Source organism: Nocardia sputorum (assembly GCF_027924405.1).
Lineage (GTDB): Bacteria > Actinomycetota > Actinomycetes > Mycobacteriales > Mycobacteriaceae > Nocardia > Nocardia sputorum.
In genome coordinates, this window is record NZ_AP026978.1 from 3250359 (window position 1) to 3365144 (window position 114786).

General features: G+C 66.9%; 108 protein-coding genes and 5 pseudogenes (1 of these 113 cut by a window edge). 69 read left to right on the forward strand and 44 right to left on the reverse strand.

Going from position 1 to position 114786, the window contains the following annotated elements:
- Positions 1-699: the 3' portion of an AraC family transcriptional regulator gene (locus tag QMG86_RS14890; protein ID WP_281880207.1), read on the forward strand. 237 nt of this gene lie to the left of the window's left edge; the window shows 699 of its 936 coding nt (coding positions 238-936); the start codon falls outside the window, past its left edge; it ends in the stop codon at positions 697-699.
- Between the two features lie 29 nt (positions 700-728).
- Here QMG86_RS14890 and QMG86_RS14895 read toward each other — a convergent pair whose 3' ends face one another.
- Together QMG86_RS14895 and QMG86_RS14900 are read right to left on the reverse strand one after the other, a co-directional pair.
- On the reverse strand, positions 729-971 hold the full coding sequence (locus QMG86_RS14895; RefSeq protein WP_281880209.1) for a hypothetical protein: 243 nt from the start codon (positions 969-971) through the stop codon (positions 729-731).
- Positions 968-1375, reverse strand: coding sequence for a hypothetical protein (locus QMG86_RS14900; RefSeq protein WP_281880211.1), 408 nt, complete (start codon positions 1373-1375; stop codon positions 968-970). Before QMG86_RS14900 ends, QMG86_RS14895 begins: the two co-directional genes overlap by 4 nt.
- 546 nt (positions 1376-1921) lie before the next feature.
- Here QMG86_RS14900 and QMG86_RS14905 point away from each other — a divergent pair.
- A complete protein-coding gene (locus QMG86_RS14905) occupies positions 1922-2230 on the forward strand; it encodes a DUF6802 family protein (RefSeq protein WP_043701241.1) in 309 nt (102 codons plus the stop codon).
- Positions 2231-2703: 473 nt separating this feature from the next.
- On the opposite strand, the gene QMG86_RS14910 is transcribed toward QMG86_RS14905, so the two are convergent.
- Positions 2704-2910 (reverse strand): hypothetical protein, encoded by a 207-nt coding sequence (locus tag QMG86_RS14910; RefSeq protein ID WP_281880212.1) that lies wholly within the window; start codon positions 2908-2910, stop codon positions 2704-2706.
- A gap of 70 nt (positions 2911-2980) precedes the next feature.
- Here QMG86_RS14910 and QMG86_RS14915 point away from each other — a divergent pair, with 70 nt between their 5' ends.
- On the forward strand, positions 2981-3355 hold the full coding sequence (locus tag QMG86_RS14915; protein ID WP_281880213.1) for a hypothetical protein: 375 nt from the start codon (positions 2981-2983) through the stop codon (positions 3353-3355).
- A gap of 121 nt (positions 3356-3476) precedes the next feature.
- A complete protein-coding gene (locus QMG86_RS14920) occupies positions 3477-4127 on the forward strand; it encodes a hypothetical protein (protein WP_281880214.1) in 651 nt (216 codons plus the stop codon).
- Positions 4128-4576: 449 nt separating this feature from the next.
- Here the strand turns inward: QMG86_RS14920 and QMG86_RS14925 are convergent, their stop codons facing one another.
- Both QMG86_RS14925 and QMG86_RS14930 read right to left on the reverse strand, forming a co-directional pair.
- Positions 4577-5977 (reverse strand): DEAD/DEAH box helicase, encoded by a 1401-nt coding sequence (locus QMG86_RS14925; protein WP_281880216.1) that lies wholly within the window; start codon positions 5975-5977, stop codon positions 4577-4579.
- A 455-nt stretch (positions 5978-6432) separates the two neighbouring features.
- Positions 6433-7038 carry a TetR/AcrR family transcriptional regulator gene (locus QMG86_RS14930; RefSeq protein WP_281880217.1) on the reverse strand — a complete coding sequence of 202 codons (606 nt, stop codon included), beginning with the start codon at positions 7036-7038 and terminating at the stop codon, positions 6433-6435.
- Between the two features lie 136 nt (positions 7039-7174).
- On the opposite strand from QMG86_RS14930, the gene QMG86_RS14935 reads away from it, so the two are divergent.
- The 5 genes and pseudogenes from QMG86_RS14935 (at position 7175) to QMG86_RS14955 (ending at position 11331) form a co-directional block, all read left to right on the forward strand.
- Entirely contained in the window at positions 7175-8404 is a 1230-nt protein-coding gene (locus QMG86_RS14935) for an alpha/beta fold hydrolase (RefSeq protein WP_281880218.1), read from the forward strand.
- A gap of 76 nt (positions 8405-8480) precedes the next feature.
- Positions 8481-8709, forward strand: a pseudogene (locus QMG86_RS14940) (DDE-type integrase/transposase/recombinase); the annotation flags it as partial.
- Positions 8710-9193: 484 nt separating this feature from the next.
- Entirely contained in the window at positions 9194-9640 is a 447-nt protein-coding gene (locus QMG86_RS14945) for a MerR family transcriptional regulator (protein WP_281880219.1), read from the forward strand.
- 315 nt (positions 9641-9955) lie between these two features.
- Positions 9956-10645: a hypothetical protein gene (locus QMG86_RS14950; RefSeq protein WP_281880220.1), complete on the forward strand. Its 690-nt coding sequence runs from the start codon at positions 9956-9958 to the stop codon at positions 10643-10645.
- Positions 10646-10665: 20 nt separating this feature from the next.
- A complete protein-coding gene (locus QMG86_RS14955) occupies positions 10666-11331 on the forward strand; it encodes a hypothetical protein (RefSeq protein ID WP_281880221.1) in 666 nt (221 codons plus the stop codon).
- A gap of 180 nt (positions 11332-11511) precedes the next feature.
- Here the strand turns inward: QMG86_RS14955 and QMG86_RS14960 are convergent.
- Positions 11512-11856, reverse strand: a pseudogene (locus QMG86_RS14960) (integrase core domain-containing protein); the annotation flags it as partial.
- Positions 11857-12040: 184 nt separating this feature from the next.
- Here QMG86_RS14960 and QMG86_RS14965 point away from each other — a divergent pair.
- Positions 12041-12658, forward strand: coding sequence for a PadR family transcriptional regulator (locus QMG86_RS14965; RefSeq protein WP_281880222.1), 618 nt, complete (start codon positions 12041-12043; stop codon positions 12656-12658).
- Between the two features lie 145 nt (positions 12659-12803).
- Here QMG86_RS14965 and QMG86_RS14970 read toward each other — a convergent pair whose 3' ends face one another.
- A complete protein-coding gene (locus QMG86_RS14970; RefSeq protein WP_281880223.1) occupies positions 12804-14639 on the reverse strand; it encodes an acyl-CoA dehydrogenase in 1836 nt (611 codons plus the stop codon).
- A 292-nt stretch (positions 14640-14931) separates the two neighbouring features.
- Between QMG86_RS14970 and QMG86_RS14975 the strand changes: the two genes are divergently transcribed.
- Together QMG86_RS14975 and QMG86_RS14980 are read left to right on the forward strand one after the other, a co-directional pair.
- Positions 14932-15360 (forward strand): type II toxin-antitoxin system Rv0910 family toxin, encoded by a 429-nt coding sequence (locus QMG86_RS14975; protein ID WP_281880224.1) that lies wholly within the window; start codon positions 14932-14934, stop codon positions 15358-15360.
- Positions 15361-15847: 487 nt separating this feature from the next.
- Positions 15848-17143, forward strand: a complete 1296-nt coding sequence (locus tag QMG86_RS14980; RefSeq protein ID WP_281880226.1) for an amidohydrolase family protein — start codon at positions 15848-15850, stop codon at positions 17141-17143.
- Positions 17144-17326: 183 nt separating this feature from the next.
- On the opposite strand, the gene QMG86_RS14985 is transcribed toward QMG86_RS14980, so the two are convergent.
- The gene (locus QMG86_RS14985) at positions 17327-18148 is read right to left on the reverse strand and encodes a TetR/AcrR family transcriptional regulator (RefSeq protein WP_350356389.1); all 822 of its coding nucleotides are present in this window, start codon (positions 18146-18148) and stop codon (positions 17327-17329) included.
- A 1-nt stretch (position 18149) separates the two neighbouring features.
- Between QMG86_RS14985 and QMG86_RS14990 the strand changes: the two genes are divergently transcribed.
- Genes QMG86_RS14990 through QMG86_RS15005 form a run of 4 tightly spaced genes read left to right on the forward strand, consistent with a single transcriptional unit; the run spans position 18150 to position 21815 of the window.
- On the forward strand, positions 18150-19004 hold the full coding sequence (locus QMG86_RS14990) for an alpha/beta fold hydrolase (protein ID WP_281880227.1): 855 nt from the start codon (positions 18150-18152) through the stop codon (positions 19002-19004).
- Positions 19001-19897 carry an alpha/beta fold hydrolase gene (locus QMG86_RS14995; RefSeq protein ID WP_281880228.1) on the forward strand — a complete coding sequence of 299 codons (897 nt, stop codon included), beginning with the start codon at positions 19001-19003 and terminating at the stop codon, positions 19895-19897. Before QMG86_RS14990 ends, QMG86_RS14995 begins: the two co-directional genes overlap by 4 nt.
- Entirely contained in the window at positions 19894-21483 is a 1590-nt protein-coding gene (locus tag QMG86_RS15000) for an FAD-dependent monooxygenase (RefSeq protein ID WP_281880229.1), read from the forward strand. Before QMG86_RS14995 ends, QMG86_RS15000 begins: the two co-directional genes overlap by 4 nt.
- Positions 21480-21815 carry a hypothetical protein gene (locus tag QMG86_RS15005; protein ID WP_281880230.1) on the forward strand — a complete coding sequence of 112 codons (336 nt, stop codon included), beginning with the start codon at positions 21480-21482 and terminating at the stop codon, positions 21813-21815. Before QMG86_RS15000 ends, QMG86_RS15005 begins: the two co-directional genes overlap by 4 nt.
- 114 nt (positions 21816-21929) lie before the next feature.
- On the opposite strand, the gene QMG86_RS15010 is transcribed toward QMG86_RS15005, so the two are convergent.
- Positions 21930-22595 carry a TetR/AcrR family transcriptional regulator gene (locus tag QMG86_RS15010; RefSeq protein ID WP_281880231.1) on the reverse strand — a complete coding sequence of 222 codons (666 nt, stop codon included), beginning with the start codon at positions 22593-22595 and terminating at the stop codon, positions 21930-21932.
- A gap of 236 nt (positions 22596-22831) precedes the next feature.
- On the opposite strand from QMG86_RS15010, the gene QMG86_RS15015 reads away from it, so the two are divergent.
- Positions 22832-24016: a cytochrome P450 gene (locus QMG86_RS15015; protein ID WP_281880232.1), complete on the forward strand. Its 1185-nt coding sequence runs from the start codon at positions 22832-22834 to the stop codon at positions 24014-24016.
- A gap of 12 nt (positions 24017-24028) precedes the next feature.
- Positions 24029-24226, forward strand: a complete 198-nt coding sequence (locus QMG86_RS15020; RefSeq protein ID WP_281880233.1) for a ferredoxin — start codon at positions 24029-24031, stop codon at positions 24224-24226.
- Between the two features lie 160 nt (positions 24227-24386).
- Here QMG86_RS15020 and QMG86_RS15025 read toward each other — a convergent pair whose 3' ends face one another.
- The gene (locus QMG86_RS15025; protein ID WP_281880969.1) at positions 24387-25424 is read right to left on the reverse strand and encodes an MCE family protein; all 1038 of its coding nucleotides are present in this window, start codon (positions 25422-25424) and stop codon (positions 24387-24389) included.
- Between the two features lie 320 nt (positions 25425-25744).
- On the opposite strand from QMG86_RS15025, the gene QMG86_RS15030 reads away from it, so the two are divergent.
- On the forward strand, positions 25745-26539 hold the full coding sequence (locus tag QMG86_RS15030; protein WP_281880234.1) for a TetR/AcrR family transcriptional regulator: 795 nt from the start codon (positions 25745-25747) through the stop codon (positions 26537-26539).
- A 97-nt stretch (positions 26540-26636) separates the two neighbouring features.
- Here QMG86_RS15030 and QMG86_RS15035 read toward each other — a convergent pair whose 3' ends face one another.
- Entirely contained in the window at positions 26637-27797 is a 1161-nt protein-coding gene (locus QMG86_RS15035) for a DUF3500 domain-containing protein (protein ID WP_281880235.1), read from the reverse strand.
- The gene (locus QMG86_RS15040; RefSeq protein WP_281880236.1) at positions 27784-28797 is read right to left on the reverse strand and encodes a zinc-dependent alcohol dehydrogenase; all 1014 of its coding nucleotides are present in this window, start codon (positions 28795-28797) and stop codon (positions 27784-27786) included. The genes QMG86_RS15035 and QMG86_RS15040 overlap by 14 nt, the downstream gene beginning before the upstream one ends.
- Positions 28798-28940: 143 nt before the next feature.
- Between QMG86_RS15040 and QMG86_RS15045 the strand changes: the two genes are divergently transcribed.
- Genes QMG86_RS15045 through QMG86_RS15055 form a run of 3 tightly spaced genes read left to right on the forward strand, consistent with a single transcriptional unit; the run spans position 28941 to position 31810 of the window.
- Positions 28941-29894 (forward strand): SDR family oxidoreductase, encoded by a 954-nt coding sequence (locus QMG86_RS15045; protein WP_281880237.1) that lies wholly within the window; start codon positions 28941-28943, stop codon positions 29892-29894.
- Positions 29895-29918: 24 nt separating this feature from the next.
- The gene (locus QMG86_RS15050) at positions 29919-30854 is read left to right on the forward strand and encodes a dihydrodipicolinate synthase family protein (protein ID WP_281880238.1); all 936 of its coding nucleotides are present in this window, start codon (positions 29919-29921) and stop codon (positions 30852-30854) included.
- 50 nt (positions 30855-30904) lie between these two features.
- Entirely contained in the window at positions 30905-31810 is a 906-nt protein-coding gene (locus tag QMG86_RS15055; RefSeq protein WP_281880239.1) for a LysR family transcriptional regulator, read from the forward strand.
- 184 nt (positions 31811-31994) lie between these two features.
- Here the strand turns inward: QMG86_RS15055 and QMG86_RS15060 are convergent, their stop codons facing one another.
- The 3 genes from QMG86_RS15060 to QMG86_RS15070 form a co-directional block, all read right to left on the reverse strand.
- Positions 31995-32348 (reverse strand): DoxX family protein, encoded by a 354-nt coding sequence (locus tag QMG86_RS15060; RefSeq protein WP_281880240.1) that lies wholly within the window; start codon positions 32346-32348, stop codon positions 31995-31997.
- A 281-nt stretch (positions 32349-32629) separates the two neighbouring features.
- Positions 32630-33313 carry a polysaccharide deacetylase family protein gene (locus tag QMG86_RS15065; RefSeq protein WP_350356408.1) on the reverse strand — a complete coding sequence of 228 codons (684 nt, stop codon included), beginning with the start codon at positions 33311-33313 and terminating at the stop codon, positions 32630-32632.
- On the reverse strand, positions 33265-33795 hold the full coding sequence (locus tag QMG86_RS15070) for a TetR/AcrR family transcriptional regulator (RefSeq protein WP_281880241.1): 531 nt from the start codon (positions 33793-33795) through the stop codon (positions 33265-33267). Before QMG86_RS15070 ends, QMG86_RS15065 begins: the two co-directional genes overlap by 49 nt.
- A 212-nt stretch (positions 33796-34007) precedes the next feature.
- Between QMG86_RS15070 and QMG86_RS15075 the strand changes: the two genes are divergently transcribed.
- The 3 genes from QMG86_RS15075 to QMG86_RS15085 all read left to right on the forward strand — a co-directional run bounded on the left by QMG86_RS15075 (position 34008) and on the right by QMG86_RS15085 (position 36488).
- On the forward strand, positions 34008-34850 hold the full coding sequence (locus tag QMG86_RS15075) for an alpha/beta hydrolase (RefSeq protein WP_281880242.1): 843 nt from the start codon (positions 34008-34010) through the stop codon (positions 34848-34850).
- A gap of 5 nt (positions 34851-34855) precedes the next feature.
- Positions 34856-35542 carry a VOC family protein gene (locus tag QMG86_RS15080; RefSeq protein WP_281880243.1) on the forward strand — a complete coding sequence of 229 codons (687 nt, stop codon included), beginning with the start codon at positions 34856-34858 and terminating at the stop codon, positions 35540-35542.
- An 85-nt stretch (positions 35543-35627) separates the two neighbouring features.
- Positions 35628-36488 (forward strand): fumarylacetoacetate hydrolase family protein, encoded by an 861-nt coding sequence (locus QMG86_RS15085; protein WP_281880244.1) that lies wholly within the window; start codon positions 35628-35630, stop codon positions 36486-36488.
- Here the strand turns inward: QMG86_RS15085 and QMG86_RS33560 are convergent.
- The 3 genes from QMG86_RS33560 to QMG86_RS15095 are packed head-to-tail and all read right to left on the reverse strand — an operon-like array spanning position 36389 to position 38325.
- Positions 36389-36961 carry a Tn3 family transposase gene (locus tag QMG86_RS33560; RefSeq protein ID WP_350356391.1) on the reverse strand — a complete coding sequence of 191 codons (573 nt, stop codon included), beginning with the start codon at positions 36959-36961 and terminating at the stop codon, positions 36389-36391. The two genes, QMG86_RS15085 and QMG86_RS33560, sit on opposite strands and share 100 nt — an antisense overlap.
- Before the next feature lie 54 nt (positions 36962-37015).
- On the reverse strand, positions 37016-37654 hold the full coding sequence (locus tag QMG86_RS15090) for a polysaccharide deacetylase family protein (protein WP_281880245.1): 639 nt from the start codon (positions 37652-37654) through the stop codon (positions 37016-37018).
- Positions 37651-38325 (reverse strand): TetR/AcrR family transcriptional regulator, encoded by a 675-nt coding sequence (locus QMG86_RS15095; RefSeq protein ID WP_281880246.1) that lies wholly within the window; start codon positions 38323-38325, stop codon positions 37651-37653. The genes QMG86_RS15090 and QMG86_RS15095 overlap by 4 nt, the downstream gene beginning before the upstream one ends.
- 99 nt (positions 38326-38424) lie before the next feature.
- Here QMG86_RS15095 and QMG86_RS15100 point away from each other — a divergent pair, with 99 nt between their 5' ends.
- Both QMG86_RS15100 and QMG86_RS15105 read left to right on the forward strand, forming a co-directional pair.
- Positions 38425-39060, forward strand: coding sequence for a hypothetical protein (locus tag QMG86_RS15100; protein WP_281880248.1), 636 nt, complete (start codon positions 38425-38427; stop codon positions 39058-39060).
- Positions 39061-40114: 1054 nt separating this feature from the next.
- A pseudogene (locus QMG86_RS15105) lies at positions 40115-40889 on the forward strand (metal-dependent hydrolase); the annotation flags it as partial.
- A gap of 43 nt (positions 40890-40932) precedes the next feature.
- Here the strand turns inward: QMG86_RS15105 and QMG86_RS15110 are convergent.
- Complete coding sequence (locus QMG86_RS15110; RefSeq protein ID WP_281880249.1) at positions 40933-41856, reverse strand: DAPG hydrolase family protein; 924 nt, start codon at positions 41854-41856, stop codon at positions 40933-40935.
- Between the two features lie 99 nt (positions 41857-41955).
- Between QMG86_RS15110 and QMG86_RS15115 the strand changes: the two genes are divergently transcribed.
- Together QMG86_RS15115 and QMG86_RS15120 are read left to right on the forward strand one after the other, a co-directional pair.
- Entirely contained in the window at positions 41956-42807 is an 852-nt protein-coding gene (locus QMG86_RS15115; RefSeq protein WP_281880250.1) for a TetR/AcrR family transcriptional regulator, read from the forward strand.
- A gap of 612 nt (positions 42808-43419) precedes the next feature.
- Entirely contained in the window at positions 43420-43686 is a 267-nt protein-coding gene (locus QMG86_RS15120) for a VOC family protein (protein ID WP_434086183.1), read from the forward strand.
- A gap of 8 nt (positions 43687-43694) precedes the next feature.
- Here the strand turns inward: QMG86_RS15120 and QMG86_RS15125 are convergent, their stop codons facing one another.
- The 3 genes from QMG86_RS15125 to QMG86_RS15135 form a co-directional block, all read right to left on the reverse strand.
- Positions 43695-44072, reverse strand: coding sequence for a nuclear transport factor 2 family protein (locus tag QMG86_RS15125; protein WP_281880251.1), 378 nt, complete (start codon positions 44070-44072; stop codon positions 43695-43697).
- 522 nt (positions 44073-44594) lie between these two features.
- Positions 44595-45494, reverse strand: a complete 900-nt coding sequence (locus QMG86_RS15130) for a helix-turn-helix domain-containing protein (RefSeq protein ID WP_281880252.1) — start codon at positions 45492-45494, stop codon at positions 44595-44597.
- A gap of 56 nt (positions 45495-45550) precedes the next feature.
- Entirely contained in the window at positions 45551-46573 is a 1023-nt protein-coding gene (locus QMG86_RS15135; protein ID WP_281880253.1) for a zinc-dependent alcohol dehydrogenase, read from the reverse strand.
- Positions 46574-46707: 134 nt separating this feature from the next.
- On the opposite strand from QMG86_RS15135, the gene QMG86_RS15140 reads away from it, so the two are divergent.
- The 8 genes from QMG86_RS15140 to QMG86_RS15175 all read left to right on the forward strand — a co-directional run bounded on the left by QMG86_RS15140 (position 46708) and on the right by QMG86_RS15175 (position 56284).
- Positions 46708-47979: a sulfotransferase family protein gene (locus QMG86_RS15140; protein WP_281880254.1), complete on the forward strand. Its 1272-nt coding sequence runs from the start codon at positions 46708-46710 to the stop codon at positions 47977-47979.
- A 57-nt stretch (positions 47980-48036) separates the two neighbouring features.
- Complete coding sequence (locus QMG86_RS15145; RefSeq protein ID WP_281880972.1) at positions 48037-49275, forward strand: alkyl sulfatase dimerization domain-containing protein; 1239 nt, start codon at positions 48037-48039, stop codon at positions 49273-49275.
- Positions 49272-50015: an SDR family NAD(P)-dependent oxidoreductase gene (locus QMG86_RS15150; protein WP_281880255.1), complete on the forward strand. Its 744-nt coding sequence runs from the start codon at positions 49272-49274 to the stop codon at positions 50013-50015. Before QMG86_RS15145 ends, QMG86_RS15150 begins: the two co-directional genes overlap by 4 nt.
- Positions 50016-50070: 55 nt before the next feature.
- Entirely contained in the window at positions 50071-51000 is a 930-nt protein-coding gene (gene cysD / locus QMG86_RS15155; protein WP_281880257.1) for a sulfate adenylyltransferase subunit CysD, read from the forward strand.
- Positions 51000-52922: a sulfate adenylyltransferase subunit CysN gene (cysN, locus tag QMG86_RS15160; protein WP_281880259.1), complete on the forward strand. Its 1923-nt coding sequence runs from the start codon at positions 51000-51002 to the stop codon at positions 52920-52922. The genes cysD and cysN overlap by 1 nt, the downstream gene beginning before the upstream one ends.
- 6 nt (positions 52923-52928) lie before the next feature.
- The gene (locus QMG86_RS15165) at positions 52929-53654 is read left to right on the forward strand and encodes a 3'(2'),5'-bisphosphate nucleotidase CysQ (RefSeq protein ID WP_281880260.1); all 726 of its coding nucleotides are present in this window, start codon (positions 52929-52931) and stop codon (positions 53652-53654) included.
- A 303-nt stretch (positions 53655-53957) separates the two neighbouring features.
- Positions 53958-55430, forward strand: coding sequence for an FAD-dependent oxidoreductase (locus QMG86_RS15170; protein WP_281880261.1), 1473 nt, complete (start codon positions 53958-53960; stop codon positions 55428-55430).
- 62 nt (positions 55431-55492) lie between these two features.
- Positions 55493-56284, forward strand: coding sequence for an SDR family NAD(P)-dependent oxidoreductase (locus QMG86_RS15175; RefSeq protein WP_281880262.1), 792 nt, complete (start codon positions 55493-55495; stop codon positions 56282-56284).
- Between the two features lie 148 nt (positions 56285-56432).
- Here the strand turns inward: QMG86_RS15175 and QMG86_RS15180 are convergent, their stop codons facing one another.
- Entirely contained in the window at positions 56433-56873 is a 441-nt protein-coding gene (locus QMG86_RS15180; protein WP_281880264.1) for a nuclear transport factor 2 family protein, read from the reverse strand.
- Positions 56874-57167: 294 nt separating this feature from the next.
- Here QMG86_RS15180 and QMG86_RS15185 point away from each other — a divergent pair, with 294 nt between their 5' ends.
- The 5 genes from QMG86_RS15185 to QMG86_RS15205 all read left to right on the forward strand — a co-directional run bounded on the left by QMG86_RS15185 (position 57168) and on the right by QMG86_RS15205 (position 61929).
- The gene (locus QMG86_RS15185; protein ID WP_281880265.1) at positions 57168-58115 is read left to right on the forward strand and encodes an SMP-30/gluconolactonase/LRE family protein; all 948 of its coding nucleotides are present in this window, start codon (positions 57168-57170) and stop codon (positions 58113-58115) included.
- A 36-nt stretch (positions 58116-58151) separates the two neighbouring features.
- Positions 58152-59057: an SDR family NAD(P)-dependent oxidoreductase gene (locus QMG86_RS15190; RefSeq protein ID WP_281880266.1), complete on the forward strand. Its 906-nt coding sequence runs from the start codon at positions 58152-58154 to the stop codon at positions 59055-59057.
- Between the two features lie 263 nt (positions 59058-59320).
- Positions 59321-60313, forward strand: a complete 993-nt coding sequence (locus QMG86_RS15195) for a cytochrome P450 (protein ID WP_281880269.1) — start codon at positions 59321-59323, stop codon at positions 60311-60313.
- Positions 60314-60321: 8 nt separating this feature from the next.
- Positions 60322-60642: a 2Fe-2S iron-sulfur cluster-binding protein gene (locus QMG86_RS15200; RefSeq protein ID WP_281880270.1), complete on the forward strand. Its 321-nt coding sequence runs from the start codon at positions 60322-60324 to the stop codon at positions 60640-60642.
- A gap of 3 nt (positions 60643-60645) precedes the next feature.
- Positions 60646-61929, forward strand: coding sequence for an NAD(P)/FAD-dependent oxidoreductase (locus QMG86_RS15205; protein ID WP_281880271.1), 1284 nt, complete (start codon positions 60646-60648; stop codon positions 61927-61929).
- A gap of 69 nt (positions 61930-61998) precedes the next feature.
- Here QMG86_RS15205 and QMG86_RS15210 read toward each other — a convergent pair whose 3' ends face one another.
- Genes QMG86_RS15210 through QMG86_RS15235 form a run of 6 tightly spaced genes read right to left on the reverse strand, consistent with a single transcriptional unit; the run spans position 61999 to position 68001 of the window.
- Entirely contained in the window at positions 61999-62967 is a 969-nt protein-coding gene (locus QMG86_RS15210) for an alpha/beta hydrolase (RefSeq protein WP_281880273.1), read from the reverse strand.
- 4 nt (positions 62968-62971) lie between these two features.
- Positions 62972-63697: a GntR family transcriptional regulator gene (locus tag QMG86_RS15215; RefSeq protein WP_281880274.1), complete on the reverse strand. Its 726-nt coding sequence runs from the start codon at positions 63695-63697 to the stop codon at positions 62972-62974.
- Complete coding sequence (locus tag QMG86_RS15220; protein WP_281880275.1) at positions 63694-64953, reverse strand: CaiB/BaiF CoA transferase family protein; 1260 nt, start codon at positions 64951-64953, stop codon at positions 63694-63696. The genes QMG86_RS15215 and QMG86_RS15220 overlap by 4 nt, the downstream gene beginning before the upstream one ends.
- Positions 64950-66050, reverse strand: coding sequence for an acyl-CoA dehydrogenase family protein (locus QMG86_RS15225; protein WP_281880276.1), 1101 nt, complete (start codon positions 66048-66050; stop codon positions 64950-64952). The genes QMG86_RS15220 and QMG86_RS15225 overlap by 4 nt, the downstream gene beginning before the upstream one ends.
- Positions 66047-67204: an acyl-CoA dehydrogenase family protein gene (locus tag QMG86_RS15230; RefSeq protein ID WP_281880277.1), complete on the reverse strand. Its 1158-nt coding sequence runs from the start codon at positions 67202-67204 to the stop codon at positions 66047-66049. Before QMG86_RS15230 ends, QMG86_RS15225 begins: the two co-directional genes overlap by 4 nt.
- A complete protein-coding gene (locus QMG86_RS15235) occupies positions 67201-68001 on the reverse strand; it encodes an enoyl-CoA hydratase-related protein (RefSeq protein WP_281880278.1) in 801 nt (266 codons plus the stop codon). Before QMG86_RS15235 ends, QMG86_RS15230 begins: the two co-directional genes overlap by 4 nt.
- A gap of 135 nt (positions 68002-68136) precedes the next feature.
- Here QMG86_RS15235 and QMG86_RS15240 point away from each other — a divergent pair, with 135 nt between their 5' ends.
- From QMG86_RS15240 to QMG86_RS15255, 4 genes are all read left to right on the forward strand, one after another.
- Positions 68137-68895: an SDR family NAD(P)-dependent oxidoreductase gene (locus QMG86_RS15240; protein ID WP_281880279.1), complete on the forward strand. Its 759-nt coding sequence runs from the start codon at positions 68137-68139 to the stop codon at positions 68893-68895.
- On the forward strand, positions 68892-69293 hold the full coding sequence (locus QMG86_RS15245) for a VOC family protein (RefSeq protein WP_281880280.1): 402 nt from the start codon (positions 68892-68894) through the stop codon (positions 69291-69293). Before QMG86_RS15240 ends, QMG86_RS15245 begins: the two co-directional genes overlap by 4 nt.
- A gap of 96 nt (positions 69294-69389) precedes the next feature.
- On the forward strand, positions 69390-70955 hold the full coding sequence (locus QMG86_RS15250) for an FAD-dependent oxidoreductase (protein ID WP_281880281.1): 1566 nt from the start codon (positions 69390-69392) through the stop codon (positions 70953-70955).
- 302 nt (positions 70956-71257) lie between these two features.
- Positions 71258-72220 (forward strand): alpha/beta hydrolase, encoded by a 963-nt coding sequence (locus QMG86_RS15255; protein WP_281880282.1) that lies wholly within the window; start codon positions 71258-71260, stop codon positions 72218-72220.
- A gap of 269 nt (positions 72221-72489) precedes the next feature.
- Here the strand turns inward: QMG86_RS15255 and QMG86_RS15260 are convergent, their stop codons facing one another.
- The gene (locus QMG86_RS15260) at positions 72490-73293 is read right to left on the reverse strand and encodes an IclR family transcriptional regulator (protein ID WP_281880283.1); all 804 of its coding nucleotides are present in this window, start codon (positions 73291-73293) and stop codon (positions 72490-72492) included.
- A gap of 246 nt (positions 73294-73539) precedes the next feature.
- Here QMG86_RS15260 and QMG86_RS15265 point away from each other — a divergent pair, with 246 nt between their 5' ends.
- The 11 genes and pseudogenes from QMG86_RS15265 to QMG86_RS15320 all read left to right on the forward strand — a co-directional run bounded on the left by QMG86_RS15265 (position 73540) and on the right by QMG86_RS15320 (position 86582).
- Entirely contained in the window at positions 73540-74622 is a 1083-nt protein-coding gene (locus QMG86_RS15265) for a ferredoxin--NADP reductase (RefSeq protein ID WP_281880284.1), read from the forward strand.
- Between the two features lie 131 nt (positions 74623-74753).
- Positions 74754-75953 carry a 3-ketosteroid-9-alpha-monooxygenase, oxygenase component gene (locus tag QMG86_RS15270; RefSeq protein WP_281880285.1) on the forward strand — a complete coding sequence of 400 codons (1200 nt, stop codon included), beginning with the start codon at positions 74754-74756 and terminating at the stop codon, positions 75951-75953.
- 43 nt (positions 75954-75996) lie between these two features.
- Positions 75997-77181, forward strand: coding sequence for an acyl-CoA dehydrogenase family protein (locus QMG86_RS15275; protein WP_281880286.1), 1185 nt, complete (start codon positions 75997-75999; stop codon positions 77179-77181).
- A 27-nt stretch (positions 77182-77208) separates the two neighbouring features.
- A complete protein-coding gene (locus QMG86_RS15280) occupies positions 77209-78159 on the forward strand; it encodes a VOC family protein (RefSeq protein ID WP_281880287.1) in 951 nt (316 codons plus the stop codon).
- Between the two features lie 188 nt (positions 78160-78347).
- Positions 78348-79952 (forward strand): annotated as a pseudogene (locus QMG86_RS15285) (flavin-containing monooxygenase); the annotation flags it as partial.
- A gap of 267 nt (positions 79953-80219) precedes the next feature.
- A pseudogene (locus QMG86_RS15290) lies at positions 80220-80909 on the forward strand (alpha/beta hydrolase); the annotation flags it as partial.
- Positions 80906-81793, forward strand: a complete 888-nt coding sequence (locus QMG86_RS15295; RefSeq protein WP_281880288.1) for an SDR family NAD(P)-dependent oxidoreductase — start codon at positions 80906-80908, stop codon at positions 81791-81793. The pseudogene QMG86_RS15290 and the gene QMG86_RS15295, both read left to right, overlap by 4 nt.
- Positions 81793-82677, forward strand: a complete 885-nt coding sequence (locus QMG86_RS15300) for an SDR family NAD(P)-dependent oxidoreductase (RefSeq protein ID WP_281880289.1) — start codon at positions 81793-81795, stop codon at positions 82675-82677. Before QMG86_RS15295 ends, QMG86_RS15300 begins: the two co-directional genes overlap by 1 nt.
- Positions 82674-84641: a flavin-containing monooxygenase gene (locus QMG86_RS15305; RefSeq protein ID WP_281880290.1), complete on the forward strand. Its 1968-nt coding sequence runs from the start codon at positions 82674-82676 to the stop codon at positions 84639-84641. Before QMG86_RS15300 ends, QMG86_RS15305 begins: the two co-directional genes overlap by 4 nt.
- A 177-nt stretch (positions 84642-84818) precedes the next feature.
- A complete protein-coding gene (locus QMG86_RS15310) occupies positions 84819-85373 on the forward strand; it encodes a flavin reductase family protein (RefSeq protein WP_281880292.1) in 555 nt (184 codons plus the stop codon).
- 342 nt (positions 85374-85715) lie between these two features.
- Complete coding sequence (locus QMG86_RS15320) at positions 85716-86582, forward strand: alpha/beta fold hydrolase (RefSeq protein ID WP_281880295.1); 867 nt, start codon at positions 85716-85718, stop codon at positions 86580-86582.
- On the opposite strand, the gene QMG86_RS15325 is transcribed toward QMG86_RS15320, so the two are convergent.
- Together QMG86_RS15325 and QMG86_RS15330 are read right to left on the reverse strand one after the other, a co-directional pair.
- The gene (locus tag QMG86_RS15325) at positions 86579-87274 is read right to left on the reverse strand and encodes a Dabb family protein (protein WP_281880296.1); all 696 of its coding nucleotides are present in this window, start codon (positions 87272-87274) and stop codon (positions 86579-86581) included. The two genes, QMG86_RS15320 and QMG86_RS15325, sit on opposite strands and share 4 nt — an antisense overlap.
- A complete protein-coding gene (locus QMG86_RS15330) occupies positions 87267-87614 on the reverse strand; it encodes a hypothetical protein (RefSeq protein WP_039798577.1) in 348 nt (115 codons plus the stop codon). Before QMG86_RS15330 ends, QMG86_RS15325 begins: the two co-directional genes overlap by 8 nt.
- 164 nt (positions 87615-87778) lie before the next feature.
- Here QMG86_RS15330 and QMG86_RS15335 point away from each other — a divergent pair, with 164 nt between their 5' ends.
- Complete coding sequence (locus tag QMG86_RS15335) at positions 87779-88384, forward strand: helix-turn-helix transcriptional regulator (protein WP_281880976.1); 606 nt, start codon at positions 87779-87781, stop codon at positions 88382-88384.
- Between the two features lie 31 nt (positions 88385-88415).
- On the opposite strand, the gene QMG86_RS15340 is transcribed toward QMG86_RS15335, so the two are convergent.
- From QMG86_RS15340 to QMG86_RS15350, 3 genes are all read right to left on the reverse strand, one after another.
- Entirely contained in the window at positions 88416-89192 is a 777-nt protein-coding gene (locus QMG86_RS15340; RefSeq protein WP_281880298.1) for an IclR family transcriptional regulator, read from the reverse strand.
- Positions 89193-89283: 91 nt separating this feature from the next.
- Entirely contained in the window at positions 89284-90519 is a 1236-nt protein-coding gene (locus QMG86_RS15345) for an NADH:flavin oxidoreductase (RefSeq protein ID WP_281880299.1), read from the reverse strand.
- On the reverse strand, positions 90516-91175 hold the full coding sequence (locus QMG86_RS15350; RefSeq protein ID WP_281880300.1) for a TetR/AcrR family transcriptional regulator: 660 nt from the start codon (positions 91173-91175) through the stop codon (positions 90516-90518). Before QMG86_RS15350 ends, QMG86_RS15345 begins: the two co-directional genes overlap by 4 nt.
- Before the next feature lie 88 nt (positions 91176-91263).
- Between QMG86_RS15350 and QMG86_RS15355 the strand changes: the two genes are divergently transcribed.
- The 4 genes from QMG86_RS15355 to QMG86_RS15370 all read left to right on the forward strand — a co-directional run bounded on the left by QMG86_RS15355 (position 91264) and on the right by QMG86_RS15370 (position 97091).
- Entirely contained in the window at positions 91264-92115 is an 852-nt protein-coding gene (locus tag QMG86_RS15355; protein ID WP_281880301.1) for an SDR family oxidoreductase, read from the forward strand.
- 185 nt (positions 92116-92300) lie between these two features.
- Positions 92301-93545, forward strand: coding sequence for an ABC transporter substrate-binding protein (locus tag QMG86_RS15360; protein WP_281880302.1), 1245 nt, complete (start codon positions 92301-92303; stop codon positions 93543-93545).
- Positions 93546-93582: 37 nt separating this feature from the next.
- Entirely contained in the window at positions 93583-96363 is a 2781-nt protein-coding gene (locus tag QMG86_RS15365) for a branched-chain amino acid ABC transporter permease/ATP-binding protein (protein ID WP_281880304.1), read from the forward strand.
- On the forward strand, positions 96360-97091 hold the full coding sequence (locus QMG86_RS15370) for an ABC transporter ATP-binding protein (protein WP_281880305.1): 732 nt from the start codon (positions 96360-96362) through the stop codon (positions 97089-97091). The genes QMG86_RS15365 and QMG86_RS15370 overlap by 4 nt, the downstream gene beginning before the upstream one ends.
- 63 nt (positions 97092-97154) lie before the next feature.
- Here the strand turns inward: QMG86_RS15370 and QMG86_RS15375 are convergent, their stop codons facing one another.
- Positions 97155-97670 carry a nuclear transport factor 2 family protein gene (locus tag QMG86_RS15375; RefSeq protein WP_281880306.1) on the reverse strand — a complete coding sequence of 172 codons (516 nt, stop codon included), beginning with the start codon at positions 97668-97670 and terminating at the stop codon, positions 97155-97157.
- Between the two features lie 151 nt (positions 97671-97821).
- On the opposite strand from QMG86_RS15375, the gene QMG86_RS15380 reads away from it, so the two are divergent.
- Positions 97822-99519 carry a 3-ketosteroid-delta-1-dehydrogenase gene (locus QMG86_RS15380; protein WP_281880307.1) on the forward strand — a complete coding sequence of 566 codons (1698 nt, stop codon included), beginning with the start codon at positions 97822-97824 and terminating at the stop codon, positions 99517-99519.
- Between the two features lie 470 nt (positions 99520-99989).
- On the opposite strand, the gene QMG86_RS15385 is transcribed toward QMG86_RS15380, so the two are convergent.
- Positions 99990-100796 (reverse strand): SDR family NAD(P)-dependent oxidoreductase, encoded by an 807-nt coding sequence (locus QMG86_RS15385; protein WP_281880308.1) that lies wholly within the window; start codon positions 100794-100796, stop codon positions 99990-99992.
- Between the two features lie 265 nt (positions 100797-101061).
- Between QMG86_RS15385 and QMG86_RS15390 the strand changes: the two genes are divergently transcribed.
- The 3 genes from QMG86_RS15390 (at position 101062) to QMG86_RS15400 (ending at position 104456) form a co-directional block, all read left to right on the forward strand.
- Positions 101062-102624 carry an FAD-binding protein gene (locus QMG86_RS15390; RefSeq protein WP_281880309.1) on the forward strand — a complete coding sequence of 521 codons (1563 nt, stop codon included), beginning with the start codon at positions 101062-101064 and terminating at the stop codon, positions 102622-102624.
- 186 nt (positions 102625-102810) lie between these two features.
- The gene (hsaA, locus tag QMG86_RS15395; RefSeq protein WP_281880311.1) at positions 102811-103974 is read left to right on the forward strand and encodes a 3-hydroxy-9,10-secoandrosta-1,3,5(10)-triene-9,17-dione monooxygenase oxygenase subunit; all 1164 of its coding nucleotides are present in this window, start codon (positions 102811-102813) and stop codon (positions 103972-103974) included.
- 8 nt (positions 103975-103982) lie between these two features.
- Positions 103983-104456: a VOC family protein gene (locus tag QMG86_RS15400; protein ID WP_281880313.1), complete on the forward strand. Its 474-nt coding sequence runs from the start codon at positions 103983-103985 to the stop codon at positions 104454-104456.
- Between the two features lie 169 nt (positions 104457-104625).
- Here the strand turns inward: QMG86_RS15400 and QMG86_RS15405 are convergent, their stop codons facing one another.
- Positions 104626-104907: a ferredoxin gene (locus QMG86_RS15405; RefSeq protein ID WP_281880315.1), complete on the reverse strand. Its 282-nt coding sequence runs from the start codon at positions 104905-104907 to the stop codon at positions 104626-104628.
- Positions 104907-106076, reverse strand: a complete 1170-nt coding sequence (locus QMG86_RS15410) for a 3-ketosteroid-9-alpha-monooxygenase, oxygenase component (RefSeq protein ID WP_281880317.1) — start codon at positions 106074-106076, stop codon at positions 104907-104909. Before QMG86_RS15410 ends, QMG86_RS15405 begins: the two co-directional genes overlap by 1 nt.
- 228 nt (positions 106077-106304) lie before the next feature.
- Between QMG86_RS15410 and QMG86_RS15415 the strand changes: the two genes are divergently transcribed.
- Together QMG86_RS15415 and QMG86_RS15420 are read left to right on the forward strand one after the other, a co-directional pair.
- Positions 106305-107054, forward strand: a complete 750-nt coding sequence (locus tag QMG86_RS15415) for an SDR family NAD(P)-dependent oxidoreductase (protein WP_281880318.1) — start codon at positions 106305-106307, stop codon at positions 107052-107054.
- A 144-nt stretch (positions 107055-107198) separates the two neighbouring features.
- Positions 107199-107702, forward strand: coding sequence for a thioesterase family protein (locus QMG86_RS15420; RefSeq protein ID WP_281880319.1), 504 nt, complete (start codon positions 107199-107201; stop codon positions 107700-107702).
- 27 nt (positions 107703-107729) lie between these two features.
- Here QMG86_RS15420 and QMG86_RS15425 read toward each other — a convergent pair whose 3' ends face one another.
- The 5 genes from QMG86_RS15425 to QMG86_RS15445 form a co-directional block, all read right to left on the reverse strand.
- Entirely contained in the window at positions 107730-108350 is a 621-nt protein-coding gene (locus QMG86_RS15425; RefSeq protein WP_281880321.1) for a TetR/AcrR family transcriptional regulator, read from the reverse strand.
- 253 nt (positions 108351-108603) lie between these two features.
- A complete protein-coding gene (locus tag QMG86_RS15430; protein WP_281880322.1) occupies positions 108604-109968 on the reverse strand; it encodes an MFS transporter in 1365 nt (454 codons plus the stop codon).
- Positions 109969-110088: 120 nt separating this feature from the next.
- The gene (locus tag QMG86_RS15435; RefSeq protein ID WP_281880323.1) at positions 110089-111069 is read right to left on the reverse strand and encodes a TIGR03621 family F420-dependent LLM class oxidoreductase; all 981 of its coding nucleotides are present in this window, start codon (positions 111067-111069) and stop codon (positions 110089-110091) included.
- Positions 111066-112283: a cytochrome P450 gene (locus QMG86_RS15440; RefSeq protein ID WP_281880324.1), complete on the reverse strand. Its 1218-nt coding sequence runs from the start codon at positions 112281-112283 to the stop codon at positions 111066-111068. Before QMG86_RS15440 ends, QMG86_RS15435 begins: the two co-directional genes overlap by 4 nt.
- 22 nt (positions 112284-112305) lie before the next feature.
- Positions 112306-113529: a DegT/DnrJ/EryC1/StrS family aminotransferase gene (locus QMG86_RS15445; protein WP_281880325.1), complete on the reverse strand. Its 1224-nt coding sequence runs from the start codon at positions 113527-113529 to the stop codon at positions 112306-112308.
- Between the two features lie 338 nt (positions 113530-113867).
- Here QMG86_RS15445 and QMG86_RS15450 point away from each other — a divergent pair, with 338 nt between their 5' ends.
- A complete protein-coding gene (locus QMG86_RS15450) occupies positions 113868-114749 on the forward strand; it encodes an IclR family transcriptional regulator (protein WP_281880327.1) in 882 nt (293 codons plus the stop codon).
- Positions 114750-114786 lie beyond the last annotated feature (37 nt).

Below are 114786 nucleotides of genomic sequence, written 5' to 3' on the forward strand. Positions count from 1 at the left end.
GAGACTGTCGGCCTGCCGCACGAGGAATACGAGGTCGCTTGCTTCGCGCCGGACGCGAAATGCCATCCCGTGCTGGACGGCGGGCGCTGGGGGAGCGACCCCGCCGGTGAGACCGCTCTGATCGTCGGCGCCTATCGGGCGTCCGGCCGACGCCACGAACGACTGTTGCGCGCGTTACCCCCCGCCCTGGTCGTGTCCGACGATGTGGAGGTGTGCGCGTGGATGGAATCGATCGCCGCGGATGCGGCTCGGCGTCCGGCCGGAGCGCAGGCGATGATGGACCGGCTGCTCGACTGGGCGCTGGTGTGCACGCTGCGCGACTGGTTCGACGGACTGGACGCCGACGCGCCCGGTTGGTATCGCGGGCCGGCCGACCCGGTGGTCGGGCCGGCACTCGAGGCCATGCACGGAAAGCCGGCCGCCGGTTGGACGGTCGCCTCGCTGGCCGCCACGGCGGGGGTCTCACGGGCACTGTTCGCGCGGCGGTTCTCCGAGGTCATGGGGCAGTCGCCCCTGGCATATCTCACCGAATGCCGGATGGATGAGGCGGAGGAACTACTGGCCGACCGGAGTCTCACCGTGGCGCAGGTGGCGAAGGCCGTCGGCTATGCGGACGCCTTCGGGTTCAGCGCGGCGTTCAAGCGGCATCGGGGTATCCGCCCCAGCGACTTCCGCGCCACCGCCGATCTCGGAGCCTGAAGCGGCGCCCAGGGCTGGTTCACTACTTGTCATCGCAGGGCCGCCTCGAGTCCCTTGATGAGTTCATCGGCGATCGGGCGGAGCTGCTCCACACGGGCATTCGGATGTCCCTGTACAACCGCCTGGATCAACGTGCCATTGATTTCGAGAACGACCGCGAGGTGGCTTCCCCCGTACAGGCCGACACCGAGTTCGGAACCGGCATATCCGGCGATTGTCCCCAAGCCGTTCACCGGCTGATAGCCCACCGGCGCTTTCCGCGCATCGATCATGTAGGACGCCAATGCCGCAGCGGCCGTATCAGCCTTGGGGCACCCGCCGCGACTTCGACACTCGGCAGCTCGAGGAGCGCCGACCCGGTGGCGTTCGCGAATGCTTCCGGGTGGTATGAGCAGGTGATGGCGTCGGGCAGGTCGAGCGTATTCACGCTCGGCGCGCGCAGTGGGAACGGCTGCCCGAATGCCTTCTCGATCGTCGCGAAACTCACCATCGCGCACAACTCTTCGTCGCTCACAGACGCCAGCGACTGGCCGTTCCCCGATACGCCCTGCGAGCGCGGCCCCTCCTCGGAATCACCGCAGCCCGCCAACAGGAGGCTTGCCGCCGCCAAGATTCCGACCATGACGCGCATCAGGTCTCTTCCCTTCGTCTCACGCTGGGCGATGCGCGACCGCATCGGTTTTCCGCTGATCTCCCGGCGCCGACGTGGTCGGCCAACGCTGAGTTGACCGACAGTTTTGGCCGACACACGCTCATTTGGAGGTCGCATCGCGTGCGGCCCATCGTAACCTCCGCCGCGAAGCCGCCAATTAATCTGTGCTGCCCCATATTTCGGGGGCAAATCATGGTTTGGCGGTCTCTGCGGCATTTCACCGACGATCCCGTGCGAGTAGGGGCAGCAGCGAGTGGATCGGGTGTGACTGGGACATTTCCGACTGCCCGACCTCCTCGAAGGTCGGGTGCCGTTGCCGGGCACGTCAACCGTCAACCCACTGGTGGGTCGAACGTCGATGATGGCCGACGCCTCCGCGCAGTGCGGGTGTAGCGGTGCAGGGGTGAGGCAGTAGCCGCTGTCGTCGACGAACACGATCGCGGCGGCGGAGTCAGGAGCCAGGCCGCAGTGCTGGCACAGCCATTGCTATTGAATGGCGGCCAAGACCTCGATAGTCTGGGCCGATGCTGGCCGAGTTCTTCGAAGGCATGGTGTCCGAAAGCAGGGGCCATGGTCACGTCGGGTGATCTGCCGGGCCTGGACCTCCCGCATATCGACGCGCACTCCGAATTAGGCGGTCTCGGCGCCGTTGAACTGCACCATCCCACCCAGGACATCGACCAAGACGGTCTGCTCGACAGCATGACCATCACCGGCGACGATGCCATGCAGGTGTGGACCGACGTCGATCACGACGGCTTCGCCGATCACGTCAAGGTGGTGGAGAAGGACGGCGACTACACCGCCTGGGAGTTCCATCGTCACCCGGACGGAACCTCGGAGTGGATTCGCACGGATCAGGGGCGGCTGGGCACGTGAGCGGTGCGGCTTTCGGGCAGTTGACGTTCGAGAGCACCACCGTGGAACGAACCTTATGAGTCAGCACAGTCGGCAGTGGTTGGATGCGAAAGCTGTAACTGCTCTGCTTGGCTGCTGATGATGTCGGTCGGTGGGCTGGAGATCGGGGGTTTCGTGGCGACGCGGGTGTTCGCGGACGAGGAGTTGGCGCGGGCCGCGGGAGTTTCCTGAGCAGATCGGGTGGCAAGCCCTCCCGGTGAGGGAGGGTGCGGCAGCGCCGGGTCGGCCATGTCGGAACTGCGCCGACACTCGATGCGCGAGCCCACGCGGATGGGTTGTCGACTCGGCGAGATAGCGGCCCCGTCAGCACGTTGCAGCGTCTGAAACAGCTGCCGACTGGTAGTCGGTTCCCTAGAGATCCCATCGGTCTCCGGTCGGGCGCGGCGGCATCGATCTCGTCGGGGGTGCGGAACCACCCCCGATCCGGTATCCCCTCAGCGGCGAAACAGTTCGAACTGATTACCAGTTTGACGGCAGAACCAGGTCTTACCCAGCCCTTCTTGACCGAATTTAGCCACCCCATTCGCGACACAAGCTCCGTGAGTGGGGTAGTAGCCAACGGTTTCATCAGCCACCGCCGTACCAGCCGCGCCGAAGGAGAAGACCGCGATCATTGCCCCACTGATCAGATACTTCGACATGACGGGAATTTTATAGCGTGACACTACTGCGCCGCTCCTGAAATACGTTGGCCAGGAGCACGTTACGTCGGTGTCGAGGACAGGACGGCCAGCCCGGTTGCGGGCGACCTACCACCGCACCCAGGGCGTGCGGCACATGTTCGGTGCGCTGGACCTGCCCCCTGCGCAGCTGTACTACCGCATCCGCGACCGGAAACGGTGGACGGAGTTCCTGGCGTTCCTCGAGTCCCTGCGGGCCAGATGGCCGGGTGAGAAGTTCTACCTGATCCTGGACAGCGACTCGGTCCATAAGCGCCGCGAAGGTGCCGTGATGACGACACTCGAGGCGGTGGCGCGGAAGAAGGCCGAGGCTTCGATGACGGTGGCTTCGGAGAGGGTGGGGATCCGCAGTGTTGTGCGCCGCAGGCCGGGCAGCACACAGGCCGATGTGACAACCCAGCCTTAAGAGCGTCATAAGTTCGACCGACGATCGTGACAGCGTAGGAACGCAGCAGACGAATGGATCCCCGATGTCACACACCGAACACCCCTACAGCCCACAGCCGGGGCATGCTGTCACGCCGCAGATGGCGGCGCCCGGTGCATCGCGCCGCCGACTATGGATCATCCTGCTGATCCTGGGACTGGCATTCACCACTGCCGCAGCGGGCGCCTTTATCGCACTGCACTCGGCCAAAACCGGCAAACTCCCCTGGACGAGGTGGACCTACGCCGCCGAAAAAGCCACGGATCCGTGCTCTCTCATCGACGGCTCGGTGCTACAACAATGGACCGGCGACAGTAGGACCGCACGAGATAACTCTCTGGTCGACACATCGTGCACCGAATCGAGCGCTCCGCCCGGCTCGGCTCGATCGGCATCGATCTCCGTCGACGCCTCGGTCGAGCCCGCCCAATGGAAAGCCCGCATCGCCTATGAGGCCGCGAGAGACTTCTGGACACGGAAGACCGACATCACCGAGACCACTTCTCACGGTGACCTGCCGAATTTCGGGCAAGAGGCGTACTTCGGGCGCGAGGTCATCAGGCACGGCGGGACTACCTGGATCAACTATGAGGTCGGCGTCCTCGATGACAACCTCGCAATCGAGGTGACCATCCGCGCCCGATTCGACGACGACAAGGGCGCCGCACCCGAAACTCCCGCAGACCTCGACGACATCCAGCGCATCACCGAACAGCAGACCCGCCGCGCGATGGACCAACTCCGGCGGTAAGGGGCGGCCGGGCGGATCCGCGAACTCCCGTACTGCCGACGCTTCCTACGCACAACGGTAAAAAGGCAATTCGTATACGCAGCTGTGGCGTGAAGTCCGGAATCGAGTCGTCCACTCGCATGCTGCTCGGCTGATCAGCCGCACATCGATGACTTCCTGTAATCCCGGCCACCCCCCGGCCAAGCAGTTGTCGGACGTGCAGACCTGACCGGGTTCGCCAGCCACCGGGCCCGGTCAACCACACAGTGTTCGGCCATGTTGTTGTCGTGGTGGTGGTCGGAGCATGATCAGAACAGTTGGACGAACCGGTACCGGCGGGTTTGCCCGCCAGTACCGGTGTCATCGACCACGTTCAACAGCATTCGCTGCCCGGCAGTTCGCCGGCGAGGCTCAGCGCCTCGGCGATCTCGGCATAGGCTGGCCCCGGGGGGAGCGACCGAAAACCGGCGCTATGCGGCCGTTCCGCGCGTGGAGTGAGCGCGCGTCTTGGCGCGCGCCTGTCCTTGCGCCGCGCTGCCGTTGCGACGGCTGCTGCCTTGGCGCGTTCCGCCACTGCCCCTGCGCGTTCCGCCATTGCTTTGGCGCGATCCGCCGCTGCTACGGTACGGTCCGCCGCTGCTACGACGGTCGTCTTCACGTGCCGCCCGCTCACTGTAGGAGGGCGCGACGAATGGGGCGATCGCGCCGACGAGCTCGGCCACCACGGGCGAATCGGCGGTGACTCGTTGCGGGGTCACAGTGATCTTGGCCTTGCGCATGAGGTCGGCCAGGTCGCGTCGTTCGCCGGGCAGCACCAGGGTGATCACTTCACCGGAGTTGCCTGCCCGCGCGGTGCGGCCCGAGCGGTGCAGGTACGCCTTGTGTTCGGCGGGCGGATCAACGTGCACGACCAGCTCGACACCGTCGACATGCACGCCGCGGGCGGCCACATCGGTCGCCACCAGCACCAGGGCATCACCGGCGGCGAAGACCGCGAGGTTGCGGTCGCGGGCGCTCTGCGAGAGATTGCCGTGCAGATCGACGGCCGGAATTCCGGCGAGGGTCAGTTGCTTGGCCAGTTTGCGAGCCTGATGTTTTGTGCGCATGAAGAGGATTCGCCGACCCGAACCCGAGGCGAGCCGGTGTACGACCTCGCGCTTGGCTTCGACGCTCGCAGTTTCGAAGACGTGATGGGTCATGGCGGCGACCGGGGAGTTCGCCTCATCCACGGAATGCAGCTTGGCATCCGGCAGGAAGCGGCTGACCAGCTTGTTGACGCCATTATCCAGGGTGGCCGAGAACAGCAGGCGCTGACCGTCATTCGGGGTGGCCGCGAGAATGCGGGTCACGCCTGGCAGGAACCCGAGGTCGGCCATGTGGTCGGCCTCATCGATCACGGTGACCTCGACGGCATCCAGGGAGATCAGACGTTGGTTCATCAGATCCTCGAGCCGGCCGGGGCAGGCGACGACAATGTCGACCCCGGCGCGCAGCGCCCGGACCTGGCGGTTCTGCGGGACCCCACCGAAAATCGTGGTGACGGTCATGCGATAGGCCGCGGCGAGGGGTTCGAGCGCGGACGTGATCTGGGTGGCCAATTCCCGAGTCGGCGCCAGCACCAGGCCGGTCGGGCGGCTCGGTGCGCGCCTACCGGCGAGACCGCGGCCGAGTCGGTCGACCATGGGGATGGCGAAGGCGAGCGTCTTGCCGCTGCCGGTCCGGCCACGGCCCAGCACGTCGCGTCCGGCCAGCGAATCGGGCAGGGTGTCGGTCTGGATCGGAAAAGGTTCGGTGATCTTGGCGCGAGTCAACGCCTTCACCAGCGGTGCGCTCACGCCGAGCGCGGTGAAAGAGATGTCAGCAGAACTCATAGGTGTTGCGGTGCCTTTCGGACATCAGGTGGTGCCCGAGCCGTCTGTGGACCTTCCGGGTCCGCGCCGGGGGCACGAAGTGGCGAGATTGCCGATGGGCAAAATCGATCGCCGTAAGAAGAGCGGATGCGGCAAGCGCTGGTTGCGAAGCGAATGCGATCTACGACGCTTGGCGTGACATGTCACGCACTTGATCAACAATAGCCTGTGATGGGCGGTTCGTACTCATCGGGTGAGGTTTCTCGCTTCCGGCCGGGGCTGGGTCGGCAGGTTCGTGTTCGAAATCTGCACCCGCGATCAGCTCCCGAGGCCCCGCATGACGCCCTTGCCGTCGCCGAGTGCGAGCCGATCTTCCTCGACAAGGCTTCCAGCAAGCTCGCCTCTCGTCCGGAACTCGGACAAGGCGCTGGTGGTGGCCACTCTTGATTCCGGGGGGGTGTTGACTGCCGCTCGGGTCAATGGCGCGCCGGTTCGATGTCGAGCGCGCGTTGAAGCTGGCTTGCCCACCAGCGCAGGTGAGCGGTCGAGTCTTGCGCTGCCGCGCCGGTGAGGCCGGCGCTCCGGCGGAAATCGCTGCCGTAGAGGGGCTCGGTTGCCATCGCCTGGTGGAGGGCGGCGACCGCGAGTCGTGTCTCGTCGAGGGAACTTCCGGGAGGCCGACTCCGATGCAGGGCGTCGACGACCGGGTCGAGCATGCCGCCACCGGGGTCGCGCCAACCCGCCGCGCGCAGCGCCACCGCGAGTTCGCCATAGCCGCCCCGATACACGGACTCGAGCGATTCGACGAGCTCGAGGACATCGGTGCCGTGCTCCAGCCATGCGGCGATGACGTCGTGGAGCGCGGCTCGAAGCCGGCGTCCACCATGGCGAAGGAGTTCGGCGAGCAGCTTCTCGCGATTGCCGAAGTGATGCGAGACGCCGGCGTCGGTCATGCCGACCCGCGCTGCCACTGCGCGCACCTGTACAGCGGGGACGCCTCCCTCGGCCAGCAGCGAAGCCGCGGCATCGAGGATCAACCGACGGGCTTCGTCCGGTGGTCTGCGCGTTCTCGAATTGGTCACCTCGGAATCTTACCTTGACTAGCCAAGGTGTCGCTGAGTATCGTTACCTTGATGACTCAAGGTAGATCGGAGAGGGTACGTTGATGGTCGAAATCATGGTGCTGAGAAGGGGATTCGGCACGGAGGTGAATCAGCGATGACAGACATGACCCTCACCCTCCCCGACGTCACACTTCGAGCCACGGTGACCGGCGCGGGCCCCACGGTTCTGCTGCTTCACGCGGGCCGAGAGCGTCGCGACGTCTGGGCACCGGTCACGGCGGGGATGACCGTGTGCGGACTGCGGACGGTGGCCTACGATCTGCGCGGGCACGGCGAGAGCTCCGGGCGGGCGACTACATTGCGGGCGATCGCCGACGACGTGGTCGAGATGGTGGTTCGCGAACCGGCGCCTATCGTCGTGGTGGGCGCCTCCCTCGGAGGGCTCGCCGCCGTCGCCGCCCTCGCGGAGCCGTCCGTCGCGCAGCGTGTCGCCGGCCTCGTGCTCGTGGACGTCGTCCCCGATATCGATGCGGATCGCGCCCGGCGCTGGCTCGACGACCACGGACTCCTCGCCCGCGAGACCGAGCTCACCGACGACATTCTCGCGTCCCGCTCCGAACTCCATGCGATCATCGCGGCATCGGACCTGCCCATCCTGCTCGTGCGGGGAGGACCGCGGTCTCCGCTCGGCGACGCCGACGTGGACCGGCTACGCATGGCCAACCGGCGTGTCACCGTTACCCGCGTACCGGACGCCGGGCACCTGATCGCTCGCGACGCCCCGGCGGAACTCGCGCGCATCGTTTCGGCGCACGCCACCAAGTGGCTCGGAACCGACGACGTCGTCCGCCGCGCGTTCGAGCTACAGCGCGCGCTCGGCGCCGAACAGATCGATCATCCAGGGGGGACCCTGTTCGAGCACCTTCGCCGGGTGCACGCCCTCACGGTCGAATGGAACTCGGCGCCACGAACCCGGCTGGCGTCGATCTGCCACGCGTCATTCGGCACCGATGGGTTGCCGCATGCCCTGCTGCCGAGCACGGATCGCCGGCGGCTGGATCACGTCATCGGCCCCGACGCGGCGGCGCTGGTGTACCTCTACGGCGCATGCGATCGCTCGCGCACCTACCGCGAGCTCGGCCGACGGCCCTTGCCCGTGACCGACAGGTTCAACGGCGGCTCGAAGACGATCGGAGGAACGGAACTCCGTGATTTCGCCGTCCTGACCATCGCGAACGAGCTCGACGTCGCCCGCCACGCCCGGCTGGCACCCTCGATTCGCAGCGATATCCGTGACCTCGTCGCCGCGCTGGCCGCGTACGCGCCGGCCGAGGCGGCGGTAGCGCTCGCCGATGAAGCGCTCGCTCGAGCGAGCACCGAGTGAGCCCACCGTGGAGCAGGAGACGAGATTCCGCGTCGGGCAGCAGCGTTCTTCGCCCGTGAATTGCCCCCAACTGAGCTATCCCCTGGTCCTCGAGGACTGCTATTCCAACCGGATCGTCGGCTACTCCATCAACGACCGCATGACCGCCGCACTCGCGGTGTCGGTACTGCGGAGCGCGGTTGCGCTGCGTGTACCGGCCGGCACCATTGTGCATTCGGATCGCAGTAGCCAGTTCCGGTGACAAAAGCTCGTGGATTTCTTGTTGGTCAACGGATTACACGTCAATGGGCAGAGTCGGAGCCTGCCCCGTACCCGGCTGATGTCCATCGATCGCCCTGGTCACGAGGGCAGGGTGGTTTCCGGTGGATCACCGGTAGCCGGGTCGACCGGCTTGGGGGAATCGTCCGGCCCCACACGACGAGGTACAACACCGCCGACCTCGCAGGTAGTCCATCGTTTGCGACACCCTGGGGTCCAGGCGGTGAATGCGTCGGCACCGATGTGGTCGGTGCCGACGCACTTCGATCAGTTGTTCGTGGACAGATCCGGCAGGTCGAACTTGTCTCGCGCTGTGTCCACTGCGTGGTCTCGGCTCCCGCAGCAATCACCGCAATCTCGCCTGTTGCTGCAGTGTACGGCGCAGCGGTGCTGGAATCACTTGGCTCACGTACCGCAGACCCAGTTACGCTCGTCGGCTTCGTGTTCGCCAACGCTCAACCAGGTCGAAGTCCTCGACACGCTCGCGACCCGGGTCGATACCGCGATCGGCGGGGACCGACGCTGACCGGGTTGCGCCCCAGCCGGCTGGCCGCGGCCGCGGGGGTGAACACGCAGACGATGCGCTATTACGAACGCCGCGGGCTGCTCGCCGAACCGGACCGGTCACTGGGTGGGCATCGGCTGTATCCGGAGCAGGCGTTGACGGTGCTGCGGGTGGTGAAGGCCGCCCAGCGGCTCGGGTTCACCCTCGACGAGGTCGCCGACCTGCTCGCGGTCACCCATGTCGGGCGCGGCCGCGCCGAGGCGGGGCTGCGGTCCCGCGCGGCGGCGAAGCTGGCGCAGGTCGACGCGAAGCTCGTCGAGCTGACCGCGGTGCGCTACACCTCGCGTACGGCCCTGGAGGCGGGGTGCGACGACCTGATCGCGTGCAGTGAAAACCCATGCTGCCCGCTGCTTTTCAGCGAAGGGAGCGACCGTGACAGTGTCGCCGGTGCTGGAGGCGGCTGTGGCTGCTGAACCCACCTCACGGCTCGGTGATTCCTGATCTGTGTGAGCGGTGCGGAGGTCGTGGCCGGTGACATTTCCGATCGGAGCCGATGATCGGGGAGCTTTATGGGGATTACAAGTGCCCGTTAAGTCCGTCGGCGAACAATCGGATGCGGCAAAGCTGAAGCGACAGCGGCGGTTTGGGCGACCACGGGATGTGGACCGCCGAACCTCGTCGTTGGGGCGACCGCTCGGTGCCCGAAGTGCTGCTGTGCGAGGCAGGCAACCGAGACAGGAGGAACATGACGATCTGGAACGCGACGCGGCGATCATCAGGAGGTGGGGATGCCCTCTGGATCCGGTGAGTCCGCCGAATCGGACGGCTCGTCCGATCCCGGCCCAATAACACCGCAATCGCCAGTGCGGCGTACCGATCTGGGCAACCGGCTGCCCAGGGTGATCACGGCGGCGTTCGGGATCGCCAGCGTTGTCATATTCGTCGCCATGGGTATAACGGCCTGGGTGCGGACAGCCGACCAGCCCGCACTGTATACCATCGGTGGTCTCGGAAACCCTTGCGCCATGATGGATCTGCCGCTTTTCGAGCGGGTCGCGGGCCCTGCGAAACAGCCGCCCGTACCCGGAAAGATCGACATCGCACCCCCGGTAAGGCTCTCCTGTGACAGTGTCGAGCTGGACCACGCTAGCGTGGATCTGAAGGTGCAGGTGTCCGACCGGCCCACCAAGACGACCCATCTGCGCCCGGAGTACGACAGAGCACGCACACTGGCGTTGGGGCGCTCCGGGACCGATATCGTCACACGAACGGTACCCGGTATCGGCGAGGACGCGTACCTGTCGGCTTCGGTCGAAGGCTTGGGCATCACGAGGCGCGGATGCGAGGCGGGGCTGATCCAGCGCAACGTTTCGGTTGAGATCCGATTCCACTTGTTCATATCGGCGGAGGTCAGTGCCCACGACCTGGCCGACCTGTGCGAGCAGCAGCTTCGAACCGCCGCTGGTAGGTTGCGATGACTACAGATGATTCGCGTGACATGCCGATTTCCACACGCAGCGCACGGCCCTGGTACATGGTCGGCGCCGCCGCCACGGTTTTCGTCCTATCTGTGGCGACCGCCGTACTCGTCCTTACCGGCTACCACCCCGGCAGCCCCTATCAGCCGAACCTCGTCGTACCGGTGCAGCCGACGGCAGCTGTGAAATATCGGCCGGGCAAGGTTCCACACGCCTGTGCGGCATTGGACCTGTCCGCGATCGACCAGCAGAGCATGCGGCAGACGGAGCCCCCGGCGGGCGCAGAGCTCGTCGCCGGCGATGTGACCGACAGCCACCTGGAATGCCGGGCCGATTTCGCCGGGGTCGATGCCACAGCTACGTTGCAGATGCGGGTCGATTACACGCTCGACCCGGCCGGTGGGCATGCCGAGTTCGACAGAATCACCCGCGCCGCGGTCGGTGCCGCAGTCAGGACCGAAAGCATCGGCGATGTGGGTTCGGGGGTGCAAGCCTTTGCCGTGTTGCGGGAGCGAGGTTTGAACTCGAAGCCTCACGAATTCAGCACCGAGATCGACGTCGCCGACGGAAACCTCTTCGCGACTGTTACCTTCACCGTGCGCGATCGCGCCGGTCACCTCACCAGCGACGAGGTAAAACAACAATGCGAGCATCAGATGAAGACTCTGCTCGCCCACCTGCGTTAGCCACGGGGTGTGGATGTTGGATGTCCACGTGTACCACTACGAAGATCGAGTTGGTGCGCAAATTTCGACCACCCCGCAACAAGCCGCAGCTCACACGGCCGCGAACCCCGATCAAGATCAACATCTGTCCGGAGTCAGGTCGGGTGTCGAGCACAGGGCGTCGGCCCAACGTTACCTGGACTAGTCGGGGTGTCCGGGGAGGTTGGTCCGTCGGGTGCCCGGTGGCTGACCGCCGATGGCGGAGTGGGCTCGGTGGTGATTGTAGAAGTGGAGTCAGCCGAGTAGGGCTTGGTTGCGGTGTTCGGCCGATTGGTAGAAGTGGGCGTAGGCCCAGCCGTCGGCGAGGGTGCGGTGGAAGCGTTCGATCTTGCCGTTGGTCTGGGGCCGGTAGGGGCGGGTCCGCATGTGGGTGATGCGCAGTTCGTCGCAGGCCTCGCGCCAGGCGTGGGACCGGTAGGCCGACCCGTTGTGTCGTTCCATTAGCAAGGTTCGGACCCCTGGCCCGTTCAGGATCGCCGCGGCGGTCATCCCGGCATTGCCCGCACCCACGACGATCGCGTCGTAGTCGCTCACGCGCCACCGCTTGACGCTGTGGTTCGGCGGTGGCCTCGGTCTTGATCTGCTCGAACCCCTTGCCCATCGGGGAAGTCGACGTCGTCGGCCAGATATGGACAATAAGTTGAATAGTCATGGGTGATAACCTGTGATAATGGCATTACGCAACGCGGTACTGGCCGCCCTGCTGGACGGAGAGGCCTCCGGATACGACCTCGCCAAGGGCTTCGACGCCTCGGTCGCCAACTTCTGGATGACCACGCCGCAGCAGCTGTACAAGGAGCTGGAGCGGATGGCGGCCGACGGGCTCATCGAGACTCGGGTCGTGCGGCAGGAACGCCGGCCGAACAAGCGTGTCCATGTCATCACCGAGGCCGGACATGCCGCATTGCGAGAATTCATCGAGGCGCCGTCGAAGCCGACAGCGATCCGTGACGAGATGATGGTCAAAGTGCAGGGCATGGAGACCGAGGACGCCCCCGCTGTGCGGGCCGCCCTCACCGAGCGGCTCGAGTGGTCGGCGGCCAAGCTCGCGCGGTACGAGCGCCTACGGACCCGCCTGCTCGACGGGCGGAGCGAGCAGGACTACCTTGCCGAGGCCGAACGAGTCGGGCCCTACCTCACACTCATGCGGGGTATCTGCTTCGAGCAGGAGAATACTCGCTGGGCCGAGTTCGCGCTCTCGGTCCTCGATCGCCGACTCCGCACTGTCCGAACCCGGAATCCGCACCATCATCGAAACGACCGCGGCGCTGTCGAGACGCGCTCGTGAACGTTCTCCACATTCCCAGGCGCTGCCGGGTCGGCAACGCTGATCACGAGACTGCCTCGCACCAAGGTCTGGGCACACGATAATGGAATGGCCGCGGCAAGCAGGAGATCGGAGGAGACCGAAGGGAACTCGTCTCCGCCCGGTCTCAGAAGGCGCCGTCAGACACGTCCATCAGCGTTGCTGTCACAGATGCCACGAATCGCCTCGCGGAGGTCAGATCCGGCAGGACGGTCCGGGCGAAGAAATCGGCAACCGCCACTTTGCCCTCGTAGAAGTCGCGATCGTTGGAGGATGGTTCGCCGGAGAGGGCGGCGAGCGCGACTTCGGCTTGCTCCAGCAGTCGCCATCCGATCATGAGGTCACCGAACGCCGTCAAGAACCGCACCGACGCCAGTCCGATTTTGTACAGCTCACTCGGCCGTTCCTGGGCGGCCATCAGGTAGCCGAACAGGGTTTGGGTCATGGCCTGTACATCGCCGAGTGCCGTTGCCAGGACGATGCGCAGATCGCTCAGGCTTGCGTCACCGTTGTCGCGTTCGAGGAAGTCGGAGATCCGGCCCAGTAGATGGGTCATGGCGACGCCCTGGTCGCGGGCAATCTTGCGGAAGAAGAAGTCCAGGGACTGGATAGCGGTGGTGCCCTCGTACAGCGAGTCGATCTTGGAGTCGCGGATGTACTGTTCGATCGGGTAGTCGTGCAGGAAACCGGAACCGCCGAAAGTCTGCAGCGAGTCGGTCAGAAGCTGGTACGCACGTTCGGAGCCGACGCCCTTGACGACCGGTAGCAGCAGGTCGTTGACCCGGCGAGCTAGGTCGGCGCCGGCACCGGACACCTGCTCGGCGCTGGCGGGGTCTTGGTGCGCGGCGGCATACATGTAAACAGCGCGTAGCCCCTCGGCGTACGCCTTCTGCATCATCAAGCTGCGGCGTACGTCGGGATGGCGGAGAATCACCACCCGCGGGGCGGTCTTATCGGCCATCTGGGTCAAGTCGGGGCCTTGCACTCGGGTCTTCGCGTACTCGAGCGCGTTGAGATAGCCGGTGGACAGTGTAGCGATCGCTTTGGTACCCACCGACATTCGCGCGTTCTCGATCACTTTGAACATCTGGGCTATCCCGTCGTGTACGTCACCGACCAGCCAGCCCTTGGCCGGAACGCCGTGGCCGCCGAAGGTGAGTTCGCACGTGGCGGACGCCTTCAAACCCATCTTGTGCTCGACGTTGGTGACGAACACGCCGTTGCGGGCGCCCAGTTCGCCTGTGTGCGAATCGAAATGGAATTTCGGCACGAAGAACAAGCTCAAACCCTTCGTGCCCGGTCCAGCTCCCTCCGGCCGTGCGAGAACGAGGTGGAAGATGTTCTCCGCCAGGTCGTCCGATTCGGCTCCGGTGATGAACCGCTTCACGCCTTCGATGTGCCAGCTGCCGTCGTCTTGCTTCACCGCCTTCGTGCGGCCGGCCCCGACGTCGGATCCGGCGTCCGGCTCGGTGAGCACCATCGTCCCGCCCCACCGTCGATCGATCGCGATCTTCGCCCACCGTCGCTGCTCGTCATTACCGACCCGGAACAGCACGTCGGCCATCACCGGCCCCAGCATGTAGAAGAAGACGGCGGGATTGGCGCCGAGCAGCAGCTCGTTGATCGCCCAGGTCACCATCCACGGCGCCGGAGTCCCCCCGAGTTCGTCGGGGAGCCCCAGGAGGAACCACTCCGCGTCCTGCCAGGTCCGCACCGACTTCTTGAAGTCGTCCGGTAGCGCGACAGAATGCGTGTCCGGATCGAAGATCGGCGGATCGCGGTCGGCATCGGCGAAAGAAGCGGCGACCGGACCCTCGGCTTGTCGCATGGCCTCGACGAGCATGGAGCGGACCGTGTCCGAATCCAATCCCGCAAAGCTGCCGGGTCGAAGGATTGCATCGAGATCCAGGACCTCGAACATGTTGAACTCGAGGTCGCGGACGTTGCTCTTGTAGTGACCCATAGGGGACCTTTCGTGGCGCATAGGCGACTCCGGGACGGCCGGACACGCATCCATTGTTATTCAACTATCTGACTATGAAACTAGTGACCTATATAGCCGACCGCAAGCAGCAGGGAGGAGCCTCGTCGACATGCCGGCTCGGCGCGGTCGGTCATCGGTCCTGCCGACGGGCAAGGTGGAGGCCAGACGCCCCGCATCGCGCCTACGACGGTGCGTCCGTTACCCTCTCAACCCACAGTCATATTGGCAACAGTGTTGCCGATAATCCAAGTTCGAGGAGAGGGTGATCAGCATGCGTACCGTCGAAGTGAACGCCAGGTACGGGGCCCGACCGGAGGAGGTCTGGGCGATCCTCTGCGATCTGCACCGCTGGAGCGAATGGTTGATGATTCACAAGACGTGGAAGAGTGACGTCCCGAATCAGGTCACCAGAGGTGATGCGGTGACGGCGGCTGCGACGGTCATGAATATGCCGATCTCCATCGATTGGACGGTCGAGGATGTGGCGGAGCCGCACTCCCTCGTGCTGGACGGAATCACCAGGGCCGGCGTCAAGCTGGCCTTGGCCGTCAATCTTCGGGCCGAGTCGGGGGGCACCACTGTCGCCATGACGGCGAAAATCGAGGGGGGAATGATCGACGGGCCGATGGGGGGCATGTTCAAGCGATCGCTGGTCGGCGCGCTCGACAAGTCCCTGAAGAAGGCCGAGGCGCTTCTGTAGGCAGTGCAGATGTGGCCGCCGAGCGACGGTCGTAGCCGACTCCTCGTTCGCGGCGAACTGTTTTCGTCGCCGATACTTGTATCGGTAACACTGTTGCCGATATAGTTGGGCTGCGCTCGCGAGGACGACCGGAGGCCAAGGGGTCGGCGAGTCACCGCATCGGCTGTCCGGTCCGGGCAACTCGCCGGTGCTGACCGGCATGGATGACCTCCGTTGCCCCCTCGGCTCGCCCTCACCCTTCCTTCGGTCGACACGCACGGTTCGGCCGAGGGGCCGTGGAGCATCACGCAACTGCCCTGCTGTATCCGAACTGGAGGAGAACTTTGGACGGCCGAACGCTCTCGCTACACCGCTTGCCGTACGGCACGACTCGTTGTCGGCGTCGGGCTTCGGGTGCTACCGGTAGCGGCTGGGATCAAGCGATGGTGGTGGACGAGCGATGACAACCGGGAGTCGACTGCTGTTGCGTGGCGGGATCGTTCTCACCATGGATGCCGATCTCGGCGATTACGAACGCGCCGACGTGCTCATCGAAGACGGCAGGATCGCAAGTGTCGGAGCGGATCTGGGCGCCGACGGCGGCACGGTGGTCGAGTGCGAAGGGAAGATCGTCCTTCCCGGGTTCGTGAACTCACACCATCACATGTTTCAGACCGCCTTACGGTCGTACTGGTCCGATGCGCTGGACTCCGACTATTTCCTGCAGTCGCGCTTCGGTGCCGACGCACTGTTCCATCAGTACACGCCCGAGGACGTGTACTGGGGTGAGTTCGGCGGAGCGCTGGAGAATTTGGCAGCGGGCACCACGACCGTCGTCGATACCTCGCAATGCTCCTACACTCCTGAACACACCGACGCGGCGCTGGATGGCATCCGCCGCTCCGGCATCCGTTGCGTTTTCAGTTTCTCGCCGTGTTTCGGTGACCATGAACCCTCGCCGTCGTACGCCCATCCGCAAGACATCCATCGCCTGCAACAGACCGCCGCGACGAGGGACGGCGATCTTGTCCGCATGGCGTTGGGCTATCACGTCGATGAAGACCTGTTCCAACTCGCCAAAGAACTGCGGCTGCCCGTCTTCGCGCATGTCAACGATGTCAACTGGGGGCGTGCACTCGAAGAGTTCGAGACGCGAGAACTCCTCGGGCCATGGATCACCTACATCCATTGCCTCGGCCTGGAGGATTCGGCGTGGCGGGTGATCGAGCGTACCGGTGGCAAGGTTTCGGTCTCGGCCGTCGCCGAACAGTCCCTCGCGATGGGGCAGCCTGCGCTGCAAGCCGCACTCGATCACCGGATCCCGGTGAGCTTCGGCACGGATGCCGTCAGCATCGCACCCGTGGACTTCTTCTCGCAGATGCGCACGGCGTATCTGCTGCAACGAAGCGGAATCCCGCCACTGATGGGTGAAGCGCCGGAAAGGGTGTCGCCGGTATCGACCCGCGACATCCTTCGGATGGCGACGCTCGGCGGAGCCCAGGCTGCTCATCTCGACCATCTCGTCGGCTCGCTCACTCCGGGCAAACGGGCCGACGTCATCGTCTTGAACGCACGCACGCTCAACGCGGGCCCGGTCAATCACGCGCCCGGCGCCATCGTCCAATTGATGGACACAAGCAACGTCGACACGGTCATCGTCGACGGGTGGGCGGTCAAACGGGGCGGCCGACTGGTCGGTGTGGATGTAGAGGACGTGCTCGAGCACCTGCACCGATCGGCGGCCGGTATCGTACGGCGCTCCGGAACAGCAGATGTGCTCCTGACCGGTTGCCGACAGCGATAGGTCGTCCTCGCACGACCAGCGGGTGAACGGCCGGGCGCTCGGCATGCGCATCCACGCGCAGCGCTGATGCGTCCGGGGCAGCGGTCGCCACCCGCGCATCGGCCTCGCCGATCTGGCACAGGGGCGCCGCCGTCGCGAGATCTCGAGGTGGGGAGCGTGGACACACCGGAAACGCGCCCCGCGTCAGGTCGAGCCGGTCGAGTCCCTCCCCGTGGCGTGCAGGTCCACGAGGCCCGCGACGAGCAATCGCAGACCGAAGCGGAACTCGTCTTCCAAAGTCTGTGTGGGTAGGCAGTCGGCGACGGCGACCGTGGCGGGAAACTGCGCCGGGTCGAGCCGGCGATACAGAGCGGTGAGACCGGCGGGCTCGATGTTGGCCTCGGTGTTGTGGCCCTGTAGCTGGGCGGCGAACCCGATGACATAGCGGGCCACGGTGGTGTACACCAAAGCCGCGCGTTCCGGCGAGAATTCGTTGGCGAGCAACATCGCCAAGATCCGCTCACGCAGCATGAGCGCATTGGGGCCGGTCGGTACCTGCTCGATGAGCAGGGGTGCGACACCGCGATGGCGGTGCAGGGTCGAGAACATGGCTTCGGCGGCGGCCGCGCACGCGCGCTGCCAGTCGCCCTCCGGTGCGTTGTCCTCGATCTCCACCTCGCCGAGCACCCGGTCGACCACGTGGCCGATGAGTTCGGCGCGATTGGCTACGGCCCGATACAGCACCGCCGTGCCCGTGTCGAGACGTTGGGCCAGGGTGCGCATCGACAAGGCGTCGGGCCCTTCCTCGTCGACGATGCGCGTCGCGGTGGCCACGATGCGGTCGAACGGCACCCGTGGGCGGCCGGGGGAGCGGCGTGCCGGAGTCTCTGCGGTATCCGAATCGGAGGCGGTCACCACCTCATTCTCTCGTACCGGCGGACCGGGGCATCCGACCGCCGTAATATCGGACACGTCGTTGCCGTTATGGGTTGACTCGAGGGAAATTATCGGCAACACTGTTGCCATTATGAGTAGACGAGTAGCCGTCGATGACTACATCGACCCTGATTCGCGCTTCGCGCTCGTCGAGGGCCGCAAACTGCACTACAAGCGGGCTGGTGCGGGGCCCTCCGTGCTGCTGCTCCATGGCAGCGGTTCATCGCTGCACTGCTTCGACCAGGTGGCTTCGACGTTGTCGTCGTCCTTCGACGTGATCCGGCTGGACCTGCCCGGGTTCGGCCTCACGGGGCCGCGCGCGGACCGCGACTACACGGTGCAAACGTTCGCCAGAACTGTCGCCGCGTTCTTGGACGCGCTGGGGGTACCGAAGGCTTCGGTGGTGGGCAATTCGCTGGGTGGCAACATCGCCTGGAACTTCGCTCTGGATTACCCCGGCCGGGTGGATCGTCTGGTATTGATCAATGCCACGGGCTATCCGGGTAAATCGCTTCCGCTGGCGCTGCGTCTGGCGAGGAACCCTGTCGGCCGGGTGCTGCTGCGGCGCTTGTCATCCCGCGCGGCCACCGCGCGCAATCTGCGCTCGGCCGTGGGATCACGGTCGTCGGTGGTGGACGACGCGATGGTCGACCGGGTGCACGCCATGCTGACCCGGCCGGGTAACCAGCAGGCATTCATCGACTTCGCCAATACCGACCAGATCGACCGCACCGCCGAGATCCCGGCCATCACCGCGCCCACATTGGTACTGCGCAGCGCGTCGATCGACGGTCAGCATTTCACCCGCGACATCCCCGGCTCCTGCGAACAGGTGCACCCCGGCGGCGGGCACCTGCTTCCCGACGAAGACCCGGGGTGGGTGGCAGGCGCGGTCCTCGACTTCTTGACCACCGAGCCGACCACGCGGACGAAAGGCCTGCGATGAAGTACTTCGTGGCCCGCGGCGAAACCCGCCGCTTGGACCAGAACAGCCGCGCCGGACTGCGCGGTGACTTCCTCCGATGCCGCGACGGAGTCACCCACTACGAGCTGACCGGACCCATCGGAGCTGAGACTGTCGTCTTTGTGGGTGGGCTGACCGTCCCCCTGTTCTACTGGGACGACCTCGCCGCCGAACTCTTGCGGCGCGGGTTTCGCACCCTCACCTACAGCGCCTACGGCCGCGGTTACTCCGAGCGTGTGCGAGCCGCCTACGACGAATCACTGTTCGTGCGGCAACTGACCGATCTGACCGAACGACTGGGACTTCACGAGCCCTACCACCTCGTCGGAACCTCGATGGGGGCGCTGGTCGCCATGGCCTTCGCCGCACAGCACACCGACCGACTGGCGACATTGACCTTGGCGGGCCCGGCTGGGTTACAGCCCGAACCTGCCGCGGCACGGCTGCTGCGCCACGAGTGGTGGGGGACCGTCCTGGCCAGAGTTCTGGGCAGCAGAATGCTCGACCGGCACCTCTCGCACAATGTTCGCGACCCGGAACGATCTGCGGCACTGACGGCGATGGTGCGGGAGTGCTACCAGTTCGAAGGCTCGATCTATGCCTTGGCGGCCACGCTCGCCGATTTCCCGCTCTCGGGCCGCCACGACCTCTACCGGAGTACCGGACACCTACCGGTGCCGCGCATGTTGCTGTGGGGCGACGAAGATCGAGTCACACCTATCACCAGCTATGACGAGGTGAGCACGCTGCTGGCGCCCACCGAGTCACACATTCTCTCGCCGTGCGGGCACATGGTCCCCTATGAGGAACCGGCCGAAATGGGCAAGCGGTTCACCGCTTTCGTCCACGGAGTCAAGGATGGGGTACGGCGATGACGACACCGCCTGATACAGAACTCATCGACGTTCTCGTCGTCGGCGCTGGGCCCGCCGGTACCGCCTTGGCGATCGATCTGACTCGTCGCGGGCTGGCGATACGGATCATCGACAAGGCCGCGCAGGCGTTCGAGGGTTCGCGGGCCAAGGGCATCCAGCCGCGCAGCCTGGAAGTGCTCGAGGACCTGGGCGTCCTCGATGACATCCTCGCGGGAGGAGCCACCTACCCGCCGTTGGGCATCCATGCCGGTCCAGTGACCATCCCTTGGCACATGCAGTCGCGTAACGAGGTGACATCCGATGTGCCACATCCCAACACGTGGTTGATCCCCCAGTTCCGCACCGACGCCGCGCTGCGCGCCGGGCTGCGGCGGCTCGGCGGAACGGTCGAGACAGAGTGCGAATTGCTCGGATTCGAGCAGCGTCCGGACGCGGTGGTGGCGACCGTAGCCGGACCCGACGGCGTGCGCGAGATCGCCGCTCGCTATCTCGTCGGCGCCGACGGCGGGGCCAGCGCAGTCCGCAAGAACTCGGGTATCGCCTTCGAGGGCTCGACAGACGAGTCCGATCGAATGATCATCGTCGATGCCGTGGTGGAAGGTCTTTCCCGGGACCGCTGGCATGTGTGGCCCCGGCCTGGTGGTCGATTCGTCGGCGCGTGCCCGCTGCCGCATTCCGAGCAGTTCCAGTGGATGATCCGGCTGGCGCCCGACGAACAGCCATCCCTCGACGACGACGACCTGAACACGCGAATCCGCGCCCACACCGGGAACACACGTATCCGCCTGTCGCAGATCAGTTGGAAAACGGTGTTCCGCCCCAATATCCGTCTGGCCCAGCAGTACCGGTCGGGACGGATACTTCTCGTCGGTGACGCCGCTCATGTACACACCCCGGCGGGTGCGCAGGGACTCAACACCGGCCTGCAGGACGCCTACAACCTCGGCTGGAAACTCGCTCAGGTGCTCGCGGGAGCGCCCGGCAGCCTCCTGGACAGCTACGAGGCCGAACGGCAGCCGATCGCGGCCGGTGTATTGGGCTTGTCGACCAAGAAATACGAGGGGCTGTCCAAACTCGACCCGTCGTCCATCAAACGCGGCAATGACGAACGCCAACTCGGCCTGCATTACCGTGGTGGACCGTTGACAACGGCCGAGGCCGAACGGACCGCGACCCTGCAGGTCGGTGACCGTGCCCCGGACGCGAGACTGCTGCATGCGACAGGGGGAGCGCAGCGGCTGTTCGACCTTTTCTCCGGTCCGCACTTCACGGCGCTCGCCTACGGTCCCGCGGCGGCCGCGGACCTGGCAGCACTACCCTGGCCCGCGGCCGGCGCGGAACTGAGACGAGTCGCCGTCGACAGCGGGAAGCAGGCGGCGTTCGATGCGGTCCTTGTCGACATCACCGATTCCTTCGCGCGGATCTATGGCGTGAGTGACTCCACGCTGCTGTTGATCCGCCCCGACGGCTACATCGGCGCCATCGCCACCACCGACCGGACGTCACGGACGCTGAAGGCCCTCAGCGCGATGACCCCGGAGTTGGCGGCTACCTCTGCGCTGCATACCCCGGAGACGCAGGCATGACCCGCAACGACATTCGCTGGAATCACCCGCTCGCCAGCTGGGAGTGCGAGGACAGCGATACGGCGATCATTTCGGCCAGGGCCGATTCGTCGAACGTTGGGGCCTCGATGCTGTGGCATCTAGCGGTGGACTTCGGACTGGGTGCACCCCTACATTTCGTCGCCCCGCGCGAGGCGGCCATCGCATTCGCTCGCGAGTCCACCGAAGGCGGTTGGGCGCGGTCGGCCGCGGTCGACCAGCAGGTGGACGAAAGCTATCCAGCGATGCCGTGCCAGAGACTGTACCCAGTACAGAGCGCGGCGGATCGCACACGCAGCAGCCATCGTCTCTGACACCTGTGCGAGATGGCATACGGAACCGTGGGCTGTGCGGGCAGCCCGACAGGTTCGCCGCCCAGATCCCGCGCGGAATTCAGCGGTTGACGGGCCACCGGCGGTCGGGCGAGTTCACCGATCCTGAACGGCGTCGAGCATCGTGGTCACTGCGGCGGTGACATCCAGCTGGGGGTCCAGCATGGCGGCGGCACGCAATCCGGCCACGGTCATCTGAAGGATGCAGTCGACCATATCCTCCACATCGAACGGTTCGTCGTTCTGCAACCAGTGGACGGTGGCCTCATCGAGTGCGCCGATGCTCGACCGCATCATCATCCGCAAGGCGAGATTCTCGGGATCGAGTCCGAGCAGGGCGGTCCACCTCTCGATGGCGCGCCAACGCCCGGCTTCGAATGCCTCCCAGGTCTCAGGGTCGGTGGCGCGGCCGCTCAGCACCAGACGCAGCGCCAATCCGCGGTGTGCGGCGAGATAACGGAAGTGAGCGGCCAGACCGGCGCGGATCTGCTCGGCGGCCGGAAGGTCGGGCTCCGACCGCTCTACTCGCACGATCCGGTCGGAGGCGTCGCGCATGGCCTCCAAGTAGATGCCGCGTTTGTTGCCGAAGTAGTGGAAGAGCAAGCCGTGGGCGACACCGGCCGTCTTGGCGATATCGGCTACGGCCACCTCCTCGTAGCTCTGCGCGGAGAACATCTCGACCGCGGCGTCGATGAGGCGCTGCCTGGTCTCGGCGGCTTGCGCCGCGCGCGTCGTGCGTCCTTTCGGTGCTGCCGAGGTCATCGGTTTCCCTTCCATCGACGGTAACCAATCCGATAGTGGCGGGTCGCCTAGCGCAACCACAAATTGATTCTAAGTCATTGACACAGGATCAATGTCGACCCTAGCCTGTATATCGGCACCCCAGGTGACTCGCCGCATTCCCGGCGCCGAGCACAGCGGCCAGCGGGCTCCGACGTCGCGCGGAGCCGGGCTCGGTCGTCACCGGCTGCTGACTGTCCTGTGTTGGAGGAGTTTCGATGCGTAATCGCAGTGCGGCCCCGGCTTATGAGCCCGACCTCTACTCCCGGGCGGCGATACACGACCCGTATCCGCACTATGCGCGGCTGCGAGAGCTCGGTCCGGTGGTGTGGCTCGCCAAGCAGCGTGCCTACGCCTTGCCGCGTTACGCGGAATGTAAAGCCGTGCTGCTGGATGACGAGACCTTCATCTCCGGCGCGGGCGTCGCGTTGAATCCGGTGGCCAACCGGCTCTCCCGCGGCACCACCCTCAACAGTGACGGCGAGGACCACCGCCGTCGGCGTGCCCTACTGGCGCACCGACTCACACCCAGGGCGCTGCGCGCGATGCGAGCAACAATCGACCAGCAGGCAGTGGCAGCGGTCGAGGCCGCGGTCTCGCGCGGGGTGATCGACGGTGTCGAACTCGCCACGGCCCTCCCGATGTCGGTCGTACCGGACCTGATCGGCTGGCCACAACACGACCGCGAGCACCTGCTGCGCTGGGCTGGAGCGACCTTCGACTCGTTGGGCCCGATCAACGGCCGATCGATCCGGACCGCCCCGGCGAGCGCGGAAATGATGCGCTTCACCCGCCGGCTCGCCCGCGACCGAAACTTTCTCCCCGGCAGTGCGGGGGAGGAGGTCCTCCAAGCTGCCGACAAAGGTAATATCCCGCGCGCCGAATGCCCGGCCCTGCTGATCGATTACCTCGCTCCATCGCTGGACACCACGATCGGCGCCATCTCCAGCGCCTTGTATCTCTTCGCCACCCACCCCTACCAGTGGCAGACGCTGCGGGCGGACCCGGGCAAGATTCCGAACGCTGTGAACGAGGTGGTGCGGTACGAGTCACCACTGCGAGCCTTCTCGCGCAGAGCGATTCGCGATACGACGGTGTCCGGCACCACGATCCCCGGAGGCGCGCGGGTGGTGGTCATCTATGCCTCGGCCAACCGAGACCCACTCGAGTGGAAAGACGCGGACACGTTCGACATACGCCGCGACGCCTCCCGTCAACTCGGTTTCGGACACGGCACCCACGGGTGCGCCGGACAGGGCCTGGCTCGGCTGGAAACCCAAGCCGTGCTCCGAGCGCTGGTCGACCGCGTCGAACGTATCGAGATCGCCGGTCCAGGCGAATGGGCGATGAACAACATCATCCACCGCTTCGAACACCTCCCCCTCCGATTGATTCCCGCCTGAAAGGCACTCGCGATGAAGATCTCCGTCGACTACCCCCGCTGCGAAGGCCATGGCCTGTGTACCGAACAGGCCCCCGCCGTGTTCGCCCTCGACGACGATGCCCAACTGAACTACCGATTCGAAGGCGCCGACGTCCCCGAGGAGTACGTCACGGTTGCCCGAGCCGCCGTCGACTCCTGCCCGGTAGCCGCCCTCCGAGAACAGTCATGAAACCGCCCCGCTGGAATCTCGGCGATGCCGGATCGACTGTCGTGGCTTATGGAATACGCGAACCGGTCCCAAGTCGCGGGCCATGGCCGATGCGCTGCGCGGTTGACCTGCTGGTCCGTTCCGAACCGCACAGGCGTCGGCCGGGACGACGATCGCGACGCTACTTCGTCAGTCCGAGCAGCGCGGCGGTCAGACCGTAGTCGGGGCCGAAGTCCTGCATGTTCCCGGTACGGCAGCCGTCGGCCTTCATCTGTATACGCTCGCAGAACAAGCTGATGATTTCACCGTTGAGCGCGGTGGGAATAATGAAGTGAACTCGCGCACGACGGTTCTCGCGGTCGATCAGATTGTCGAAGTTCTGCAGCACCATGGGTGCGAGGTCGGCGACTTCGGTAAGACCGGAGGCGTTGTCGCGAAGCTGGCGGGTTACGTTCGTAAGTCCGGTCAAGGTGCCCGCGAGTTGGTCCTGGTACTGCCCGAGCGCGCCGGAGGTGTTGGCCAGGAAGGCGGTCAGCTGGTCGAGTGTCGCCTGCAAACCGGGGGATTGCCCGGCGAGCAGACCGGACATCTGGGTCATCCGGTCGCTGAAATCGCGGATCATCTGATCGTTCTCGGCGAGTATCGTGGTGAGCTCGTTGAGCCTGAGGACGATGTTCGAGACCGCGTCCTTGTTGTCGACGCCGACTTTCAGTGCGGCCGACAGCGCTTCGAGGGTATCCCGGATCTTTGTGCCGTTGCCGTCGAGCATGGGGTAGAGCACCCGACCCGACATCGGGCCGAGGCCCTCGGCTCCTTGCTGCGGCTTCAGTGCCGCCGCGAACTGATCGATGGTCTTGATCATGGTGTCCAACTCGACGGGGGTCTTGGTCTGCGACTTCGGCAGGTGCGCGCCGTCGGAGAGAGTCTCGCCCTGGGTGTAGACGGGGGTGAGCTCGATGTGGCGATCGGTGACGATGGATGGCGAGATAATCACCGCCACCGCGTCTTTCGGGATCCTCACCTGAGGTTCGACCGACAAGTGCACCTCGATGAGCGTGCCTTTCGGTGTGATTTTCTCGACCTTGCCGACCTCGAGTCCGAGGACGGTGACAGGGTTTCCTTCGTAGATGCCAGCGATATTGTCGAAATCAGCGGTGATGTGCGTGGTATCCCGCCACGCGTCGTCGGCCGCGTTCGGCAGTAGCGAGCAGCTGCCCATCGTAATCGCCGTTGCGCTGATCGCGAGAGCTTTGACCGGCCCGAACTTGATCGCCGAATGGAACTTCAGCACGAACACGCCTCACTGTCTTGCCTGATACGTCACCCCCCTTTGGGGATGAAGATTGCTCGGTTGCGGGGGAGCGATCTTGCGGAATCCCGCCGGGTGCCTTCTCCTGTGCTGGGACACTCGCGGCGGGAGCGTTCCCTCGCTCGACGGTCCAACCGATTCGGCTACACCGTATCCGAATTAGAGGGCGTTGCCAAGTCGCTGAAGGTCTGTCGACGCATATCGCAGCAGCGGGTCGCCCCGTCCCGGCCGTGCCTGCGGCCTCGTCGGTGGAGCGGCGATCGAATCTCGCGCGCTCGCCGAGCCGGGCGGCAGCGTTGCGGCGGCCGCCCATTGACGGCCGCAACTATAACGGCGACACTGTAACCATTATGGGTGGACGCGTTGCTGTCGGTGAGCAGATCGGCCCGGACTCAATCCTTCGGGGCCGGCCCCTCGACGGGGGTAACACCGCGCCATCGCCGCAGCAGATCGCCGGTCGGTTGGACGCGCGGGCGCGCAGCGCTCTTCGTACACGTGCGGCACTGATTCGCTCCGGGCGGTGGGCATTGGCCAGCGATCTGGCCGGGAGGATCGGCATCGCCGGTCTGGCACGGGAGGCCGGTGTCGCGACCGGATCCTTCTACAACCACTTCAGTAGCAAAGAAGAACTTTTCGATGCAGTCATCGCCGAGGTGATCGAGGAGGTGGCGCGGATCCTCGACAGCGCTGCCGCGGGTATCGATGATCCTGCGGGCATTGTCCTCGCGCACTTACATGCGCTCGGCAAGGTCGGCAGCGATCATCCTGATATCGCCGCGATCGTCCTCTCGATGAGATACCGGATCCTCGAAGACCCGAACATCAGATCACGTCTGGTCGCAGGCATCCGTGCGGGCATGTCGGCGGAGCGCTTCCACATCCACGACCTGAGCGCCGCTCTCGATCTGCTCGGCGGCGTCGTCCTGGCGATGCTGCGAACGTCGCAGCGCGAACCGGCCGCCTTGACAGCGGCATGGATGGACACCCTCGCCCAGCAGTCGCTCAACTCGCTGGGCCACCGTTGACGCGACGCAGCGAGCCGGCGTCACGCTGAACGAATCAGGCGGAGCCCATCGATCGGGTCTCCGCCGCCGTTCCTGCCCGCATTCCCCGCTGCTCTTCTCAATGCGCGGAGCGGCGGCGGTGTTCGGCCAGACTGTCGAGCCCGAAATCGGCGCGCGGATTGCGCCAGACCGAGTGGGCGTGATTGGCCTGGCGCTGGGTGTTGTCGTATTCGATGAGCAGGTCGGGTCCCTGGAGCCGGTAGTAGTGCGGTTGCCCGGCCTCGAGGCTGCCTGCCCATCCGAAGTGGACCTCGTCGAGCACGTCGTCGACGGCATAGTGCGCGGCGTGGACTTCGGCGAGTGCGCTCGGCGCGCGACCGGTGTACAGGCTGATCAGCTGCCGTAGTAGGTGCCGGTGCTCTGGGGCGAGGTCACGTGCGGCCAGACCTTTCGGGGGAAAGGAAATCGCCATGGCCGCATGGTCGGCTGCGGTGTATCCGCTACCGCTTTCGGCGCGCATGTCGATGTCGTCGATCAGCTTTCGCAGCGCCGGATCGGTGAACCTGCCGCGCCAGAGATCCTGCATGTGCATCATCGCGTCGCCGTGAGCGATGGTCGGCCGGTTGCCGGAGACGATGTCGGATATGGCGCTGGTGTGCAGTAATGCCTTGTGGTAACGGTCGGAGTCCAACGACCGGGCCAGGCGCCGCGCCGTTTCTTCCGGCCCGCCCAGCGGCCGCAGCGTGCCGCCGAGCAACGCGGCGCCGGCTGGATCGGCTCCGATGAAGCACGGTGTCGTCGAGACGATGCGCCCGTCGATGATCAGGTTGTTCAGGGAGATGTGGTGGCCGCCGAAGCGCCATGCCCAAACCCGGTCACCTGGTCTGCCGAACAATCTCAGCCAGTACAGGCCGGGGTCTCGGCCGCGTTGCCGACCCCAGCGGACTTGCCATCCTTCGACCTGATCGAGGACGTTCTCCAGACCCATCACGGTGGCGACAGTCGCGTATCCGGCCTCGGACAGTCCCGAGGCGACCAGTCGCATCGCCAAGCCCTGCTGACGTGCGGTCTGGTCGCGCAGCGCGAGTCCACCGTGGTCGGTCGGGGTGTAGAACCAACGAAGCCGCTCGGCCTCCGCGTCAGGAGCCAAAGGCGAGTCGAACTGCGCCTGCGGCAGTTGATCCGAGGCGAGCGATTCCAGCCATGCTGCCGCGCAGGCAGCCATGTAGGCGCCGACCAGCTCGCGGACCGGGGCAAGCATGTCCTCATCCGGTGACATCGAGCATGACCTTGATCGCGTTGTCTCGCCGTTCGGCGTAGGTGTCGAACGCTTCGGCGATGTCTTCGAGCGGGAAATGATGGGTCACCAGGGCGCTGGTGTGCAGTCGTCCCCGCGATGCCAGCGACAGTGCCCTCGCCACCGAACGTGCGCCCTCGCCGCGGACGGTATTGATCGAGATGCCGTTCATGACAGCATGATTGAGGTCAGCCGTCACCGGTTGTCCGAAGAATCCCGCCAAAACGATTCTGCCGCCGCGCTTGACCATGTGGATCGCGTCGTCGACGGCCCCCGCAGCCCCGGAGCACTCCACGACGATGTCGGGGCCGAGTCCGCCGGTGATCTCCCGAACCGCCACGACGGCGTCCTCCTCGCGGGAGTTGATCAGATAGTCCGCGTCGAATTGCTTCCCGATCTCCAGTCGGCTGTTGCGGGTGCCGACGAGCATCACCGGGTCGGCTCCGAGTTCGCGGGCGACCTGGACGGCCATCAATCCGATGGGGCCGGGACCGATTACCGCGACCCCGGCGCCCACCAGCAGCGAGTCCAGCACGTCGAAAGCGTGCATCACGGTGCCGACGGTGGTCAGCACGACGGCCGAGTCGAAGTCGATGTCATCGGGAAGCCGGTACAGCGTGGAGACGTGGTTGACGACATACTCGGCGAAGCCGCCGTTGACCGTCATCCCTTGTACCCGATGGCCTTTGGCCTGGTTGCCGTAGTTCAAACAGTCCGTGTAGGAGCCGGACAGGCAGTTGACGCATCGCATGCAGCCCCGATGCGCCTCGGTGACGACGCGATCGCCGACAGTGAACTCGTCGACGGCGCTGCCGACCGCGACCACGACGCCCGCGTACTCGTGGCCGGGGATGAAGGTGTCCGGCGCCGGGCCGCCTCCATGGAAGAAGCGACGGCTGCGAACCTTGAGGTCGGTGCCGCACAGCGACGCCCGGTGAACTCGCACAAGCACGTCGTCCGGGCCGGGGCGGGGCACCGGCATGGTTTTGGTCCTGATTATTCCCGGCTCACCGATTACTGCCGCGAGCATTGTTTCCGGAAAGGACATCACATTGCCTTTCAAGGGCCTTTTATGGTCCACAGGAGGCTATGTGAGCGAATTCTTTTCTGTCCAACGGTCGGCGGGTGGCCGATGGCGGAGAACTCTCGCCAATCGTTCCCTGTCCTGCACGTATAAGTCCTGCCTATCGGTCACGGCGAATATTCGTATTGGGCGCGCTCGTCGGCGTGGGGTTACGGTGCGAAGCATCTGGAAATTGCCGGAATTATCGGCGTTCAGTCGAGGAGTGGACTTTGGATCTCGAGATTGCCGGTCGAACCGCGCTGGTTCTGGGCGCGGGTGGTGGCCTCGGTGGCGCCATCGCGGAAAAATTGGCGGCCGAGGGCGCCGAGGTGGCCGTGGCCGATATCCATCGCGAAGCCGCCGAATCCCGCAGCGACGCGATCGTCGCGGCTGGCGGCCGGGCCATACCGGTGGCATGGGACATCGCCGACCTCGATGCCATCGAAGGCAACGTCGCCCTGATCGAGCGAACCCTCGGCCCGGTCGACATCCTGGTCAACAACACCGGCGGGCCGCCGCCCGCGCCGATCCTGGGCCGGCCATCCGCGATATGGCTCGATCATTTCCGCTCCATGGTGCTTTCCGTGATCGCCATCAGCGACGAAATCGTCCCGGGTATGCGGGCGCGCGGATGGGGCCGCGTCATCACCAGCACCAGCTCGGGGGTCGTCGCACCGATTCCCGGCCTCGGCCTGTCGAACAGTCTTCGTGCCGCACTGCTCGGCTGGTCGAAGACGCTGGCGCGGGAAGTCGGTGCGGACGGTGTCACATGCAACATCGTCGTGCCGGGCCGGATCGGCACCCGTCGCGTCGAGCGTCTCGACCGGATCAAAGCCGAAGCCGAGGGCCGAACCGTCGAACAGGTCGTGGCGGACAGCATCGCCACCATCCCCGTCGGCCGCTACGGCGACCCGGGCGAATACGCGGCGACGGTGGCGTTCCTGGCGAGCGTTCCGGCGTCGTACATCACCGGCACGGTGGTGCGCGTCGACGGCGGTCTCATTCCCGGCCTCTGATACCAAGCGACAAAGGATTCCACCATGGCCGTGCTCACCCGTGAGGCGAAGGGCGTCTTCGCCATCGCGCCCACCCCCTTCGACGAGGAAGGAGCGGTGGACTTCCACTCGCTGCACCGGTTGGTCGATTTCTACGAATCGGTCGGCGTCACCGGGATCACCTTGCTCGGCCAGATGGGCGAGGCGCCCAAACTGGCTCATCACGAGGCGACCCGAATCGTGCGGCACGTGCTGCGGAGGACTCGACTCCCGGTCGTCGTAGGGGTCTCCGCTCCCGGCTACGCCGCGATGCGCGCACTGACCGGTGAGGTCATGTCGGCGGGAGCGGCAGGCGTCATGGTCGCACCGCCCAACACCTTGCGCACCGATGACCAGATCGTCGGCTATTACGAGGGCGTCGCTGCCGCGCTCGGCGACGCGGTTCCCCTCGTCGTGCAGGACTATCCCTTGTCGTTCTCGGTTGTCATGAGCGCCCCGGTCATCGCGCGTATCTCCCGCGCCGTACCGAACTGCGTCATGCTCAAGCACGAAGACTGGCCCGGACTGGAGAAGATCAGCGCACTACGGCACCTCGAAGCCGAGGGCGACATGCCACGACTATCGATCCTGTGCGGCAACGGGGGACTCTTCCTCGATTTCGAGACCGCGCGGGGCGCTGACGGCGCCATGACCGGATACTGCTTCCCCGAGATGCTGGTCGATGTGGTCGGTCATAACGCAGCGGGTCGTTCCGAGGAAAGCCATGACATCTTCGATGCGCATCTGCCGCTGCTGCGATACGAACAGCAGCCGGGTGTGGGCCTGGCGGTGCGCAAATACGTCATGCAACGGCGCGGCCTGCTCACGTCCGACAACCAGCGCGCGCCCCGCAGCGTGCTCTCGAGCCGAGCGCGGTCGGAAGTCGACCATCTGCTCGCCCGCCTCGCTCGCCGGGACAGTCGGGCGAAGCCGGTCGCATGACGCGCTCGTTCTACGTCTGCCGCCAACGGCGACGGCGGTAACCTCCTCCGATGCGACTGCGCCAGCTGGAGTACTTTCTCGCCGTCTGGGAAAGCGGATCGTTCAGCGCCGCCGCGGCACGGCTGTATGTCTCGCAGCCGTCGCTGTCGCAGCAGATGCGTCTATTGGAGAAGGAACTCGGCGCGCAACTGCTCGAACGCGGCCGCCATGGCCTGGCCCTCACGCCCGCGGGACGGGCCTTCCTGCCGCACGCCGAGCGGGTATTGCGGGCTGTCGGCGAAGCCGCGGATGCGGTGCACCAAGTGGTGGAGGGGCGAAGCGGCGACGTGCACGTGCTGACCGTCCGGTCGATCGCCTCCGGCATCCTGCCCCCGAGCGCTGTCCGGTGGCACTCTCTTTTCCCTACGGCCGTCCTTCGGGTGCACGACTTCTCGCACCGCCGCGCTCTCGAGGAGGCGGTCCGCAGCGGACAGGGCGACATCGCGGTCGGACCGCGGCCCGAACTGTGGGAGGGCCCTGTCGTTTCACTCGGTTATGAGGAGATGGTGCTGGTCGGCCCGGCGGGACGGGACACAGGTTCCACGGTGGAACTCGACGAACTGGTCGCAGCCGACTGGATTCTCTACGAGCCCGAGCAAGGCATGAGCGAGATAGTGGGCCGGACGGCCACCGCCCTTGGATTCACTCCACGCGCCGTCGCGCGCACCGGACAGGTGGCGGCCGCTCTGCTGTTCGCCATGGAGGGCTTGGGAGTCGCGCTGGTGCCCAACAACGCCGTACCCGGCGGCTGGATACAGCACGCCAGAAGAATCGGTCCCGGGGTCTACCGGGAGATCGTCGCCTACAGCCGCAGCACGCCGACGCAACTCGCGCAGCGGTATCGAGACCTGCTCATCGCTCTCGAGTTGCCACTCACCTCGGCCACGGATCTTCCCGCACGCGCTGTGCGCTGCTAGTAAGCCGGGTCATCGTCCGGGCCGGCGCGTTCCCGGAATTGTGGCGAAGAGATGAGTCGCCGAACAGCAGCACCGCCTCCCGCCACGACGGCTGCGTTGGGGCGCGCCGGAACGCAGGGCATCCTGCCTGGTGTGGCATCTCAGAGGTCGGCGAGGACGCCCGAGCGCCTTCGGTGACCGGCGCTCAGCGGGCGAGTGATGCGACGACGAGGTAGGTCACCGCCAACAGGGCGGTGACGATGGCCGGGATCATGTCGGCGAGCTTGTCCTTGGTCCGGACGTGGGTGATGAGCGCCCCGACCATCAGCAGCACGATTGCGACCCCAGCGAGCCGGCCGATCGGATGCCAGCCGATACCGATCAAAAGCCCTGCTGCACCGACGATTTCCAAGGCTCCGATGACTCGGTAGCCGGACACGGGGATCCCGGCGTGGGCTGCGCGTTCGCGCATGGCCTGGACTGCGAGCACCTTCGGTGCTCCCACGGCGATCATCTCGAGCGCCAGCAATGCGGCCAGGACAATTGATGCGATCGTCATCGATCGCTCCTTTCCTCTCAGAGGTGTCGTAGGCGTTCGTGCCGAGATCGACGACGCGTCTTCGTTGACATGTCCCAACACCAGCTCGAAATATTGATGGCCATCAATATAGTGCGCTTTATTGATGGCCGTCAACATCTGATGGGCGCCACGCATCGGGTGCCCATCGCGGGGCATGGCAGCGTGAGCGAGCAGCGCGCGACCACACCCGGATCGGGTGGACGAAGTCATCGATGAGTGCGCCGGCCCAGGTTGGCCGGTCGTGAATCCTGTCCGGTTGCTCAGTTGTCGGGCGCTGTGATCAGGTGATCGAGCGAGCCCTGCAGGCGGCCGCGCCGGATAGGGACGCAGGATTCTGGGAATTCCTGCACGACCTCGACATCGAGAGCATCGAGCCGTTGCAGAAAACGGGGCAGGTGCCGCATGGCGCCGGTGGGCAGGTCGTGCAGGACGACGAAACTCCATGGCCGCGACATGATGTCGGCCAGGCATCGCTCGACCCAGTCGTCGGGGCGGTCCCAGTCGTCGGGAATGCAGTTCCACAGCACGCACGTGTAGCCGTGTCGGCACAGGTAGTCCACCGCGTTCGGCGAGAAAAGCCTCCGATCGAGGACACCTCCACCGCCGAAGGGCCGAAACAGCTTGTCGAGGTGGGCAAGCCTCCCGATGACCTCCTGCGCGCCCTCGATCTCCCGGATCGGCAGATCGGGGGCGCCCGCGTCGTCGCCGAACTGGATCGAGTGAGTGATGGTGTGATTGCCGATCCAATGTCCCTCGGCCGCAGCGCGTTCGGTTGCTCGCCGCGCGCCCGATCGTGCGAGCTCGGCACCGACGACGAAGAAGGTCGTGCGGATGCCGTGGTCGGCGAGTGTATCGAGCACGGTGTCGGTGGCCGAGCTGGGTCTGCCCTCGCCGGTCAGGCGCCGCGGGCGCGGAGCCCGGCCACGACCATGCCGGCGACGAATTCAGCGTGCCGGCGAACCGCCGCGGGGTCGAGCGGATCGAGTGGGTTCAGCCTCTCCGCCAGAGGGACCAGGCTGAACGGCGCGGTAGCGCCGTGCGCAACCAGGAAATGCACGGTGCGGATGTCTTCCTCGGCCAGCACGCCGCGGTCGACGAGCACCTTCAGTGGCGCGGTGATCCGGTGATACAACGGTCCGACGTGCGCGTCGAACAGATACGTCAGCCGAGGCCCCTCGGTGGCGCCTTCGACAGTGACCAGCCGCAGGATCTGTGGGTGGGTGGCGTGCAGTTGGAGGAATTGCACGATCGTCACGCGTACCGCTTCGAGCAGGTCGCGCTCGGCCAACTCCGCATCCACGCTCATGTGGTCGGCGATTTCGCCGAATGCCCAGTCGACCGTGGCGTACCACAGCCTCTCCTTGGAGCCGAACCGCTGATGGACGAGGTTGTGACTCACTCCCAACTCACGATTGAGCGCCGCCACCGAGGTGCCGTCGAATCCGTATTCGGCGAACACTCTCAACGCCGCGGCCAGGATATCGGTCAACGAGGCTGGTGACAGCTCTGCCGGGGGTCGTCCTCTTCGCGTCTGCGTCGCCATCTGCCCAGTTTAAGTCAACATGTTGACGACCATCAACTTGTATGGTTTATTGATTGTCATCAACTTTTATGACGCGGGACACATGGAGGTGGCCGATGCGCAGAGAAGAACAGATAGTCGGCAACACATTCGCCTATCGATTCGCTGATCCGGCCGCGGACCACGTGCTGCTGGTTCAGCACGGAATCGGCGGTCACGGCGGCATCTACGACAATTTCGCCGCACACTATGCCCGGTTGGGCGCCGAGGTCTGGTGCATGGACGCTCCCGGCCACGGCCGCTCGTGCGTCGACCGGCGCGCAGGCCAGTTCACCATCGAGGAGTGGATCGAAGCGGCACTGCAGCTGACCGATCACATTCGTGCCGCCACCGGGCTGCCGGTGTTCATCAAGGGCTCCTCGCTCGGCGCGTCCGCCGCCTACGGCGCCTACGCCGCGTCGCAGGATTTCGCGGGCGCGATTTTGATGGGATTCGCCATCCCGTCCTCACCGCTGATCCCGACCGACAACGCCTTCCGCACACGAGCTTTCGATCAGATCGTCGCCCTGTTCGGTCCGGCGCTGCGTTTCGATATCGACCAGTACATCGATTTCGACACCGACTACGGGTTCCGCGGCGCGGGCAAGCAGAAGCATCAGGATCCGCTCAACACTTGGACCTACGACCTGGCCTCGTGGGCGTCGATCCTGCGCTACGACCCCGCCGTGCCGTTGTCGGCCAACACCAAACCGATCCTGTTCGCCGTCGGGGAGAAAGATCCGATCTTCCCTCCCGCCGCGGCCCAGGCCGTCGTCGACGCCACCACCGGCCCCGTCGAATTGCACATTCACCCCGAAGGGGTGCACCAGCTGATGTTGTTCCACACCGCCGACTACGCCGATGTCGTGCGGACCTGGTGCCACAAGCAGCTGCTCGACTCCGCCACCGAAAAGGACTGACCATCATGAGCGCCGCCCAACCCATCGGTGTGAACCACCTGGCCATCGCCACCCGCGACATCAAATCTCAGATCGCGTTCTTCACCGATGTCATCGGCCTGCCGCTCAAGGCGCTGTACCGCATGCACGGAGCCGAAGGCGCCTGGCACGGGTTCGTCGAACTCAACCCCACGTCCTACATCGCGTTCGTGTACCACCCCGACAACCCCGACACTCGCGAGCTCGGGGTCACCCACGCCGCCGAACCGACCGGACCGGTCGCGCCCGGTGCCATGCAGCATGTCGCACTGCATGTCCGCGATCTCGATGAACTGCTGAGTTTGCGCGACCGCATCCGCAGTCGAGGGATCGTCGTGCTCGGCCCGATCGACCACGGATTCTGCCGGTCGGTCTACCTCGCGGGCCCAGAAGGTCTGCTGGTCGAACTCACCACCGGCGACGCTATCGACGACCGCGCCTGGATTGACCCGGAAGTGGTCGAGATCAACGGCATCAGCGCCGAGGAACTCGAAACCTACAAGCACCCCGCACCATTCACCCGGCCGGCTGAGCCGGTGGCCCAACCGGCCTACGACGAGACCAAACCCCATATGGCCTATCCCGACGAGGTCTACCGGCAGATCATCGCCATGCCTGACGAGCTGGTGTGGCAGATGGCCAGCCAGACCGATCCGCCGGTCCGCCTCGACTGATCCCAGAGACCCCATGGCCGACCGTGCACCGCACCGTCGCCGCGGTGCACGGCCCACCCGACCGAAAAGGACATCCGCCCCTCTCATGAAGCTCGCCAATCTCGACGGTCGTGCCACGCTCGTCACCGATACCGGCATCATCGACCTCGCCAACGCCTCCGACGGCGTCCTGCCCAGTGATCCCGATCAGGCCGTCGCGCACATACGGCAGATCCGCGCTTGGTTCAGCGGCAATCGGCCCCATGTCGATACCCGTGTGACGGGCGCGCAGTTGCTCGCCGATCTGACACGGCTCGGGCCGCCGGTGCGTGCGCCGCGCCAGATCTTCGCCGTCGGGCTGAACTACGCCGACCACAGTGACGAAACCGGGCTCGCCCTGCCCGAGAACCCACTGGTGTTCACCAAATTCGCCTCCGCGATCACCGGACCCGGTGACGCGATCCCATTGCCTACCGACGCCTGCGACTGGGAGGTGGAACTCGTCGCCGCGATCGGTGTCGGCGGACGTCACATCGCTACCGAACAGGCCCTCGACCACGTCGCCGGATTCTGCATCGGTCAGGACATCTCCGAGCGCCGATCACAAATGGCCGGCACCCCACCGCAATTCAGCCTCGCCAAAAGTTACGAGCGGTTCGCGCCGATCGGCCCATGGCTGACCACTCTCGACGAACTCGACGACCCCAACGATCTGGCCATCGAAGCCGTCCTCGACGGCGAGACCGTGCAATCGGGCCGCACCAAGCAGATGATTTTCGACGTCGCCACGCTGGTCTCCCACCTGTCAGGCATCTGCGAGTTGTTCCCCGGCGATCTGATCTTCACCGGCACCCCGGCCGGTGTCGGCTATTCCCGCACCCCGGCACGGTTCCTCGCCCCGGGCAACATGCTGCGCTCGACGATCGAGGGCCTCGGCGAGCTGCGCAACCCCTGCACAGTCCCATAGCGACGCGAAGACCTCGACAGACCGGCAACACGGGACGCAAATACGGCGGCAACTCGCGCCGGTCGGGAACGAAGCGCGGGGTTCGGATCGAGACAGGTCGCCGCCCTGCTGTCCGATGGGATCAGGTTGAGAACCCGGTCTCCGAAGCGGCGGATCATGCCCGCGACGTACGGGGTGATGGTGGCCAGGCCCTGCGGGTCCACCGGATGCCTCTCGGCGGCCAGTGCGTTCGTGGCATCGGCGATGTCCAGGGCCGTGGAGTAGATCGCGCAGTCGGCGACCAGCTCGTTGGGCGTCACCGCCTTTCCTGATGATCCGGATCGGTGTGGCCGATCAGCTTTGCCCCCGGACATCAGCCCCGCGGCGAATCTGTGGAGCGCCTCCACCCGGTTGGTGACCGCCGTGATCCGGTCCCGCAACGTCGATGCGGACGGGAACCGCAGCAACGTGAGTGTCCCGACAACTCGGCCCACGGGGAATTCTGATATGTCAGGGGGCTTCTTCCGATCGAAATTCTCGGTGAGTGGTCAGTTCGTGGTAAAAGGGGTGAGGTCGCCGGTCAGCACGCCGTCCCGGATCGGCATGCAGGTGTGCGGGAATTCCTGGACGACCTCGACACCCAGGGTGTCGAGACGATCGAGCAGTTCGGGTAGGTGCTTCATGGCGCCGGTCGGCAGATCGTGGATGACGACCAAGCTCCACTGCTGGTCGCTGATCTGGTCGAGGCAGCGCCGCACCCACCGGTCGGGCTCATCCCAGTCGTGCGGGATCGCCGACCACAGCACGCAGGTGTAGCGGTTTCGGCACAGGTAATCGATAGCCGCGGTGCTGAACACCCGGCGGCTCAGCACACCACCACCGGCGTAGGGGCGGAACAGTTTGCCCGGATGCGCCAAAGAACCCAATAGCTGCTGGGCCGCACCGATCTCGCGGTCGGGCAGATCCGGATCGTCGCTGTCGCCGAACTGCACCGAGTGGCTCATAGTGTGGTTGCCGATCCAATGCCCCTCGCGGACAGCGCGTTCCGCCAGCGCACGTTCGTTCTCACCCGCGAGCCGATCACCGATGACAAAGAAACTCGACTTGATGCCGCGCTCCGAGAGAACGTCGAGCACCTCGGCCGTCGCCTCGGTCGGCCCGTTGTCGAAACTGAGGGTGAGCTTCACGCGATAGTCCCATCGTTGTTCCAGGCACCCCGGGCGCGCAGTCCCGCCACGATCATGTCCGCCACGAACTCCGCGTGCTGCCGCACCGCATCCGGACCCAGGGGGTCGAGGGGGTCGAGCATCCGTGCGAACGGCACCTGGCTGAACGGCGAGGTCCCCCCGTGCGCGACAAGGAAATGCAGACTGCGCACATCGGCGCTGGTCATCACCCCGGCATCGACGAGCACCTTCAGTGGCGCGGTCAGTCGCGTGTAGAGCGGTTGCACGTGCACCTCGAACAGGTAGTCCAATCGAGCACTGGCCGCCGCGCCCTCCACCGAGACCAGGCGCAGGATTTCGGGGTGGCGTGCGTGCACCTCGAGGAATCGCACGATCGCCAGGCGAGCGGCGTCGAGAACGCCGACCGCGGCCAACTCCAACTCCAGATCGAGTTCCTCGGCGACCGCGCTGAAGGCCCGGTCCACCGCCGCGCGCCACAGCCCCTCCTTGGAACCGAAGCGCTGATGTATCAGATTGTGACTTACGCCCAGCTCCCGGTTGAGCGCGGCGACGGAGGTGCCCTCAAAGCCCTGCTCGGCGAACATCGCCAGCGCCCGAGCCAGGATGTCGTTCGTCGCGGCGGGTGAGTCCTCCGCCGACGAGGGGCGCCCGCGGCGCTTGGCAGTGGTCATGCGGCCAGTCTAGAACAAAATATTGACGATCATCAATTTTTCTGGCTAATCTAGGTTGTCTCAGTTAATTGATGGTCATCAATTTTAGGAGGATGGACCATGACACGGCAACGTAGCCGTCGACCGCGTGCGCAGCGATCCGCGCTTCGGCCATTCGGTGTGCTGGCGACCCTGGGCGGGACCGGGCACAACTGGTTCGAACGCTGGGCGGGGGTCGGGGTGTTCTTGGAACCGTGGCTGGGCAGGCGGGCCACCAACGTCCTGTGGGCGGTGGCACCGGCCTTGCTGCTGCGCAGCGCTCGTCCGCGCGGTCGAGCCGACGAAGCGGTACTGGCGTTCAACGCCGGTGTATCGATCGCATCGGTAGTTGTCCACTTCGTGGACTGGCCGTGGTCGCGCCGACTAGGCATCTTCCCTTGGCTGGATGAGGCCGAGGGCATGGACCACAATCTGCTGCCTCCCTATAACGCGGTGCTGTGGCTGTGGGGAATCGGCGGCGTGGGAGCGGTCTTGACCGAGACACGGCGCGCCGATCTGAAATTCGTCGCGGCCGGTCTGCTCACCGGGCCGCTGCTGCTGGCTTCGGCGCGCCACCACTTCGTCTGGGCGCGCGAACAGGCCAACCACACCTCCGGTGAGGACGGCCAGTGGAGTTCGGCGTTCATCGACACCCCGGACCGGACCGAGCCGGGCCGTCCCGGATCCGCGCTCGACGTACCACCCGCTGACCGATGAGCCCATTTCACATCCGCTCCAACACGGCGCCATCCGCCACCGACGTACTGCTGTGACGTACCGCCATGGGGTTTCGTTGCCGTTCAACCGCAGCGGTGGATCAGAAGAAGCTGGCCCCGCCGCTGCTGGCCCAGGTAAAACAGCAGGGCGTGGAGCTGCCCGGCCCAGGCGGGCTGCCGACCTCACGCCCTGCGGTGAGCGGTGCAGCGAGTCCGACGTGCGTTCACGCCATCGGAATGCGGATCCGATGTCGTCGACGACACATTAGACGATCTCTCGCTGCAACATTGCAACCATATTTGTTGCCGTATAGCATTAGGCAGGATTCCGCTCCATGGCACGACCCGCACCCCCGACTGTGAGACCTCATGGCTGCGACAGCGACGCGAACCATCACCCCCCTGGACCTGGCCGCCTCCCCATCGGTGCCTGGTCCCAGAAGGTCGATCCAGCGCGGGGCGCGCGCCGATTCGCCGGGTCGGCAACCAACCTGCCGGTGCGCGAAGCCGGTGTCGAGGCATCCCCTCTCGGGCGGAGATCGAAAGTCCCACGATTGTGGCCTGCCGACATCGGGTGATGTGCATCTGCGGATGTGGTTGGCGGGCATCGCTTTCGACTACACCGCCTCGGCGGCGGCAGTGGGAAATCTCCTTCACGATTGGAGGAAATCGCGATGGTGCACGATTGAATTGCTCCAAAATCCGAGCGCCGCGCACCCACCGCCGCGGCTGCCGTGTGAACGGCTGTTCCTCGGGCCGTAGCTGGTCACCTCGAAGGGTTATCGAGGGCCATGGCCGATCGGGTGCGTCCGTCCGCCGCGATGACGATCGGATAATAGCCCTGTCGAAGTTGAGGCCGGTTGAGGTCGCAAGCCGTCGGGGCGGCCGTCCTCGGTGACTCGGTGAGCAGTCCGTGCGTGGGTCGGCGGTCCGCATGCGGCAGACCGCTCGTGAGAATCGGCGTGGTGGCCGAGACGGCTACCGAAGACTTGCGTGCCACCCGTCGAGCGTCGGCTCTGTAATTCACCGCAAGGTTCGACACCCGCATCATCACGATGCGGTTTGGCGACATGGCCCCCACCGACGACGCGACGAAGCGTCTCTACCGCGACGAGGCGCACGCGATAAACGCACGCGATGTGCGTTTCGACTTCGATTCGGTGCCGATGCACTACATCCCCGGTGAGGTGCTGGCGACCCACATCGTCAACGTCATGCATCTGGTGCTGCCCGAGAGGGAGCGGGCGATGGCCGCGGCGCTGTCGGAGGCGCTGCCCTGCATCGAGGACGAACGGCTGCGGTTGGAGGTGGTGGGATTCATCGGCCAGGAGACGATGCACGCCAATAGTCACGAAGCCGCGCGGAGCCACCTGCAGTCCATCGGTCTGGGCGTGGACTCCTACGCCGCCAAGATCGCCTGGCTGGTCGATCGCGTGCTGGGTGATCACTGGTTGGGCGGACGCGCGAAACAGCAATGGCTCAAAGAGCGGCTGGGCTTGTTCGCCGGTATGGAGCACTACACCGCGGTGCTGGGGGAATGGCTGCTCGATGCCGAAGTTCTCGAGGCCAGGGGTATGCATCCGGCGATGCTGGATCTGGTGCGCTGGCATGGCGCCGAGGAGGTCGAGCATCGCAGCGACCCCTCCCCGGATAAGGGCCGGTTCTGGCTGTGGCAGTTCTGGCGCGCCACCCGGCGCGGGGTGATCCCGAGCTGGACGGTGTTCTTCACCGAACTCCCGCGGTATCTGCGGCCCGGATTCCACCCGTCTCAGCTCGGGTCGATGGACATCGATGGACACCGCGCTGCGATACCTGGCGCATTCCCCGGCGCCGCGACCGGGCAGGACATGGCGGCCGCACGGGCGGCGGAGACCTAGCTTGCGAATTCGCGATGGAGTTCGGGAAGGAACGTGGCCAGATGGTTCATTTCCTGTCCGCAGTGCAGCAGAAGCTCGCGGGCCATATCCAGCCCGAGTATCAGATCGGCGGGATCGACGGCGGCTCCGCGCGCTACCGCCCGCGCGGCCTGCCCCGCATCGGGAACGCGCGGACCGTACAGATTCAGATAGAACCGACTGCGCATCTCGCACCCGCCGGGCACGGGGCGGACCTGATGCGCCAGCCACCCCACATCCAGCGGAGCCACGCTGCTGCCCACCCGGCCGGAAATGATCGTGTGACCATCGGGCACTTCCAGGCCCAGCAACGCCGGGTCATGAAAGCTGATGGCCAATTGCTGCAGCTTGGCGCCGATGTACTCATCGACATAGACCGTGTTGCCGATGTACTTGTCACGGTCACCGAGCCCCGCGGCGGTCCGCGACTGTGTGGCACCGACATACAGATGGGCATCGGGATGCCAGAGTTTGTAGCGAGCCGGCTCGGCGATATGCCAGCCGAACCACCAGTCCCACATCGCCGCACTGACCCTCGGCATCACCGTCCGCACGGCAACCCACATCACGCCCGAGCGCGTATGCCCGTATCCGGTCTCCACCGGGGAGTATCCGCTCGGGCTCAGATCGCCGGGCAGACAGTCGAACTCCGGAATCAGCTGCGGATCAGTAGCCCGCCCCGCATAGGCCACGGCGACCTCTGCGGGTGCGGGCAGCGTGCGCTCGGTGAAGAACCGCGCATAGGGCAGGAGCCGGTCCTCGGGGCAATACCCCCGGTAACGCGTCTCTCCCCCAGGGGCGGCATGCCCGGCGCCGGTCGATTCTTCGATCATCAATATCGCCCCCACAGTCGTGATCATCGACAGCATCGCGCGCCGCGACACCCACCAGCTTCTCAACACATGTTGAAATTAGAAGAGGTGCGTCGGCACCGCTGGCTGTCGACCAAGCTCTGTGACACAACACAGAGCCCTGAGCTCGCGCACTGGCCAGCACCCCACATGACCTCGCCCGCCAGCCTGACGACGGCCTCGATCCGGTCTCTCCGCGACCAGGCGTCGATGCCTTCCGGTGCGTCGACTGGCCCGTTCACCGACACGTCGCGTACGCCCGATTTCCGCGGCACCGGATCACAACTGGCCACTTCAAGGCCGCGTCTCGATCGCGCCGGTCGCTGGTCGTGCCTCTGGCTTCCCCCGTTTTCGACGACCAGCAGCGATGGCGGTGCTGCAGCTGCGCTCTACGATGCCGTCATGAGCGAGCCCACCCGTCCGGACGTGGCCCGGCGGCGCCGCAGCATCGCCTCGGCGGCGATCGAGGTGCTCGCCGACCACGGCGTGCGCGGCCTCACCCACCGGGCAGTCGACGCCGCGGCCGGGATGAGCCCCGGCGCGGTCAACTATCACGCGCCCACCCGCGGCAAGCTCATCGCCCTGGCTGTAAAAGAGCTGTTCTCCCGCGACTACGAACTCGTTGTCACCCACTTCACCGATGTGTCGGCCCTCGACCCGACCTCGATCCCGCAACTGGCCGAACTCATGGCCTCCTTGATCGAAGCCATGACCACCGGACCGGCACGTCGGCGGACTCTGGCAAGACACCTCCTACTGGGCGAAGCCCAGTTCCACCCACAACTGCGGGACCTGTTCGATCAGCAACGTCGAGCCTTCGTGCAGTTCACTCAACGGCTGCTCGAAACGCTCGAGGTGCCCGAACCTGCTCCGACCGCCGAGGCCGTTACCGTCGTCGTCGACGGACTGATCCAACGCCAAGTCATGATCGGCGCCGCCCCCTTACCGCCGGCCGAATTGCGTCAAGTCCTCACCCGACTGCTACTGCCCTGGAACCAATGATGCTGATCGTGCCCGATGGTCGCCGTGGCGACGCTGGCAGGTAATCGGCATCAAGTTCTGACGGACAAGCAGTGGCAGTTGCTCGACCTGCTTCTACCGAAATCCGATGGCCACGATTTGGTGCCACCCCTCACGCAGCGAAGCCCGCTATTCGAGTTGGCTCGATAGTCTCGGACTCTCTCAATAGTGCAATCGTGAATGATATTCGACGTCGGGACATACTCTCCGTGCTTCTGCTGTCGAATGGTCAGGGCGACCAGCCCTGAACGAACGGCCGAACTCGTCATCGCGGGGAGAGCGAAGTACAGCGTCCCGGGGTGCTCGTCGGGCAGGACGTGCACCCGCTCGACCGGCTCGTCTGCCTGGCCCTCGCTGGTCGACCAGAATGGTTGTCGGACAGCTGGACAACGTGCTGCGGGGCCGAGTGGACGGACGAGCGAAGCAGTCGTCGAGGAGGTCACAGGAATATGCGCGGGGTCGGTCAATGACCACGATCTGGGGCTGTTCCAGTCCAGGGATCGTGCTGCCCCGGCAGCCGGCACCGTTGGGCTGTATCACGTCGCCTGGGAGGGCGCGACGTTGTCCGAGTTCGCGGCTGTCTGGGAACGTCTCGTGTGTGCGGGTGCCGAGACCGGTGCCTCCGGCCACGGCTCGACCAAGGCGCTGTACGGTCACGATCCCGACGGTATCGAGTTCGAGGTGTGCTGGCTGGTTCCGGACGAACACGTCGAGGAGGCGCTGCGGCCGGGCGCCGCTATGACCGCTCCGTTGGATATCGCGGCCGAGATCGCGCGCTACGGTGCCACCACCCCAGGCGGCCCGCGCACCGACGCGACTGTGTGGGAGCGCGTGGCGGCGAGGCTCGCCGCGGGGCGGTGACGCTGCCCTCAGCGGGCTGAGATGACGAAATCGCCGGGGCTCCAGAAGGCACGCATACTGGTGATTCGCCCGTCGGTGTCGAAGGTCATGACATCGATGGGCTCTACGGTGATCACCTGGTCCGGCGTCGTCGTGGTGACTCGCATGTGGAATGCCGCCCACGTGTCCGAAGCCCGGATTACCAGCAGCTCCGCGCTGTTGTCGACGGCGTCGAGCGGCCCGTAGAAGGCGGCGATGGCGTCGCGTCCACGCCGGACTTCCCCGCCTACGGGGTCTTCCACAGTGGCGTCGTCGGCGTAAAGGGCGGCGATGTCCGCCGAGGTGCCGGTGGACAGGCGGGACACGTACTCGCGCACCACCGCGGTGATCTGCTCGACCGATGACATGGAGTCCTTTCCCGGCGGCGCTCTCGCCACCTCGACCTGCTCATGGCAGCAGACCGGCTCCCACGTGTGGGGGATGCGTTCCGCTCGGTGGGAGTGGCCCGGCGAATTGCCGTCGGCCCTCATGACTGAAATTTGTCACCGCGACTGTCGAAGACCTTCGAATGCTGCCGCGTATGCGGTGCGAACGACTGTTCGCAGCTTGGGCGGTGAAGGTACGCATAACGCGCCGGGGCGGCAGGTGGTGCCGCCGTGTAGTCTCCACACCGCCTGGTGGACTGCACCGTTGTCAGCCAGCCTCGCTGCCCCGGCGCTACCAGGGACACCACGGTCCGAGCAGCCCAAGAGCTCCAGGACATGCTCTCCCACGCCGGCTTCACTCAGCTCCGAGTCAAGCCCTCGACCGCGACCCGCCCGTTGCGTGTGTGCTCGTCACCAACCGGACCGGCACGACCTCATGACCGCCGACAGCACGCCAGCCCCGGTAGTGCCGAATGCGTGACTGAAGAAGGCCGGGCCCGCCGGTCAGGCGTCGCCGTAGGTGTTCACCAGGTCCTTGATATCGACGGTGGCTGCGAGGATCTCGGAGCCCAGGGCTGTCACCGCCTCGGCGGTCAGTGGTTGCACCACGACTGCGGTGATGGTCAGGGGGATGACGCCGGTGCCGGCGAGGACGGGTGCCGAGATGGTCGCGACGGTGTGGTCGTTGCCGTCGATGAGCTCGTCGTCGAGAAAGTCGACAACGGTCAGATCGGCGACGGCGCCGGCCAGGCGCGCGGTGATGGCGTCGATCTCGCCGCTCAGTGCGTGCAGGGCGGCATAGACGCGGCCGAAGGCATGGCTACGCCGTTCGATGGCGTATCCGCGGTCTCGGACCCGCGCGAGAACCCTGGTCATGCGAGTGACGAAGGCCGGTTCGGTCGGACCCACTCGATCGAGCCAGGCCTGTTGCGCTTCGGGTGTGCTGAAGGCGATGTACTCCCGGCCGAACGGTGCGACCAGCGGCACCGTGAATCCGGCGGTTATCGCGGGGGATGCGGCTGTCGACCCGGCTGTGTCGATGACGACGAGCGCGTCGCCCTGGGGCTGGAACAGCAGCACCTCGCAGCCGATTGTGGCGGCGAGTTCCCCGAGCCGGGCGCGTATGCGGCGGGAGGTGGCGCCGGCCGGGCGTGCGAGGGCGGCGATCGCCGGTCCCCAGCTGTAGTGACCGCTGTCGTGGTCGCGCACGATCCAGTCGTGACCGACGAGCGCGGACAGGATCGCGTGCGCAGTGGCGCGGCTGATACCGAGAGTGCGCTCGATCTCGGCCAGCGAGTAGGACCGCTGCGGTGTGCTGCCCAGCAGTTCCATGATCGCGACGACGCGATCGGTCGGTGGCGACGGGGATTGCCGTTCGGTCCGCTGCGGTGCGTCGGTGGTCATGGCGCGAACTATACGTCGGATATTCGACGCGTCAGAGTGAGCGTCGAGTGCGGCCGTCACTGGTTGATCTCGATCAGAATCTTGCCGCACTCACGGTTCTGTTTCAGGGTGTTCAACGCGTCGTCGATGCTTTCGAGCGGGAAGCGGTGGCTGATGAGCGGGGTGAGGTCCCGTCGCTCGAGCAGGTCGATGGCGTCGCGGAAGCGGGGCGGGTACTCGATGGAGCCGCGGATGGTGAGCTCGCTGGTCAGCACGTGGAGGAAGTTGACCTCTACCGGGGCATAGTGGACCGCCACCACCGAGATACGCGAGCCCCGCCCGGCATTGGCGATGATGTCGCTCAGCACCTTCCCGGCCCCGGACGCTTCGATGAAACCGGTAGTGGCAGCCGTGTCGCCGGACATCGTCGGAGTGGTGCCATGCAGCAGGCGCAGCTGCTTCCACACGTCGTCGGTGGTCGGGTCGATGGTCGCGCTCGCCCCGAGGGCCTCGGCGAGGCGGCGACGCGTGGCCGACGGTTCGATGCCGACGATGCGCTCGATACCGCGGTCGGCGAGCGTGGCGATGGCGGCCAGACCGATGGGGCCGCAGCCGAATACCGCCACCGCGTCGTCGGGCGCCAGATCGGCCTGGTCGACAGCGTGCATGCCCACCGCTACAGGCTCGGCCAGTGCAGCTATCTCGAAGGGCATGTCGTCGGGGACGGGGAACAGCCGATCGCCGGCGGCGGCATCCCGTACGAGCACGGCGTCGGCCAATCCACCTTCGGGTGAGCCGTTCCCGATGCGGCCGATGTCATCTCGGCCGGGGTGCACGACGACGCACTGCCCCGGCCGCAGGTCGGTCACCTCCGAACCGACGATGGTGATCACACCGGACATCTCATGGCCGAGGGGCATCGGGTCGGGCCCGGGACCGGCGACGCCGCCGAGGCGGATGTAGCCGAGGTCGCTACCGCAGATTCCGCAGGCGCGCAGTTCGACGACCGCGTCCCGCGGTCCGCACTCCGGCAGCTCGACACGGTCCAGGCTGACCGCGCCCGGCCCGTGGACGCGGACCTGCTTGATGGTGGAACTCACTGCAACCTCCTGGTCGGGTTCGACGCCGAACTCGGATCCCTTGACGGCCCGGGTCGGTACCTGCCATATTGGCGTCGTACTTTCGAATGCTAAGTCGAATATCCGACGTACGCAAGATGTGAAGGGGCCCCTCGATGGCCGATGCCGCCCGACCGATAGTCCTGGACGACTTGACTACCCCTCGCCTCAGCGAGGTCCAGCGGAAAGTCCTTGCCTACGCCGAAGCCAACCCGGTGAGCCTGGAGATCGACCGAATCGTCGAGGAGGCGGCGGCACAGGCCGGCGCCACCGATCTGGACGACGGTGATGGCTTCGGGCAGCGCCTCTCCGCGTATGTGGACGCAGTGGAGCAGGACGAAGGGTTGACGCAGCTCGGCCGCCGCACCCTGCGCTCGCGCGTGGTGCGATTGCTGCGCAACCGACTGTCGCTGGTGGATCTGCTGAGGCGCTATCCGGAGATCGAGTCGATCCCGATCGAGAAGCCGATCATCGTGGTCGGAATGCCGCGCTCGGGCACCACTCATCTGGTCAACCTGATCGCCGCCGACCCCCGGCGTCGGTCGCTGCCGTACTGGGAGAGTCAGGAGCCGTTGCCGGTGCCCGGTCAGGGGCCCGGTCTCGACGGCCTCGACGTGCGCTACCGCCAGGCCAAGGACCAGCACGACGCGCTGCAAGCCAGTTCGCCGGTGCTCGCGGCGATGCACGATCGCTACCCCGAAGCGATCGAGGAGGAGGTGGAGCTGCTCGACCTCGATTGCGCGAGCTACGTTTTGGAGTGGTACGCCCGGGTGCCGGCTTGGCGGGATTTCTATCTCGGGCTGGACCAGCACAGACACTACGCGTACATGCGAAAAGTTCTGCAGGCGTTGACGTTCCTGCGAGGCCCGCGCACATGGGTGCTGAAGTCACCGCAGCACAGTGAGCAGCTCGGTCCGCTGATGCAGACCTTCCCCGACGCCACCGTCGCCTTCACCCACCGGGATCCGGTCGCGGTGATCCAGTCCACGATCACCATGATGGCTTACCCGGATCGGCTGCGCCGTCGCAGCATCGAACCGGCGTGGTTGCTCGAGTATTGGACCGACCGGGTGCATCGGCTGCTCGGCGCCAGCGTGCGCGACCGCGATCTCGTGCCCGCCGACCGGCGCATCGATATCGGCTTCCACCATCTGAACGGCAACGAGATCCCGCTGCTCGAGCAGCTGTACGACCGTGCCGGAGTGGAACTGACCAGCGAGGTCCGCGAACGTTTCCAGGGCTACCTCGACAACAACCCTCGCGGCAAGCACGGGCGCATCCGATACGACCTGCCCGGGCACTTCGGCGTCACCGCCGAGGAATTGCGTACGCGCTTCGACTACTACTTCGACGCTTTCGATGTGCGCGTCGAAGGCGCGAGTTCATAGCAGCAGTGATCCGAATATTTCTGAAAGGACAATGGCGTGAGTAGCGAACTCGAAACATTGCCGCCGATTCACCTCAGCCGCCCGGGCGCCGACCAGATGGCCGCCGCCACCGCGGAACAGGCAACCGAAGTGGCGCCAGGGATCTGGTGCTCACCGGGACTGAGTAATGCCTACCTACTGACCACCGACAGCGGCCGCGTGGTGGTCAACACCGGCATGGGCTTCGAATCCCCTGTGCACCGTGCCAATTTCGATGCGGTGGACGACTCGCCGATTCGTTACGTAGTGCTGACACAGGGCCACTACGACCACGTCGGTGGCCTCGATCAACTGCGAGATCCCGACACCCTCGTCGTGGCCCAGGCCGATTGGCGGCGCTGGCGCGACGACAACCAGCGCCTCGCCGCCTACCGGGCGAGCAGGAGCTCGTTCGCCTTCACCGAAAAGGTCATGGCCGGCAGAATCGCGACCCAGAACCGTTTCGGCCATGTGCCCGATCAGAGCACCCCGAACGTCGACATCGAGGTGAACGACAATCTGACGCTGACCGTGGGCGGCCGCACGCTCGAGCTCCTGGCCACACCCGGGGGCGAGACCACCGACTCCCTGGTCCTGTGGCTGCCAGAAGAGCGGATCTGCTTGTCTGGCAATACCTTCGGCGCACTGTTCGGGCACATTCCGAACCTGGTCACCATGCGGGGCGACCGTTACCGCGACGCACTCGCAGTGATCGATTCCATCGACCGTGTCCGCGACCTCGACGCCGAAGTCCTTCTGACGGGACACTTCGAGCCCCTCGTCGGCGCGGAGCGGATCCGGGCGGAACTCACCCGACTGCGCGACGCTGTCGAATACCTGCACGACGCGGTCGTCGCGGGAATGAACGCGGGCAAAGACGTCTACACCCTGATGCGCGAGATCACCCTTCCACCTGCCTTGGCGGTAGGGGAGGGCTACGGCAAGGTGCCCTGGAACGTGCGCGCGATCTGGGAGAACTACTCGGGGTGGTTCCACCACCGTTCGACAACCGAACTCTACGATGTCGCACCCGCCGAAGTCGCCGCCGACCTCGTGGAGCTGGCAGGGGCCGACGCCCTGATCGATCGGGCGGCCGCCCACCTGGAAGCCGGTCGGCCGATCCACGCACTCCACCTCGTCGAAGCGATCGTTCAGGTGCAACCCGAGCACCAAGCGGCCAAGGATCTGCTGGTCCGGGCGCACCGAAAGCTGCTGGAGGACAGCACGAACTTCTGGGAATCGGCCTGGCTCACCAAGCAGATCGGAATCCACTCGTGACCAACGAAATCCGTTTCGACTTCACCGGAACCAAGGTTCTGGTCACCGGTGGGACCAGTGGTATCGGACACGCGACCGCGCTGCTGTTCCGCGACGCGGGCGCGGATGTCATCGTGACCGGAACCCGGTCGGACGCGGCGCAGTACGACGCCGACCTGACGGGTTTGGACTACCGGCGATTGGTTCTCACCGACGAGGAGTCGATCGACGAGCTGGTCGCCGGTATCTCGACCCTCGATGTTCTGATCAACAACGCCGGGGCCAACTTCCCCGGCGGCCTCGACGAGAGGTCGCCCGAAGGTTTCGAACGCTCGGTGGCACTGAACTTGGTCGGCATGTACCGGGTGACACTGACGCTTCGGGAGAAGCTGGCCGCGTCCACCACGGCGGGTGGCGGCTGCGTGATCAATCTGGCTTCGATGGCCGCGCTGCGCGCCGTGCCGATCGTGCCGGGGTATGGGGCGGCCAAGGCGGGCGTTATCAGCCTCACCCGCAACCTCGCCGTTGCCTGGGCGGGTGAGGGGATACGGATCAACGCTGTCGCGCCGGGAACGATTCGGACCCCGATGACGGCGCCGATGCGCCCAGAGACCGCCGCCGCGGAACTCGCGCACATACCTGTCGGGCGTTTCGGCGCTGTCGACGAGATCGCCCCCACTATCGCGTTCCTGTGCACAGCGCAGAGCTCGTACACCAGCGGTGCGGTCTTCGTCGTCGACGGCGCGTCCGACTGCGTCTGACGATCCGGCCTGCGACCTCGGAGCGTCGCATTCAATCGAAATCACTGGAGTCACCATGACGACCCTGGTCCACGACGAGCCCGCAACGGGTCTCACCCACCTGCAGCGGCTGGAAGCCGACAGCATCCAGATCATCCGTGAGGCAGTCGCCGAGAGCGAGCGTCCTGTGATGCTGTACTCGATAGGCAAGGACAGCTCGGTCCTGCTGCATCTGGCGCGCAAGGCGTTCCGGCCTTCGCGTTTGCCCTTCCCGCTCCTGCACGTCGATACCACCTGGAAATTCCAGGCTATGTACGCCTTCCGCGACGCGGTTGCCGCCGAACCCGATCTCGATCTGATCGTGCACCGCAATCCCGACTGTGTCGCCCAGGGCATCAACCCCTTCGACCACGGGTCGGCTCTGCACACCCAGATGTGGAAGACCGAAGGGCTCAAACAGGCCCTGGACGAGTACGGCTTCGATCTCGCCTTCGGCGGAGCGCGTCGCGACGAGGAGAAGTCCCGGGCCAAGGAACGTGTGTTCTCCATTCGCTCCGAAATGCACCGTTGGGACCCGAAACGGCAGCGCCCCGAGCTGTGGCGGCTCTACAACGCGAGCAAACGCCCAGGCGAGAGCGTGCGCGTCTTCCCGCTGTCGGACTGGACCGAACTCGACATCTGGCAGTACATCCACCGTGAGCAAATTCCGCTCGTCCCTTTGTATTTCGCGGCGCCCCGGCCGGTGGTGGAGCGTGACGGGACGCTGATCATGGTCGACGACGATCGGATGCGGCTGCAGCCAGGGGAACAACCGCAGCAACGCATGGTGCGCTTCCGGACCCTGGGTTGCTACCCACTCAGCGGCGCGATTCCCAGCACCGCGACCACTCTTCCCGCCATTGTGCAGGAAATGTTGCTGACCACCAGCTCAGAGCGGCAAGGCCGGATGATCGACCACGACGGTTCGGCGTCGATGGAGAAGAAGAAGCAAGAGGGTTACTTCTGATGGCGCACACCACCGACGACCTCGTCTCGACCGACATCGAAGAGTATCTGCGCCGCCACGAGCGCAAGTCGCTGTTGCGGTTTCTCACCTGTGGCAGCGTCGATGACGGCAAATCGACGCTGATCGGCCGACTGCTCTACGACAGCAAACTCGTCTTCTCCGATCACCTCGCCCAGTTGGAGCAAGACTCCCGAACAGTCGGAACCCAGAACGGCGAACTGGATTTCGCGCTACTGGTGGACGGATTGGCCGCCGAGCGCGAACAGGGCATCACCATCGATGTGGCCTACCGCTTCTTCTCCACCCAGAAGCGGAAGTTCATCGTCGCCGACACTCCCGGACACGAGCAGTACACCCGCAACATGGTCACCGGCGCCTCGACCGCCGACGCCGCGGTGATCCTCGTCGATGCCCGCAAGGGGCTCCTGACGCAGACCCGTCGACACAGCTTCCTGGTTTCGCTGCTCGGCATCCGCCACATCGTGCTCGCGGTGAACAAACTCGATTTGGTCGGCTACTCGCAACAACGGTTCGACGAGATCGAGGCCGACTATCGCCAGTTCGCCGCCGGCATCGGCCTCACCGAAATCACCTGCATTCCGATCTCGGCGCTGCGGGGAGACAACATCACCGAGACCAGCGCCGATACACCCTGGTATACCGGGCCCACGCTCGTGGGCCACCTCGAATCGCTTCCGGTCGACGATGGCGTCAGCAGCGGGCCGTTCAGGCTGCCGGTGCAGTGGGTCAACCGGCCCGACCTCGACTTCCGCGGCTACAGCGGCCAGATCGTCGGCGGCGCCGTCCGTCCCGGCGACCGCATTCGGGTCCTGCCTTCCGGACGCGACACCACGATCGCCCGGGTGGTCACCGCGGAGGGTGACCTCGACCTCGCCGTGGCCGGCCAGTCCGTCACAGTCGTACTCGCCGACGAGATCGATGTCAGCCGCGGGGACGTCCTGGCAGACGCGAGCGCGCCCCCCGAGGTCGCCGATCAGTTCGAAGCGCATCTGGTGTGGATGAGCGAGCGCCCGATGCTTCCCGGCCGCACCTACGAGATGAAGCTGGCCACCAGCGGCGCCGTTGCCCAGGTGGCCCGGCCGAAATACACGATCAACGTCAATACCCTCGAGCACACCGCCGCTCGCGCCCTGAGACTCAACGAGATCGGGGTCTGCGATCTGCATCTGGATCGGCGAATCCCCTTCGACCCGTACGCCGCGAACCGGGACATGGGTGGATTCATTCTCATCGACCGGCTCACCCGCGATACCGTGGCAGCGGGGATGCTGAAGTTCGCGTTGCGCCGGGCCGGCAATATTCATTGGCAGCACGTCGACATCGATAAGCAGGTGCGAGCGCAGGCCAAAGGACAGCAACCCGCGGTCGTGTGGTTCACCGGATTGTCCGGCGCGGGTAAGTCGACCATCGCGAATCTCGTCGAGAAGCGCCTGCACGAGCAGGGATTCCACACCTACCTGCTCGACGGAGACAACGTCCGGCACGGTCTCAACGCGGATTTGGGATTCACCGACGCCGACCGGGTCGAGAACATCCGCCGGGTGGTCGAGGTCGCCAGGTTGTTCGCCGACGCCGGACTCATCGTCCTGACCTCGTTCATCGCCCCGTTCCGCGCCGAGCGCGATCTCGCACGCGAACGCATCGGCGCAGAGGACTTCTTCGAAGTACACGTCGACGCTCCACTCGAGGTCGTCGAGTCCCGTGACCACAAGGGGCTGTACGCCAAGGCGCGCCGCGGCGAGCTGACCAACTTCACCGGCATCGATTCCCCCTATGAGGTACCGGAATCCCCGGAGCTGCGGCTGGACTCCGGCGGAGCACACACCCCGGAAGCTTTGGCCGAGCAGGTCATCGATCTGTTGCGAACAGCAGGAAAACTCGATCCGGACAGTGCGCGGTAGACGGTGATGGACGACCACGCTGTTGCCGCCGAGGCGGCCGCGCAAGTCGGTCGGCGGTTGTTGGCCATTCGGGAGCAGGGCGGCGCCGCGGGTGACCGGCACGGCAACGAACTGTTGCTCGAACTCCTCCATCGCCTACGCCCCGACGATGCGGTCCTGTCCGAGGAGAGCCCCGACGATCACTCCCGGCTGGACAGACGACGCGTCTGGATCATCGACCCGCTCGACGGCACCCGTGAATACGGGGAACCGCCGCGCACCGATTGGGCAGTGCACGTCGCGCTCGCCGTCGACCATGTTCCGGTGGCCGGGGCTGTCGCTCTGCCGGGAACCGGGCTCGTTCTGCACACCGGTGAACCTCCGGCGCCACCATCGCGGTCCGCGGGTCCCCTGCGTATCGCCATCTCACGTAGCCGCCCGTCCGAGTTGGTGCGACGTGTCGTCACCTCGCTGTCGGCGATGCCCGTGCCGATGGGGTCGGCCGGGGCGAAGGCGATGGCCGTGGTGCAAGGCGTCGCCGATGCCTACCTGCACTCCGGAGGCCAGTACGAGTGGGATTCCTGCGCCCCTGTCGCGGTCGCCGCCGCTGCGGGCCTGCACGTCTCCCGTCTGGACGGCACTACGCTGCGTTACAACCAGGCGGACCCGTACCTGCCCGATCTGCTGATCTGCCGACCCGAGTTGGTCGAGATCATCGTCGGGGCCGTTCGAACCGAACCAGCCCGGCCGTGAATCGTGGCGACGCCACGGGTTGAGGGCCATTCGCGTCGTCCCAGGCGAACGGCGCGGAATCCTCTCACTGAGTGGGAATCTCCGAACGTCGCCGATCCGGCACTGACGATACTGGGCGCGATCGAGTTGACGAGGATGGCTGGACGGCCCTACCTGCTCGTTCCTGTGCGGTGTGTCGGCTCCGGATGAAGCCGCTTTGCCGACCGCTGCGACGCGAATCGGCTCGTCCCGCTCTCGTGCATCACCGCAGCCCTCGATCGATCGGCGGTATTGATCGCCGGTAATACGGAATAGGAGTGATATATGTCGGACGTCGGAAGTGTCCACCCGGAACAGATGGCAGCGGTCGCCGAGTGGGATTACGAAGCCGATGTGGTCGTCGTCGGTTACGGAGTCGCCGGGGTCAGTGCGGCGATCGAGGCAGCCCGTGCGGGTGCTGACGTCCTGGTGCTCGAGCGCACCGGCGGGTGGGGCGGAGCGGCGGCGCTGTCGGGTGGGTTCATCTATCTCGGCGGAGGCACGTCGCTGCAGAAGGCGCTCGGCTTCGAGGACACGCCCGAGAACATGGAGAAATTCATGACGGCCGCCCTCGGGCCCGGCGTCGACGAGGCGAAGATCCACGATTACTGCCAGGGCAGTGTGGAGCACTTCGATTGGCTGGTCGCGCAGGGTGTCCCGTTCAAAGAGGAGTTCTGGGGCGAACCGGGCTGGGAGCCGCCTGCCGACCAGGGGCTGATGTTCTCCGGCGGCGAGAACGCCGCGCCGTACAACACCATCGCCACCCCGGCGCCGCGCGGCCACCTTCCTCAGATGGCGGACAAGCACACCGGTGAGAATGGGGGCGGCTACATGCTCATGAAGCCGCTCGCCGATATGGCCGAGTCACTGGGTGTGCGCGCCGAGTACGACCTTCGTCTGCAGCGCCTGATCGTCGGTGACGGCGGTTGTGTCGTCGGCGTCGTCGCCAAGCGCTACGGCAGGCTCGTCCATATTCGCGCCCGCCGGGGTGTGGTGCTGGCGACCGGTAGCTTCGCCTACAACCAGCAGATGGTCGAGGCGTACACACCGCTGCTGATCAACCGGCCCGCGGCTGCCATCGAGGAGCACGACGGCATCGGCATCCGGGTCGCCCAAGCGCTCGGTGCTCAGCTGGCCCATATGGATGCCATCGAAGTTGCCATCTTCGCCGATCCGCAGATGATGGCGCGCGGAATCCTGGTCAACGGGCGCGGTCAGCGATACATCCCCGAGGACTCCTATCCCAGTCACATCGGGCAGGCGACGCTGATCCGCCAGAGCAACCAGGCATTCCTGATCATCGATGAGTCCGCGCTGGAGGAGTCGCAGGACACGGTTTCCACGACCGCGGCGATGCGCAGTGAACCGCCCACGTGGGTAGCGGAGTCCGTGGAAGAGCTGGAGTCCGAGATGGGCTTCCCCGCTGGGGTTTTGCAGGCGACCGTGGAGGTCTACAACCGTCATGCCAAGGACGGCGCCGATCCGCTGTTGGGCAAGAAGTCCCAGTGGGTCAAGCCGATCGGGACCCCCCTGGCCGCCTACGACCTGCGCAATCGCACGGGCGGCTTCACCCTCGGCGGTTTGAGGACCGATCTCGACTCGCGGGTTCTGCATGTGTCCGGGGAGCCCATTCCTGGTCTTTTCGCTGCGGGGCGGTGCACTTCCGGTATCGCCGCAGGGGGTTACGTCAGCGGCGCTTCGCTCGGCGACGGCAGCTTCTACGGCCGCCGGGCCGGCCGCGCGGCCGCTGGATCCTGAGGCACAGGGCACTCCGAGACACGCAGCGGGACCGGCACGTAACGACATGGAAAGAGAGGCACATGCGACTCGAGGGAAAGGTCGTCGCTGTCACCGGCGCCGGCAACGGAATCGGGCGGCACACAGCGCTGCGACTACTCGAACGCGGAGCACACGTCGCACTGATCGACGTGCAGGAGGGTTGGCTGCGGGAAACTCGCTCGCTGGCCGGACCGCGGGGCAATCGGGTGTCGCTGCATGCCGCCGATGTCACCGATGTGTCCGTGGTGGACGCGTTGCCCGCCGCGGTCATCGCCGCACATGGGCAGATCGATGCGCTGATCAATGTCGCGGGCATCATTCACCCGTTCGCTCCGGTCACAGACCTCGACCGCAGCCGGATCGAACGGGTCATGCAGGTCAATTTCTGGGGCACGGTCAACATGTGCCTGGCATTCTTGCCCGAACTGCGGCAACGGCCGCAAGCCGGGCTGGTCAACATCTCGAGCCTGTCGGCGCTGGTTCCCTTTGCCGGTCAGACCTTCTACAGCGCTACCAAGGGAGCTGTCAAACAGTTCAGCGAAGGTCTGTACCAGGAACTCTTGGACACGAATGTCGCTGTCACCACAGTTTTTCCCGGCAATATCAGCACCGCCCTGACCGGTAACTCCGGAGTCGAGATGATCGACACCGGTGGTCGCAAGGTTCCGGTCACGACACCTGAGCGAACCGCGGAGTCGATCGTCGCGGGCCTGGAGAAGGGCAGCTTCCGCGTACTCGTCGGCCGGGATGCCAGCCTGCTGGATCGGCTTGTGCGGCTCGCACCTCGGCGCGCGGCGGACGTTGTCGCCAAACAGATGAAAAGCGTGCTCTGACCATCCCGGTCGACTGACCTCGCATCGTCCACTGTGCTTGGGCGCGTGAATGGGGTGGGGTCCTGGCTCGGATGAGCGGTAGCGAGCGCGAAGGCTCGCACAACTGGCACGGGATAGTTGTGGGCGTATCCTCTCACCGGTCGTGTGCTCATGCGTTCTGCGGCGCTCCGAGTACGGTGATATCGCCGAGTTCGATTCGGACGTCGAAGCGGCGGTGGGTGATTCGCCAGCCCTCGGGGGTCCTCCGCAGCCGGTCGTAATAGGTGCCGATGGACTCGTACGGTTGCAGATTCGCGCGCTCACCCGCGCCGATGTGCACTACGCGGATGTAGCAACTGGACTGCGCCTTGTCGCCTTCCACGGTGATGCGGTGGTTGCCCAGCAGGTGTTGCGAGGGGCCGCACGGGTCGAGATAGCCGGAGATGATCCGGATGAGTTTCGAACGACCTTCGACCTGGAAGCCGCCGTAGTCGCCGGACGCGTCGGGGTGGAAGACCTCGTCGAGCAGCGGCCAGTTACGGGTGTCGAGTGCGTAGCTGTAGCGGTTCAGCACATCGATGATGGCTTGATGGTCGGAATGATCGGGCATGGTGGAAGGTCCTTTCCGTGCGGTGCCGTCCCCCTCGTCGCAGCTCGTTCATGACAGCAGGCCGGGCAGCGCGTGCACACCGCCCGTTCCGCTCGTCGGGAGGAGAACCACCCGGCTCGACGGTGCTCCCGCTGAATGGGAGCGCGGCGCTCGTGGAGTGATGCGGGCCCTATCGTCCTGACATGCCAAGTCCTTGTGACCCAGTTCACGCGTGAGTTCCAGCCCGCGCGTACCGGTTTTCGCCGTCAGCGGAGCCGGCGACATCGGTCACCGTTTCCCCGGAAGGCCCAGACAATGACCAATCCCGTCGACACCGTCGCTGCCGCCGTCAACGCCGCCGGCGCCACGACCTTCGAGGCCCGCAGGGTTTCGAGCGGATACTCGTGGCCGGAGTGCCCGCGGTGGCACGAGGGCACCTTCTGGTTCTCGGACATGTACACCGGAACCCTCAAGACGCTCGACGCCGACGGCAACGCCACCGTCGTCGTCGACGCGACCGGCCGCGCCGCGGACACCGACGTCCCGATCGTGCTCGGTGGGTTCGGCTGGCTACCCGACGGCCGCCTGATCGTGGTGTCCATGCACGAGAAGCTGGTGCTGGTGCACGGTGGCGGCGACCCCGGCGACCTGTCGGTGTACGCCGATATCTCGCAGTACTGTTCGGCCGCCGCCAACGACATGGTGGTCGACGCCGACGGCCGCGCCTACATCACCCAGCTCGGCTTCGACCTCTTCAAAGGCGAAGAGCCGAAGCCGTCGCCGCTCGTCGTGGTGGAGCCGGACGGCACTGTCGGCACCCCGGAGAAGGTGGGTCCGCTGCTGTGCGCCAACGGAATCGCGATCAGCGCCGACGGCACCAAGGTCTACACCGCAGAGGTCATGGCCTTGAAGATCACCGTGATCGACCGCGCCGCGGACGGCACCCTCTCCAACCCACGGGAATTCGCCACCTGCCCGTTCATGCCCGACGGCATCGGTCTCGACGCCGAAGGCGGCGTGTGGGCGGCGTTGCCGGGCGGCGGCTACGTCGCGCGCTTCACCGAGCAGGGCCTCACCGACGCGGTCCCCATGCCGCTGGACAACGGCATCGCCTCGGCGTGCCTGCTCGGCGGCCCGGACCGGAACACGCTCTACATGACGGTCGGCTTCGAGGTCTTCGACTTCGAGAAGTCGGCACGGGAGGCCCTGGGCAGCATCTGGGTCGCCGATGTGGCGCACCGCGGCGGCGACACCCGCCCCTGATCCGACCGCCACAGCCAGGAACACGAGGAAAACACAATGGCAACTCTGGATTTCAGCGATCGCGTCGTGATCGTGACCGGCGCGGGCCGCGGCATCGGCCGGGCGAACGCGCTGCTGCTCGCCTCGCGCGGCGCTGCCGTGGTGGTGGGCGACCTGGGCGCCCGCGCCGACGGTTCCGGTGTAGAGGGTGACGATCCGGCCGCGGCCGTGGTCGACGAGATCACCGCCGCAGGCGGCAAGGCCGTCGCCTGCACCGCCGACGTGTCCACCGAGGAAGGCGCACGCGCCCTGGTCGACGCCGCCGTGTCGTCGTTCGGCGCGCTCAACGCCGTCGTCAACAACGCCGGTATCGTCCGCGCCGCGCCGTTTCGCGAGGTGCCGGACGAGGAGTACCAGCGCCACCTGAACGTGCACTACTTCGGCGCGATGCGGCTGTGCCGTGCGGCCTGGCCGCACCTGCTCGAGGCCGCGGCTCCGCGCGTGGTCAACACCATCTCGCAGGCCATGCTCGGCAACCCGGGGATGTCGCACTACGGCGGCTCCAAGGGCGCGCTGTTCGGCCTGACCCGCAACCTCGCGCTCGAGGGCTTGGAGGCGGGCATCAAGGTCAACGCCATCGCTCCCGGCGCGAGCACCCGGATGCTCGAGGCCGCCGCCGACACGCTGACACCGGAGATCATGGACTACATGCGCACGGCGATGCTGCCCGAGCACATCGCCCCGGTCGTGGCCTACCTGGTCCATCCCGACTGTCAGGTCACCGGCGAGGTGTTCAACGTGGCCGGCGGCATCGTGAACCGGCTGGCCCTGGTCAACACCGTCGGCATCCACGATCCCTCGCTCACCGTCGAGACCGTGGCCGAGCAGTTCGAGCAGATCATGGCGATCACGCCGCAGGCCGTGCCGCAGGTCGTCGCCCCGCCCCAGCTGCCGGTCTCCTGAGTCCCGACGTCACCTTGGAGAGCCATCACATGAGTACAACCCAGACAGCGGCCACCGAATACCCCTTCGGTGCGGTCACTCCGGAGGAAGCGTCCGCGCGGTACCACGCCATCGCCGCGGATCGTCCGATGACGAAGATGACGTTGCCGTTCGGCGGAGACGCCTGGATCATCCATCGCAACGCCGCAGCGCGGCAGATGCTGAGCGACCCCCGGTTCGTGCGTGAGCCGTTCCGCACCGGTGAGCGCGTGACCCCGTACTTCGTGGAGTTCCCGGACTTCTTGCGGACCACTCTGCAGTTCGAGGATCCGCCGCATCACACCAAGCTGCGCAAGCTGGTGCAGCGCTCGATCTCGCCGAAGCGGGTGAAGGCCATGCGCGATTCGGCGGTGGAGTTCGCCAATCATCTGATCGACGAGATGGTCGCGAAGGGCGCGCCGACCAACCTGGTGCACGATTACGCGGTGGCGCTGCCGATCCAGATGTTGGCCAACCTGCTCGGTGTGCCGCCGGAGGACAGGCCCAAGTTCCAGAAGTGGAGCTCGTCGACCCTCGCCGTGGCGAACATGCCCGAAGAAGAGGTCGTCGCGAACATGACCGAGCTGGTCGTGTACATGATGGGGCTGATCGAGGAACGACGGAAGAACCCGCGCGAGGATCTGCTCAGCGATCTGGCCAACGCCCGCGACAAGGACGACAGCCTCACCGACGCCGAGATCCTGCCGATCGCGCTGGTGCTCATCATCGGCGGCTTCGACAACACGGCGAACTTCATTTGCGCCGGTGTGTTGTCGCTGCTGCGCAACCGCGATCAGCTCGAGCTATTTCTGCAGGACCCGGACGGCATTGCGCCGACCGCGGTCGAGGAGATCCTCCGGCACGGACGAATGGCGCTCGGCGAAACTGTCATCGGTTCCGGTGCCCTCGTTCCGTTCGTCGCCACCGAGGACATCGAACTGGACGGTCAGCTGATCGCCCGGGGTGAAGCGGTGCTTGTCGATCCAGCCGGCGCCAATCACGACGGGGTGGCCCTCGAACGTGACGAGGTCTTCGATATCCGCCGCAGCAATAATCCCCACCTGACCCTCAGCTATGGCCTGCACCATTGCCTCGGGGCGCCGCTGGCCCGTATGGAGATGCAGGTCGGCCTTGCCGAGCTGTTCAAGCGCCTGCCGGGGCTGAAGCTCGAGGGGGAGGCCGTCGTCGACATGGACAATCTGACCCAGCCGGTCGTCGATCTGCCGGTCAGCTGGTAGGAGCAGCGATGCCGAAAGTGTTCTACACCCAGCCCGACGGCGTGGTGAAGGTCGTCGACGGCGTCGCCGGCGACTCGGTCATGTCGACCGCTGTACGGAACGGCGTGAACGGCATCGTGGGCCAGTGCGGTGGCACGCTGTCGTGTGCCACGTGCCACGTCTACCTCGATCAAAAGGAGCTCGGGTTCTTTCCGGAGCCCACCGAGGACGAGGACGACATGCTGGACTGCACGGCATCGGACCGGCAGGACAACTCACGCCTGTCCTGCCAGCTCGAATTGTCGGAGGGGATCGACCTGCACGTGACCATCCCCGAGGAACAGGTCTGAACGATGACCGCAGCGCAGGACATTCCTGGTGCGGAGGCGTCGGCGCCGCACAGCGTCGTGGTCGTCGGGGCCTCGCACGCTGGTGTGCAGCTCGCCGATCGCCTCCGCGCCGAGGGCTACACCGGAGAGATCACACTGATCTCGCACGAACCACACCTTCCGTACCAGCGGCCACCGCTGTCCAAGGCATGGCTGAAGGGCGAGGCGAGCAGTGACTCGGTGCTGTTGCGCGGCGCCGCCCACTACGCGGACCAGAAGATCGAACTGATCACCGGGGCGCGGGTGGAGAAACTCGAGCGGACCCCGGCGGGAGTGCAGGTGGAGTTCTCCCGGTACCGCGAGCGCCTCATCCGGCGGTTCGACCGGCTGGTGCTGGCGACGGGGGCGCGGGCGCGGCGGTTGACGCTGCCGGGCGCGGACCATCCCGACGTGTTGGTGTTGCGAGACCTGGACCACGCCCGGTCGCTCGCCACCCGGGTGCAGGCCGGGCCCATGGTCGTCGTCGGCGGCGGGTTCGTCGGCTTGGAGGTCGCCGCCACCGCGCGGGCACTGGGGGCGCAGGTAACCGTGATCGAGGCGGGTGAGCGGCTGCTCGCTCGCGCGGTGGGCCCGGACACGGCCGGTGTCCTGCTCGCCGCCCATCGCGCGATGGGCACCGAGGTCGTGCTGGGCGCGGCTCCGGTGGAGATCCTGCACGGGGACAACGGGATTCGCGCGGTGCGGCTCGATGACGGCCGTGAGATACCGGCCGTGACCGTGCTGGTGGGGATCGGGGCCGAAGCGCGCACCGAGCTGGCCGAACAGTTCGGGCTGGAATGCGATGGCGGAATCGTCGTCGACGAGCGGTGCCTGGCCTCCGACGGGTGGACGCTGGTGGTGGGTGACTGCACCACTCACGTGTCCAGCACCGGCAGCCGCTACCGGCTCGAGTCGGTGGACAACGCGGTCGAGCAGGCCAACACCGCAGCGGCGGTATTGCTGGGCAGGGCGGTCCCGGATCGGGCCGCCCCGTGGTTCTGGTCCGATCAAGGCGATCACAAGTTGCAGATCACGGGTCTCATCGGTGGCCACACTTCGATGCTGGTGCGGGTGGACCCGGATCGCCCGCGTCGCCGGGTCGCGCTGTACTTCACCGATGACGTGCTGATCGCCGCCGAATGCTTGAATTCTCCGGCAGACTTCGTGGCATTGCGGTCAGCGCTCGGCAAGGGCCATCGTCCCGGTCCAGAGGTTCTGTCCGACAACACCGTTCCGCTCAAGAAGCTCCTGGCGCCGGTGCGCGGCTGAGCATCGGGCACAACATGACACCGGCCCCGGAGCATCCGCTCCGGGGCCGGTGTCATGTTGTCGCGCCGGTTACGCCTGCCGAAAACGCGCCGCCACCAGGGCACCGACCTCGGCCATCGCCGCCCGAGCGCGGGCGACCGAGGCGGTCTGCATAGCGAAGCCATGGCCCACGCCCGGGTAGCGCAGCTGTGCGGTGGGTACGCCGGCGTCGCGCAGCCGGTCGCCGTAGGCCTCGACGGCGTCGCGGATCGGATCGCCGTAGCCGACGGCGATGATGGCCTGCGGCAGATCCGCGAGCGAATTCGCCAGCGCGGGTACGCCATAGGCGTCGTCGGCGGCTGGGTCCTCGCCCAGATACAAGCCCTTCATCCAGTCGATGTCCGCAGCGGTGAGAAAGGGGGAATCGCCGAACTCGCGCATCGACGGACGCTCTGTGCGTCGTTCGACGCCGGGATAGAACAGCACCTGCTGGGCGATGGCGGGCCCGGCCAGGTCCCGGCTGCGCAGCGCGGTCGCCGCTGCCAGGCCGCCGCCCGCACTGTCGCCGCCGACGCCGATGCGGGCGGCGTCGACGCCCCATGCCGCGGCGTTCGCGCTCACCCAGCCCAGTGCCGCGTAGGCCTCGTCGTTGGCGACGGGGTAGCGATGCTCGGGTGCGAGCCGGTACTCGACGTTGAACACCACCGCACCGGTGGCGTGGGCGACATCGCGGGCGAGCCGGTCGAAGGAGCGCAGCGTGCCCATGATCATGCCGCCGCCGTGGAACCAGACGAGTGTGGGCGCCCCCGTCTTCGGGGCCGCGTACGGGCGATAGACGCGCAGCGGAATGGTGCCGTGTGGACCATCGACCACCGTGTCGTGTACCGCCGCCATCTCCGGGCCGGGCGGGCGCACGATGGACTCGAGCGAACGTCGGACCGCCTCGACACCGACGGTGCGCGCCGGGGCCGCGGCGTTGCGCTCGATCCGTTCGACGAGCACGGCGACATCGGGATCCCAGGCGAAACGGTACGGCGGATGCTCGGTCGGAACAGTCACTGCTCTACTCCTCGGGAACGGTGGGATCGGCCGGGTGAGCCGTAGCTGTGCGCGTGGCGCGCAACATGATCCCGGTGCTCGTCTCCCCACCTCGGCGGTGCTCGTTCATCAACTCGACGAGCCGCTCGTTGTCGTGGCGGGCGAGCGCTTCGATCATCTGGTCGTGTTCGGCCACCACGCGGGCGCGGGCGGCCGGATCGTAGAGGTAGGCGGCGTGGTACGGCATGGCCAGCGTCCACAGCCGCCGGATCTCGGCGACCACCAGGTTCAGTGGCGATCGCTCGAAGATCGCGAAGTGGAAGGCGTGGTTGTGCAGCCGCATGGCGAGCACGTCGCCTTGCTCGGCGGCGGAGACCACCAGTTCGGCGGCCCGGCTGACCTCGGCGAGGGCGGCTTCTGGAAACGGCGGCAGCGACCGCAGCACCTCGGGCTCGAGCGCGGCACGCATGAGGTAGATCTGGTCGAAGTCCGACTGTTGTAGACGCGCCACTGTGTAGCCCACGTTGGGCTCGTGCTCGACCAAACCCTCGGCGGTGAGATGGCGCAGCGCCTCCCGGATCGGCAACCGGCTGACGCCGAGCCGCTCGGCCATCAGGACTTGGCGGATCGGCTGGCCGGGCAACAATTCCCCGGACACGATCAGGCGCTCGATTTCCTCGACGACCCGGCCGGTTGCCCGTCCGACGTCCCGCACTCCATCCGTTGCCGTGCTCTCGGCTCGCTCGCTCACGGGTCTCCGAAGATACCAGCTGCCCGCAGCGCGGCGATCCGCTCGGCGCTGTAGCCCATGGCGCTCAGCACGCCCGCGGTGTCGGCGCCGCGCGGCACAGCGGGGCGCGGGGTGCGGTGCGGTGATCGGCTCAGCTTGACCGGTACACCGACACCTCGATAGTCCTTCGTCTCGAGGAACAGGCCGCGATGGCGCGTCTGCGGGGCCTGCAGCGCCTCGTCCACGGTGTTGACCGGCGCGGCGGCCACGCCGACCTGCTCGAGTCGCAGGGCCAGTTCCTTCCGCGACCACGGTGCGATCCGTTCGGCCAGGATCGCGACGAGTTCCTCACGGTGGGCGTAGCGCTGCCCGTTGGTGGTGAAGCGCGGGTCATCTGCGAGTTCGGGCACCCCGAGCGTCTCGGCGAGTGAACGAAACTGACGATTGTTGGCCGCGCTGACGAAGAAGTCGCCGTCGGCGGCACGGAATACCTGGTACGGCACCACCGTCGGATGGAAGTCCCCGGTCCGCTGCGGCACGTTGCCGCTGGCGACCCAGTTGGCCGCGTGCGGATGCAGGAGGGAGATGACCGAATCCAGCAGCGCCAGATCGACCAGTTGGCCCCGGCCGCTGCGCTCGCGTTCGAGCAGCGCCAGCAGGATGCCGTTGACTGCGAAGTTGGCGGTGACGATGTCGACGATCGGCACCCCCACCCGCAGCGGATTGCCGTCCGGGTAGCCGTTGATGCTCATCAGTCCGCCGAAGGACTGCAACACCGCGTCGTAACCGGGCAGCCCGCCCATCGGCCCGTCCACGCCGAAACCGGTGATGCGGCAGTAGATCAGGCGCGGATGCCGCTGTGCCAGCACCGTCTCGAAATCGAACCCCCAACGCGCCATGGTGCCCGCCTTGAAGTTCTCGATCACAACGTCAGCGCCGGCGAGCAGGTGTGCGAGGATATCGCGGCCTTCGTCGGTGCGCAGGTCGAGACCGATGTTGTCCTTGCTGTGGTTGAGGCTGGCGTAGTACGCGCTGCTGGCGCCCTCATCGACGAACGGCGGCCCCCAGCCGCGGGTCTCGTCGCCGCCGGGCCCCTCCACCTTGATCACCTCGGCGCCCTGGTCGGCCAGCATCTGCGCGGTGTACGGGCCGGCCAGCACGCGGCTCAGATCCAGCACGCGTAGCCCGCTCAGCACGCCGTTTGCGGTCGCGGTGTCCGCGGCGCGCCAAGCGGCGCGGCCGTCGACGCCCGTCTCGTCGGTGGTGGTGACACTCATCGTGAAGTCCTCTCTGCGGCAACGGCTCCGGTCGAATCGGTACCGGTGATCAGCTCCCACGGATCGGCGCCTCCATCGAGAATCTGCCCGGCCAGCACCTCGGCCCAATACCGCTCCGAACCGTAGCGGTCCCGCCAGCTCCACAACGCGGTGGTGGAGCGCCCGAGCATGTGCTCGGAGGTGAAGCCGAGGGCCCCGTGGATCTGGTGCCCGGCGGCGGCAACTTCCCGGGCCGACGCGGAGGTCACCACTTTGGCAGCCGCGATCGCGCTGCGCCGTGCCGCGGAATCCTCGCTCGCGGCGTCGTGGGTCATGGCGGCCTCGGTCGCCGCCTCCATCAACGCGGTGAGCGCGGCGAGCCCGGCAAGCCGTTGCTGGATGGCCTGGAACTTGGCGAGCGGGCGGCCGAACTGGACCCGTTCGGCGGCATAGCGCAGTGTTCGATCGCGAACCGCACCCGCCGCAGCGGTCAGCGCCACCGCGTAGGACAGCGCGCCACGCTCGTTCAATTCTTCTATGGAAAAAGTTGATTCGTGCAGCTGGACCGGGGTCGCCTCGAAGTGGTAGTCATCGAGCGAGGCGCCGAGCAGGTCACTGCCGCGCTCCACGGTGACACCGGGCGCGTCGGCCGCGATGATCGCGACCGACGGCCGCTCGCCCGCACCGGGCGCGGGTAGTAGCACCACCAGTATGGCGGCGTCGGACCCGTGGACCACGCCGGTGACGGTGCCGTCGAGCACCGTGCCCTCGGTGGTGTCGCGCGCGGTGCAGTGGTCTCCTGCGACAGCGAGGGTTGCGGGACCGCTCGCCGGGCTGCCGGTGCACTCGGCGATTAGGCGGCCGGCCAGCATCGTGTGCTCGAGCAGCATCGTGAGCGCGCCCCGCGCGGTGACGGCGTGCACCACCGACAGCGCGTCGGCCGTGCTGCCGCCGCTGCCGCCGTGCTCCTCCCGGATGCCGATCTCGGTGAAGCCCGCCTCGGTGAGGGCGGCCCACAGCGCGCCGTCGGTTCCCGCGGCGGGGGTGGTGGTGTCGATCCCGACGCGCTCGGCCATCGCGGCGACCGCCTCGATCAATTCGGTGTTCCAGTGCGTCATCGCAAACCCATTCCGCGCGCGACGATTCCGCGCAAGATCTCGTTCGTGCCGCCGCGAAGGGTGAACGCCGGGATGTGCAGAATCCCGGTCGCGAGCAGCCGGGCGAACGGGTCACCGCCCTCGCGGCGCGGTGTGACGTCCGTGCACGCGCGGATCGCCTCGACCACGTCGCCCTCGAAGGTGGAGCCGAGATCCTTGACCATCGCCGCGAGCACGTCGGGCTTGCGCCCGGCGGCGAGCTCGGTGGTGACCGCGAGAGACATCCGGCGCAGCCCCCAAGCGCGGGCGGTGAGCGCACCGAGGGTGACCCGCTGCTGCTCGGTGGCGCCGGTGCGCCGCAGTTCGGCCGCCCAGGCGCGCAGCAGCGGCATGGTCGACAGGTAGCGCTCCGGGCCGGAGCGCTCGAAGGCCAGTTCGCTCATCACCTGTGCCCAGCCCTCGCCGCGCCTGCCCAGCAGGGCGGCCGCGGTGACGTGCGCGTCGTGGAAGACGACCTCGTTGAAATGCGCGCCGCCATCGATGCTGCGCAGCGGGCGCACCTCGATGTCCGGATGGTCCAGGTCGACCAGGAACTGGGAGAGGCCGGCGTGGCGGTCGCCCGGGCCGCCGTCGGTGCGGGCGAGCAAGACCATCGCATGCGCCACGTGCGCGCCGGTGGTCCAGACCTTGGTGCCGCTGATCGTCCACGAGCCGTCGGGGTGTTCGATCGCCTTGGTCCGCACGGCGGCGAGGTCGGAGCCGGCGTCGGGCTCGCTCATTCCGATGGCGAAGAACAGTTCGCCCGCGGCGATGCCGGGCAGGTAGCGCTGCTTCTGCTCCTCGGTGCCGTTGGCGAGGATGCCGGGCGCCATCTGTCGGTCGGCCACCCAGTGCGCGGCGACCGGCGCGCCGTGGGCGAGCAGTTCCTCGGTGACCACGAAGCGTTCCAGCAGCGGCCGCTCGTGCCCGCCGTACCGGCGCGGCAGTGTCATGCCGAGCCAGCCGCGCGCGCCCAGCCGGGCACTGAAGACCGGGTCGAAGCCGCTCATCCAGTTGTCCGGCGCGGGGGAGAAGGCACCGGTGTCGAGTTCCGTGCGTAAGAAGGCGCGGACCTCGTCACGCAGCCGCCGCAGGGCGGCGTCGTCGATGACCGAATCGGTGACGACGGCGGTCATCGGCCCGGTCCCCGTGACGACCAAGAGCCCTCGCCCTTGCGCGACATCGACCACATCTGCACGCCCCGCTCGATTTCCAGGGCCGACGACCAGCTGACCGCAGGAGGGCCGAGCTCGAGCCGGGCGCTGTTCATGATCCGGCGGGTGAGCTCCGCATCGGTGGCGGCCGGTGCGGTCAGCTCGGCGATGCGCGCGTCCAATTCGGACTCGTCGACGGCCAGGTGGGCCAGCCCGCGGGCGACGGCCTCGGTGCCGGACAGCGAGAGGCCGCAGGCGGCCAGCGCTATGGTGCTCGACCAGCCGACGGCTCGGCCGAGCAGGGCCAGGTGCCCGCCGCCCGGGTGGATGCCGCGGGCGAGGAATCCGCTCTCCAGCCGCGCCTGCGGGGTGACCACCATGAGATCGGTGGCCAGCGCGAGGTTGAGCCCGGCGCCGACGGCGCCGCCGACTACCCGCGAGATGGTCGGGACCGGCAGCATGCCCACTCGCACGAAGGCCCCGTAGACCGCGGATGTGCGGCTCACCGCTTCCGGCGAGGCGGGGTCGGCCGAGGAGGTCGCCAGGTCCCTGGTGTCGGCGCCGCTGCAGAAGTATGAGCCTGCAGCGCGCACCACGACCGCGCCTATGCCGGGATCGGTCTCCACCCGGGCGCAGAAGTCGCCGATGAGCGCGGCCATCTCCAGGGTGATGGCGTTCTTGCGGCGAGGGTTGTTCAAGGTGAGTTGCGCGACACCGTCGGTGAAGTCGGTCAGAACCGGCGGCTCGGGCGGCGTTTCGGCCGGATTGTCTGGCGTCATACGGGCACCGTAGCAGATTGGATCCAAAATAAAATCCAACAATGATTGACAATCTGGCCCTAGGCCTCGGAGAGTGGGGCGGAGGCAGGACGCCACCCTGCGATTCGGTGGCGGAATCGATCGAAAGGTGAACTCGTGTTCGAGTTGGACGGACGGATTGCCCTGGTCACAGGCGCGGGCCAGAGCGTGGGCGAGGGGATCGCGATGGTGCTCGCGCGCCAAGGGGCGACAGTCGTGGTGAACGACCTTTTCGCTGATCGCGCGGAGCGAGTGGCCAAGGCCATCACAGCCGAAGGGCGCAAGGCCATCGCCCGGCCCTTCGACGTCACGGACTACCAGGCGACGGTGGACGCGGTGCGCTCTGCCGAAGCTGAATTCGGCCACCACGTCGACATTCTGGTGAACAACGCGGGCATCGCCGAGGACCGTGTCATCAAGCCTTTCCGGCAACTGGACCCCGAACAGTGGCCGCCGTCGATCAACCTCAACATCTACGGCGCACTGAACTGCATCAAGGCGGTCATCGACGGTATGTGCGACAACGGCTGGGGTCGCGTCGTGCAGATCTCGTCGGGGTCGGCACGCACCGGGCAGAACATCAATTACTCGATGTACGCGACCGGCAAGAGCGGCATCGAGGGCTTCATCCGTCACCTCGCCGCCGAGACCGGCCAGTTCGGCGTGACCGCGAATATCGTCGCCCTCGGCCTGCAGGCGAATCTGGCGGAGAAGATGTCGCCGGAGCAGCTCGAGCGGCTGATCGCGGGGATCCCGATCGGCCGGCTGGGCGACCCCTTCGAGGTCGGAGCGTTCTGCGCGTATCTGGCGTCGAACGAGGCCGGCGGGATGACCGGGCAGACCCTCGATTTCAACGGCGGATCGCAGACCCGATGAATGGCACGCCCACAGCGCCGGTCACCCTCTCGCTCACCGCGATCCGGGTCACCGACCTCGCCAGGTCCACCGAGTTCTACACCGCCGGCTGCGGTTTCGCCCGCGAGAGCGGGTTCTCCACCGGCACGTTCGACGCGGTGATTCTGCGCGCGGGGAGGGCGGGTGTCGAACTCATCGCACCGCATGGTGATCCCGCGCCGGTCGAGCACGGCACGATGTTCGTGAAACTGGTGCTCAACACCGCGGATGTGGTCGGCCTGCTGGCCGCGGCCTGTGCGCACGGGGGCACCGAGGAGATGCCCGCCACGACGTCCGCCAGCTTCGGCGGACGCACCATCGGCAAGGTCCGTGATCCCGACGGCCACCTGATCGAGATCGCCAGCCCTGCGCCGGAATAGCCCGACCGCTGAGCGGGATGGCCCGGTGGGACGGCGCCGCGCGCGGGCTAGCGTGACGCCGTTCACACCGAACGCAGAGATGGAGTGCAGTCGACGATGACCTGGGGCAGTACCTATGACGTTGTAGTGGTGGGCTCGGGCGCCGCCGCCCTGGCCGGAGCGCTGGCCGCGACCCATCGCGGTCTGTCCACCTGCGTATTCGAGAAGACCGATCGTTTTGGCGGCACGTCGGCGTATTCCGGTGGCAGCGTGTGGATTCCGGGCAACCACGTGCTGGCCCGGCAAGGCGTCGAGGACTCCGTCGAGAAGGGCCTGGCCTACTTCTCGGCCCTGGTCGGTGACCGCACCCGGCCCGAGGTGCAGCGCGCCTACCTGCAGACCGGCCCGGTCGTCGCCGACTTCCTGGAGAACACGATCGGCATCCCGCTCGAGCACCGCCCTTTCCCGGACTACTTCGACGCGCCGGGGCGCAGCGCCAACGGCCGCAGCATCTTCGCGCACCCGATCTCGGCGGAGGAGGTCGGTGACCGGCTCGGCGACATCCGGCCGATGGTGCCCGTCGACCAGTTCGGCATCCAGATGGACCGGTCTGTGCTCGACGGCGGCCAGGCCTGGATCGCCAGGATGCTGCTCGCCCTCGACAGTTCCGGCCACGCCGAGCTGAAGCTGCGCACCCGCGTCACCGGACTGGTGCAGGACGAGGAAGGCCGGGTCACCGGCGTCGTCGTCACCGGCCCGGACAGCACCGAATCCCGCATCCGGGCACGTGCCGGGGTGCTGCTGGCCGCGGGCGGTTTCGAGCGGTCGGCGCAGCTGCGCGCGAAGTGGCAAGACATGCCCAGCGCCGACTGGACCTCCTCGCACCCCGACACCGGCTCCGGCGACGCTCTTTCGCTGGTCGAATCCGTCGGTGCAGCAACAGATCTGCTGGACCAGTCGTGGTGGTGCCCGGCCACCCTGTTCCCGAACGGGCACGCCGCCTTCACCCTCGGCCTGCGGGCCGGCATCGTCGTCGACGGCACCGGACAGCGTTTCGCCAACGAGATGCTGCCCTACGACCGGATGGGCCGCGCCATGCGCGAACGGATGCGGCAGGGCCACGGCGACGTATTCTGGTACATCTTCGACAACCGGACCGGTGACGAATTGCCCGCCATCTGCGCTCCCACGCCGAACCGGGAGGAATTGTCGGCCGCAGGCCTGTGGCACACCGCCGGCGACATCGCGGAACTGGCCTCCGCGATCGGCGTCGATACTGATCGGCTGACCGCGACCGTGCGCCGCTTCAACGACTTCGCCGAACGCGGGCGCGACCAAGACTTCGGCCGCGGCGAGGATCCGTTCGGCCGCTTCTTCGTAGGTGCCGCGTCGCCGGAACAATGCCTGCAGCCGCTGAACGGATCCCGTCTCCACGCGGTGCGCCTGGTCCTCGGCGATCTGGGCACCAAGGGCGGCGCGGTGATCGACCACGTCGGCGCCGTTGAGCGTCCCGACGGGACCGTGATCCCCGGTCTCTACGCCGCGGGCAACTCCGCGGCCTCGGTGGCCGGGCCGGTGTATCCGGGCCCGGGCGTGCCGCTGGGCTCCGGCATGGTCATGGCCTACCGCGCCGTATCCGACATGGCCGGCAAGTTCAGCGGCGCCGACGCCACCGCTTCCTGACCGCAGGCGGGCCGCAGCGCGAACGCCGCGCCACGGCCCGCCCGTCACCGCCCGCGAGAACCGCAGCGCTGTACGTGAGTTGATGCGCCCGATCGCCGTCGTCACCGGTACCACGATCGAGATCGGCGGACACTCAACCCGGTTTCCGAAAGACGGCCTGCGGGTCGCCGATCCGGTTCGTGCGCGGTACGGCGGAACGCAGGACCTCACATCTTCCCGCACCCCGAATGGTCCGGTAGTAGGCCGAGCGGATCGACCACGTCACATGGAGCCGCTTACGTGAACCGAGATGAGGAGGTCTCGTGCCCGTTCCCCCGTTGGATCCCGACGTCGCGGCACGCATCGCGGCGCTCGGGTTGATACCGTCGATGCGTTCCCGCGGCATCGAGGCGGTCCGCGCGGGCGTCGAGGCCATGCCGGCGCCGGAGTCGATGCCCGCGATGGCCCAGATCGAGGACGTCACCATCTCGGGGCCCTACGGTCCGCTCGACCTGCGGGTCTATCGGCCGACGGTCGACTCCGCCGCGCCGGCGATGGTGTATCTGCACGGCGGCGGACTCGCCATGGGCTCGAACCGATCGTTCGAACCACTGGCACGGAACCTCGCGATGTCCAGCGGTGCGACGGTCGTCGCGGTGGACTACCGGCTGGCACCCGAGTGGCCGGCCCCGGTGCAGGTGGAGGAGGCCTACGCGGCTGCCGTGTGGGTGGCTGAGCACGCTCGTGACCTGCGTGTCGACGCCGACCGCCTCGCGGTGGCCGGGGACAGCGCCGGGGGCGGTCTCGCCGCCGGAGTGACCCTGCTGGCCCGCGACCGTGGCGGCCCGGCACTGTTCGCCCAGGTACTGCTGTATCCAGGGTTGGATCGCGACATGGGGGCGGCGTCGGTGGTGGCGATGCCCAACGCGCCGATGCTGCTCCGCGAGGACATCACGTACCTGCACGAGCTCGCCGAGACCGGCGCCCCCACGCCACCGGACTGCTACCGGATTCCCGCTTACGCAACGGACCTCTCCGGTCTGCCGCAGGCGATCGTGGTGACCGCCGAGGGCGACCCGATCCGGGACTGGGGCGAGCGCTACGCCGCGCGGCTGCGCGATGCCCGCGTGCAGACCACGCTCACGCGGTATCCCGGTGTGCTGCACGGCTTCCTGATGCGGGCGGAGAACTCGGCCCGAGCGATGCTCGCGATCGCCGAGATCGGGGCTCTGCTACGTGCCAAATTCGGCCATGTACTGCCGTGGTCGGAGACCCGAGGAGACTGAAAACCAGGCATCTCTGGGCACTGCGGCAGATCGGCGGTTCCATGGTCGCGAGGCTCGGTGAGAAGTGGGGCGTCGAGCACTATCTACGTGGTGTCCGCTGCTGATCCGAGCACAGCGGGGCGAAAGGGTGTGGCGCTATGAGCGCGGTGCCGCAAGCGGCGGCCTCGGTGGTGCCGATCGTGGCGCTGTGCCCGCTTTCCATATGGCAATTGCTCGTCTGATCCGTGCCAGCTGTGTACGCGCCATTTGCCCGGACCCGCTATCGGTCCCTACGGGTGGGCGGCAAGCTCCGCGGCTGTGCAGCGATCCCAGATCTCGCGGGCGGCTACGCGGACGGGTCCGACCAGTTTGCGGTAGTCGAGCGCGGTGACCGGCGCGCAGATGGAGAGACCGGCGAGGTTGCCGTAAAGGTGGTCCGGTGGGCCGATGGAGACGCCGACGCAACCGAGGCCGGAGAACGCCTCCCCGCGATCGAAGGCAGCCCCCCGGTCCCTGATGACGGCGAACTCGTCCTCGAGCTGGGCGTCGGAGGCGATGCTCTGCGTCGTTCGCCGGACCAGCTCACCGGCGTCGGTGCGCACGAGCCCATGCGCGACGTGCGGATTGCGGGTCGTCTCGGTGATCGCCAGCTGAACCTTGCCGACGGCGGTCAGGTGCGCGGGCACTCGCTGCCCCACGGCAGTGGGAGTCGGGCCGGAGGCGCGACCGTTGAACTTGGCGAGGTAGACCGTATCGCCGTGGTCGACCACGGCGAGCTGGATCGTGAGGCCGGTCCGGTGCGCGAATGCCTGCATGACCGGCCGCGCTCCCTGCAGCAGCCGGTTCTGATTCAGCGCGGCCTGGCCCAGCTCGTAAGCCTTGACGCCGAGTTCATAGGTCTGCTCCGGGGAGCGAGCGAGCCACCCGGCGGTGGCGAGCTGCTCGAGCAGGCGATGCGCGGACGAGCGGGGCAGACCGGTTCGGGAAGTCACCTGGGCGAGGGTCAACGGGCCCGCGCCGTTGAACGTCTCCAATACCAGCGCGATCCGCTCGACGACCGAGACCGGCACGCCCGCGGGACTTGATGTTCTCACTCGACCTCCCAGCACCTCGTCACATCACTGTGACGGGAGTCACGGTACTACCACGTACATGTGCGGTTCAAACGGCCCGCACCGCGTGTGTGCACCGAGGATCACACGAGAGCGCCGTCACAATCGCACAAACTTCCCGATCAGCGAGACGTTCCGGACCGGACCCGCGATCCCGCGCCTAGCGTTCCGGGTGCTCCGATCCGGCCGGACCTGGAGCATGCATGATCGACACGACCAGGAGGGCGGATGTCCACGGATACGAGTGCCGGTCTGGAGGCCCTCGCGGACTCGGTGACGATCACGCCGGAATCGCGCGGCCGTCGGGTCCGGGTGCTCGAGGTCGTCGAGGAGACGGCCGACGCGCGGTCCTTCGTCGTGGAGCCGCTCGACGGAACGGACACCGGCTACCAGGCCGGGCAATTCCTCACCGTCCGGGTGCCCGACGTCGGCACCGGCTCGGCACGGTGCTACTCGCTGTCGAGTTCACCAGACAGCGACGCGGCCATGAAGTTCACCGTCAAGCGGGTCGAGGGTGGCCACGGCTCCAACTGGCTGTGCGACACCGTCTCGGCCGGCGACGAGTTGGAGGTGCTGCCGCCCGCGGGCACCTTCACCCCTGCCTCGCTGGACCAACCGGTGGTGCTGGTCGCCGGTGGCAGCGGCATCACCCCGGTGATCGCGATCGCCAAGTCGATCCTGTTCGCCGGCAGCGGCGACGTGGTGCTGATCTACGCCAACCGGGACCAGGACTCGGTCATCTTCGGCCGCGAACTGCGAGAGCTGGAGCAGCGGTTCGCCGACCGGTTCTCGGTGATCCACGTGCTGGAGTCCGTACAGGGGTATCCGACTCGGCGCACCCTGTCGCTGCTCCTGCGTCCCTTCCTCGACCGCTCGGTCTACATCTGCGGGCCGACGCCGCTGATGGATCTCACCACCGAGGTGTGCGCGGCCGAAGGCTTCCCGGCTTCCCGGGTGCACTCGGAGCGGTTCCTCTCACTGCAGAGCGACCCGTTCACCGCCCGAACTGCCGACACCGGTCCGGACGCGGGGGGTGAGGTGGTCGCCCAGGTTCGGGTGCGCATCGACGGTGCCGAGCATGAGGTGCCATGGACGGCGGGACGCAAGTTGCTCGACGCTCTGCTCGACGCCGGCGTGGAAGCACCGTACTCGTGCCGGGAGGGCGCGTGCAGCGCCTGTGTCTGCTCACTCACCGAGGGCCGGGTGAATCTGGCCCGCAACGACATCCTGACCGAAGACGACCTCGCCGAGGGTTACATTCTGGCCTGCCAGGCGGAACCGGTGAGCGACGAGATCGCGATCGAGTACTGAGGACTGGCGGCACCCGATGGAATCGCCGTCCCACTCAGCAGGAGATCCACGTCACACCGGGAATCGCGCTTGCCAAGCTGGTGGTAGTGCGCCGAGTTCTGCGGTCGCAGCCCATTTGACCAGGAGGAATCGTGACTGCCACCCCTGCAACCGGAGACCGGGTCCGTGTCATCGACACCGGCTTGCCACCCGAGCGGTACGCCCGTGGCTGGCATTGCCTGGGCCTGGTTCGCGACTTCGCCGACCGAAAGCCCCACCAGATCTCCGCTTTCGGCACCGAGCTCGTCGTATTCGCCGGGGAGGACGGAAAGATCAACGTGCTCAACGCCTTCTGCCCCCATATGGGCGGCAACCTGGCGCACGGCACCGTGAAAGGCGACACGATCGCATGCCCTTTCCACGACTGGCGCTGGCGCGGTGACGGCAAGTGTGCGGCAATCCCGTACGCCCGGCGGGTGCCGCCGCTGGCCCGCACCAAAGCATGGCCGACGATGGAGATCAGCGGGCAGCTGTTCGTCTGGAACGACCCGCAAGGCCGCAAGCCCCCGGCCGAGCTGACGATCCCGGAGATCCCCACCTACGGTGACCCGGGCTGGACCGATTGGGTGTGGAACTCGATCCTGGTGGAGGACTCGCACTGCCGGGAGATCGTCGACAACGTCGTGGACATGGCGCACTTCTTCTACGTGCACTACGGCATGCCGACCTATTTCCGCAACGTTTTCGAAGGGCACACCGCCACCCAACTCATGCGCTCACGGCCGCGTGCCGACGCGGTGGGGGTCAGCACGAACACCACCGACCTGAGCACCGAGAGCCGTTCCGACGCCACCTATTACGGTCCTTCCTACATGGTGGACAAGTTGTGGAGCGCCCAGTACGCCGACCGCGACGAGCCGAACATCTACCTGATCAACTGCCACTACCCGATCACCCCGACGTCGTTTCGGCTCCAGTACGGCGTGCTGGTGGAGAAGCCTGCCGGGATGGACGACGAGGCCGCCAACGCGATGGCCGCCGCTGTCGGCCGGGGTATTGCCATCGGTTTCGAGCAGGATGTCGAGATCTGGAAGAACAAGGCGCGCATCGACAATCCGCTGCTGTGCGAAGAGGATGGCCCGGTCTATCAGCTGCGCCGCTGGTACGAGCAGTTCTACGTCGACGTCGAAGACGTCAAGCCCCAGATGGTCAACCGGTTCGAGTTCGAAATCGACACCGAACGCGCCCTGCAGAACTGGCAGGCCGAGGTGGACGCCAACCTGGCCGCGGGCCGCAGCGCTATCGCCCCCAACCTGGCGGCGAACCGCGAGGCCGCTTCCACCGGTTCCTGACAATCCAATCCTCCCATTCAGACTTCACGGACCAGGAGTTCCGATGTCCTACACCGTCCTCGACAACATCGTCGCCATCGCCGACGAGATCCGCGCCGCCGCGGAGGAATCCGATTCGCTGGGCAGGCTGACCGACGGCATGGCCGCCCAGCTCAAGGAAGCCGGCCTCATCCGGCTGCTGCAGCGCAAGAAGTACAACGGTTACGAGGCACATCCGCGCGAGTTCGCCGAGACCGTCATGAAGACCGCGAGCATCTACGGCTCGGCGGGCTGGGTCGGCGGCATCGTCGGGGTGCACCCCTGGCAGCTTGCCTTCGCCGACCCGAAGGTGCAGGACGAGGTGCTCGGCGCGGACGGCGACACCTGGCAGGCCTCGCCCTACATGCCGGGCGGGGTCGCGGTGCCCGCCGACGGCGGCTACGTGATGAACGGGCGCTGGCAGTTCTCCTCGGGCACCGACCACTGTGACTGGATCTTCCTCGGCGCCATGGTCGGCGGCCCGGACGGCAAGCCGCTGATGCCGCCGCAGGGCCTGCATGTCATCCTGCCCCGTTCGGATTACGAGATCGTGGCGGATTCCTGGGATGTGGTCGGGCTGCGCGGCACCGGCAGCAAGGACATCGTCGTGAAAAACGCCTTCATCCCGAGTTACCGGGTGATGGACTCGGCGAAGGTCATGGACGGCACCGCGGCCAAGGAGTACGGCGTCACCGAGACGCTGTACAAGATGCCCTGGTCGACCATGTTCCCGCTGGGCATCACCTCGGCGACCATCGGCATCTGCGAGGGCGTGCTCGCCGCCGGAATCGCCTACCAGCGCAACCGCGTCGGCGCCACCGGCACGGTCGTCAAGGACGATCCGTACGTGCTGCACGCGCTGGGTGAGTCCGCCTCGGAGATCGACGCCGCCCGTCAGCAGTTGCTCGCCAACGTCGACCGCATCTACGACAGTGTCGACCGGGGCGAGGAGATCGACTTCGAGACCCGCGCCCGGGTGCGCCGGGACCAGGCGCGTGCGGCGTGGCGCGCGGTCCGCGCCGCCGACGAGATCTTCGACCGGGCCGGTGGCAACGCGCTGCGTATGGACAACCCGCTGCAACGGTTCTGGCGCGACGCCCACGCGGGCCTGCACCACGCCATTCACGTCACGAGCACCACCTACCACGCCGCTGCCCTGGCGTCGCTGGGCGTGGAGGTCCCGCCGGGACCGCTGCGCGTGATGATCTGACCGGTTCGGAAAGGAACACGAGCAACGATGACCGAAATCAAGGGGCTCGGCTACGTCCGGGTTCTCGCCACCGATATGGAGCGCTGGCGCGAACTCGGTTTCGAGGTATTGGGATTCGCGCCGGGCTTCGGTCCGGAAGAGGATGCCCTGCACTTCCGGATGGACGAGCGGCCGGCCCGCATCACCGTCGAACGCGGTGACGTCGACCGGGTTACCGCCGTCGGCTGGGAGGTTCGCGACGGCCTCGCGCTGCGCCGGCTGGCCGAGCATCTGCGGTCCGCCGGATTCGAGACCACCCCGATGTCACAGGAGTTGGCCGACCGGCGCAAGGTCGAGGCCGGGTTCAGCATGAAGGATCCCGGCGGCACCCCGCTCGAGTTCTTCCACGGCCCGGTGCTCGAGCACAGCCCGGTGCTCACCAAGTATGGTCAGCGTTTCGTCACAGGACAGCAAGGCATGGGCCATGTGGTGATGCCGACGACCAACTTCGACGAGTCCTTCGCCTTCTACAACGAGACGCTGGGCTTCCTGTCTCGTGGCGCGTTCCGGATGCCCTCGCCGCCGGAGGCCCCGCCATTGCGGATCCGGTTCATGGGTGTCAATCAGCGCCACCACAGCTTGGCGATCATGCCGAGCCTGGAAGGCCGCGATCCGGGCCTGATCCACGTGATGGTCGAGGTCGACGAACTCGACGCGGTCGGCCGCGCCTACGACCAGGTGCTGGCCCGGGACTTCCCGGTCTCCTCCACGCTGGGCAGGCACACCAACGACAAGATGATCTCCTTCTACGTCCGGGTGCCCGGCGGCTGGGACATCGAGTACGGCTACGGCGGCAAGCTCGTCGACGAGAGCTACTACACCGCCGAAGAGATCACCGCGGACAGCTACTGGGGTCACGAGTGGATGTGGATGCGGGAGATGAAGGAAGCGCAGAAGGCCGCGGCGGCCGCGGACACGGGGGAGTCGGTCGGCGCGTGAGCGCGACCAGCATCGGATGACCAGTGCCGGGGCGGGAGTGCGCCGCCCGCCCCGGCGTCGCCGCGGGCAGTGCCGCCGGCTCGGGGAACCCGAAGACCGCTGGATGGGAGCGCGCCGTTCCGGAAGGCATTGCGCGACTTACGGTGTGGCTCCAGCCGACGATCACCTCATCGAGGGAAGTGAATCAAGTGACAACTCAGGACAGCGATTTCGACGCCGTCGTCGTCGGGGCGGGGATATCCGGCCTGTACGCGGTGTACAGGCTGCGCGGCCGCGGTATGCGCGTGCACGGCTTCGAGTCCGCCGAAGGCGTGGGCGGCACCTGGTACCACAACCGGTACCCCGGTGCGCGTTGTGATGTCGAGAGCATCGACTACTCCTACTCCTTCGACGAGCAGTTGCAGCAGGAGTGGACCTGGTCGGAGCGGTTCGCGACGCAGGAGGAGATCCTGCGCTACCTCGATCACGTCGCCGACCGGCACGATCTGCGCTCTGCTTACGACTTCCTGACCCGGGTGACCGCCGCTGTCTACGACGAGCAGGCCCAGCGGTGGACGATCTCCACCGACACCGGCCGCACCGTGACCGCGCGCTTCTGCATCCTGGCCACCGGTGTGCTGTCCGCGACCAACATGCCCGACATCCCGGGCCGCGACACCTTCGGCGGGGAGGTCTACCACACCGGCGAATGGCCGCACGAGTCCGTGGATCTCACCGGCAAGCGGATCGGCGTCATCGGCACCGGCTCCTCCGCCATCCAGGCCATCCCGGTGATCGCCGAGCACGCCGAGCACCTGTATGTCTTCCAGCGCACGCCGAACTACTCGATCCCGGCGGGCAACCGCCCGCTGGATCCGGAGTTCGTGGCCGAGGTCAAGGCGAACTACGCCGAGCGGCGCAGGCTGTCGAGAATCAGCGGCGGCGGCACCCCGAACAGCCCGTACCCCAAGGGCGCACTGGAGATCGATGCCGCCGAGCGGACCCGGATCTACGACGAGTGGTGGCAGCGCGGCGGCTACCTGTTCGCCAAGGCATTTCCGGACCAGACGACGAACCTGGCCGCCAACGACACCGCGCGCGAGTATGTCGAGGCCAAGATCCGCGAGATGGTGCGCGATCAGGAGCTCGCCGATCAGCTGATCCCGAACGACCATCCGATCGGTACCAAGCGGATCGTCACCGACAGCGGCTACTTCGAGACCTACAACCGCGACAACGTCACCCTGGTGAATCTGCGGCGCACGCCGATAGAGGAGATCACCGAGACGGGGGTGCGGACCACGGCGCAGTCCTACGACCTCGACGTGCTGATCTTCGCCACCGGTTTCGACGCCATGACGGGATCGTTGTCGCGCATCGATATCCGCGGCCGCGGCGGACGAGAATTGCGCGAGGACTGGTCGGCGGGCCCGCGGACCTACCTCGGGCTGGCGGTCGCCGGGTACCCGAACATGTTCATCCTGGCCGGTCCGGGCAGCCCCAGCGTGCTGGCCAACATGGTGCTGATGGCCGAGCAGCACGTGGACTGGATCGCGGGCTGCCTGGACCATCTCGACGAACACGGGCACACCACCATCGAGGCGACCGAGGAGTCGGTCGAGGAGTGGGTGGCCGAGTGCAACGCGAAGGCGGCGGCCACGTTGTTCCCCTCCGCCAACTCTTGGTACATGGGCGCGAACATCCCGGGCAAGCCGCGGGTCTTCATGCCTTACATCGGCGGGTTCGGCAACTACAACAGCATCTGCTCGGAGGTGGCCGCCGCCGGATACAAAGGATTCGACCTCGGCGGCGCCAGGGTCCCAGCGGCGGGCTCGCGGCGACGGCCGGACCTGCACCCTGATGTCGAGGCCATGCTCGCGGCACTGGAGTCGTTCCCGGATGTGACGCAGCACGAGGCCGCCGAACTGCGCGAGCTCATCGTGTCCCGGCGGGCGCCGCTGACGCGCCTGCCCCGCATGCGCATCGCCGAGGACCGGGTGATCGAAGGCCCTGGCGGTGATCTGGCGGTGCGCGTGTACGTGCCCGAGCGCGACGCGAAAGCGCCGCTGCCGGTGGTGGTTTTCGCGCACGGCGGCGGATTCGTCTTCTGCGATCTGGACAGCCATGACGAATTCTGCCGATCGATGGCCGACGCGGTCGGCGTCGTGGTCGTCTCGGTGGACTACCGGCGCGCGCCCGAGCATCCCGGCCCCGCGGCGATGGAGGACATGTACGCGGCGCTGACCTGGGCGGCCGCGCATGCCGCCGAGTTCGGCGGCGACCCGGGTCGGCTCGCCGTGGCCGGTGACAGCGCGGGCGGCAATCTGGCTGCCACCGTCAGCCTGGCCGCGCGTGACCGCGGCGGGCCGCCGATCGCCGCCCAGATCTTGCTGTATCCGGTGATCGACGACGACTTCACCACCGAGTCCTACCGGCTCTACGGCGAGGGCTACTACAACACCACCAAGGCCATGCGCTGGTACTGGCAGCAGTACGCGCCGCACGGCACCGACAGCCCGTACCTGGTGCCGAGCCGGGCCGAATCGCTGGCTGGGCTGCCCGCGGCGGTGGTGGCGACCGCCGAGCTGGATCCGCCGTGCTCGGCGGGGGAAGACTACGCCCGGCGGCTCGCGGAGGCGGGTGTCCCGGTCACCGCTCATCGTTTCGACGGATTATTCCACGGATTCCTGACCTTCCCGAGCCTCTCGCTGACCGGTCCGGCGCGAGAGGTGCTCTGGCAGCTGATGCGCGACGTGCTGGAGGTGTCATGACACAGCGACTTACGACGAAGATCGCCCTGGTAACCGGCAGCAGCCGGGGGATAGGCCGGGCCATCGCGCAGCGTTTGGCCGCAGAAGGCGCGACCGTCGTCGTCACGGCCCGGTCGAACTCCCCGCGACCGTCGATCCGTGACGGCGCCACTCACGTGCTGTCCGGCTCCCTCGGGGAAACCGTGCAGCTGATCGAAGCGGCAGGCGGTCGGGCGATCGCCATCCCGGCCGACCTGGAGGACGTCGAACAACGTGCCGGCCTTGTCGACAAGGTCGTCGAGGAACTCGGCGGCATCGACATCCTGGTCAACAACGCGGGTTTCGCGGACTACAGCGTGATCGAGAAGATGAGCGACGCGACGTTCCACCGGACCGTCCAGCACTACCTCGAGGTGCCGTTCGCGCTCTGCCGCGCCGCGATCCCGCACCTGCGCAAGCAGGGCAGCGGCTGGATCGTCAATATCGGATCATCGACCGGTCTGAGCCCCATCCGGCCGTTCCGCGAGTACAACAAAACCTCCGGCGACGTCGTGTACGCCTCGGTCAAGGCCGCGCTGCACCGCTTCACCCAGGGGCTGGCCGCGGAGTTGGTCGACGAGGGCATAGCGGTCAACGCCGTGGGACCCTCGACCGCCATCATGACTCCGGGAGCGGCGACGCTCCTTCCGGAGGACTACGACACCGAGCCGGTCGAATACCTCGCCCAAACGGTGCTGGAGATGTGCACGATGCCCGCCGTCGGCCGTACCGGCCTGGTGGCCTTCAGCTTGCACTTCCCATGGGCGACGAACACCCCGGTGATGTCGCTCGACGGGCGCACCGAACTGCCACGGCGAGAACCACCGGCATGGGCCAACCCCCACATCCTCCCGGAGGGAGTGTGATGGCCACGACCGCACGAGAACGGTTCTCCCACGGCACGGCCGTGGTCACCGGTGCGGCGGCAGGAATCGGCCGCGGCCTGGCCCGCCACCTCGGCGTCCTCGGCATGACCGTCGTCGTCGCCGACATCGACGAGGACCGCGCCGCCGGTGTGGCCGCGGAGATCGTCGAGCACGGCGGCAACGCCCAGGGCTTCGGGGTCGATGTCGCCGACGCGGGCGCGGTCGAGGACATGGCCGCGACGATCTTCGCCCGGCACGGCAGCGTCGAACTACTGATCAATAACGCGGGGGTCGAGTCGGCGGGACTGCTGTGGGAAATAGATCCCGCCCGGTGGCGCAGGCTCATGCAGATCAACGTGGACGGGGTCTTCTACTGCTTGAAGTCCTTCGTGCCGCGCATGATCGAGGCGGGTACCCCGGCATGCATCGCCAACCTGTCCTCGGTCGGCGGTCTGAACACCGTCGCCGTGCAGTCGCCCTACATCGTCAGCAAGTTCGCGGTGCAGGCGATGACGGAGTGCCTGTGGCAGGACCTAGCGGTCGTCGGCGCTCCCATCCAAGTCAGCGCGGTGGTGCCGCATTCGATCCGCAGCGAGATCTTCCTCGCGGCCCAGCGCGACGCGCCCACCACCGACCCGACCGCCAACGCGGTGTTCGCCGCGATGCAGCGGGACAACGTGGAGAAGGGGCTCGACCCGCTCGAGGCCGCCGAGCACATGGTCGAACAGATCGCCCGCGGCGACTTCTGGGTCTTCTCCGACGATGCCATGTGCACCGCCTCGGCGACCCGGCGCGGTGAGCAACTGCTGTCGCTCAGCCCGCCCTCCAACCCACGAGACATGCTCGCCCGGATGGGCGTGCCACTCCCGGAAGGTAGCTCATGACCGAGACCATCGTCGCCGGCGTCTCCGCCGCAGGCCGAGAAGCCGCGTTGCAACAGGCGATCGCGGAATGCGAGCCGGCGCCGCTTCTGATGTCGATGGTGCACGTGACCGGTGATCTCGGACTGCTCGACGAGTTCGGCGCGCGCCTGTCGCTCGAGGAGCCGGGTAACCACTACCGCACCGGCACACGGCCGACGGTACCGCCCGGCACCTATCCCGACGACGTCGCCGCCGACATCCGCGCCCGCGCCCGCGAGGTGCTCACCCCGGATTCCGTCGCCGCGCTCGGGGTGCCGGACGACGAGTTGTTCCGCCGAATGGCGACCGTCTGCACCGCTCAGCGGGTGGATGCGGAGTTCGTGCCGATCCTGCTGGAGCAGGCCGGATTCACCAAGGATCGACGCCACGTCCCGGTGACGGTGACACCGCCTGCCGACTTCGAAGTGATCGTGATCGGTGCGGGCATCGTCGGCATCAACGCGGGAATCAAGCTCGGAGAGGCCGGTTTCCCCTTCACCATCTTCGAAGAACGCGAAGATATCGGCGGTACCTGGCATCGCAACACCTATCCCGGCGCGGCGGTGGACACTCCCAGCCACTACTACTCCTACTCGTTCGAGCTCAACCCGAACTGGACCCGCTACTATCCGACCGGCCCCGAGTACCAGAACTACCTGCTCGATGTGGTCGAGAAGTACCGGCTGCGCGAGCACATCCGATTCGGCAAGCGGGTGCGGTCGGCGACCTGGCTGGCAGAGGACAACCGCTGGGAAGTGGTGACCGAGGACCGCGACGGCATGGTCACCTGTCACCGCGCTCGCGCCGTGATCACCGCGCTCGGCATGCTCAACGCGCCCAATATTCCCCACGTGGAGGGTTTGGACACCTTCGCGGGCACGATCGCGCACACCGCCGAATGGGACACCGGCATCGACCTGCACGGCAAGCGGGTCGTGGTCCTGGGCACCGGCTGCACGGCGGTGCAAGTCGTGGCGAGCATCGTCGACGAGGTCGACACCCTCGATGTCGTCGTTCGCAGCCCGCACTGGCTGGTGCCCGAGAAGACCGTCGGAGGCGACGTGCCCGCGGGCGAGAAGTGGGCGATGGCCAACCTGCCCTTCTACGACAAGTGGTTCCGGCTGCGCACCTACTGGTTCGCCTCGGACAACCTCTACCCGCTGCCGCGGATCGACAAAGAGTGGGCGGCCACCCACCTGTCCGCGTCACCCGCCAACGACATGGTGCTGCGCACCGCACTGGAGTACTTGGACAAGAGCTTCCCGGACCGTCCCGACCTGGTCGAGAAGCTGACCCCGGACTTCCGCCCGTATGCCAAGCGAATCGTGAAGGACCCCGGCTTCTTCGCGGCACTCAACCGCGAGCATGTGACCCTGCACCGCGCCTCGTTCCAGCGTGTGACGCCCGAAGGCGTAGTCACCACGGAAGGCTCGTTCATCCCCGCCGACGTGATCATTCTTGCCACCGGGTTCAAACTCCAGTTCACCACCACGATCGACATCACCGGCAGGGACGGCCGGACCCTGGCCGAGGTGTGGAAGGGCGGCGAGGACCCGCGCGCCTACCTGGGTGTGCAGGCGTCGGGCTTCCCGAATCTGTTCGTCACCGCCGGGCCCAACGCCGCGCCGAACCACGGCGCCGGGCACAACATCACCGGCGAGGAACAGGTGCACTACATCATCGAGTGCCTGCAGTACCTGTTGGAGAACGACCATGCCGCCATGGACGTCGAACAGGAAGCGCTGGACGAGTACAACCGCCGCGTCGACGAAGCGCTCGATGAAACCGTGTGGGTGCATCCGGGTGCGCAGGTCAACGGCTACTACCGCAACAGCGCGGGCCGGGCGGTCGTGCCGTGCCCGTGGCGCCTGGTCGACTACTGGACGATGCTGCGCGAGCCGCACCCCGAGGATCTGATCTTCCTTCCGCATCGGACCGCGTCATGATGCCGAAGTTCGATTTCCGATGCGCCGGTCGGCCGTGAAACCCGCTGGTGGAAAAGTCGTCTCCGGCTGCCGCGTGCACGGCATCGGGTGTTCCGGCCAACGGGAGAGGTCCGGCCCCGATGTAGTGCCGGCCGATACCGTCACGGCGTGTGTCCATCAACCCATGAGGAGCAGGGGATGACATCCATCGGCATCGACCGCGAGGCGCCCCGGGACACGGGTGGAACGGATCTTCCGGAGCTGGATCCGGCTCTGATGCGCACTGTCCTGGGGCACTTCGCCACCGGCGTTGTCGCGATCACGGGCATCGATCCGCACAACGGGGCGCCGACGGGCCTGGCCGCGAACTCGTTCACCTCGGTGTCGCTGGATCCGCCGCTCATCGCCTTCTGTGTAGCCGCGACCAGCACTTCGTGGCCCCGGGTGCGGGCGGCGGGCCGCTATGCGGTCAACATCCTGTCCGAGGCTCAGGAGCCGGTGTGCCGGCAGCTGGCCACCCGCGGCGCCGACAAGTTCCAGGGCATCGAATGGCAGCCGTCGCCGGCGGGGGCGCCGATTCTCGCGGATTGCCTGGCTTGGATCGAAGCCGAGCTGGAGGCCGAGCATGCCGCGGGCGACCACACGATCGTGGTATCCCGGGTGCGGCACCTGTACGCCTCCGACTCGGCTCCGCTGATCTTCTTCCGCGGCCGCTACGGCAGTGTCGGCCCGAGCGCTGGTAGACCGCGATGACGATGCGCCCGCTGGATTGCGAGCGCTGCGGCCAGCGTGTCCTGATCGAGAAATTCAGTCCCGCACACACTTCGGTCCAGTGGACCGGTGACGCGGGCCGTTGCCCTGTGATCGCGGCCCAGCATCGGGGAGTCGGTCACCAGGAGCGCGGGTGCGACGCGCTGCACCGCAGCATCGATCGGGCGGTACGGGCGCAGGAACTGCCCGAGTCCCGTATACAGCTCCCCACCGGCGACGCTATTCCACGCCTGCACTGAGCAGGGGCGCGACCAGCTCGAAAGGGTGTGCCGCTCACCGGGAACGCTGCCGGACAGTCTGTCTCGGCGGTGGCAGGCTCAGGCCATGAGTACCTCAGTCGAATCCCGAGTAGTTCCCGAGTTGCGTGAACTGCCCACCGAGCACGGCGTCCTGCGTTACCGCGAGATCGGTGACGGTCCGCCCCTGCTGCTGTTGCACGGCTCCGGTCCCGGGGTGACGGGATGGCGCAACTTCGGAGCCAATGTCCCGGTTTTCGCGCAGCACTACCGCACACTGGTGCTGGAGTTTCCCGGTTTCGGGGTCAGCGACGATTTCGGCGCCCCACACCCCATGATGTCCGCGCAACAGGCGGTCGGCGCCTTCCTGGACGGGCTGGACTTGGACCGCGTGCGCGTCGTCGGAAACTCCATGGGCGGGTTCGTCGCTACGGATTTCGCCCTCGCGAACCCCGACCGGGTCGATCGGCTGGTCACCATCGGCGGGATCGGAACGCCCGTCTTCAGCGCCCAGCCGGGGGAGGGGATCGTGCGGCTGAGCGAGTTCGTCGAGAACCCCACTCGTGAAGCGCTGACAGCTTGGCTGCACTCGATGGTGTACGACTCGGCTCTGGTGACGGAGGAACTGATCGAGGAGCGCTGGCAGCAGGCGACAGATCCGGCGACCCTGGAGAATTCGCGGCGCATGTACGGCAAGGCCGCCTTGGCCCGGATGGCCGAGGCGGGCCGCAACGCCGACACCGTCCCGGGGTGGGCGAAGCTGGGCCGGATCACGGTCCCGGTGCTGGTGACCTGGGGCCGGGACGATCGGGTGAGCCCGGTCGACATGGCCCTGCTGCCGATGCGCACCCTGCGCAACGGCGAGGTGCACATCTTCCCCAACTGCGGGCACTGGGTGATGATCGAGCAGAAGCAGGCATGGGAGGCCACCGTCCTGGCCTTCCTCGGTCGTTAGCCTTCGCCCGCGGCCGGCGGCATCACCGGCGCCGCGTCGATGACCGGCGCCGGGATCGCGCAGAAGCTGTGGCAGACCCGGTCCTTGATGATCTGCTCGGGGCACTCCGGATCGAACCATCGGTCCACATGCCCCCAGTGGATCGGGTGATTCATATAGGGCCCGAGCAGGGCGTCGACATCGGCGTACTCCTGCTCCCACACGTGCGTCCACTGCGACATCCCGGTGGCGCGCCGCACCGGGCTCAGCTGCCAGGCCAGTATGGCGGGGATGTGGCGGGGCATCTGCAGCGTGGCGTGCTCGAACCGGCGGATCTCCGCCGGGTCTGCCGCGGCGTCCACGCGTAGCAGCAGCGTCCGGTATACCCGCGGCGGGCGTGATGTCCACCGCCGTCCCGCGCGCCCGTCCGCAGGCGACCCGCCCACATACTCCACTCCGTCGATGTGCCCGATCGTGGGCACGGACATCGCCTCGTCGATCGCGGCGCGGCTGCGTCTCCACCGGGTTTCCGATGGGAACTGGAAGTGGGCGAGGACATCTCCGCCATTGCGCGCTCCCGGCAGGGTGCGAATGACCAGCGACTGCCGTGCGCCGGCCGATTCGGCCGCGGCGGTGATGCGTTTGATCGTCACCTCTGTGACCATGTCGTCGCCGGGATCGGTCAGGTGCAGCAAGCGGGTCACCTTATACATCGCAAAGTCCTTCCACGTCCTCGGAACGGCTCGCCATCGACCGGGTGCGCTCGACGATCATCGGCGCCATCGATTCCCACCACTGCGCCGGGGCGGGATCGTGGCGCGCCCGGACCGCGGCCGCCCACCAGGCCGCCGTGCCCGACACGGTCCAAGTCGCGGTGACCGTGTTCGTCTCGTCCTCGATCCAGGCCGGCGGGCTCACCAGGATTCGCTCCAGCGTCAATCCGCGTTCTCGTGCCGCGGGGGCGTACTCGTCGAGATAGGCGTCGATGAACGCCCGTGCGCTGCCGGGTCGGAGCACGACTCGGTCGATGATGTAAAGGGCTGGGTCGTCCATGGAACCGAACGTAGGCGCTGCCCCGGAACCCGGCGGCTCGTCATCCCGGTGGCCGGGAGCCGCTGGCTCCGAATACTGTTCAACGGCTTGTAAGCTGCACAATCGTGCCAGCCGACGTCGATTCCTACCCCAACCTGCCCGCGACCAGCTGGGCCGTTCTGGGCATGTTGTCCTTCGGTGAGGAACTGACCGGCAACGATCTGAAGAAGTGGGCGGACTGGAGCATCGGCTTCTTCTATTGGAGCCCGTCGGTCAGTCAGGTCTACGCCGAGCTGAAGAAGCTCGAGGAGCTCGAGTTGGTGCGGTCCCGCCTGGTGACCGACGAAGGGGTGCGCGGGCGGCGGTTGTACGGCATCACCGATACGGGGTTGCGCGCGCTGCGGAACTGGTCTCGGAACGCCGGGGTGGACATGCCGGTGCTCAAACACGGTGTGATGCTGCGCCTGTGGATGGGTCACCTGCACGACCCCGAGCACCTGAAGCGGATCGTGCGGACGCACATCGACAACTTGCGCGAGCAGGCGAACCGGGCCGCCGTGCACGCCGACCGGTCGGAGCCGGAGCCGGGGTGGGCGTTCACCGAGATGAGTCTGCGGTGGGCGCAGCGTCATTTCGAGGCAGAGATCGCGCTGGCCGAACAGTTGCTGGCCGATATCGACGAGGCGGCCGCGCGTTATCGTGAGCTGGCCGTCCGCGACGAGAACGATCTTCCGGTTCCCCGTCATCCTGGGGTCTGGCGCACGGTAGGGGAGGATTCCGCGAAGAGCTGAGTTCCGGTTCGCGGTGGCTGAGCTCTGGTGCTCAGCCTTCGGCGAGCACGCTGGGGGCGGTCGGCAGTGACCGCAGGATGTTGCGGCGCTGCAGCGTAGGGGTGACTCGGCCGCCGGCGGTCATACTGCGCCAGATGGCATGTGCGGCAAGCTGGACCGGGGCGGTCATCCGGCTGTCGAAGCTCATCCGGCTGAGCGGTCCGCAGATCGACACGGCGGTCGTCGCCTCACCGACCGGCCCGATCGGTGCGGCGATACAGCCGAATCCGTGCAGCGCGCCGTTGCGTTCGACGGCGTATCCGAGTTCCCGGGTGAGCGCGCTGCCGGGCTCGTCTCGGCCGGCGAAGGCGAGCAGGACCTTGCCGAGCGCCGACTTCGAGGCAGGCAACCTGCCTCCGACACGGGTCGGCACGTGGGCGGCAAGGCGTCCGCCGATCTTGTCCAGATACACGACGTCGTCCCCATCGAGCACCGCAAGATGCACGACCATGCCGGTGGCTCGATAGAGGTGCTGCAGGTGCTCGCCGGATGCCGCGTGCACCCGGTCTTGATGGACGGCGAGCGACCCGAGCTCGACGAGACGGATACCGAGGCTGTAGTTGCGACCCTCCCGCCGAAGCCACCGCAGCTGGACCAACCGGTCCAGCATCCGGTGGGCGGAGGAGCGCGGCAGGCCGGTACGGGAGACGACCTCCGTCAGGCCGAGGCTGTCGCGTCCGTCGAACGCGTCGAGGACGAGCGACAGCCGGTCGAGAAGGGCGCTGGGGGTAGTCGCCTCACTGGGCCGCATGTCCTGCGCGATCGTCATGCGCTGACTCCTTTGTCACTATCACCAGTGCTCTGACGTGGCTATTTCTATTAGGAAATCCTGCCACACCGCCCTTGATATGTGAAGCGGATCACGAAGGAAGGTCAAGTGGCGCCCTGGTACCGGCTCCCCGTCGGTCGGTTGCCAGTGGGCACCGCGTGCCGGTGAAGATGCTGGCCGCACACAGGTTGCAGTGGATGCACAGCGATTTCTTCGACGACTCCGACTGGATACGGTTGATCAGATCCGGCTCGCGGAGCAGGGCGCGGGCCATGGCCACGAACTCGAACCCGTCGTCCATCGCGGCGTTCATTCCCGCGAGATCGGTGATGCCGCCGAGTAGGACGAGTGGCATATCGAGTTCGTCGCGGAACTGGCGTGCGTAGTCGTGGAAGTAGAGCGGTTCGTAGGGATAGTTCCGGAATACCATCTTCCCGAATAGCTTCATGCCCAGCTTGACCAGGCCGCGCTGGGTCTCGGCCATCTCGCGCACCGGCACGTCACCCCGGAACAGGTACATCGGATTCAGCAGTGAGGAGCCGCCGGTGAGTTCCAGCGCGTCGACATAACCGTCGCGCTCGATCATCTGCGCGACGGCAAGGGATTCGTCGAGCCACAGGCCGCCGGGGACGCCGTCGGCCATGTTCATCTTCGCCAGTACCGCGATTCGCCCGTCGGCGGCCTCGCCGACCGCCCGCAGGATGCGTCGGGCGAACCGCGCTCTATTGGCGAGCGAGCCGCCCCATTCGTCCTTGCGGCGGTTGATGTTCGGGCTGAGGAACGAGCTGGCCAGGTAGTTGTGCCCGAGGTGGACCTCCACCGCGTCGAATCCCGTTTCGATCGCGTGCCGGGTGGCCTGGGCGTGGGCGTCGATGATCCGGTGGATGTCGTCCTCGGTGGCGGCCCGGTCGAGGCTCATCGACAGCGGGTTGGGCCGGGTCGACGGGGCCAGGGACGGCAGGCCGGTGGAACGCGAGTTGGCAACCGGCCCTGCGTGTCCGATCTGTGCCGAGATCGCGGCACCGGTGGCGTGTACGGCGTCGGTGAGCTTGCGCAGACCTGGCAGTGCCTCGGGCCGCCAATAGATCTGGTCTCTTTCGGTGCGCCCTTCGGGTGACACGGCAAGGTAGGCGACCGTCGTCATGCCGACCCCGCCCTCGCCGACCGCGACGTGGAAGTCGATCAGCGCGTCGGTGACCAAAGCGTCGGTCGTTACTCCCTCGAAAGTCGCGGACTTGATGATCCGGTTGCGCAACCGCACCGGACCGAGCGAGGCGGGTGCGAGAGGATCCGGCCGGGCGAATGGGGTGGCGGAGGAGGCGGTCATGGGGAAACTCCCTGTGTGGGTTGGGATTTCTGGGGCGCAAGTCGGTCGTGCGGGATCGTCACGGGCGCGTGGATGTCCATCCACCGCAGCATCTCCTCGACCGCGTCGGCGCAGTCGCCTTGGGCGCCGGCGTCGGCCCACTCGATCAAGGCGGCGAAAGCCGCCGCCTGATACGCGGTGGCCAGCGCTCGGCAGATGGCTGCGGGGGCATCAGGGAGCCGGCTCGCGATATAGCGCGCCAGCGTCTCGATCCAGGGGCGGTAGGCCAGCGGTGCGGTGGCGGCGAGTTCGGGCTCGGAGGAGATCAGGCGCAGCCAGTCGGGCGCAACGCGCCGGACCCGAGGTTCATGCGAGACCGACTCGACGATGGCGGAGCGGATGACGAGCGAGAGCTCACCGGCGCGGGGGGCGTTGTCGAGGGCGTCTTGTAGCCGCGCCGTCGCCGGTTCCACGCCGAGCCAGGCGATTTCCGACCGCGACGAGAAGTGACGCAACAAGGTCCGTGTGCTGATTCCCGTGGCGCGCGCGAGATCGCTCCAGCTCGTCGAAGCGTAGCCGCGTTCGGACCACAGGCGCAGCGCGCTTTCGGCGACGGCCGAGCTGTCCAGTACCGAGGGTCGGCCGCGTCCACGAGAAACGGAGATCTGATCGGTCACTGCGACAGCCCACCATTTTTGGCGAAGTGTGTCAATATTGCGCCGCAGTCGATCGTCGATGCTGGAACAGCGGAAAGCAGGTGCTCTGGTGGGTGTTTATGTCGTTACCGGGTCGGCCTCCGGGATGGGACGAGCCGTGGTGGACAAGTTGCGCGGCAGTGGGCACACCGTGGTCGGAGTCGATCTCCGGGACGCCGAGATCGTCGCCGACCTGTCCACGGCGCAGGGGCGGCGCGCGGCCGTCGACGGTGTACTCGCCGTGGTGGACGGGCGGTTGGACGGCGCCGTTCTCGCGGCGGGAGTCGGCCCAGTTCCCGGCGCAGAACGGCCGCGGCTCATCTACGAGGTGAACTATCGCGGGGTGGTGGAGTTGCTCGAGGGCTGGCGGTCGGCGCTGGCTGCGGCGACCGAGGCCAAGGTGGTCGTTTTCGGCAGCAACGCGACCACCACGACGCCCGCGGTGCCCAGCCGGGCGATCCGCTCGCTGTTGGCCGGCGACGTCGACACAGCATTACGAGCGATCCGCATCTTCGGCAAGAACGCGCCCGCCCTCGCCTACGCGGCCTCCAAGATCGCGGTGACTCGCTGGGTGCGGCGCCACGCTGTGACAGCCGGGTGGGCGGGTGCGGGAATCCGGCTCAATGTGCTGGCTCCGGGCGCCGTGCTGACCCCGCTACTGGAGCAGCAACTCGCCACGCCCGCCGAAGCCGAGGCGATCCGCCGGTTCCCGATACCGATCGGCGGATTCGGCGACGCAGGCGATCTCGCCGAGTGGGCTGTGTTCATGCTGTCCGGCTCCGCGCGCTTCCTCTGCGGAAGCGTGGTGTTCGTCGACGGGGGTAGCGACGCGTACTTCCGGGCCGACGACTGGCCGCGCGCCGTCCCGCTGCGCAGGCTCCCCGGTTACCTGCGGCGCTTCGGCGGTTCCGGCACTCGCTGACCCGGATCCTCTTTTCCGGCGCTTCCGCCACCGATTGTCCCGGTCACCGGGAAGTGCCCTTCGGGGACGGCGGCGGAGTGCGCACATAATTCTCCGCCCACATCGGCAGTGATGTGGCTCACGCGAGGACCTTTTCGTCGGGACGACCCGGTGCGGCCTCGCCTTCGGAGAAGGAGAACCAGATCATGAGACTTGGTGGTCTGAGTCGTCACCGGCGCGCCATCGCCGGCATCGGCGCGGCAGTCCTGTTCACCGCGCTCGCGGCGACGGGCTGCGCCGGCGATGACGAGTCGAACAACAGCGCGGTGGCCGGTGCGTCGACCACGGCACTCCCGGACAAGCCTGCGACGGGCACGCCGGTGCGTATCGGCTTCGTATCGACCGAGGGCGGCGCCGTGGTGTCGCTGCCGCAGATGCGTGCGGGCGCCGAGGCCGCCGTGGCTTACCTGAACAAGAACGCGGGCGGCATCGCGGGCCACCCGATCGACCTCGTGGTGTGCAAGCAGCAGGAAGAGCCGACTTCGGCGACGAAATGCGCGAACCAGTTCGTCGAACAGAAGGTGGCCGCCGTGCTGTCCCCCGGCACCTCACAGGGCGTCACCATCCTGCCGATCGTCGCCGGTGCGGGAATTCCCTACATCACCCTCAACGGTGTCTCCCCGCAGGAGCTGACCTCGCCCGATTCCGCGGCGCTGTCCGCCGGCCTGCCCGGCACCGTGACGGCGATGGCCACCGCGGCCAAGAGCAAGGGGATGAAGACCTTCACCTTGTTCGTGAGCGACGGTGGCGGCACCGCCGCCCTGATCGAGGCGATGGGCGGTCCGATCTTCCAGGCCGTCCAGGTGGGACTGAAGGTGGTGCCGATCCCGCTCGGCGTCCCGGATCCGACGCCGCTGGTCACCTCGGGGTTGTCCGGGAAGCCGGACGGAGTCAGCGTTGTCGCCGACGCGGGCACATGCGCTTCGGTGTACAAGGCGATCCAGACCACCGACGCGAGCGTGCAGAAGGTCTACATCCCGGTCTGCCTGGACCCGATGGTCACCGAAATCATCGGAATGAACGCGGTGGCGGGCAGCATCGGTATCACCGCGACGGACTATCTGTCGGATCGGCCGGATTCGGTGCTCTACCGCTCGGTGCTGCAGACCTACGCGCCCAAGGAAACGGTGACCGGCGCGGCGTCGACCGGCTACCAGGTCGTCATGGCGGTGGCCCAGGCCATCGGCGGCATTCAGGGCGAGGTGAACGCGGCGAGCATCAAGGAGGCGCTGCGGTCGGCGAAGAGCGTCGAGATGCCCGCCGGCGGCGGCGTCACATTTGCCTGCGACGGCACCGCCGTGCCCATGATGCCGTCCATCTGTTCGCGCCAGATGCTGATCGGCGAACTCAACGATCAGGGCGTTCCGGTGAACCTCGAGGTGACCGGCTAGCCCGCCCGGCACCGGTGTACGGCCAGGGAGATCAGCCATGACTGACCATCTTTCGTATCTTGTGCTCGGCCTCGGCAACGGGGCGGTGTACGCCGCGCTCGGGCTCGCGCTCGTGATGACGTTCAAGAGTTCCGGGGTGGTGAACTTCGCGACCGGCGCGGTCGCGCTGTATGCCGCCTACACCTATGCCCTGTTGCGCAAGGGCGAGCTGATGGTCCCGATACCGGGACTGCCCGAGACGATCGATCTCGGCGGGCCGCTCGGTGTCGTTCCCGCCATGGCGATCTCCCTGGTCGCGGCTGCGGTCCTCGGGGTGCTGTGTTACGCGTTGGTGTTCCGGCCCATGCGCAGCGCCTCGGTGATCGCCAAGGCCGTCGCCTCGATCGGGCTGATGGTCGTGATCCAGGCGCTGATCGCCCAGCGGGTGGGCACGCACCTGGTCGCGGTGAAGCCGATCTTCGCGCTCGACACCTTCTCGCTGGGTGACCGGAAGGTGCCCACCGACCGGGTCCTTCTGGCCGGGGCCATCGCCGGCCTTGCCCTGGTGGCCACCGCGGTCTTCCGCTACACCAGGTTCGGCGCGGCGACCGAGGCCGCGGCGGAGTCGGAGAAGGGCGCGTACCTGACCGGGCTGTCGCCCGACCGGATCGCGTTCGCCAACTGGGCGCTGTCGTCGGTGGTCGCAGGCATGGGCGGCATCCTCATCGCCCCGTTGGTGGCGCTGAACCCGGTGGCGTACTCGCTGTTCATCGTGCCCGCGCTGGCGGCCACCCTGGTCGGCAACTTCAGCTCGATCTGGGCGACCGTGGCGGCCGGCATCGCCATCGGCGCGCTGCAGGCAGAGGCCACCAACTTGCAGGGGCTCTACGACTGGTGGCCGAGAGCGGGCACCGCCGAGGCGATCTCGCTGCTGCTGATCCTGGGCTTCCTGGTGGTGAAAGGCAGGCCGCTGCCGGACCGCGGCTCGGTGATCCGGCGAACCCTGGGCCGGGCGCCGCGGCCGGACAACGTCCTGCTCCCGGTGCTGGTGGCGGTGGCCGTCGCAGTCGTCGCCCTGCTGGCGACCTCGGGCAGTTGGCGCGCCGCGATCGTGAGCAGCATCATCTTCGCGGTACTCGGGCTCTCCCAGGTGGTCGTCACCGGCTACGCCGGCCAAGTGTCGCTCGCCCAGCTCACCCTCGCCGGTGTGTCGGCCTACGCGCTGAGTGTGCTCAACCAGCATGTCGGCATCCCGTTCCCGTTCGCGCCTGTCGTGGCCGCGTTGCTGGCCACCGCAGTAGGCGTCGTGGTCGGCCTCCCGGCACTGCGGGTGCGTGGCCTGCCGCTGATCGTGGTGACCCTCGCGCTCGCGGTGTTCGTGGAGGCGTTCTGGTTCCGCAACCCCTCGCTCAACGGCGGCGTGCAGGGCGCGCCTATCGACACCCCGCGACTGTTCGGGATCGATCTGGGCATCGGCGCGGGCGAGGCCTACCCGCGTCCGGCCTTCGGGCTGCTGTGTCTGGTCGTGCTGACCGTCGTCGGACTCGGGGTGGCGTGGCTGCGCCGCAGCAGTCTCGGCACCGACATGCTCGCGGTGCGCGCCAACGAACGCTCCGCGGCAGCGGCGGGCATCGACGTCTCCCGCACCAAGCTGATCACCTTCGCCCTCGGGGCCTTCGTCGCCGGGCTCGGCGGCGCGTTGCTCGGATACCAGCAGACCCTGGCCACCCCCGAACCGTTCACCGTATTCCTCGGGATTTCCGTGTTCGCAGTGGTCTACGTCGCGGGGATCACCTCGATCACCGGCGGCATCCTGGCCGGCGTCATGGCCCCCGGCGGGATCCTCTACCTGCTGATCGATCGGTTCCTGCACATCGGCGACTACTACGCGGTGATCAGCGGCGTCCTGCTCGTCGTGACCGTCATGAGCAATCCGGACGGCATCGCGAGCAAGCTTCCTTCGATTCCGTGGCCCGCGCTGCGCCGCCGCACCGTGACCGGCGGACTCGGCCCGGACCTGCCTGCCACGGCACGGGCGGTCCCCGATCGGGACGAGCCGATCCTGTCGGTGCGCGACGTCGGCGTCACCTACGGCGCGGTGCAGGCAGCCACCGCCGTCACTTTCGACGTGCGCTCGGGTGAGATCGTCGGGCTCATCGGCCCCAACGGTGCGGGCAAGACGACGGTCATCGACGCGGTCACCGGTTTCGCCGCTGCGACCGGGACGGTGTCCCTGGCAGGCGTACCACTGGCCGGGCGCCCACCACACGCGCGCAGCCGGGCCGGACTGGGCCGCACTTTCCAGGACGTCGAGTTGTACGACGATCTGACGGTCGCCGAGAACGTCCGGGTAGGTGCGGCGCGGTCGCGATCCGAACAATCGGTCGAGCAGCGGGTCTCCCGCACGCTGGCAGTGCTCGGCATCGGCGAGCTCGCCGGACGGGAGGCCGGGCTGTTGTCGCAGGGGCAGCGTCAGCTGGTGTCGATGGCACGGGTTCTCGCCGCCGAACCCGCGGTCGCGCTGCTGGACGAGCCCGCGGCCGGGCTGGACAACGCCGAGAGCCGGTGGCTGGGCGAGAAATTGCGCGCCGTCGCCGCCGACGGCCCCGGAATCCTGCTGGTCGATCACGACATGGAGCTGGTGCTCACGGTGTGTGACCGAGTCATCGTGCTGGACCTGGGCGCCGTCATCGCCACCGGGACGCCCGAGGAGATCCGCTCCCATCCCGAGGTGCTGCGGGCCTACCTCGGCGTGCCGGCCGACACCGTCGACCTCGACCACGAAGCGGTCCCGGCGTTGCACGCCCGTCCGCTCACCACGCAGGAGGCCCCGCTGTGACCACGCTGGAATGCCGCGGTGTGACCGCGGGCTACCTGAAGGAACGCCCGTGTGTGCGCGATGTCCATCTGACTCTCGAGCAGGGCGAGATCACCTGCCTGCTCGGCCCGAACGGTGCCGGTAAGACAACTCTGCTGGAGACGCTGGCCGGGCTGCTCCCGTATACCGGCGGCGAGGTCAGGGTCAGGGGCCGGAATGTGCACAGCGGCCGCCCGCGCGACGCGGTACGGGCGGGAATGGTGCTGGTGCCCGACGATCGCGCCTTGTTCCGCCAGCTGAGCGCCCGGCAGAACCTTCTGCTGGCGATCACCGAGCGGTCGCGGCGACGCACCGGGCTGCGCCAAGTGCTGGAGTACTTCCCCGCCCTGGAGAAGCGGCTGCCGGTGGCCGCCGGGCGCCTCTCCGGCGGCGAGCAGCAGATGCTGGCCATCGCCCGAGCCATCCTGCAACGGCCCGCGGTGCTGCTCATCGATGAGCTGAGCATGGGCTTGGCCCCGGTCATCGTCAGCGAAATCCTGGATGTGCTGAAGCAACTCGCCGACACCGAGGGCACCAGCGTCCTGCTGGTGGAACAGCACGTGCACTTGGCGCTCGGCGTCGCCGACAAGGCTGTCGTCCTGGTGCACGGACAGATCGCCGACCAGGGCAGCGCGGCGGAGCTCCGCGATGACCCCGGCCGGGTCGAACGCGCTTACCTCGGCGCCGATGCGGCGGTGAGCGCGCACTGACGCTGGAACGACGGGCGAGCCACCGCGTAACGCGGTGGCTCGCTGTGTTGTGGCAGGAACAGGTCAGGAGGTGGCAGCCGCGGCGGCCTGCTGCTTGCACCAGGCGAGTTCGTCCTCGCTCAAGGTGCCCAGTTCCATGGCGCGCTGGATCCACTTCGGGACCAGTTCGACGAACTCGGCCGGGTTGTAGATGTCCTCCTCCTTGGAGAATTTCCCCTCACCGGCGTAGGTCAGGATGCTGATGTTGTCCGCGCCCATCCGCGAGCCGTCGCCCGGATCACGCATCAGGTTGTTCAGCTTCACCACGATCACCCCGTTGACCTCATCGATCAGGTGCCAGTAGTCGGGGAACGATGTCATCGCCGCGCCGGGGAACGTCGCCAGCGTCGGCTCGACCCACGCCCAGATGGCATCGCGGCCCTTCAGCACGCCGACCATCTGCTCGTGGTACTCGGCGTCGGCGGTGAACAGGTCGACGAAATCACGCCAGCTGCCTTCGCCCGCGGCCGCGCGGGCAACGGTCGAATGCCACGTTCGGTAAGCCTTTTCCAGTTCTTCTCTGCTCCAGGTGTTGCTCATGCCCGGACGCTAGCCAGCTGCTGATCCGCAGGGCAGCGGCAGTGTCCAGTGAGCGGGATCTCCCGCTGAATGGAAAGTCGAGCCGGTCTCTGCGGGCATGGAACTTACCGTGAGGCGTTCCAGCCGATCTCTGAGAGTGGAGTTCTCGATCATGGCGAAGAAGCCGATGCCCCCGCTCACCATCGCCCGCGATACGACTGTCGATCTTCTCGTCGTGGGGTCTGGTACCGGCATGGCTGCCGCGCTCGCCGCGCACGAATCCGGACTGTCCGCTCTCATCGTGGAGAAGACCGCCTACGTCGGTGGCTCCACCGCGCGCTCCGGCGGTGCCTTCTGGATCCCCGGAAGCTCGATCCTGCCCGACAACGGGCCTGCCGCGCTGGCCGAGGCGCGGACGTACATCCAAGCGGTAGTGGGGGATTCCGCCCCTGCCGAGCGTGGCGAGGCGTTTCTCGAGTCCGGACCGTCGACGGTCGCGATGCTGGAGCGCACGACGCCGATGCGTTTCTTCTGGGCGCGGGGCTACTCCGATTACCACCCGGAGGAGCCCGGCGGCCGGGCTGAGGGCCGCACCTGCGAGTGCCGCCCGTTCGACGCCTCGGTGCTGGGCGCGGAGCGGCCGCGGCTACGGGCAGGCGTGATGAAGGCGTCGTTCCCGATGCCGGTGACCGGCGCGGACTACAAATGGATGAACCTGGTCGCGCGCAAACCGCTCAAGGCGTTTTCCCGCATCCTGCGTCGGGCGTCGCTGGGTATCGGCGGCATGCTGATCGGTCGTGAGTACGTGGCTGGAGGGCAGGCGCTCGCGGCCGGCCTTTTCGCGGGCGTGCTGCGAGCGGGTATCCCGGTGTGGACCGAGACGAGCCTGGTACGCCTGATCCAGGACGGCGATCGAGTGACTGGTGCGGTGCTGAGTCAAGGCGGTAGGGAGATCACCGTGACCGCGCGGAGCGGCGTGGTTCTCGCCGCCGGTGGGTTCGACCATGACATGGTGGCCCGGCACAAGTTCCAGTCGCCGAAGCTCGAGGAAGACGCCAGCCTCGGCTCCGAAGGTAACACCGGTGATGCCATCGTCGCCGCGCAGGAGCTCGGCGCCGCCATCGCGCTGATGGACCAGGCGTGGTGGTTCCCCGCCTTCGCGGCATTGCCCGGCGCCGCTCCGCAGGTCATGCTCGCCGAACGCTCCTTGCCGGGCTCGTTCGTCATCGATCAGACAGGCCGCCGATTCATAAACGAGGCGACCGACTACATGTCCTTTGGTCAGGCGCTGCTGGAGCGGGAGCGGCGCGGCGACCCGGTCGAGCAGATGTGGCTGGTGTTCGACCAGCGGTACCGCAACAGCTACATCATGGCCGGCCGCGCATTCCCGAAGCAGCCGTTGCCGGAGTCCTGGTACGAGGCCGGAATCGCCTACCGGGCCGACGATCCCGCCGCACTGGCCCGAGCGATCGGTGTGCCCGAGGCCGCCCTCACCGAGACCTTCCGCGAGATCAACCGGTACGCCGAGAGCGGCACCGATCCGGATTTCGCGCGCGGCGAGAGCGCCTACGACCGCTACTACGGCGACCCGACGGTTTCCCCGAACCCGAATCTGGCGCCGCTGGACACCGCGCCGTTCTATGCGGTGAAGATGGTCCTCAGCGACCTCGGTACCTGCGGTGGCGTAGTGGCCGACCGGAATGCGCGGGTGCTGCGCGAGGACGGCAGTGTCATCGAGGGCCTGTACGCCATCGGCAACACCGCCGCGAACGCTTTCGGCGCAACCTATCCCGGCGCAGGCGCCACAATCGGCCAAGGCCTCGTCTATGGCTATATCGCTGCGCGGCACGCGGCGGAACAGATGCGTTGACGACCCGCGCCGTCGCTCGGCACACCGAACGACGGCGCTCGGCGGGAGACCCGTTGCGGAGGCGCCAGCGGGCGGCCCTGATGGTCGGTGGGTGTCACCGGTGATCATGCGCGCGATATCTGCTTCGGCACCAGCAGAATTCGGCTGGGCGACGTGGAGCCCTATCGAGATGCGTTGCTGGTCCCGTTGAGAGGATCCGGCGTTTCTTGGTGCCGCAACTGCCGAGTTCGAGTTCCACGCCGCAGTGCTGAGTCATAGTCCGGCTGTCTTCGCAGCCGCGAGGAATGACTCAGCCGCGTAACCTCAGCCGGGGGGTGAACCTTTGAGGGGCGAGGACGGATGATCGACCACGTCACTCGCGTGATGGGAATGTCGCCTTCGTGTCGGCTCCGCACGCGCAGCGTCTCGCTGAACAGCGCCTGCGAAGCCGACCCGGAAGCCAGCGAATGGTGTTGAAACAGCTACCAGGGTCACACGTGCGTGCCGCCGTCGATGCGCACCTCGGTTCCGGTGATGAAGTAGGCATCGGGGGAGCCGAGCATCGCCACGACCGCGGCGACGGAGTCGGGTCCGGCGAAGACGGCGCCGCCGGGAAGCGGCAGCGTCGGCGTGATCTTGGTGAACAGCTTGAAGTCGGCGTCGGCGGGCAGGCCGGGCCCGATGCTCTGTTTGGCCTCGCCGGTGCCGTCGGTCATTCCGGAGGAGATCGACCCCGGCTGCACGCTGTTGAACCGGATGCCCTCGGCACTGAACTCCAGCGCCAACGCATGCGTCATCGCCTGGATACCGGCCTTCGACGCGGCGTAGGCGGACATGTAGGGATGCGCGAATACCGCCGAGGTGGAGCTGAAGTTGACCACCGCCGGGCCGGTGCCCGCGCGCAGCGCGGGAATCGACTCCCTGGTCACCAGGAAAGTGCCGACCAGGTTGATCCGCAACACTTGCTCGAACTCGGCCAGAGTGGTCTGCTCGAAGTGCGCCGAGCGCAATACCCCTGCCGCGTTGACCAGCGTGTCCAGCCCGCCGAGCCACCGGATCGCATCGGTGACGCCTGCGCGCACGGACTCCTCCTCACTGATGTCCACGACCACGGTGTGCAGGCGTTCGCCGGCGTCCCCGGCCTTGGCGACGGTATCCCGCAGACCGGCCGCACTGATGTCCGCGGCCACCACTCGACCTCCCTCGGCGAGAATGCGCAGCACACTGGCCTGGCCGATGCCGGAACCACCGCCGGTGACGAGGACACGGCGGCCGGTGTAGCGCTGAAGCTGGGACATGCGAGTTTCTCCTGTTTCGGTGAGCGGCGGTGCCGACCGGAGTGGACGGCCCGACCGTTGAGAGTGGTGCGCCGCACGGGTCCATCGGCTGGCGCGTCCCGCTGAGTGGACAGCGTCCGCGCAGTCGGCTATGCCGCAGCATTCTGCGGGCCCTCACCTGGTGTCTCGATGAGCGGAACGGGCCGGTCCGGGCCGTAGTGCGGCTGCCTAGCATCGGCGCACCTGGTGACGCCGCTGTCACTTGGGACGACGGGAGGCGTGACCGATGAGCTGGGTCGATTCCGCGGTGCAGTGGGACGAACGATGCGACGTGCTGGTGATCGGCTCGGGCGGCGGCGCGCTGACCGGCGCCTACACCGCCGCCCGCGAAGGTTTGCGCGTCACGGTGATCGAAGCCACGGACCGCTTCGGCGGGACGACCGCCTATTCCGGTGGCGGCATGTGGTTTCCGTGCAATCCCGTCCTGCGCCGCGCCGGGGACGACGACACGATCGAAGAGGCACTGGCTTACTTCCGCGCTGTGGTGGGCGATCGTACCCCGGCCGAACTGCAGGAGGCGTTCGTGACCGGCGGCGCTCCGCTGATCGAATATCTGGAAAACGATCCCGCCTTCGAATTCCAGGTGCTGCCGTGGCCGGACTACTTCGGTGCGGCTCCGCACGCACGGGCTGGCGGGCGTCACATCGTTCCTGCGCCGCTGCCCGCCGACGCTCTGGGCCCGCACGCCGGGACGCTGCGTCCGCCGCTCGGCACCGACCGCGGCAACGAGCCCCCACCCGCGCAGCTGATCGGCGGGCAGGCGCTCATCGGACGGATGTTGCTGGCGCTGAGCAAGCTCCCGAAGGCGGATTTGCGCCGGGATACCGCCTGCCGCGAGCTGATCCGTCTCGACGGTGCGGTGGCGGGGGCCGTCGTCGCCACGCGGCAAGGACTCCGCCGCATCCGCGCCGAACGCGGCGTGCTGATCACCGCCGGGGGTTTCGAGCGCAGCGATCGCATGCGGCGCCATTTCGGCGTGCCGGGTAGCAGTCGCGACTCGATGTCGCCCCCCGCGAACCACGGTGCCGCGATCGAGGCCGCGATGGCGATCGGCGCAGATACCGATTTGATGGACCAAGCCTGGTGGGCGCCGGGACTTACTCATCCCGACGGCTCCTCCACCTTCTCGCTCTGGTTCACCGGCGGCATCTTTGTCGACGGTGCGGGCAAGCGGTTCACCAACGAATCGGCCCCCTACGACCGGGTGGCGCGCGACGTGCTGGCCCGCACGGCCGACGGCCGAATGACGCTGCCCTACTGGATGATCCACAGTGGGGAGGTGCCGCAGCCGCCCGTGCTGTTCACCGGGATTCCGCTTGCCGACCCCGAAGCTTACGAGCGGGCGGGACTCTGGCACGCCGCCGACACCCTACCGGAACTCGCGAACCGCATCGGGGTGCCGCCCGACGCTTTGGTGGAGACGGTCACCCGTTTCAACGAACTCGCGGCGGCCGGTGACGATCCGGACTTCGGACGAGGCCGCGAGCCCTACGATCGCTCGGTGCCGGGATGCTCGAACCCGTTGGTGCCCATCGAAGCAGGGCCGTTCCGGGCAGCGGCCTTCGGTCTCTCCGATCTCGGTACCAAGGGCGGTCTGCGCACCGACATCGACGGCCGAGTGCTCGACTCCGAGGGTCTTCCTATCCCCGCGCTCTACGCGGCGGGGAACTCCATGGCCGCGGTCAGCGGTACCACCTACCCCGGAGGCGGCAACCCGGTCGGAGCCTTGATGGTGTTCGCCCATCGCGCTGCCTGCCACATCGCGAAATCGGCGCGGCCGAAGACGTGAACCTCCCGGCAACCGGATCCGTCCCGCGCCGTTCCGCTGGCTGAAATTCCGTAGTCCGCAACAGGGCGCCGCGCTCTACGGTCGTCGGCGGTGCCCGGAAGTACGCGGCGATGTCGACCGGCCCGCGCAGTGACGACGGGCTCTCGCTCCGGTCCGGAGCGCCCGACAGATCAGGAGAACAACAACGTGAGCAACGATGTACTGGACCGGGTGCGCCCCCTGCTTCCGGCTATCGCCGACCGCGCCGTCGAGGCCGACCGGCAGCGCCGGGTCCCGGCCGAGACCATCGCCGAACTGAAGGAAGCCGGCGCCTTCCGGCTGCTGCAGCCGAAGCGATACGGCGGCTATGAGTCCGATCCCAGGGAACTCTACGAGGTGGTACGCGCCCTCGCCGGCGCCTGCCCGTCCACCGGCTGGGTGACCGCCGTGGTGGGTGTGCACCCGTGGCAGATCTCGCTGTTCGACGAGCGCGCCCAGGATGAGGTCTGGAAGGACGCCCCTGATGCCCTGGTGTCCTCGTCCTATGCCCCCACCGGCAAGCTCACCGAGGTAGAGGGCGGTTACCGGCTGTCGGGTCGGTGGAACTTCTCCTCCGGCAGCGACCACTGCCAGTGGGTGCTGCTGGGCACGTTGTGCTCGCGCGATGGTCAGGCGCCGGAGTATCTGACCGCGCTCGTCCCGCGCAGCGACTACACCGTCGACGACGTCTGGAACGTGGTCGGGTTGTCCGGCACCGGAAGCAACGACATCGTCATCGAGGACGCCTTCGTCCCGGCCCACCGTGCCTACAGTTCGTTGGAGCAGGACCAACTGCGCGGGCCCGGGCATGCTGTCAACACCGCTCCGATGTACAAGCTGCCGTTCGGCATGGTGTTCTCCTACACGATCACGCACGCGATCGTCGGTGCGGCCCAGGGCGCCTACACCGCGCATGTCGAGCGGATGAAGGAACGCGTGCGGTTGTCCTACGGCGGTCAGAAGGTTGCCGAAGACGCGTTCGCGCACGTGCGCGTCGCGCGCGCTGCCGGTGAGATCGACGCGGCGATCCTGACCTTGGACCACAACGTCGCCGAGCAGATGCGCTACGCCGACGCGGGCGAGGTAATTCCCGAGCGGTTGCGACTGCGGGCCCGTCGTGATCAGGTGCTGGGCACCGAGCGAGCCGTACACGCCGTCGAGATGCTGTTCGAGAACTCCGGCGGGCATTCCATCGCGCGCGGTAACCCGATCGAACGGCATTGGCGCGACGTGCACGCCGGCAGCGTGCATGTCATCAACGATGTCGAGCGGGCGCTGGCGATGTTCGGCCGTGGCGAGTTCGGGGTGCCGATCAACGAGGGAATGTACTGAGGTTCGTGATGTTCTACGACCTGGCCGAACTGCATCACGTCGGAATCGTGGTCGACGACGTCGAGGCCGGTGCGGCGGCGCTGCACCGGCTCTACGGGGTGGATGTCACGGTGTTCGACGAGTCGGTGTTCACCTGCCGGATCGAGGGGGTCGCGCAGCAGACCGTGCAGCGGATGGGGCTGTCGGCCGGGCCTCCCCACGTGGAATTGCTGCGCACGATCCCGGGCTCGCCGATCTGGCAGCCCACCACCGGTATTCACCACTTGGGGTTCGTCGTCGAGGACGTCGCGACAGCCTCGGCGGAGCTGGCTCGCCGGGGTGCGCCGGTATGGATGATCGGCGGTGATGGCAGCACCGCACCGGGGGCCTGCTATCACCGCGATCCGCTGGGCCAGATCATCGAGTTGCTCGATCGGGCGACGGCCTCGCGGCTGGCCGCTCGCCGCGGTGGCTTCGGCTGGCGCTGTCCTGCTCACGAGTGAGTCGCGGCCGCAACATTCAAGCGGCCGAACTCATTTGGGAGTTCTTTCCGGCCAACCGAGGCCGTTCCCGACGCTGCTGCGGTCGCCAAGAACAGCACGGAGCCGGAACCCGCGCCACGCGGGTTCCGGCTCCGGTGTGTGCGGTGCAGGCGACCTGTCGGCTACCGGATCAGCTATTGGCGGCCCGTGTTTCCGCCTCCGCGGGAATCCGGAGTTCTCCGCAGGTCGCCGCCGCTGCGATGGCATCGCGCAGCCGGCCGCAGCCCGGTAGCGACGGGCCATTGCCCACCGCGTCCCGGAGCTCGGGGCAGCGGGCGGCCGCGGCGGCGTTCCACTGCACGCTGGTCTGCTGCCAGCTGGCCTTGCGAACGAGCACGCCTGCGCCGCAGTGCTCGCACCGCACCGGCGCCATCGGCACCTCGTTCAGCCGTTCGTCGATGCGCGGCGGCATCAGGCCGAAGCCTCGGCGGAGCCGGTCTGGGCGGCCAGATCGGCGCGCGCGGCGAGATTGGCGCGGATCTCGGCCTGCCATGCCTCTACCGGGCGGGTGGTGTCCAGTTCGAACTCGAAGCGGTCCACCATTTCCGGGGTCACATCGGCGACGTCGACGTAGAACTGCTCATACCAGCGGCGCAGCTGGTAGACCGGGCCGTCCTCCTCGCACAGCAGTGGATTGTCGATGCGGGCCTTGTTCTTCCAGATCACCACGTCCTGCTCGAACCCGACCTTCACCCAGTCGCCCAGGGCGATCGCCGTCGCCATCGCCTGCTCCTCGGGCAGGTTCTGCGACTTCTTGACGATGATGCCGTACTGCAGCACGAACGAGTTCGCATCGATCGGGTAGTGGCAGTTGAGCAGCACCGTGTGATGATCGCCCTGCTCATAGTGGTATGTCAGGTCGTCGATCATGAAGGACGGCCCGTAGTACGACGCGACCGACGAAGTTCCCAGCAGTTTGGGAGCGCCTTCGGGGCCGGGCAGGTCCTCGCGCGCCCCGCTCTTGAAGTACTGCGTGGCGATATGGCCTTCGAACACGTTTTTGAAATAGGTCGGCAGCGAACCGTGGATGTAGAAGAAGTGCGCCATGTCCACGACGTTGTCGATGATCTCGCGGCAGTTGGTGTTCACGACGGTGCGGTACCAGTGCCAGTCGGTCCACTCGTCGCTGGTCGCGCCGTCGATCCGGGGAATGGCGACGTCCGGGTCGGGCTTCTTGCCCTCCGGGTCGTTCCACACGAACAGCATTCCGTCTTGCTCGAGCGCATGCCAGGTGCGCGTCCGGGCCAGCGGCGGCACCCGGCGGCCGTAGGGGATCTCCTTGCAGCGACCGTCACCACCCCAGCGCCAGTCGTGGAAGGGGCAGGCGACGGCGTCGCCTTTGACGGTGCCCTGGCTGAGGTCGCCGCCCATGTGCCTGCAGTAGGCGTCGAGAACGTTGAGCGTGCCGTTCTCGCCGCGGAACACCACGAGTTTGGTGCCGAAAGCCTCGATGGCGTGCGGTTTGCCGTCGGCGAAATCGCGGATCAGTCCGAGGCAGTGCCAGCCGCGCGCGAAACGCGTCGGAGCCGCTGCTGCTTCGATACTGCGGACTTCCTGCGATTCCTGCTGAACCGGATTCATGTCCACCCTCCTGGGATGAGAGAACGCAAGCGAGCTTGTTGGGCCGCAATGCACGGCTGCTTGCGCTGCGAACTCGTTCTAGCAGTCGCGGTGTGGCCTCTCGGCAAGTGATTTCACTCACTGGGACGGGTGCGGCACGGCCGGTTGTCCACTGGGCGGACGACCGGCGCCGGAGTCGGCGCACTGCGGCCCAGAATCGCCGTGGACCGTCGGCGAAGGAAGGACAGAATGAACGAGATCGCACCGATATCGCTGGACCTGAGCGACAAGGTCGTGCTCGTCACCGGAGCGGCACGTGGGCAAGGCGCGGAACACGCGCGCCGACTCTCCGCGCTGGGGGCGCGGCTGGTCCTCGGCGACCTCGACCGCGCCGAGGTCGGCGCGGTCGCCGCGGGGCTGCCGGGCTCGACGCTGGCCGTCGAACTCGACGTCCGGCGCGCCGACGCCTGGCGCACGGTCGTAGCAGAAACGTGGGAGGAGTTCGGACGGCTCGATGTCTTGGTCAACAACGCGGGCGTGGCGCCACGGGCACCGTTGCGCGAACTCACCGAGGCCGAACTGCGGTTCGTCCTCGATGTCGATCTGATCGGCGCGGTCCTCGGCATGCAGGCTGTCCTTCCCCTGATGCGCCAGCGTGGCGGGTCGATCATCAACATCGCCTCGACGGCTGGGATGACCGGCTACGAGGGCGGTCTGGCCTACGCGGCGGCCAAGTGGGGACTGCGTGGTGCCACGCGGTCGGCTGCGAAGGAATTGGGCGCGTTGGGGATTCGGGTCAACGCCATCTGCCCAGGCGCTATCGACACGGCGATGGTGTCGGACGCGACGCGAGCGGGAGGCGGCGCGGTGGCAAACCTGCCCATCGCTCGGGTCGGCCGCCCCGACGAGGTGTCGGCGCTGGTCGCCTTCTTGGCGTCGGACGCGAGCAGCTACTGCACCGGTCAGGACTTCGTGGTCGACGGCGGGCAGTTGGCGTGAGGCGGCGCTGCGGCGATTCGCGTGCGTGCTGACCACACGGTGGGACAACGCCCCCGGACCCGGACCGCCAGTTCTTTGCGAGGATGTCTCGGTGAGCGGACACACTGCCGTACCTTGCCGATCGAGTACCGCAGGATCTGGCCCATGGTGATCGAACTACCCACCGCCCCGCAGATCCGCGCAATCCCGGCTGCGCTGACCGCCACTGTCACCGAGGCGGAGACCGACGGCAACGGCCACATGAACGTGCTGCATTATCTGAACAGAAACTCCCAGGCGGCTGACGTTCTGGTGCGTGAAGCGGGTGTAGACGAGAGCTATCGGCAGGATCGGCGCCTCGGGCTGTTCACGGCCGAACACCACTTGGCCTACTACAGTGAACTGCGCGAGGGCGACTCCTTCTCGGTACACGTGCGGGTGCTGGATCGCAGTGACAAGGCCGTGCACATGATGACCTTCCTCCTCGACCGGGAGCGGGACCGCTTGTCCAACACCCTCGAGATCCTGCTCGTCCATGTCGACCTCGAGCAGCGACGAGCGACGCCGTTGCCGCGCGACATCGCCGCCGCCTTCGACGGTTTCCTCGCGCAGTCGGCCGCACTCGGCTGGGATGCGCCGACCTGTGGCGCGATGCGCATCCGTCGCTGACGGCGGACAGTCGGCCGAGAGGGCGGGTCAGCGCGAGGGAGTGACGGCGTCGATTCCGGTCAGCAGTATTCGCATACCGCGCGAGAGAAGCCGTTCCACCTCCTCGAAATCGCCGGAGTGGCTGGTGTCCACCCAGTGGATGTAGGCCTGGCGCATGGTCTGCATCACCAGTTGGGCGGGCAACGCTCGTAGGAAGGGATCGTTGCCGAGGTCGAAATGGCGCGCGAGGAAATCGGTGATCTCTCCGCACAACCCTTCTCCCCACTCCAGCCAGCGCAACCGGTAGGGCGGCGTGTTGATCATCAGGTCCATGAACTTGCGGTCGAACTCGAGCACCTGCCGCTGATGGACCTCGGTCGTGAAAGCGTGCGTGAGCACCTGCACGGGATCGGCGTCGTCGGGAGCCGTACGTAAGAGTTCGATGATGAGCTGTTCGCTCTGTCGGAACAACGGTGAGAGCACGTCCTCCTTCACCGGGAAATGGCGGTGGAAGGTCCGCGGCGAAATACCGACGATCGCGCAGATGGTCTCCACCGTAGGTGAGGTGCTGCCCTCGGAGATGAACAGGTCTCGCGCAGTGAGGGCGATGGCCAGACGCAATTCCTCCGCCCGGCGTTCGGTGAGGGTGGGACGAGCTGACTTTTCCACCGGGCCTCCTTTCCGCCGCGCCGACCTTCGGCGCCGTGTTCGCCGACGAAACCGACGCGTCTCCGAGTAATAGCGTCAGAATATGACGTTCTGTCACTCAGTGCCGCATCGGCGGGTTGCGGGCTCGCTTCCGGTCGAGAAGGGTAGGCCGCGCCGATCGGATCGAGGGAATCAACGGCCGGTGACAGAATGGCAACCGGCGCTGTGCCCTCTCCGTTGTATCAAGCGCAGAAATGCTGCAAGGCTTGCTATTTCATTGACCGGAACCGTCGGCCGCCACTGGGGAGGCGGGGAGCCCGGCGGAGGCGGTGACGGTTTGGCGAAGGTCCTCGCCTTTGGTCTCACGAACTCGCCAGATACACAGAATGGTCGCGACGCCGCAGCCCATGGCCAGCAAGACCAGGGGCGTGCTGGTCGTTCGGGAAGCGAGCAGGGCACTGGCGACGAGGGGAGTGAAGCCACCACCGAGCAACGCCGCGAATTGATAGCCCATCGTCGCGCCGGTGTAGCGGATCGAAGTGCCGAACATCTCCGAGAGCAGGGCGCCCAACGGCGCGAACATGGCGGACTGGAGAAGCTGCCCCAGCACCATGGCGGTGAACAGCAGCGGCACCGACCCGGAATCCACCAGTGCGTAGACCGGCCAAGCGAGCAGCACGATGCCGATGCCGCCGCCGAGGACGACCGGCCTGCGCCCGACGCGGTCGGACAACGCCGAGAACAGGGGAATCGCGACGAGCGCGGTGCTCGAGACGAACAGCAGGCCGGTCACGGCGCTGGAGCGGGCGTAGCCGATGGAGGTGGCGTAGCTGAGCATGTAGGTGCTGAGCAGGGCGGTGAGTGCGAAGGGGCCGATCCCGATCCCGCACGCCAGCAGGAGGGTCACCGGCTGGCGGAGCGCGGCCACGAAGGGGATCGAGGGTGCGGGCGTCTGGCTGCCGGTCTGTGCGCGAAACACCGGGCTCTCGGTGACGCCTATTCGCAGATACAGTCCCGCCGCGAGCAGTGCGATGCTGGCAAGGAAGGGTATGCGCCAGCCCCACGAGAGCAAGTCCTCCGCAGGCAGCAGTGCCACCGTGGCGACGACACCGGTGGACAGCAGCGACCCGATCGGTGACCCCATCTGCATGATCCCGTTCCAGAAGCCGCGCCGATGCGGTTCGGCGTGCTCGGTGACCATCAGCGTCGCGCCGCCCCATTCGCCGCCGAGGGCCACCCCTTGCACAACACGCAGCAGCACCAGCAACAGCGGCGCCACGATGCCGGCGGTGTGGTAGGTCGGCAGCGCGCCGATCAGGAAACTCGACGCTCCCATCAGCCCCATTGTCAAGACGAGCATGGATTTGCGGCCGATTCGGTCACCGAAGTGGCCGAAGAGGACGCCGCCGATCGGTCTGGCCACGTACCCTGCGGCGAGCGTGCCGAACGCCGCGATGGTTCCCAGCGCCGGATTCGAGGCCGGGAAGAAGACCTTGTTGAACACAAGGGCGGTCATGGTGCTGTAGAGCAGGAAGTCGTAATACTCGATCGCGGTGCCGAGCAAGCTCGAAACGGCGATCCTGCGCAGCAGTGTGGGGTCGGGCCGCGGATCGGATTCCGGCGTGGCTGCCGAACTCATAGGAGCCTCCGTTCCCTCGGAGAGGACGATGGCTCATCGTGACCGCGGGACGCGGTGCCGGATATGCCGTTTTCTGTTCAGCGGGATTCCGTCGCCCCATCGCCGCATCCGGCGGTTGGCTCAGGCCGCGGCCACCGGATGCAGCGCCTCGATGAGCGGTGTGATCGTGTCGAAGTCGGTGGCGCCGAAATCGACGTAGTTCAAACCCAATTCATCGCGCCTGGTGTTCAGCTGCTCCAGACACTGATCGACTGTGCCGACCAGCAGCCCGGTCGAACGGCGTCCGATCGCCGGATCGACGTTGTAGCGTTCGCATACCCGTCGCAGCGCCGCGTCGGTGTCGGCAGGACGGTCCACCACCTGACAGGTCCAGGTGATCGACAGGTAGTCCAGGGTCCCGGGATCGCGTCCGGCGCGCTCGGCCCCGGCCCTCGCCCACGCGATCTTGCGCGCCATGGCTCGGGGCAGCATGTCCTCTATCACCGCCGCGTCGTAAGCGGTGCCGCGCTTGAGATTCGAGTGCACACCGACGATGTCGGCACATCGTCCGGCCAGGGTGAGCATGCGCCGGCCACCGCCGCCGATCACCAGCGGGGGATGGGGCCGCTGGATCGTCTGTGGTGTGCCCACCAGTCCGTTCACGGTGTAATGCAGACCGCGGTGTTCTACGGGTTCGCCGCCGAACAGGGCGGTGATCACCTCGACGGCCTCCTCCAGCCGATCCACCCGCTGCGGCGCCGGATCGAAAGGTATTCCCGCGGCGTGGTATTCCTCCGCCAGGTAGCCCGCACCGAGGCCGAGGTCGAACCGGCCCCCTGAGATCAGGTCGAGCGTCGCCGCGGACTTGTGGGTGATCACCGGGTGCCGGTAGTCGTTGGCCAATACCAGGGCCATGATTCGAATGCGTCGGGTGGCCGAGGCGATGGCCGCCAGCGCCGGAATCGGATCTTGGCGGCCGGTCAGGAAGTGATCCGACACGGTGATGGCGGTCAAGCCGCTGTTGTCCATCCTGTGCAGCCGCCGCTGCCACTTGGGGAGGTCGGGCTCGACCGGCGGCGCATAGACAGCTGTCTTGAACGGGCGGACGACAGGCAGGCTCATTGCACGAGCTCGTAACGGACCGGAACCACTTCGGGGCCGGCGATGACTCCTCCGGCGGCCAGTTCGACCTCGCCGTCGATGCTGACGTTGCGCCATCGCTTGGTCAGGACCTTGAGACCTTCTTCCATCTCCGCCTTGGCGACGGCGTGGCCGAGGCAATAGTGGCCGCCGTAGCCGAAGCCGATGTCGAACAGCGGGGCGGGCCGCGTCGGATCGAACCGGTCGGGATCAGGGAAAGCCACCGGGTCGCGACCGGCGCCGCTGATGTTCAGCGTGACCGTCTGTCCGGGTTCGAAGTCGATGCCCTCCAGAGTCAGTGGCTGTTCGACCACCTTGACCTGGCGCGGGGTGGCTGGATGCAACCGCATCGATTCGTTGATCGCCGCCGGGATCAGCCGGGGATTCGCCCCGAGTGCTTCCCACTGACCGGCCTGCGCGATCGCCCGCACCGCCGAGGCTAGCTGGTAGCGGGTCGTGTCGTGACCCGCGAGCAGGACGCCCGCGACATGCCAGACGATCTCGACGTCGGAGATGTCGGCCTCTTGCGCGTCCTTTGCTTCGATGAGATCGCTGATGAAATCCTCACGGGGGTTGCGTCGCCGTTGTTCGACGAGGTGGGCGCTGTAGTCGTGCACGGCCTGCAGCGCCTCTTCGAGCACCGGCACGCCGGGCCAGATCGGTTCCTGGCCGAGCAACCGCAATTTGACGGTGGCGTCGGCGAACGCGTCCACCTCGTCGAACGGAATCCCGATGAACCCGGCTACCACGCCGATGGCCAGGTGGTGGCTGTAGTCGGTGACGAAGTTGATGTGGTCGCGCCCGGCGAGCCGGTCCACCAGCCGTTCGGCCAGCTCGCTCATGGACTGCCTGGCCTGAGCGATGCGCGTGGGACGGAAACCTTTCAGCAGGATCGGGCGCAGCCGATCGTGGTTCGCCGTCCAGGTCAGGTTGAGGTTGCCGTCGACGAGGTAGTCGATGATCGGGCCGCCGGTCAGGCCCTTGTCCAAGAAGAACTGCGGGTTGCGCGGGCCGATCCGGTCGTCGCGGTAGAGCGCGCGGACGGTGTCGTAGGCGAAGAACTCCGCCCCGGTGCGGCCCTCGGCGACCCGCCAGCGGGCGGCGTCACCCCCGACGAAACGGTTGGGGTCGTCGAGGAATTGGGGTGTGTGGGTGTCGAGGTAGGGGAGGTCGTGCGGTGCTCGAGCGGTGGTCACGGCGTCGTCTCCTGCTGTCGGTTCACCGGTCGGCGATGGCCGGTGCGTAGCGGCCGGCGAAGTCGTGGATGGTGGCCACCACGTGGTCGAGTTCCTCGGTGCTCATGCCGTGGCTCATGCCCAGCGACATGCCGCGCTCGAACACTTCGTCGGCGTTGGGCAGACCGCCGGCCGGGACGCGATACTCGACTCCACGCATCATCGGGTGTCGAGTGACGTTGCCGCTCCACACGGTTCGTGTATCGATGCCCGCATCCTCGAGGTGCGACTGCAGATCGGCGCGGGCGAAACCGGCGTCCTCGCGGATGGTGACCGGGTAGCACAGCCACGCGGTATGGAAGTCCGGGTTCTGACGCGGCAGTCGGAACAGAGTGGGGTAGCTGCCGAACGCGCCGTTGAACGCGTCGAAGATCTCCGCGCGGCGCTGGTAGTTCTTGTCGAGCTTGGACAGTTGCACCAGGCCGAAGGCCGCGCCCAGCTCCGAGGGCTCGAAGTTCCACGGCAGCACGTCGAAGATGAAGTCGTTGTCGTAGGCGACGCCGTCGAGGTACTCGCGGAACACCCGGCCGGTTCCGCCGGAGCCGAACAGGTGTGGTTCCGAGCGGCGACCCCAGCGGCGCAGCATCAGCCCTTTGTCGCGCAGCTTCTCGTCATCGAGGCAAACCATGCCGCCGTTGCCCGCGCAGGTGATGATGTGGGACATGGCGAAACTGGTCACCGTGATGTCGGACCGGCTGCCGGTTTTCGTGCCCCGCAGGGTCGTTCCGATGCAGTCGCAGGAGTCCTCGATCACCTTCAGCCCGTGCTTGTCGGCGACAGCGCGGATGGCGTCCCAGTCCGGGGCATTGCCCGCCAGGTTCGGCAACAGGATGGCCTTGGTCTTATCGGTGATCAGTTCTTCGATGGCGGCAGGGTCTGCGTTGTAGGTGTTGGGCTCCACATCGACGAAAACAGGTATCCACCCGCCGCGAACGATGGGAGAGACGTCCGTGGAAAACGTCAGCGGTGAGGTGATGACCTCCGACCCCTTCGGCAAGTCGAGCAGTTCGAGGGCCAGGTAGAGCGCCGAGGAGCCCGAGTTGCACATCAGCCCGAGCTTCTTGCCGTAGAGCTCGGCGGTCCGCCGTTCCATCTCGGCGACGTTCTTTCCGATCTTGAGCGCGTAGGGGCCGCCGCGCAGCACCTCCAGGCAGGCGTTGATCTCGGCGTCGTCGTGGACGCTGCGCGCGTAGATGACCCTGGTCACGGTGGTTCTCCTAGTGGTGCGGAAGGGAAGCGGACGGTCGATCGGTCTGTCACCTCTCGGTCGGCGGCCGAGTCGCCGGGTCCGGTGCTTCGGCTATCCGAAGGCGGGAGGTCCCGTGGCGGGCAGTGGGATCGACGCGGCCAGTCTGGCGGCTCCGCATCAGTGTCGGGTCGGCGTCTTCCACTGACTGGACATCGCGGCGAGTCCGGAATCACCGCGGTGACCGCGCCGCGTTCCGCTTGTGAGCTGCTTTACAGAAAAGCGATAGTGTGCTTACACTCACACCTGTCATATTCTGACAAGTAGGCAGAATATGACTTGATCGGCGGGAGGTTTCCATGGCAATGGCGCAGATCGACGAGGCACCCACGGCGATGATCGATCGGGTGGCATCGCTGCTCGAATCCTTTGTGGGCCAGCAGCCTCTGACTCTTGCCGAGATAGCGCGTCGCTCGCACCTGCCCAGATCATCGGCCCACCGCATCCTGCAACGCCTCGTCGAACTGGGGTGGGTTGAGCGCAACGAGTTCAAATATGCCCTCGGCTTCCGCATGTTCGAACTCGGTGCCCAGTTCACCCGGCAGCGCAGCGTGCACCGCGCCGCCCTGCCGGTGATGACCGAACTGCATCGCCGCACCGGGATGACCGCTCATCTCAGCATGCTGACCGGCACGGAGATACTGCACCTGGAGCGGGTCGGGCTGTGGCCCGGCAACTTCGCGGAATGGAGCGTCGGCGCCCGCCAGCCTGTGGTGCGCACCGCCGCTGGGCGCGCCCTGCTGGCGGCGATGCCGCGAGAGGATTGGCCGCGACTGGACTTCGGCGAGCCGGTCACCGTGTACAGCGTGCGCTCCGCCGTGCAGCTCGGCCGAGAGATCGAGCGGGTGCACGACCGCGGGGGCGTGGCGGTCGACGCGCAGGGGTGCGCGCTCGGGGTCACCGTGGTCGCGGCCCCGATCGGACTCGAGAGCGAGGGCGGTCGATTCGCGTTGTCGCTGTGTGGCCCGACCGGGAGCATGCGCGTCGAATCCGCTGTTGCCGACGTCCGCAGTGCGGCCGCCAACGTCTGGCGAGCCGCGGTCGGAGCGCCATCCCCGCGGCCCCGTCAGGCTGTGGTCGATCGGTCGAGCTATCGGACTGCTCACCTCGGTCCGGTCGCCGTCGCGGCTCGATCTCCCCTCGGGGAACTATCGTCCGGTGGCGCATTCCGAGAGTGCTGAGCCAGTCGCCGCGGTGGCCCACAGGGCACTGGGGTGT

Coding starts and splice junctions, on each gene's coding strand:
- QMG86_RS14990 (WP_281880227.1), top strand. CDS start 18,150: ATGAGTAGACGAGTAGCCGTCGATGACTACATCGACCCTGATTCGCGC.
- QMG86_RS15435 (WP_281880323.1), bottom strand. CDS start 111,069: ATGAGCCTGCCTGTCGTCCGCCCGTTCAAGACAGCTGTCTATGCGCCG.
- QMG86_RS15230 (WP_281880277.1), bottom strand. CDS start 67,204: ATGACCGCCGTCGTCACCGATTCGGTCATCGACGACGCCGCCCTGCGG.
- QMG86_RS15050 (WP_281880238.1), top strand. CDS start 29,919: ATGGCCGTGCTCACCCGTGAGGCGAAGGGCGTCTTCGCCATCGCGCCC.
- QMG86_RS15335 (WP_281880976.1), top strand. CDS start 87,779: ATGTTGTCCTTCGGTGAGGAACTGACCGGCAACGATCTGAAGAAGTGG.
- QMG86_RS15175 (WP_281880262.1), top strand. CDS start 55,493: ATGCGACTCGAGGGAAAGGTCGTCGCTGTCACCGGCGCCGGCAACGGA.
- QMG86_RS15415 (WP_281880318.1), top strand. CDS start 106,305: ATGAACGAGATCGCACCGATATCGCTGGACCTGAGCGACAAGGTCGTG.
- QMG86_RS14910 (WP_281880212.1), bottom strand. CDS start 2,910: ATGTCGAAGTATCTGATCAGTGGGGCAATGATCGCGGTCTTCTCCTTC.
- QMG86_RS15020 (WP_281880233.1), top strand. CDS start 24,029: ATGAAGATCTCCGTCGACTACCCCCGCTGCGAAGGCCATGGCCTGTGT.
- QMG86_RS14950 (WP_281880220.1), top strand. CDS start 9,956: ATGCCCTCTGGATCCGGTGAGTCCGCCGAATCGGACGGCTCGTCCGAT.
- QMG86_RS15450 (WP_281880327.1), top strand. CDS start 113,868: ATGGCAATGGCGCAGATCGACGAGGCACCCACGGCGATGATCGATCGG.
- QMG86_RS15345 (WP_281880299.1), bottom strand. CDS start 90,519: ATGACCGCCTCCTCCGCCACCCCATTCGCCCGGCCGGATCCTCTCGCA.
- QMG86_RS15220 (WP_281880275.1), bottom strand. CDS start 64,953: ATGAGTGTCACCACCACCGACGAGACGGGCGTCGACGGCCGCGCCGCT.
- QMG86_RS15040 (WP_281880236.1), bottom strand. CDS start 28,797: ATGCCGGTGCCCCGCCCCGGCCCGGACGACGTGCTTGTGCGAGTTCAC.
- QMG86_RS15025 (WP_281880969.1), bottom strand. CDS start 25,424: ATGGGCAGCTGCTCGCTACTGCCGAACGCGGCCGACGACGCGTGGCGG.
- QMG86_RS15075 (WP_281880242.1), top strand. CDS start 34,008: ATGCGCAGAGAAGAACAGATAGTCGGCAACACATTCGCCTATCGATTC.
- QMG86_RS15400 (WP_281880313.1), top strand. CDS start 103,983: ATGTTCTACGACCTGGCCGAACTGCATCACGTCGGAATCGTGGTCGAC.
- QMG86_RS15390 (WP_281880309.1), top strand. CDS start 101,062: ATGAGCTGGGTCGATTCCGCGGTGCAGTGGGACGAACGATGCGACGTG.
- QMG86_RS15170 (WP_281880261.1), top strand. CDS start 53,958: ATGTCGGACGTCGGAAGTGTCCACCCGGAACAGATGGCAGCGGTCGCC.
- QMG86_RS14965 (WP_281880222.1), top strand. CDS start 12,041: ATGGCATTACGCAACGCGGTACTGGCCGCCCTGCTGGACGGAGAGGCC.
- QMG86_RS14905 (WP_043701241.1), top strand. CDS start 1,922: ATGGTCACGTCGGGTGATCTGCCGGGCCTGGACCTCCCGCATATCGAC.
- QMG86_RS15360 (WP_281880302.1), top strand. CDS start 92,301: ATGAGACTTGGTGGTCTGAGTCGTCACCGGCGCGCCATCGCCGGCATC.
- QMG86_RS15140 (WP_281880254.1), top strand. CDS start 46,708: ATGGCCGATGCCGCCCGACCGATAGTCCTGGACGACTTGACTACCCCT.
- QMG86_RS15100 (WP_281880248.1), top strand. CDS start 38,425: ATGACACGGCAACGTAGCCGTCGACCGCGTGCGCAGCGATCCGCGCTT.
- QMG86_RS14995 (WP_281880228.1), top strand. CDS start 19,001: ATGAAGTACTTCGTGGCCCGCGGCGAAACCCGCCGCTTGGACCAGAAC.
- QMG86_RS15130 (WP_281880252.1), bottom strand. CDS start 45,494: ATGACCACCGACGCACCGCAGCGGACCGAACGGCAATCCCCGTCGCCA.
- QMG86_RS15430 (WP_281880322.1), bottom strand. CDS start 109,968: ATGAGTTCGGCAGCCACGCCGGAATCCGATCCGCGGCCCGACCCCACA.
- QMG86_RS15000 (WP_281880229.1), top strand. CDS start 19,894: ATGACGACACCGCCTGATACAGAACTCATCGACGTTCTCGTCGTCGGC.
- QMG86_RS15340 (WP_281880298.1), bottom strand. CDS start 89,192: ATGACGATCGCGCAGGACATGCGGCCCAGTGAGGCGACTACCCCCAGC.
- QMG86_RS15015 (WP_281880232.1), top strand. CDS start 22,832: ATGCGTAATCGCAGTGCGGCCCCGGCTTATGAGCCCGACCTCTACTCC.
- QMG86_RS14920 (WP_281880214.1), top strand. CDS start 3,477: ATGGCGGCGCCCGGTGCATCGCGCCGCCGACTATGGATCATCCTGCTG.
- QMG86_RS15405 (WP_281880315.1), bottom strand. CDS start 104,907: ATGCCGCCGCGCATCGACGAACGGCTGAACGAGGTGCCGATGGCGCCG.
- QMG86_RS15200 (WP_281880270.1), top strand. CDS start 60,322: ATGCCGAAAGTGTTCTACACCCAGCCCGACGGCGTGGTGAAGGTCGTC.
- QMG86_RS15365 (WP_281880304.1), top strand. CDS start 93,583: ATGACTGACCATCTTTCGTATCTTGTGCTCGGCCTCGGCAACGGGGCG.
- QMG86_RS14900 (WP_281880211.1), bottom strand. CDS start 1,375: ATGCGGTCGCGCATCGCCCAGCGTGAGACGAAGGGAAGAGACCTGATG.
- QMG86_RS15310 (WP_281880292.1), top strand. CDS start 84,819: ATGACATCCATCGGCATCGACCGCGAGGCGCCCCGGGACACGGGTGGA.
- QMG86_RS15250 (WP_281880281.1), top strand. CDS start 69,390: ATGACCTGGGGCAGTACCTATGACGTTGTAGTGGTGGGCTCGGGCGCC.
- QMG86_RS15125 (WP_281880251.1), bottom strand. CDS start 44,072: ATGTCATCGGTCGAGCAGATCACCGCGGTGGTGCGCGAGTACGTGTCC.
- QMG86_RS15375 (WP_281880306.1), bottom strand. CDS start 97,670: ATGAGCAACACCTGGAGCAGAGAAGAACTGGAAAAGGCTTACCGAACG.
- QMG86_RS15085 (WP_281880244.1), top strand. CDS start 35,628: ATGAAGCTCGCCAATCTCGACGGTCGTGCCACGCTCGTCACCGATACC.
- QMG86_RS15115 (WP_281880250.1), top strand. CDS start 41,956: ATGACCTCGCCCGCCAGCCTGACGACGGCCTCGATCCGGTCTCTCCGC.
- QMG86_RS15245 (WP_281880280.1), top strand. CDS start 68,892: ATGAATGGCACGCCCACAGCGCCGGTCACCCTCTCGCTCACCGCGATC.
- QMG86_RS15010 (WP_281880231.1), bottom strand. CDS start 22,595: ATGACCTCGGCAGCACCGAAAGGACGCACGACGCGCGCGGCGCAAGCC.
- QMG86_RS14975 (WP_281880224.1), top strand. CDS start 14,932: ATGCGTACCGTCGAAGTGAACGCCAGGTACGGGGCCCGACCGGAGGAG.
- QMG86_RS15205 (WP_281880271.1), top strand. CDS start 60,646: ATGACCGCAGCGCAGGACATTCCTGGTGCGGAGGCGTCGGCGCCGCAC.
- QMG86_RS15185 (WP_281880265.1), top strand. CDS start 57,168: ATGACCAATCCCGTCGACACCGTCGCTGCCGCCGTCAACGCCGCCGGC.
- QMG86_RS15420 (WP_281880319.1), top strand. CDS start 107,199: ATGGTGATCGAACTACCCACCGCCCCGCAGATCCGCGCAATCCCGGCT.
- QMG86_RS15280 (WP_281880287.1), top strand. CDS start 77,209: ATGACCGAAATCAAGGGGCTCGGCTACGTCCGGGTTCTCGCCACCGAT.
- QMG86_RS15305 (WP_281880290.1), top strand. CDS start 82,674: ATGACCGAGACCATCGTCGCCGGCGTCTCCGCCGCAGGCCGAGAAGCC.
- QMG86_RS15275 (WP_281880286.1), top strand. CDS start 75,997: ATGTCCTACACCGTCCTCGACAACATCGTCGCCATCGCCGACGAGATC.
- QMG86_RS15080 (WP_281880243.1), top strand. CDS start 34,856: ATGAGCGCCGCCCAACCCATCGGTGTGAACCACCTGGCCATCGCCACC.
- QMG86_RS14935 (WP_281880218.1), top strand. CDS start 7,175: ATGACAGACATGACCCTCACCCTCCCCGACGTCACACTTCGAGCCACG.
- QMG86_RS14970 (WP_281880223.1), bottom strand. CDS start 14,639: ATGGGTCACTACAAGAGCAACGTCCGCGACCTCGAGTTCAACATGTTC.
- QMG86_RS15265 (WP_281880284.1), top strand. CDS start 73,540: ATGTCCACGGATACGAGTGCCGGTCTGGAGGCCCTCGCGGACTCGGTG.
- QMG86_RS15300 (WP_281880289.1), top strand. CDS start 81,793: ATGGCCACGACCGCACGAGAACGGTTCTCCCACGGCACGGCCGTGGTC.
- QMG86_RS15005 (WP_281880230.1), top strand. CDS start 21,480: ATGACCCGCAACGACATTCGCTGGAATCACCCGCTCGCCAGCTGGGAG.
- QMG86_RS15190 (WP_281880266.1), top strand. CDS start 58,152: ATGGCAACTCTGGATTTCAGCGATCGCGTCGTGATCGTGACCGGCGCG.
- QMG86_RS15165 (WP_281880260.1), top strand. CDS start 52,929: ATGGACGACCACGCTGTTGCCGCCGAGGCGGCCGCGCAAGTCGGTCGG.
- QMG86_RS15060 (WP_281880240.1), bottom strand. CDS start 32,348: ATGACGATCGCATCAATTGTCCTGGCCGCATTGCTGGCGCTCGAGATG.
- QMG86_RS14985 (WP_350356389.1), bottom strand. CDS start 18,148: ATGGCAACAGTGTTGCCGATAATTTCCCTCGAGTCAACCCATAACGGC.
- cysD (WP_281880257.1), top strand. CDS start 50,071: ATGACGACCCTGGTCCACGACGAGCCCGCAACGGGTCTCACCCACCTG.
- QMG86_RS15295 (WP_281880288.1), top strand. CDS start 80,906: ATGACACAGCGACTTACGACGAAGATCGCCCTGGTAACCGGCAGCAGC.
- QMG86_RS15095 (WP_281880246.1), bottom strand. CDS start 38,325: ATGACCACTGCCAAGCGCCGCGGGCGCCCCTCGTCGGCGGAGGACTCA.
- QMG86_RS15380 (WP_281880307.1), top strand. CDS start 97,822: ATGGCGAAGAAGCCGATGCCCCCGCTCACCATCGCCCGCGATACGACT.
- QMG86_RS15320 (WP_281880295.1), top strand. CDS start 85,716: ATGAGTACCTCAGTCGAATCCCGAGTAGTTCCCGAGTTGCGTGAACTG.
- QMG86_RS14895 (WP_281880209.1), bottom strand. CDS start 971: ATGATCGATGCGCGGAAAGCGCCGGTGGGCTATCAGCCGGTGAACGGC.
- QMG86_RS14980 (WP_281880226.1), top strand. CDS start 15,848: ATGGATGCCGATCTCGGCGATTACGAACGCGCCGACGTGCTCATCGAA.
- QMG86_RS15385 (WP_281880308.1), bottom strand. CDS start 100,796: ATGTCCCAGCTTCAGCGCTACACCGGCCGCCGTGTCCTCGTCACCGGC.
- QMG86_RS14955 (WP_281880221.1), top strand. CDS start 10,666: ATGCCGATTTCCACACGCAGCGCACGGCCCTGGTACATGGTCGGCGCC.
- QMG86_RS15325 (WP_281880296.1), bottom strand. CDS start 87,274: ATGTATAAGGTGACCCGCTTGCTGCACCTGACCGATCCCGGCGACGAC.
- QMG86_RS15055 (WP_281880239.1), top strand. CDS start 30,905: ATGCGACTGCGCCAGCTGGAGTACTTTCTCGCCGTCTGGGAAAGCGGA.
- QMG86_RS15235 (WP_281880278.1), bottom strand. CDS start 68,001: ATGACGCCAGACAATCCGGCCGAAACGCCGCCCGAGCCGCCGGTTCTG.
- cysN (WP_281880259.1), top strand. CDS start 51,000: ATGGCGCACACCACCGACGACCTCGTCTCGACCGACATCGAAGAGTAT.
- QMG86_RS15330 (WP_039798577.1), bottom strand. CDS start 87,614: ATGGACGACCCAGCCCTTTACATCATCGACCGAGTCGTGCTCCGACCC.
- QMG86_RS15410 (WP_281880317.1), bottom strand. CDS start 106,076: ATGAATCCGGTTCAGCAGGAATCGCAGGAAGTCCGCAGTATCGAAGCA.
- QMG86_RS15035 (WP_281880235.1), bottom strand. CDS start 27,797: ATGTCACCGGATGAGGACATGCTTGCCCCGGTCCGCGAGCTGGTCGGC.
- QMG86_RS15225 (WP_281880276.1), bottom strand. CDS start 66,050: ATGACGCACTGGAACACCGAATTGATCGAGGCGGTCGCCGCGATGGCC.
- QMG86_RS14925 (WP_281880216.1), bottom strand. CDS start 5,977: ATGAGTTCTGCTGACATCTCTTTCACCGCGCTCGGCGTGAGCGCACCG.
- QMG86_RS15180 (WP_281880264.1), bottom strand. CDS start 56,873: ATGCCCGATCATTCCGACCATCAAGCCATCATCGATGTGCTGAACCGC.